Source organism: Mesomycoplasma bovoculi M165/69, from assembly GCF_000524555.1.
Taxonomy (GTDB): domain Bacteria; phylum Bacillota_I; class Bacilli_A; order Mycoplasmatales; family Metamycoplasmataceae; genus Mesomycoplasma; species Mesomycoplasma bovoculi.
The window spans coordinates 57,672-173,014 of sequence record NZ_CP007154.1; the positions used below are offsets into that span (position 1 = coordinate 57,672).

Genomic DNA, 115,343 nt, shown 5'->3' on the forward strand with positions numbered 1-115,343 from the left:
TTGTCTTCTTTTTCACCTTTTACGATAATGATGTTTTTAAAAACACTATTTGTAGGTTGGTAAAAAGCATTTGCTAAAGCATTATTTTTAAGCCTTAAATTAGAGTCTTCTTCTAATCTTCTAAATTGATCATTAACTCCCAAAGCACGAATAAAGGTTGCTTGATTTAAATGGGCTAAAAACCATAATCAATTAAAATTAAAAAGTTGACTATAGTTATCTTTTGCTTCTTGATACAAAAGAGGTTGGTTATTTTGAGTGCTAAATAAACCTTCAACAGGTGCGTCACTTCTATTATTAATAGTGTTGTAATAAATTAAATTAAAATTTAACTCCTTTTTATAAACTTCACTTTTAATGTTTTTTGTTCTGTTAATAAATTGTTCTTTACTATCCTTATTTTCAAAAACAAAATCCAAAAGTTCTTGAATAGGTTGGTTATCTAAAAAGTTTTGAAAGCTGTTAGGTTTTTGAATAAAACTTTGATAGTAAGAGAAATTTTTAATTGTGTTAGATTGGCCACAACTTACAAGCGTTAATCCCGCTAGTACACTTAAAGCAGAAAATCCTTTAACTATTTTTTTCATTTTGCTCCTTTAAAACCATTTGAGCTGGCAATCCATAACGAAACTTGTCAACAAAATCATTTTCAAAACTATTATAAGCTTCTTGTGAATAGTGGTATAAAGCTTGATGGAAAATTTCAGTTAAAACTTTTACAGAAATTTTATTTCTTGGTTTTTGGAAGTATAAAATTAAAGGATTTAAAGTAACTTTAGGTTTATCATCATATGTATCAATACGAATATTAATTAAAGAATTTTGTTTTAAAATGTATAAATCCTTAAATTTATCTGACAATCTAGATGTGTCACCTTCAGAAATACTTTCCAAATATGGATTTGCATAAATTATTACATCAGAAATAGGAGATTCATCAGCAACTTTTTCTTTAAATGCTTCAGAATGAGCAATTTTTTGGCCATTGTATTCTTGATCTGGAAAACTATATCAATTTTTAAAAATAAGTTCCAATTTTCCAATTCTTTTCAAAATAAAGTATCAATTTTCTTTAACAAAATTTTTGTACAACTCAAAAGCTTGTTCATTTATGTTGTTAGGAGTACCTAAATTGTCGCTAATTTTTTTTCACTCTTGTTCGAGATTTTTAACATATTCTGGATTATTTTGTTGATTTAAAAATTCAACTTTACCAGCTTCATTATGTCCTCAAGCTAAATTTAAAATATCTTTAAAAATGCTTTTTGTAGCTCTCTCATCAGGTGTTTCTTTATCTGTTGTGACATTTAAATTAGGATCAATATATTTTTTGTAAAATTGATAATAGTAATCTTTTTTACTTGAGTTAGAATTTGTATTGCCTTTGTTTTTATTGCTATTTTGCAGATTTTGAATTGGAACATCAAGATCAATTGAAGCTAAACTATATTTTGCAAATTTAAAATTAGTGTTTAGCTCGGCAATATTACTTGTAATGTCGGTGAAAAAATTAGATTGATTAATTTGTTTTTTTTCAGCTGCAAAATCTTGAGCTGCAAGTTTATCGACATTTTCTAAATCTTTTTCATGTTGAGCTTTTTTTTGTTGGAGTTGGGTCTCAAGTGATTTGATTTGAGACTCATAGAATTCTTTTTTTTGTTCAGTTGTTGCATTAGGATCTAATTTTGGCTCTAAAGATTGAGTTTTATCACTGCTTTTTGATGAAAGGCCCCCCAAACCAAAAGATGGTTTTCTTGTGAGTTTTGCGAGTCATTCTTTTTGTTTTGCTTCAGAATTTTCTTGTCCATCGCCATCACTATCTTCATCTACATCATCAGAATCGTTAGAATTTACAGAACCTGAATTATCATTAGATTCATCATCACTACTTTTTATTTGTTTTTGAGAAGAACCACTATCATCAGAATTGCCATTAGAATCTGTATCATCTAAATTATCACTAGAATCCAAATCATCTAAATCGCTTTTAAATTTAGATATTTTTGACTCTAAATTCTCTTTAACATCGTTAAAACTATCTTCTAAATTTTCTTTTTTATCATTTATTTTGCTTTTTAAATAATTTTGTTCTTTTTGATTAATTCAAGATTCAATTTCATTAGCAAATAAAAAAGGATCAGGGTTTTGATTTGAGTCTTTTAATAAAAATAGGTTGTAATCAAGTCTGACTTGTGGTTGGCCAGAATCATCTATAAAGGTGGTCATTCTAATGAACTTATTACCTTCAAAAACAAGGTAATAAGTAGTGTTGCCTGGTAGTAAACTTTGGTCTTTGTCAATTTTTATAAATTGAAATTTTTTATTTTTAATTTTAATAACACTTTGTGCTGATTCAGATTCTTTTTCTAATTCACCACCATTTATAAGAGCATTTTTTAAATATTGTGGAGAACCATCACTTGCTTTATACTTATCCAATCTTGTGCTATATGGATTATAAATAAAGTTAATTTTGTCAATATTATTTAATAAAAAAAATCAATTTTTTGTTAAATAATTATTGATAGTATAGTTAGAATCTTTCGCAAGTATGGAGTAACCATTGGCTTCATGAAGTGGAAAAAAAGGTCTAGAAATTGCTAAAGAATATTTAAGTTCAACTTCAGCTTTAACAGGGTCGATGTTTAGTTGTTGAATAAGTTTGTTTTGTCTAATAGAATTGTTGTTAAAATAAACAGAGTTAAATAGATTTTCATAGTCCTTGTTTGCAAAAAACTTAGGAGATTCATTGATTGGTTTATCTAGTTTGTAAAAACTATAAACTTGTGTACAAGATATGAGTGCAACACCACTAAAAGTTAGTGGTAAAAAAGCTAAAAACTTTTTATTAACTTTCATGTATAAACTCTTCTTTATTTTTTAAAACATATTTTTCATAAATCTCATTTAAATCTTGTTTTTTAATTCCATTATAATAAATATGACCTTTGTTAATTAAAGTCAAACTATCACAAACTTTATTAACTTCTTCTAAATTATGGGTTGATAGGAAAATAGTTTTACCTTCTAATTTTAAAATGTTAATGATTGATAAAAATTCATTACGAGCTGAAGGATCTAGGTTTGAAAAAGGCTCGTCTAAAATAATTAATTCAGGATTATGAATTAATGATTGAACAAGCATAATTTTGCGTTTTTGACCAGAGGAAAAACTATATGGTTTTAAATTTTCTAGGTCTTGAATTTTTAAAAGTTTGATGTATGAATCAATTCTTTCTTTAGCTAATTCAGGAGAAACTCCTGAAAGCAAAGCAAATTCATATAAGAATTCATAGCTAGTGATCTCTTTTGGAAAGATGCTATTTTCAGGAACATAGCCGATAAATTTTTTGGCTTCAGGAGTTTTATTTGAGTGCCCATTAATTAAAATTGAACCATCAAAATTTTGATAAGCATCCACAATACACTTAATAATTGTGGTTTTACCAGCACCGTTTTCACCAATAAAGGCATGAATTTCACCTTTATTGACTTCGAAAGAAACATCTTTGACTCCACGCTCACTTTTTGGATAAATTTTGGTTAGATTTTCAATTTTTAAAATAACATTTGACATTATCTATAATCCTTTTTTGAATAAAGTCTAAAAATAAAATATAACAAAATTGAACTAGCCAATAATCAAAGAATAGGGTAGGCACCTTTTACTACAACTTTTTGTCCCACTTTAACTTCGATAATTTGGCTAACAGGTTGAAAGGCGAAGTTTTTACTATTAGTTAAGTTAAATCTAGTGATTACTCGTCCTGTTTTTTCACTAACTCTTTGTTGAGCTGCATAACTTGAATATCCACCAATTTTGAAAGTTGAATTATCAATTTCTAGGTCAATTTGTTGTGGATCAAATGTCCCTGTGTCACTATCTTTTAGAATAGTTTGTAAGATTGGTGAGTAAGGGTTTTTAAAATATAATCAATAAATTAATCCAAGTCCTAGGTAAATTTTTCTTTGTGTTTCACTCTGAATTTTTTCAGTATTTACAATAGGATTTAAAATTGCAGAAGTTGGATCTGTAAGATTTAAAAGTTTGGAGTCTTCTGAAATTGCTGTTGAAATTGTTTTTAGAATATCTTCGCGAGTTGCTTGTTTGTCAATTTTGCTAAAAAATTCTTGAGCATAGTTGCCAAAAACCTTTGATTCTAAAAGGTTTTTGAATAAACTTCATTTAAGTTTACCAACCAAAAGTGAAGAAGCTCCAATAGTTTGAGCATCTTCTGGCAAGTCAATATTAAAGTCAGATGCATGTTCATTTGCATAGATAATTTGCCGATTTGCCAAATTATCATCTACAAAATCATTGCCATCATCTTTTACAAAATGACTTTCATTTTTTAAAGCACCAGGTACTAAATAAATAGGTTGATTGTTACTATCTTTATAAAGTGGTAAATTAGGTGTTGTATCAATAAAATATGCATTTTCTTTACTATCTAAATTATTATAGTAAAGGAAATTATCAAGATTATCTTTAGGTTGTGCAATTGCATTAACTAAAGCATCATTGTCTTTTTTGTCAAAAACATTAATAAATTGATAAGGTAACAAAAGATATGAAGCAGTTTGTCACAATTGTGGAGCTGGTGTGCTATCGTTTCAAGCTTGACCAATATATCTAGTTTGTCTTTCTGAAAACTTGTAATTATCTACATGTTTTGGGATGATAAAAAAGTGATCTTTTTTATCATTTAAATAAAATTTTTCAACATCAACAATGGTATTTGAGTCATAAGGGGCATTTTCTAAGTTTAAAATTCTAGCAAAACGATCAGTAGTTGAAGTGGAACTAAAGGCACTTGCAGAACCTAATAAAACAAAAGGACTAAAACTAATTAGAGTGCTTGCTAAAGCAATTTTTCCACTAAATTTAATACTAATTAAAGCTGTAATTGATCCAAAAATTAAGAAAGCAAATAAAGGACTAAAGAAACCTCAAATATAAAAGTAAGGAGTTTGATTAGATAAATTAAAATTAATTAAATAAAAAATTAGTGAATTTATATAGAAAAATATAGCTCAAACAAATGCTACAAAAATTAAAAAAAGAATTTTTGTGGCAATAAAATATTGTCGATTATAAGGTTTTGTAAAAGCAATTATATCAATACTTTGGCTTGATAAATCTTTAAAAATTACAAGAAATAAATAAGAAGCCAAAATAATTGTGAGTGATAAGCTAACAAAAAGATTGACAAATGAAAATAAACTAAAATTACTTTCACTTGCATAAACTTTTGACATTATTGCTAAGAAAATAGTTAATAGTAATAAAACAATACCAATTACATAAATGGCTTTTTTCTTAAGAGTTAGTTTTAATAATAATTTGAAATAATAATTTTTTTGAAAAATAAAGGTATTACTTTGCTGTTGCAAAATTGCCTCTTCTACTTTGCTCTAAATCAATGAGCAAATAAAATAAATTTGCTAAAATTTTAGCACAAACTAAAAATAAATCAAGGAAAAATTATGAAAATAAAAATAGGCATAATAGGTGCTTCGCTTCGTGCAATGACTATTGTTAATAATTTAGTTGCTACTAACTCAAATGTTGAATTTATTATCATTGATAATGCGCATGAAATTGCAGAAGCACATATAAGTGATTTTGAAGACATTTTAGGTCTAAAATCTAATATTTTGTCTATAAAACATAGTGATTATCGTGAATTAAAAGATACAAATATTTTAATTATTGATGCTAAAACCCGTTTTTTTCCAGGTATGTCATTTAAAGATATTGCAATTGAAAATTCAGAAATTATATATCAAATAGCATATCAAGTTCGAAAAAATGATTTTAATGGTTTAGCTTTTATTTTAACAGAGCCAAATTCATTAATGTGCCAAGTTTTTGAGCAAGTTAGCGGTCTTATTTCTCATAAAATTATAGGTATTGGAACATTGATGGAAACTATGAGATTTAACAATTTGCTAGCTAAAAAAATTGAAAATTTTAACTATGATGCATATGCTGTTGGTGATACAAATCAAAGTTTTTTGGCTTTACAAGACTTACTCTTAAAATACACAAACTTTTCAAGTTCATTAATTGAAATTGAAAAAGTTACATATGATATTAATACTAAATCAGAAGATATTAAAATGTTAAAAAAACATTACAATTGGGCTTCTGCCTTTGTAATAAGTAAAATTATAAAAAACATAATAGAAGAAAAAAATACAAGTTTTGTCTTAAATGTTAAAAATAAAGAAGTTGATTATTTGAAAAATTCTTATTTTTCTTTACCAACTAAATTAACATTAGATGGTGTTAAAGAAATTAATATGCTTAATTTTTCAAATAAAGAAATACAACAAATTAATAGTTTAAATAAGCATAACGAAGACCTAATGTCTATGATTTTAAAGCATTTTGGAAATAAAGGGATTTAATTTATTTATTTTTTAATTAAATCTCACATACATTATTTAAGTTTTATTATTTTGAATTTAAAGTACATGAAAATAGAAAAAATGATAAAATTAATATTAAATTTATAATAAAAAAATATAAGGAGAAAAAATGAATAAATTTGATATTGCAATTATAGGGGCTGGTCCAGGGGGTTATTCTTTAGCTGCAATTTTGGCAAAAAGTGGTAAAAAAGTTGCGCTTTTTGAAGAAAAAAACTTTGGTGGAACTTGTGTAAATTGAGGTTGCATACCAACAAAAACACTTTTAAAATCAGCCAAAGTTCAAAATTTAATACACGAAAGTAAAAAATATGGAATCAGTTCATCATCCATATTTCATTTTGATGTTATTTTTAACAACGTTAAATCAAATAGTATGAAATTACAAAATGCTATTAAAGGAACACTTACTGCTTCTGGGGTAACTATTTTTGAAGAAAGAGCTACAGTTGTGGATGATTTTCATATCAGCACTGCAAGTGGCAAAACTATTGAATTTGAAAAATTAGTTTTAGCAACAGGTTCAAGTTCAAGAAATATTCAAATTAAAGGGGCAGAACAAGCAAATATTTTCACTTCTGATGCTTTGATTTTAGGAAAAACCGATTTTGATGAATTAACAATTATTGGTGGTGGACCTATTTCACTAGAATTTGCTAATTTTTTTAGTGCATTTAATAAAACCGTAACAATTATTGAGGGTGCACCTAAAATTTTTGGAAGATTCGATGCTGCAGTGAATGAGGCAGCTACTACATTTTTGAAAGAAAAACAAGTAAAATTGTTTGAAAACACTAAGGTTTTAGAGTACAAAAATGGTTCTTTGATTTTAGACAAAAATGGTGAAATTTTTGAACACAAAACTAAAAATATTTTAGTTGCTGTTGGAAGAACTCCTAATAATCAAAGTTTTGAAAAACTTGGATTAAAATTTAGTCCAAATGGATTTGTTGAAGTTAATGAATTCTTTCAAACTTCAAAACCACATATTTATGCTTTAGGTGATGTAACAGGAAAATTAATGCTTTCAACTGTTGCTTATAAACATGGTGATATTATTGCAAAACACATTTTAACAGGAACATCTAATGAAGTGTTTAATGCTTCACAAATTCCTTGAACCATTTATGCATCAACTGAAATTGCTGGTTTAGGTCAAAGTGAAGAGCAATTGAAAAAAGATAATGTAGCATATCAAGCTGTTACAATTCCTGCTGCAGCTCTTCCAAGAGCTCATGCTGAAAATAATTTCCAAACAGGATTTATTAAGGTTTTATTTTCAACAACTAATTTCAAACTTTTAGGGGCTTACATTTTCTTAGATAATGCTTCACTTTTAATCAATCAACTTGCATTGGCGATGAGTGCTGGATTAACTATTTTTGATTTACAGAAAAGTGCATATACTCACCCAACCTTATCAGAATCAATTTACTATATTTCAAGACAAGTAAGTTTTTCAAATTTAGATAAATCTACTAAATAATTTATTAAAATAAATACAATATGAAAACAAAAATTGCATTAGCATCAGACCATGCTGGTTTTCAAAGAAAACAGGAAATTATAGACTTTTTGAAAAATAAAGGTTATGAAATAGAAGATTTAGGTCCATTTGATGAATCAAGATCTTCATATGCAGTTTATGGGAAAAAATTAGCACATCATTTACTTGAACATCCAGATAAAATCGGTATTGCGATTTGTGGCACCGGTCTTGGAATGTCGTATGCCTTGAATCGTTTCAAACATATTCGAGCAGCTCGTGTAACTAGTGTAAATGATGCATATTTGGCTAAAGCTCACAATAATGCAAATGCTCTTGCATTATCAGCGCGTTTTTCCACTGATGTAGATAATTTTGCTTTCATTGAAGAATTTTTAAAAAGCGAATATGAAGGCGGAAGGCATCAAGAACGTATTGATGAATTAGATAAATAATGCCTGAATTACCAGAAGTTGTGACTGTTGCAAATGAATTGCATAAACAAATTTGCAACAAAAAAATTAATAAATTTTGAGTTAAAAATTCAAAATTTATTAAAGAAATCACACCAAATGATTTTGCTAAAGAAATTGAAAATTCTATTGTTACAAAAGTTACCAACAAAGCTAAACATATTTTAATATTTTTAGATAATAACAAAGTTATTATTTCTCATCTTAGAATGAGTGGCAAATATTTTAGCAACCAAAACCATATTGGTAGACAACATGATTATGTTTTTTTTGAATTTTCAGACAAGAGCGTGCTAATTTACAATGATGCACGACAATTTGGAACTTTTCATTTAAGAAACATTGAAAACCTGTTTACAACAAAACCACTCATCAATGTAGCTAATGAACCTTTTGATATTAATTTTGATGATTTTTATTTAAAATTATCTAAGATAAAAAGAGTTATAAAAACAGCTTTGCTAGACCAAAGTTTGATTAGTGGGCTTGGTAATATTTATGTGGATGAAGTCTTATTTGCATCTAAAGTAGCACCATGGGAAGTCTCTAGTTCAATTAGCAAAAACAAAGCGCTTGAAATTTTAAAAAATAGTCAAAGAATTTTAAAAGAGTCTATAAAATTGGGTGGGTCTAGTATAAATTCTTATACATCCTTAGATGCAAAAGAGGGATCTTTTCAAAACTTTTTACAAGTTCACACAAAAAAAGATAAACCTTGCCCAAATTGTCAAAAATTAATTGAGAAAATAACAATAAATGGAAGAGGAACCTATTTTTGTAGGAAATGTCAAAATGAAAAATAAGAAAACAAAATTTATAAGTACAACATTAAGTAAAAGTTTTGAACAATGGGAAAAGGATTTTGCTAATAAATCAGCAACCAATAATGTGCCTGATATAAATTATAATTTAAATTCAAGTAATTCACGTTATGATTTGCATGGTATAGATACTCAAGAATTAAATAGAATTATGCCAAATATTATTAGGGATTTTTTAAACAATATAAATCAAAATGAAATTGAAATTGTTACAGGTGAAGGTACTGGTGCTTTAGCAACTGAGTTAGAAGATTTGATTTGAAAAAATTATAGGGACCAAATTCAATGTGAAAAATCACCTATCAGCGCTTCATTTATTTTAAGAAAAATTAAATAAATCTTATTTGACAAGCAAACACATTTAAACACAATAATGTTTAGATGTGTTTTTATTTTTTTAAAAATTACGTTTATTTTATTGCTTCTTTTTATTTTTGAAGCAATAAAAACATAGGTATTTAAATTAAGGTTATTACTAAGATTGAGTATACTAAAATATTGTGATTTCTAAAAATGAATAAATTATCCTTATTTTTAAATTATTTGAATTTTACAACAAAAATATTTTTTAAATGTTTTACCATTTACCTCAATAAATTTAGTATAATTTGTTAAAAAATTATATATTTAAACAATCATTAATAATATTCTAGTTATTTAATTATAACTACAAAGAATGGATATTTATGGCATCAACACTCAACCCTACTCGCTTTTTCGGGCTTGGTGGTATGCAAGAAATTGGAAAATCAACACTTGTAATCGAAGATGACAATGATATTGTCATCATTGATGCAGGGATTAAGTTTGCTAATATCTTTGCTACAGGAATCAAGGGAATGGTTCCAAATTATGAGTATTTAAAAACTAATGAACACAAAATTCGAGGAATTTTTGTCACTCATGGCCACGAAGACCACATTGGCGGAATAGTTTATCTTGTTCAACAAGTTAAAATCCCTACTATTTATGCACCAAGAATTGCTGCTGAATATTTAAGAGCAAAATTTGCTGAACAAAAAATTCATACTAATATCGAATTTGTTGAAATACAAAAAGATAATGTATTTCAATTTAATACATTAACTGTTGATTTTTGAACAGCTCAACATTCAATCCCAGATGCTTTTGGAGTTAGAGTTAAGTCAGCTCATGGGTCAATTATGTGTACTGGTGATTTTCGTTTTGATTACACACCTATTGGAAATTACACCGATTTTGATAGACTAAAAGAGATTGGAAATGAAAGGTTAACTCTTCTTTTTTCAGATTCTACTAACGCTATGAGACCAGCGCATTCACCATCTGAACGTGATATTTTAGCTGATATCGAAATGCACATGCGAGCAGCAACTAAAAAAATTATTGTTACTGCATTTGCTTCAAACTTAACTAGAATTAAAGCTATTATGGAACTTGGTATTAAACTTAACAAAAAAATTGTGATGTTTGGTCGTTCTATGGTTAATGGGATAAATATAGGAAGAAAAATAGGTTATATTCAAATTCCAGATGAATATTTTGCTCAAAAGGATTTGAAGCAATATGATTCTAATGAATTGCTAATTTTGACTACAGGAAGTCAAGGTGAACAGCTAGCAGCTCTTGATAGAATGTCCAACCGAAAACACCCAAAAGTATCTATAGAATCCAAAGACTTAGTTATTTTTTCATCTTCACCAATTCCTGGAAATAAAATTAAAATTGAGCATTTAATTAATAGACTTTATAAATTAAATGCAATTATCAAAGAAAATGGACCTGATGGTTACTTACACACTTCAGGACATGCTTACAAACAGGAACATGAAAAAATATTTAGATTTACAAGACCTAAATATTTTTTCCCTTACCATGGTGAATATAGAATGTGTTTAGCTCATAAACAAACAGCTATTGAGTGTGGAGTGGATCCTAAAAATGTTTATATTCCACAAAATGGACAAGTGTTTCAAATGATTAATGGTGAAATTAGTCCAACTAAAACTTTTATACCTTGTGAACCTATTTATATTGATGGTGAAATTATTTCTAAAGAAAATACTCGTATCATTAATGAGCGTGAAACAATGCGTGAAAATGGTTTTGTGTATGCTTTAGTACCTATTCACAAAGAGAAAAATATAATTGCAGGAAGAATTCGAATTATTTCCCGTGGTGCTTATGTTGTTAAAAACTCAGGTGATTTCATAAATGAGATTCGAAGACTTGTTCACTCTTCTGTTTTATTTTTATTAAAAAATAAAGAAAATTATAGTGTTCCACAAATTAAACAACTAATTAAAAATAGGTTGCAAACTTTTTTTCATAAAGAAAGAAGACGCAAGCCAGCAATTTTGTCTTCAATTGTTTTTGTAGATGAAACATATGATTTTTTGAAAGAATACAAAAATAGTGAACAACCTTCTAAAAGCGTTCAAAATAAAGAGGTTCAGTCACAATCAAAAGTGAAAAATAAGAAATTCCACAATAAAAATCAAGCAATAAAAGAAAATGGAAGAGATTCTAACACAAAAGAAAAACCCAAATTTTCAAAACATAAATTTAGACCTAAATTTTCTAAAAAACCTATAAAAACAAAGGTAAATGAAGATAAAGGAGAAACAAGTGGACCACAAAGACACTCATAATTTTATTTATATTCATGGTGCTAAGGAAAATAATTTAAAAAATTTAGATTTAGTTATTCCTAAAAATAAGTTAGTTTTAGTAACTGGTGTTTCAGGTTCTGGTAAATCTTCACTAGCTTTTGGAACTATTTATGAAGAAGGGAAACGTCGCTATATTAATTCTCTTAGTTCTTATGCTCGCCAATTTTTAGGCGGTACAAAAAAACCTAGTGTTGAAGGAATTTATGGACTTGCTCCAGCAATTTCAATTGAACAAAAAACAACACATAATAATCCAAGATCAACAGTTGGAACAGTTACAGAAATCTATGATTATATCCGTTTGTTATTTTCAAAAATAGGAAGACCTTTTTGTCCGACTCACAAAAAGGAGATTACTGCACAAAAAATGGCAACGATTTTAGACACCATTTTTTCATTTCCAGTAAACACTAAAATTATAATTTTAGCCCCAATTGTAGAATCGGAAAAAGGAACCCACCAAAATTTAATTGAACGTTTACGTGCAGAAGGTTTTGTGCGAGTAAAAATTAATGGTAGTTTTTATTATTTGCAAGATGAAATTAATCTTGCAAAAAACCAAAAACATACAATTGAGTTAGTAATTGATAGAACTATTTTAGATCGCAATGATCAACAAAGAATCACAGCCGCACTTGATTTAGCTTTTGAACAAGGCAAAGGGGTTGCGATTGTTGACTTTGTTGGTTATGAAACTATTAGATTTTCAAAATTACAGGCTTGTGATGAAGGTGATTTTAATATGCCAACAATTGAAAATCGACTTTTTTCATTTAATTCACCTTATGGAATGTGTTCAGTTTGCAAAGGGCTTGGAACAAAATTAGAGGCCGATTTTGATTTGGTTGCTCCTGACAAACATTTTTCTATTGAACAAGGTGGATTGCGTTATTTTGGAAAATCTATAAACACAAAGTCTATTGAATGACAAGAATTTGAAGTTCTCCTAAATTTACATAATATTGACAAATCAGTCCCAATTGGTGAATTAAGTTCAGCAGCTAAAAAAATAATCAAATATGGGACATATGAAGACATAAATTACACTTTATATTCAGAAAGTGGTAAAAAACATACTTTTTCAAGGCCAATTCCTGGAATTTTAACAAGAATTGAAAAGAAATATTTAGAAACTAGTAGTGAAGAATTAAGGGCCTGATACAAAAAATTTATGTCTGAATTTCCATGCCAAAGTTGCCAAGGTTCTCGTTTAAATGAATTTGCCCTTTCTGTAAAAATAAAGGATTACAATATTTTCGAACTTGGAAATTTATCTATTGAGGAAACCTTAGATTTTTTTGAAAAATTAGAACTCAATGATTTTGAAACTCAGGTTTCTAAAACTATTTTAGATGAAATACAAACACGTTTATCTTTTTTAAAAAATGTAGGTTTAGATTATTTATCACTAAATCGTGGAGCTGCAACATTATCAGGCGGAGAATCCCAACGTATTAAATTAGCTAGTCAAATTGGGTCTAAGTTAACAGGTGTGCTTTATGTTTTAGATGAACCTTCAATTGGTTTGCACCAAAAAGATAATCAAAAATTAATTGATTCACTAAAACAAATGGTTGAAATAGGGAACACATTAATTGTTGTTGAACATGATGAAGAAACTATTTTAGCAGCTGATCACATTATTGACATTGGACCATTTGCTGGAGAACAAGGTGGTCATTTAATTGCCCAAGGCGACTTGCAAACTATTAAGGATGCGCCCGAATCATTAACAGGACAATTTTTAAGTGGAAAACGTGAAATAAAAGTTCCTAAAATTCGTCGACCAGGCAATGGACAACACATTATTATTGAAGGTGCAAAAGAAAATAATCTAAAGAATTTAAGTGTAGATATTCCACTTGGTAAATTTGTTGTTGTTACTGGTGTTTCAGGTTCTGGTAAATCTTCTCTTGTTAATGAGATTCTGGTTAAAGGTGTTTCAAAAGAGCTTCATGGAACTCAAGTAAAAGTGGGAGAGTGCAAAAGTATCAAAGGAATTTATAACTTAGACAAAATTGTTTCAGTTTCTCAATCACCAATAGGACGAACACCACGTTCAAACCCTGCAACTTACACAGGGGTTTTTGATGAAATTAGAGATGTGTTCGCAGCCACTGAAGAGGCTCGAGCTCGAGGATATATTAAAGGCAAATTTTCATTTAACCTACCCCATGGTCGCTGTGATAAATGCCAAGGTGATGGACAAATAAAAATTGAAATGTATTTTATGCCAGACATTTATGTTTTATGTGATCACTGCAATGGCAAACGTTATCAACAAGAAGTTCTAGAAATTAAATACAAAGGAAAATCTATTGCAGATGTTCTAGAAATGTCTATTGAGCAAGCCTATGAATTTTTTGCAAATCGTATAAAAATAAAGGAAAAATTACAAACTTTAATTGATGTAGGCTTGTCATACATTAGTCTCGGACAATCAGCTACTACACTTTCAGGTGGGGAAGCTCAACGCATCAAATTAGCAACATATTTACAGAAAAAACCAACAGGAAAATCACTTTTTGTTTTAGACGAACCAACAACAGGATTACACAGCTATGATGTTGCTAATCTAATTAATGTTTTAAACAGAATTGTAGACAATGGCGATAGCGTTGTTGTAATTGAGCATAATCTTGATATGATTAAAGTTGCTGATTATATAATTGATTTAGGACCAACAGGTGGACATGGTGGTGGGCGAATTGTTGCTAAAGGGACACCAGAAGCTGTGGCTAAAAATGAAAATTCATTTACTGGACAATATTTAAAATTGCTATTAAAATAAAGTAATTTTATAACTTTAAATATTAAAATATTATATTTTTAAAGGAGAAATATGGATATTCAAAAATTTTTTAGTGAAACCAAAATTGAAAATTTAGAAGATTTAAAATTGGCTAAAAATCAATTTTTTGGTAAGGATAGTTTTTTAGCCAGTTTACAATTGCAATTAAAAACAGCTTCACCTGAACAAAAACGTGAACTTGGAAAACAAATTAGTGAGTTAAAAACTCAAGCTGAAAAATTTTTTGGTGAAGCTGCTAAAAAAATTGAAGAAGCACAAATAGAAGCTAAAATTAGTAATGAATGACTAGATATTCATAGCTTTTCCAACGATTTACAAGGTGGGTTTCATCCACTTTCATTAATTGAAGACAAGTTACGATCATGGCTCATTAGTCATGGTTATTATGAAGTTCAAGCTAATGAAATAGAGACTGATGAATATAATTTTGAACGCTTAAATATTGCTAAAAATCATCCTGCACGCCAAATGCAAGATAGTTTGTATTTCAACCAAAACTTGCTTTTGAGAACACATAATACAGGTGTCAGTGCTCGTGAGTTAGAAAAAAATAAAAATCAATCTTTTGCTCAGTTCACAATTGGAAAAGTTTTTAGAAATGATGAAGAAGATAGAACACATTCCCACCAATTCCGTCAGTTAGATTTAGTTGCTGTTGGCAATTTAAGTGTTACAGATTTAATAGGTACAATTCAATCTTTACTAGACTATATTTTTGAAGAAAAAATGCAAACAAGATTTCGTCCTTCATTTTTCCCTTTCACTGAGCCCTCTTTAGAAGTTGATATTTTTTACAATAACCAATGAATAGAAATTTTAGGTTGTGGAATGATGCATCCGAAAGTGCTAAAAATGGCAGGTTATACAAATAATATGCAAGCGATTGCTGCTGGAATTGGAATTGAGCGATTAGCAATGATTAAATTTGGAATTACTGATATTCGTGAATTTTACAAAAATGATTTACGTTTTTTAAAACAATTTAGATAGGAAGTATTATGATTTTTTCTTTAGTAAGACTTAAAAAAATAGCAAATTTATCTTCATTTTCTAATGAAGAAATTATTTCAGCAATTAATAATTTAGGTTTTGAAGTTGAATCCACTTCTTTTTTAAATGAAATTCAAGGTATTAAGTTTGGGAAGGTTCACTCTGTTGAAAAAAATCCAAATGCTGATAATTTGTTTGTTTGTGAAATTGAATTTTATGATAAACAAAGAGTAATTCAAACTAGAGCCACCAATGTTAAAGTTGGTGACTATGTTATGGCTTTTGTTCCTGGTTCAACAAATGGTAAAGTAGTTTTTGATGCTAAAAAAATGCAAGGTATAGTGTCTGAAGGAATGCTAGTTTCACTTTCAGAGTTAGGTTTTGATCCTAATATTCTAACACCTGAACAAGATGGAATTTTCACTTTTGGTCCAGTTGATTTATTTGAAGATCCACTCAAAATTTTTGAACTTAATGATATTCTTATTGATGTAAAAATTTTATCTAACCGTGCTGATGCAAATTCTTATTTAATAATGGCAAAAGAACTTGCAGCTTATTTCAACACAACTATATTATCATTAAATTCTAAATCAGCAACTTTTGAGTCTAAAATCAACTTAATTAGCAATGAATTTGCCCATTTGCAAGGTTTAGAAGTTAAGGGAGATTATAAAATTCAATTAGTGGACCAATTTTTGCTATTAAAATCTGGTTTTTCTATACATAATAACCCACATGATCTGGTAAATTTAGTTTTAATTTACACAGGCCAACCTTGCCAAATTTATTCAACAAATCAAATCCATCATTCAATTGAAGCCAAACTTGTTGAAACTAAATTAGAAACATCTAAAGAAAACGCTAAATTATTGGCACTCGAGACTAATTCAACTCTCTTAAATTTTGTTGGTCAAGAATCAAACTCATTGAAAAACATAGACTCTTTATTATTTTTGCTACCAATTTTTGACTCACAATTGATAAGAAATAATATTAGAAAATTAAAAATTAATAGTTTGGCGTCACAACAAGCAAGTAAAGGTATTAATTTAGGAACAACAGCTTTGGCTTTTGAATTTTTAACAAGTTATTTAAGTGATTTTTCAAAACCAATTAACTTTAAAAATAATTTTAAAAATTCAGCAATTGCTTTTAGTATTGAAAAAATTGAAAAATTTATTGGTCAAAAATTAGATGCACTTAAAATTCAAAAAACTCTTAAAGCACTTGAAAAATTAGATTTTGAAATTGCTCAAGGTTTTTTTGTGGCCCCATTTTATCGTTATGATATTGAATTTTTTGCTGATTTTTGTGAAGATTTTATGCGTTTTTATGGCTATAAAAATCTTACAAATAGTTTGCCAGCACAAAAACCCTTATTGGTTCAAGAACCAAATGATTTAAAATCTAAATTGGTGGCTCAAGGATTTAGTGAAATAAGCACATTTGTTCTTGTGTCAGAACAAGAAAATGTATTTAATCCTTTTGAATTAACAACTAATAAATTACAAACATTTGTATCAAATGAATTTACAGAAATTCGTTATTCACAAGCCATTAGTCTATCAAAAATAGCAAGTTATCACTTGAAAAGAAAAATGTCACTATTTAATTTCTTTGAAATAGGTTCAATTGCAGGTGAACAAAAAAGCTTAATTTTTGCATCAAGCAATTTAAATTTTTTTGATTTAAAATCTAAATTGCTCTCGCTTTTTGGTTTAAAATTTGAATTCAAAAGAGCAAACAAACATCTTCACTTTGGAAAATCAGCCTTTATTTATCTAGAAGATTCTCTAGTTGGATGGATTGGTGAACCACATCCAAAATACAAGTTAGCCAATATTACTTATTGTGAGATTAATTTAAGTGTTTTAAAAAATTTGAGACCTTCAGTAGTTAAATTTAGTGATTATTCAAATCAATCTTTAATAACAAGAGATATAACTTTATCTTTAGAGCCAAACGAATCTATTGAAAAATATTTGAAAAAAATCAATGAAATACCAAATATTTTTAGTGTCTCTATAAAGGATAAAGTTGTTATAAATGATAAAACTAAAGTTACACTTCATATTATTTGTGAAAATGAAGATGCAATCACACTAGATAGCATTTTTGCAGAAAAATAAAAATATATTTATTATTTTTAGGTTTTAGTGTTATAATTGTATTTTGACTTTTATTGGAAACCTTTGATCAATTCAATTTAATAATCATATATTAAAAAAAGGAAAATTATGGCAATAGTACCAAAGCGCAAAACTTCTAAGCAACGCAAACATAAACGAAGAACACATGATAGTTTAACCTTACCTAATTTAGTGGTATGTTCAAATTGTTCTAACAAAAGACAACAACATCATACTTGCTTATTTTGTGGTTTCTATAATGGTAGAAAAATCGTTGCTTTTAAAGCGTTAAATGACTCAAAATAAAATTAGAATAGAAAAATAATAAAAAAATTAAAATTTTTGTTATAATATGTAATTTGCCTTAGTAATTACATATTTATATGCCGATTTAGCTCAGCGGTAGAGCAGCTGGCTGTTAACCAGTTGGTCGCAGGTTCGATCCCCGCAATCGGCGCCATAAGGCCCGTTGGTGAAGCGGTTAACACACATGGTTTTCATCCATGGATTCACGGGTTCGAGTCCCGTACGGGTCACCATAATTTTAGGAAGATTAGCTCAGCTGGGAGAGCATCGCCCTTACAAGGCGAGGGTCGTGGGTTCGATCCCCTCATCTTCCACCATTTGCCATCTTAGCTCAGTTCGGTAGAGCAGTCGCCTTGTAAGCGAAAGGTCGTAGGTTCGATTCCTATAGATGGCACCATTTTGATTAATAAGGTTTGCGCGAGTGGTGAAATGGGAGACACGCTAGTTTTAGGCACTAGTGCTTTTAGCGTAAGGGTTCGAGTCCCTTCTTGCGCACCATTTAATAAATTTATCTAATCAATCAACTATTTGTTGATTTTTTTTTATTTTTTACAAAGAAATGATTAAACTTTTATATAAACCTTCTGGTGTTAGTTCCTTTAAATTTATAAAACAATTTGCTAAAGAGAATTTTGTAAATAAAATTGGTCACACTGGTACTTTAGACCCACTAGCTTGTGGTTTAATTATGATAGCCACCGATGAGGATACGAAATTAATTCCATATCTAGACAAGGGCAAAAAAACATATGTAACTAAAGTGAAATTTGGTTACATATCAGATACTTTTGATAGTGAGGGCGACATAAAAGTTTTTGAAAATGCTAAGTTAGTAAATTTAGAACTTTTAAATCAAAAACTAATAGAGCTTTGTTCTAAAACTTCACAATTACCACCTATTTTCTCAGCTAAAAAAATAGGTGGTAAAAAAGCTTATGAATTAGCTCGATCAAATCATAGTGTGAATTTAAAGCCAGTTCAAATTCAAATTTTTCAATGGTCTATTTTAGATTGAAATCTTAATCAACAAGAAGCATTGATTAGTTTTGAGGTTTCAAGAGGAACATACATTCGTTCTTTGGTTCATGACCTAGGACAACTATTAAATAGTGGTGCTATTATGACTGGATTAGAAAGAATAAAATTAGCTGGAATGGATAAAACTTTCATTGAAAAAGATATTAATCCACTAGATTTGATACAACTACCTTACTTAAAACTTTCAAAATTAGAATTAGTAAATTTATTTAATGGTAAACAAATTAAAAGAGAAGACCAAGAACAAGAAGTTTTACTAATTTATTGTAAAAAAATTGTAGGAATTGGTAAAATTAAAAATAATTTAATAATTACGGATAAATTATTTGGGAACGTAATAAATAAACTTTTGGGGTCAAATGAATAAATTTAAACTTGTTGCTACAGATATTGATGATACCATTTTGCCTTCTGGTCACAAAGATTTTTCTTTAGAAACTAAAAAAATGTTTGCTGACTTAAAAAAAGCAAATATAATTACTGCCTTTGTTACAGGACGAGATTTAGTTACAATAAGTAATTTGATTAAATCAGATTCTATAGACTATTTTATTGGTGGTAATGGTTGTTTTATTTATAGTTTTTTAGAACAAAAAATTATTTATGAACGAATATTAAAAAATAATGATTTGAAAAAAATCATAGAGTTTTTCCTTGATAGGGACACTAAATTTATTGTAGCAGATAAAAACTTTATTTATTATAGCTCTAACTATGATGTTCAAAATTCTAAATTTCTCAAAGATCATTTACATATGGTAAAGACTATAGATGAGTTTGATTATTCTTCCGAAGTTCATATTGTGACAGTGATTGACCAAGAAAGAAATGAAAGTGAAGTTCAAAGAAGTTTTGTTGATTTTATTAATCAAAATCAATTGGATGCTCACATTAGTTCTCGTTGGTCATGAGGTTTTTTTATTGTACCCAAAGGTGTTAATAAATACAACACACTTTTTAAATTAGCAGAAATGCACAATATTAGCAATGAGGAAATTATTGCTTTTGGAGATAGTCAAAATGACATTGATATGATTGCTAATGTTGGATATGGGGTGGCAATGGGTAATGGACTTAAAGAAGTAAAAGCTGTTGCAAAGGCAATTGCAGAACCTGCTATTGAAAATGGTGTTTATAAAAAAATTAAAGAACTTCAGATTATTAAATAATAATGAGTTATATTTATAAATTTTCACTAAAGCCTAAACTTTTGTGAAAAGATTCTGTTTTTGTTTTAGGAGCTTTTGAATCTTTTCATAAAGGCCATTTTCAATTAATAGAGCAAGCTAAACAGCTTAATAAACCAATAGTTTTAGTTGCTATTTCCAATCCAGAAAATTTGCCAAAAAATAATGGCAAAATTTTTTCTGATTTAAAATCTAGATTGCAAATTATTGCAAATTCTGGTATTGAAAATATTTTGCTTATTGAATTTAATGAAAAAATAGCCAATTTAGAAGGTGATTATTTTATTAATTTACTAATCCAATACGGAGCTAGTGATTTTGTAATAGGTAAAAATTACAATTTTGGAAAGTTAGCAAGTTGAAATGCTAAAAAATTAAAGGAATATATTCCAACTACGCAAATAGTGGATTTTTACTATATTGAAAATAAAGTAAAATTATCCACATCTATTTTAAAAAATTATTTAATTTTTGGACAATTTAAAATTTTAAACTCTTATTTAAATCATAACTATTTAACTTATGTTTCATGTGATGAGAATTTATTTTTTAAATGAAACACAAATAGCATAAAACCAAATGCAGGATTGTATGTTATTTATTTTGTTGATCCAATTACTCAATATAAATTTCCAGGTATTTTACACATTAGTTTGGCAAATAAAAAAAATCAAATATTTTTATTTAATCACTTTAATTTTTTTGAAGGGTTTATAGAAATAATTGCAGAATATAGAATCATTTCAAGTACTCGTTTTGATTTGTTGGAAGACAAAGATATTGAAGGAATTAAAAAAATTTTCTTTAATTTATATACAAATTCAACAAATTAAATCAAGGGTTTAAAAATAGGAATAAGCATTTTATATAATCAAAAGACTTTTATAGGTTTTTTGTGTTCTATTATTATTTTTTTAGATTTAAATGATTCTATATAATTTAAATAGTTGTCTACAAGATCTCCTGTTAATAAAATATTTATTTCATATTGTGAAAAAATAGAACGAATATCCATATTTGCAGTTCCTATAAAACCTATTTTATTATCTATAATTATGGCTTTACCATGATAGAAGGTTTCATTAAAAAGAAAAATTTTTGCTCCTTTATTTTGCAAAGTTTCACAAAAATAATTATTGAAATGTTTAGTAAAATTTATATCATTTTTTCCTGGCAAGTAAAGCTCCACTTCAATTTTAGCATTTAAAATATCTTTAAGAGCATCTAAAATTTTTTGTGTTGGAGTAAAATAAGGAGTAAAAATTTGGACTTTTTTAGTGGCACTATATAATAATTTTAAAATAAAACCTTCCATTAAAGCTTCTTCAATAATAGGCCCACTTTGCACAACAACCCCATATTCATTATTAAGGTTTTGTTTTGGTGATTGAAATTTTAATTCATCAAAATCAATATCAATATTTTTATTAGATTTTTTATTAGATCATTTGTATCAACTAAAACGAAAATTTTCACAATATGTTTTAACAATAGATCCTGTTATTTTCATATTCAAATCTATTCAATATCCATATTTTTTATCAAATCCAACATATTCTTCGCTAATATTATTTCCACCAGTATAAACTGTTTCGCCATCTATAATATAAACTTTTCGGTGATTTCTAAACAATTTATTTCCTGATAAAAAAGGAAAATTAATTATGTTGAAAACAGTAATTTTTATATTGTTATCTTTTAAAATTTTTCATTGTTTCTTCTTAATAAAGTATGTTCCCAAAGAATCTACAATTATTCTAATTTTCACACCTTCTTTAGCTTTATTAATCAAAATATTTTTCAATTTAAATCAAATAAAATCATTTTTAATAATATAAGTGTCTATTAAAATAAATTTTTTAGCTTTTTGCAGGTCTTGAAAAAAACTATCAAAAAATAAATAACCATCAGTGAAAATATGTGATTTAAAATCTAATATCGGTGAATTAAATTTGGTTTTTGTGTAGTTTAAAAGTGCTAATTCATTTTGACTTAGGTTGGAATTAACTTCTGGATACTTTAAAGTAGTTTGTGAGTTTATAAATTTTTTATACTCTTTGAAATAAATTGAGGCTTTTTTTCTATTTAAATATTTTCTTCCATAAATAATGTAAAAAAAATGGCCAATAAATGGAATTATGGAAAAAATTACAAGCCATGATGCTTTTGCATCAAAATGTCTTTTTTGAAAAATTATGTATAAATTGAAAACTAAATTCAATAAATAAATAACACAAATAATTGCAAAAGTATATCAATCAATTCTAGATATTAAAATAACATATGCAAGATATATAACACTAGCCAATGTGGCTAAAACTATTAATAATGAAAAATAATAAAAAAATACTTGTAATTTTTTACTCATAGAAAAAATTTTACTAAATATTACTCAATTCTTGGCTCTTTTAATTTATTTTCTACTTCAGTTTTAAGTTCATTGTATAAACTATCATTGTTTTCCAATAATAGTCTTAAGTTAGTTTTTCCTTGAGCAATATTTTGATCTTTATAGGCAAATCAAGAACCTTTTCTTTCTACAATTCCCATTTCTTCTGCTAATTGAGCTAGTTCAGCAGATTTAGAAATTCCTTTTGCAAACACTATTTCTACATTTGCAACTTTAAAAGGTATTGCAAGTTTATTCTTTACAACCTTAATTTTTACACTATGACCTGTGACATCATTACCTAAAGTAATTTGTTGTTGCTTTCTTACATCGAGGCGAATAGAAGAATAGAATTTTAGCGCTCGTCCACCTGGAGTAGTTTCTGGATTTCCAAAAATAATTCCTACTTTTTCTCTTATTTGATTAATAAAAATAACAGTAGTTCCATTTTTATTTAATGAACCTGTAATTTTTCTAAGTGCTTTAGACATTAAGCGAGCTTGAGCACCAATAACTTGATCTTTCATTTCTCCTTGTAATTCGGCCATAGGTACTAATGCTGCAACCGAATCGACGACTACTAAATCTATAGCTCCAGTTTTAACTAATGTGTCAACAATATCAAGCGCTTGTTCCCCAGAATCAGGTTGAGATAAGATTAAATTATCAATATCAATGCCTAAATTTTTAGCATATTGAGGATCAATTGCATGTTCAGCATCAATAAAAGCAGCAATTCCACCTTGTTTTTGAACTTCGGCAATAGCATGCAAACTTATTGTGGTTTTTCCAGATGATTCAGGTCCATAAATTTCAATAATTCTACCTTTTGGAAATCCACCAATTCCCAATGCATTATCAATGGATAAACTACCACTAGATACAACTTCAGTATCAATAGGTGGTTTATCCCCAAGTAGCATAATTGATTCTTTCCCAAATTTTTTCTTAATTTCTGAAAGAGCTTGTTTTAATAAATTTGTATTTGACATAATGTCTCCTTTTCTACATTTTAATTTTAAGTTTTTCTTCAAAAAAGACTAAAAAATGGAAAAAAAAGAAAAAAATGCACTTTTTTTCCTATTTTTTCAAATTTTTTTGCCGTTTTTCTTAATATTGTTTGCTAGGAAAGAAAAAGCCTAGCAATAAAAACAAAAAAATCTTTAAAAAAATTAGTAAAATTTATATTTAAATATGCAAAGAATTTCAAAAGGTTTTACTAATCAATCATTTAAAGATGGACAAAATTTTTTTCAAGCAAAAAATCATAATAATTTTAATCATAAAATAAACTATGACCAGCTTGCTTTATTTGATTTTGTACCTAAACTAATTAATAATAATGAACAATCTATTCGATGAGAGTGAATTGAAGGGCATGAACCAAAAATTAATGAAATTAATTTAAGAAAAATTGCCTCACAATTAAAAGTGATTCATAATTCAAAATTATCATTTCCTTCATCTAATCATTCAGCAAGAGTGAAATACTATATAAAAAAAATAAATGAAAAAAATCTCAAAATTTCTACAATTAATCAATATTACAAGTTAATTTGTAAAATTTTGAAAAATATGGATAAAACAACACCATTGCACAATGATTTATGATTGATGAATATGATTGAAACAAGAGACAAAATATTTTTTGTTGATTGGGAATATGCTACAAAAGGTGACAAACATTTTGATCTTGCTTATTTTATTGAATCCAGTAAATTAACTAAAGAGCAAGAAAGTGTGTTTTTAGAAGAATATGAAGACTTTACTCCCAAATATCTTTTATTTCATAAAGTTCTTGTAAATTATTTAGTAATATTATGAAACAATGCTCAAGAAATTAAGCATTTTGAAGATGATCAATTTATTAAAAAAATAGAAGTTTTAGTAAAAGAAATAAACGATTTTAAGGATAATTAATGAAATTTATTGATGAAGTTAATATTGAAGTGCAAGCTGGTAAAGGAGGTAATGGAGCTATTGCTTTTAGGCGAGAAGCTCATGTTGATAAAGGTGGTCCAGATGGCGGTGACGGTGGTCGAGGCGGCTCTATTTTTTTTACAGGTGATCCTGGTTCCAACACATTATTGAATTTTTATTCATTAAAAATTATCAAAGGTAATGATGGGCAAAATGGTTCAAATAAAAATAAATATGGCGCTTCTGGAAAAGATATTATTATACCAGTACCTTTAGGAACTCAAGTGTTTGATGGTAAAAGATTAATATGTGATGTTACTACTAAGGCAAATTATTTAATTGCTAAAGGTGGTAATGGCGGTCGTGGCAACACTAAATTTAAAACATCAAAAAATAAAGCTCCAAAAATTAGCGAAAATGGTGATCCAGGAGAAAAATTTAATTTAAATTTAGTTTTAAAAGTTATGGCTGATGTTGGTTTTGTTGGAAAACCCAATGCTGGTAAATCAACATTGTTATTCAAAATTTCAAATGCTGTTCCAAAAATTGGTGATTATGAATTTACTACAATTGTTCCACAATTAGGTTTAGTCAAAGCAGACGAAAGATCTTTTGTAGCCGCAGACTTGCCTGGTTTAATTCAAGGAGCTGCACAAGGTAGAGGCCTGGGTATAACTTTTTTAAAACATATAGAAAGATGTAGAGTTATTGCCCATGTTATAGATTTTGGGTCTGAGAATAAAGATCCAATTAAAGATTTTCAAGATATTAAAGAAGAACTTAAAAAATTCAACCCCCGCTTGCTAGATTTACCAGAGATTGTTATAGCAAATAAAAAAGATTTAGATTTGTTTGAACAAAATTTTCAAAATTTTAAAAAATTTTTCCCAAATATCAATATAATCCCAACATCTTTGTTAGGAGATAAAGATTTATCTTTAATTAAGAATAAAATTTCAGATTTAGTTGTTATCAAAAACAATAGTTCTATTGAACAAATAGAAGAAATTTATGAATATAAATTGGAAAAACCATTTTATATTCACAAAAACAACAATGTTTTCGAGGTAACTGGTCCAGAAATTGAAAAAATTATTCAAAAAATTCCAATAAATTCTCAAGATAATCTTTTAAGGTTTAATTCCAAATTAAAAAATATTGGTTTATGGGATGAATTAATTAAACAAGGTATACGAGAAGGAGATATAGTTAAGTTAATTAACTTAGAATTCACATGAACATAGATTCTTTTAAATTAGAGGGTTCCCCTATGTGAGAGGCAATTAAAAAATTACCTTTTTCAGTTAAAAAGAAGATTTTTAGCGGTGTGTTTCAAGTACTTGAAATATCCCAACAACATAATGAAAGAGCTAGAGTTTTTAAAGCTTTAAATATTACAGATAAATCACTTGTTGAAGGGTTATCGCCAATTGAACACATCTTATCAATTTTAGACCCAAAATATTCTACACTTTTAATTAAAGAGTTTTTAGAAGAAGACAAAGCTTGAATTAAAAAATATTGGTCTAAGTCTACTTATTATAAAAACATTCATAAAGCAATGGATGAATTCTTATATTATTTATATTTTTAATTAAATTATGATAATAGTTCAAGAATTTAAACAACAAAACTCCATTGATGTTAATGAATGTTGTAAGGATATTTCATTTGAAGTTACTACAAATCCGAATGTAAAGGGATTGCGTCAATTTGTAAAAATTGAACGCGACTTAAGTCAAGATTCTTTCACAGTTTTAGTAACTTTTTTCACAAAAAAACAAAGCACATTAGATGCATTTGTTCAAATTAATAATTCTGTGGTTCTGGGTCCACAGAAAGTCGAAATTGGTCCAGAATCCTTTGGCCAAGTTTATTTCCCCATAACTCAAAAATCTATTAAATTTTCTAATTTAGAAAATATGAATATTTATGCTAATTATGCTAGTGAAAATCAAAATTTTGCAATTTCTAATTCAATTAAATTTAATGAAAATCGCAATAGCAAAACAGATTTTTTTGTTCAAGGTGATGGTATTGCTTTTGAAAGTCTTCAATCAATTCAGCTTGCTAATCTTGGTAATGAAATCAGTAGAGAAACTTCAGAAAGTTTTACAAAAATAAACAACTTTATAGTTTATTTGTTTCCAGAAAAATTTCAGCAAGAAATTTATAATACAACTGTTTTTAAAGTTGGTGTAAACCCTGTAGACTTTAAATTTGGTAATTTAAGAAAACAAATCAATATTTCTGCTGGTAAATTGACTAACATTCCAATTGAAGGCAAAAGTGGTTTGGACTTACAATTTCGGTTTAGACCAGATTTAGATACAAAGGATTTTGAACCTGAAATTATCCAAGGCAAATATATTATTGGTGATATTTTAATTACAAATAATACATATTATGACTCTGACAAACAACAAGTTGTTTTAGGGAATAATTCTTTTTCACAAAAAGGTTATTTAATTCCTTTTAATTTTAGTGGAAAATTAACTCCAAAAGCTAGTTTGACCATCAATTCCGATTATAAAGATATTTCAGTTGCTTTTGTGCAAGATTTTAAAAAAAGTATTTTGCATAAAACCCAAGGTATCTATAAATTAAAGGTAAAAACATATAAAAAACCTTTTATAACAGGTCCAGCTATCACAATTTCAGATGCAGATTTTGAGTATATTTCTAAAAATCCTATCACAATAGATATTTTAAAAAATATTGCTTTGAGCAAAAATGAACAAGAAGAATTAGATGAAAATTTGAGTTAAAATTTTAACAGCAATTTTATCGTTTGCTGCAATAGGTGGTTTGGCCTATGGTGGTTATATTTTTTATCAAAATCAGGTTAAACAAACAGAAGGAAAAACAAATATTGATTTTAATGTGGAAGATGAATTTAAAGATAAAGAAATTTTTCCTAGCATTTATGCTGCTGACTTTTATGACACAATTCAAGTTGTAAATGGCAAAGTTTTTATAAATGAAAAACTTGTTGAAAAGTTTATTAAAAATATTGTGACTAATTTGCAAGTTTCTTATGGTACAATTGAATTCAAATATCAAATTAATGATGAAAAGAACACAATTAATATTGAATTATTGTGAACTTATAAACAACACAAAGTTAACAAAAATTATGTTTTCAATTTAACCAAGGATGTTGTAGAATAAAATGCAAAAAATTATTTATCAAAAAATTTCGCAATATACAAAACAAAAATTTGATGACTCAACAAATATCAAAGATTTAGGTATTGATTCATTAGATTTTGTAGAAATGGTTACTGATTTTGAACAAAAATTCAACATTGAAATTACAGATGAAGAATTAATGGAAATTAAAACAGTTGGTGATATATTAGAACTAATGAAGAAGTACTCAAGCAAGATTGAATAATATATTATAAATTAAAAAATCTCAAATTATTCTTGAGATTTTTTTATTAAAATAAAACCACATTTAATATAATTTAAAAATTATTAAATTAATTGCTCATATTGATATTAACACTTTTTTTGTTTCTGCTGAAGTCAAATTAAGGCCATATTTGAAAAACAAACCTATTGTAATTGCAAGAAGTGATAAATTTGCAATGGCTATTTCAATGTCTTCTAATTTAAAGAAAAAAGGTTTTAATATTACAGATAAAATTTTTCAAATTAAACAAGTAGTTCCTGATTTGATTGTTATTAGGCCCAATCTTTCTTACTATCAATTTTTATCAAATCAATTTTTTAATTTTCTTGCAAAAAAAGTAAGTTCAGAACTTGAAATTTATTCAATTGATGAATGTTTTATTGATATTTCAACTTTTGCTACTAAATTCTCTACAGTAGAATTTGCACTATTTTACATAAAAAAAATAGTAAAAGAAAATTTAGAATTACCAATTTCAATAGGTGTTTCTCATAATAAATTATTAGCAAAAATGGCAACAAATATTGCAAAACATAATAAAAACAACATATTTTGGTTAAAACCCAATATGTTAAATGAATTTATTTTTAATAAACCAATCGGAAATCTTATTGGTATTGGAAAAGCCAGAATGTTAAAATTAAAGAAAATAAACATTCAAACCATCAATGACTTTATTGCTCTTGGGGATACAAATCCAGAACTAATTCAAATTTTTGGTGTTACTACCAAATATTTTTTTGAAAACCTATTAGGTGTGGGAGATAACTCTATTGTTGATAGAAAATCAAATTTTAAAATTATTTCTCGATTTAACACTTTTTTGTCTTCTGAAGATGTTGACAATAAAAAAGCAACATTACTTATTCAAGAATTTTTAAAAGATTTGGTGGAAAAATTAGTTAGCAATAACAAACAAGCTGGTAAGGTTGAAATTTTTTTGAAAACCAAAACAAATGAAACTATTCATTTTTACAATAAATTAGAATTTCCTACTGCTAATTTTGAAATTATTTATTCAAAAGCATTAGAGTTGTTGAATCAAATAGATGATTTTAGTGAAATTTTAGGTTTAGGAGTTAATTTAACTAATATATTTGAAAATAGCACAATTAATAAAAAAACAAACAAAAAAGTGGCAGAAATTATCGAAAATCTTAATAAAAAATTTGATAAAAAACTTATTATTGCAAAAGCATTAAAAAAATAATAGGAAAAATTAAATAGTATTATAATATTTAGCATCCGGGAGAAATGTGAAAAAAATTATTGCAAAATACAAAAATAATATATTTTTTTGATATTTTAGTTTTTTTAGCATTTTAAGTATTATTTTTTTAATAGTAACTTTTTGAAACTACTCTCTTATTCTCGGATGAGTATCTTCACTTGTTGTTGTTTTTTGAGGTTGATTAACCAAAATTAAGTTAAAAGTTAAGGTTATAAAATCACTTCAAGGACAACAAAAGCAAAAATTAACTACATTTTTTCTTAGTTTTGTATATTTTACATTTGTAAACTTAGGATATGGTTTTTTCTTCTTTTTAGTTCTTTTGATTAATAAGCAGTTTAAACCCACAACAAATGTAGACATAGTTTTGCAACCAATTAATTTTATTACATTCGCTTTAGGCAGCTTATCATTTACTATTATTTTAATTATTTGAGGCTGAAAAAATATTGATAGGAGGTGAGATGGATTTTCTTTCTAATTGACAACAACCCCAACTTTTTACATTTTTTATTTTAATAATTATAATAACAGCATTATCAATTACTATATTTTTTAAGATAAAAAGTGCCAAAGTTGACAAAGCGCCTTCAGTTTTTTTAATGGCTGTAGAATCATATTTCATTTTTATAGATGAAATAGTTGAAGATTCAGGGGAAGGGTACATAAATAAAGCAAAACCTTATATTTTTTCTTTATTTACGTTTTTTTTCTTTGGTAATCTACTATCCATTGTAGGTTTAGAACCGGTTGGTGGTTCATCATCGGTAACTTTAGCACTAGGATTTATAACTTGATGTGGTATTTTTGTTGTAGGTTTCCTTTATGGTAAGTTTCGATTTCTTGTTCAATATGCCGATCCTATCAAATTAGTAGGAGCCGTTGCTCCTTTAATTTCTATATCATTTAGGATGTATGGAAATATAATTGGTGGGTCTGTTTTACTACTTGTTATTTATTATGGTTTACATGGGCTTTATAATCTTATACCTTTAGGAAGTTTTGGGGTATTTAATTTACCAGCTGTGATAATTTTTCCACCATTGTTGGTTTATTTTGATATTTTTGATTCAACTGTTCAAGCTTTCATTTTTACAATTTTGACAGTTTCATATTGATCAATGGAAATAAATGAAGAGTGACCAAGAGCAATTCGTCAACAAAAAGCTAACAAAGAAAAATTAGTGGCCCAAAATGCATAAATAAAATAAAAATAGTTTTAAAATTTTGTATTTTCACAATCGAAAGGATTTATTATGGATTTTTCAATCGTTAATTTTGCTACAGAAACAGCAGAAAAAGTTGTTACAAGTGCTGCACAGTCACACGATTCATCTTTTGGAGCAGCATTTGCTGGGATTGCTATGGTAGGAGCTGTAGGTTCTGGTATTGGACAAGGATTTATTGCAGGTAAAGCTGTTGAGGCTACAGGTCGTAACCCTGAGGCTCAAAAGAAAATTTTTAAAGTTATGATTATTGGAGCAGCTATTACAGAAACAGCATCAATTTATTCTTTAATTGTTGCACTTTTACTCATTTTTGTACAGTAATTTAAGGAGCTAAATGAAGACACTTAGTCAGTCAATTAGCGAACTCTTTAAAGGAGTTTTACCAAATCCATATGTTTTTGCTGCTACATTTCTAGCTTTTATTGTTTTGTTTACTATAGTTACTTTTCTGGTTTACAAACCAACTAAAAAATTTTTAGAGAAAAAAAGAGCATTTTTACAAGAACATATCGATAGTACAATTGCTAATAATTTAAAATCTTCAGAACTTGAGAAACAAAGAAACACTGAATTGCAAGAAGCTCAAAGAATTAAAGCTGAAATTTTTGAAAAAGCACAACAAGAAGCCAACCAAATTGTAGAACAAAGTGTAAAACAAGCACATTTAACTGCAAACCAAATAGTAGCTGATGGACGCAAAAGCGTTGAACAAATGGAAGCAAATTTCCTAGCTCGTAATAAAAAAGATGTTTTAGATAGTGCTTTTTTTATTACAACTAAATTTTTAGGTTCCAAAGTTGAACATAATGAACAAATTCAACAAGAATTAATTAATCAACTTGAAAAAGAAATGGAAGCCTAATTATGTTGAACCCAAAAATGTTGCATTTATATGCTGAATCTTTGGTTGAAGTTGGTTTAGAACATCGTATTTTGTTAGATTTACAAAATGAATGCAAAGAAGTTAATCAAATCATTTTAAATGATAGTAAATTTGCGAACATATTAAATTCTTATTTAGTTAATCATGAAGAAAAATATGAATTAATTAACAATGTTTTTGGTCCTTTTTTTAGTTCGTTTATAGTTAATTTCTTAAAAGTTTTAGTTAAAAACAATATTGTTATTTTTTTAAAACCAATTTTATCCAAATTTAATGAAATGGCTTCTGAACACTTAAACATTGCTCATGGTCAAATTGAAACAGCTTTTCCAATTTCACAACAAAAAGTTGCTGATTTAGAAAAACTTATTTCTAAAAAAATATCTAAAAAAGTTTTTCTCAAACCAGTAATTAATTCAAATTTGATTTCAGGAATTAAAATAACTGTTGACCATCAAGTATTTGAAAATTCAATTGACTTGCAGTTAAAAGAATTGAAATCACATCTTTTAAAATTAAAATAAGGAGCTAAAATGCTTAAAAATACAAATATTGCAGCAGTTATTCGAGAACAAATCAAAAATTTTGAAAATCAAGTTGCAGCAGATGAGATTGGAAAAGTTATAGTTGTTGGTGATGGAGTTGCCTTAGTTTTTGGAATTGAAAAAGTTAAACTTGGTGAATTAGTTGAATTTGATAATCATGTTTATGGTATTGCCTTAAACCTTGAACAAGACCTAGTTGGTGTTGTTATTATGGGTGATGAAAACTCTGTTTTCCAAGGCACAACAGTTAAAAGAACTAGAAAAGTTATTTCTTCTATAGTTGGTGATGAGCTTTTAGGTCGTGTTGTTGATGCATTAGGTAATCCAGTTGATGGAAAAGGTGAGATTCAATCTAAAAAAAGAAGAGAAATTTTCTCTGAAGCACCATCAATTATGGAGCGTCAAAGTGTAGATAGAGGTTTAAAAACCGGAATCTTAGCAATTGATGCAATCGTTCCAATTGGTAAAGGTCAACGTGAATTAATTATTGGTGACCGTCAAACCGGGAAAACAACAATTGCAATTGACACAATTTTGAACCAAAAAGGTAAAAATGTTTATTGTGTTTATGTTGCAATTGGTCAAAAAAATTCTACAGTTGCACAAATAGTTTCACTTTTAGAACGTCAAGGAGCTATGGAGTATACAACAGTTGTAACTGCCGGGGCTAGTGAATTAGCACCGCTTCAATATATTGCTCCTTATACAGGAACAGCTATTGCTGAAGAATGAATGCATGATGGAAAAGATGTTTTGATAGTTTATGATGATTTATCTAAACATGCTGTTGCCTATAGAACACTTTCTCTTCTTTTAAGAAGACCACCAGGTCGTGAAGCTTTTCCAGGAGATATTTTTTATCAACACTCTTACTTATTAGAACGTTCATCTCAATTAGCACAAAAACATGGTGGTGGTTCTATTAGTGCTTTACCAATTATTGAAACTCAAGCCGGTGATATTAGTGCTTATATTCCAACCAATATTATTTCAATTACAGATGGCCAAATTTTTGTTCGTGATAATCTATTTAACAGTGGACAAAAACCTGCTATTGATATTGGATTTTCTGTTTCACGTGTTGGTTCAACAGCTCAAACAAAAGCAATGAAATCAGCATCATCTAACTTGAAATTGCAACTTGCACAATACAATGAGTTGAAAGCCTTTGCACAATTTGGGTCAGATCTTGGGAAAACATCACAGTTAATTTTGGATCGTGGAAATAAAATTTATGCCTTACTAAAACAAGATCAACATTTTCATTTAAGTGAGTTTGAACAAGTTATGTTGCTTGTTTTCATTCGAGAATCACTTATTGATTCGATTGCTCTTGAGCAAATTTCTGATTTTCAAACTCATTTTTTACGTTTTATTAAAAGTGAAAGTTTTGCTCATTTTGCAAATACATTTAATCCAGATCAACCTATTACTGGTGAAATTAACAAACAACTTTGTGAAGTTTTTGCAGATTTTGCAACTAAATTCAATGAAGGACAAACTTTCTAAATGCCAAAATTAAATAGGTTAAAAGCCCGCTTTAGTCAAATTAAAAATATTGAAAAAATTACTAAAGTTATGGAAATGATAGCAAATGCTAAAATTCCTAAAATTAAAAAGCAATTTAGCCAAGCGGAACAATTTTTTGTTAATTTAGATTCTATTTTTCAATTAGTTATCAATAGCATTGAAAATTTAGATTTATTTGCAAGCAAGCAAGAAAATAAACAACTTTTTATTTTATTTACTTCTAATTTAGGTTTTTGTGGTTCATTTAACAATCTAATTATCAAAAATTTTCAAACTCACTACAAACCAGGCGATGATATTATAATTTTTGGAAAACGTGGGGTTGTAGCACTGCAAAAATTTAGTCAAAATTTTTTAAAAGTCTATGAAAACATAGAAGAAAATAATTTTGAAGAAACTCTTAATGAGTTTTCAGAATTAATAATTAGTCATATTTTAAATAAAACTTATTCAAGAATTAATGTTTGTTATAATAAGTTTGTAAATATTATTACTTCTGTTCCTTCAATGCACCAAATTTTTCCTTTTAAAAAAGTAGAAAAAGAAATTAGCAATAATTTTATAGACTTTGAGCCATCCTCTGAAGAAATTTTGAATAGGTTAATTCCATTTTATACAAAGGCAACAATTCATAAATTATTTTTAGAATCAAAATTAGTTGAAATTTCTTCTAGAAGAGTTGCAATGGAAAATGCAAGTGATAATGCAACTGAAATTATTGAAAAACTTGATCTTCAAATAAATTCAAGTCGCCAAACCATTATTACTCAAGAAATTATTGAAATTATAGGTGCAAACTTAGAACATTAAAGGAGTTTTATGAAAAAAAATAACATTGGAACAATTATTCAAATTTTAGGTCCGGTTATTGACGTAGAATTTGAAGAAAACCATATGCCACCAATTTTGTCAGCTTTGGAAATTTTGCCAACAGAAGACAATCCACATAAAGTCGTTTTAGAAGTAGCTCAACATATTGGTGATGGTGTTGTTAGAACTATTGCGATGAGTATGACCTATAATCTTTCAAAAGGTATGGATGTTTTAGACACAGGAACTCAAATTCAAGTTCCTGTTGGAAAACAAGTTTTATCAAGAATGTTTAATGTTCTTGGTCAACCTATTGACGAAGGTGAAGATACTAAATTTGAACTAAAACACCCTATTCACGCGGCACCACCGAGTTATTTAGACCAAAAAACCACAAGTGATATTTTGGTGACAGGGATTAAAGTCGTTGACTTATTAATTCCTTTTGTTAAAGGTGGAAAAATTGGATTATTCGGTGGTGCAGGAGTTGGTAAAACTGTTTTAGTTCAAGAACTAATTAACAATATTGCAACTCAACATGGTGGATTGTCTGTATTTGCCGGAGTTGGTGAGCGTAGTCGTGAAGGAAATGACCTTTATTTTGAAATGAAAGCGGCTGGTGTTTTAGATAAAACAGCATTAGTGTTTGGTCAAATGAACGAACCTCCTGGAGCTAGAATGCGTGTTGCTTTTTCAGCCTTAACTATGGCTGAATACTTCCGTGATGCACAAAATCAAGATGTTTTACTCTTTATTGATAATATTTTCCGTTTCACACAAGCAGGTTCTGAGGTTTCCACCTTATTAGGTCGTATTCCATCAACTGTTGGATATCAACCAACCTTAGCAACTGAAATGGGGCAATTGCAAGAAAGAATTGCATCAACACGTGCAGGTTCTATTACCTCAGTTCAAGCTGTTTATGTACCAGCTGATGACTTAACCGATCCAGCGCCAGCAACAACATTTTCTCACTTAGATGCTAAAACTGTTTTGGATAGAAATATTGCTGCATTAGGAATTTATCCTGCTGTTGATCCATTAGCTAGTTCATCTAGAATTTTAGAACCATCAATTGTTGGTCAGAAACACTACAATGTTGCTCGTCAAGTTATTGAAACATTGCAAAGATTTAAAGAATTGCAAGATATTATTGCAATTCTTGGGGTTGATGAGTTGAGTGAAAAAGATAAAAAAGTTGTTGCTCGTGCTCGTCGTATCCGTAATTTCCTATCTCAACCATTTTTTGTTGCTGAAAAATTCTCAGGAATTGCTGGGAAATTTATTAAACTAGAAGATACAATTAGGTCTTTTGAAGCATTGCTTTCAGGTAAATATGACAATATGCCTGAAGAAGCCTTTTTATACATAGGTTCTATTGAAGAAGCTTTTGAAAAAGCTAAAAAAATGGGTTGAAATGAAACCGATTAAAATTAAAATTTTTGATCACAATGGAATTTTTTATAATCAAGAAAATTCCATTGTAACACTTAAAACTCCAAATGGATATCGGGGAATTCAACAAGGGGCACTTCCAGTTATTTCTACTTTAGTTCCATCTTTGCTTTACATAGGTGGGCAAAATGATGTTGATAGAAAAGTTTTTGAAATCAGTGATGGAGTTTTGTATGCTGATGCAAATGAAGTCCAAATTTTTGTTTCTAATATTAAAGTTGTAACAACATCAAAAGCAATGTTTGAACAATAAAATGAAGACAAAACAAACAAAAATCAGCAAGAATAAGACAAAACCAAAATTTAGAAAACCAAATTTTAAAGTAGTAAATTTTGAAGATAGAAATCAAAAAAAAACCTATAAAAATAAAGGTATAAAAGAAAGAAATGAAACTTTTGAAACAAAAAGTTTCATTTCTTGTGTTGAATCATTTACAGGTGGAGGTTTTGCAGCAAAAATTGTTTCAAAACCAGGCGCATCTCGTTTTTTTGCTGGCGGTCTAGTTACTTATCAAAATGAAATTAAAACCAAATTAGGCGTTGATATTTCAAATGGAGTTATTAATCGCGAAACTGCATTAGCAATGGCAAAAGCGGGAAATGAATTTTTTAATAGCAAATATTGTTTTTCTTTTACAGGCAATGCTGGTCCAAAAGTTTTAGATGAAAAACCAGTGGGTGAAGTTTATATTGCATTAAATAAAAAAGTTTGAAAGCTCAATTTGGGTGGTTCAAGAACCAACATTATTAAAAAAGCAATTGAATTTGCTTACAAACAATTGCAATTAATTCAAAAGAAAGAAAAACAAAATACTAGTTTTTATACTTTAAAAACAAACAAAAACAACAAAAAACCTTTATAATTATATAAATAAAAAAAGGATATAAATCATATGCTAAAACGTGAAATTTTACCTAAAACAGCTGAATTAAAAATTACTGTTGAAGCTGGCAAGGATTTGTGACAAAAATCTATTAGCAAAGCATTTGAAAAAAAAGCTGCTAATATTCAAATTAAAGGATTTCGAAAAGGGAAAGTTCCGCTTGAAAAAGCTAAACAATACATTGAATTAGGTTCTGTAATTGAGCTTGCTACAAGAGAAGCCTTACCAACACTTTTAAAAGAAGCTTCAAGTAATATTATGGATGATGACCATGTTATTGATTTTGAACCATTTGTTCAAGTGATTGAATCGACAGCTGAAACATTAAAAATTAACTTTTTATTTCCAATTTATCCAGAAATTAAATTATCAGATTACAAAAACTTAGAAACTAGATTTGAAAGTCCGGTTGTAACAAAAGAAGATGTAAAAGGGCAGATTGATCGCCTTTTAGCTGCTAGAGGAAAACATATTGATGTTGATCGTGCTATTAAAAATGGTGATTTAATTAATTTCAACTTTAAAGGTTTTATTGATAACAAACCTTTTGAAGGTGGAGAAGCTGAAGATTTTGATTTAAAAATTGGGTCAAAAAGCTTTATCGAAGGTTTTGAAGACCAATTAATAGGACTTAAAAAAGGTGAGTCAAAAAGCATTGATGTTGTGTTTCCAGCAGACTATCATATTCCTGCTTATGCTTCACAACCTGCAGTTTTTAAAGTAAAAATTAACAATGTTAAAGAAAACCAACCAGCAAAATTAACTAATGATTTTGTTGCTGAATTAAAAATTGACAATGTGACCACTATTTCACAACTAGAGTCATATTTAGAAGATCTTACTAAAAGAGAAAAAATGGAAATAGCTCGTAGTACTTTCCAAAAAAATGCTTTTGCAGAAATTCTTAAATCAGTTGAAATTCCTATTTCTAACAAATTGCTAGATCGTGAAATGTCTAGAATTTATGATAGTTTCAATGAAACACTCAAAAGTCAAGGGTTTACAATTGATGAGTACTTAAAAATCACTAAATTTACAAATAAAGATATTTTTGAGCAAGTTAATCAACAAGCAACTTTGAGTCTTCAAACTTCTTTTGTTTTTGCTGAAATTGCAAAACGAGAATCTCTTGCAGTTCTAGATAAAGAATTAGATGAAGAATTGCAACGTTTTGGTTTAATCACTGGGAAAGAAGCTGATGAATTAAAAACAAATCCAACTGCACTTCAACATTTACAAATGAATATTACAAATCGTAAAGTTTTAGATAAATTAATTGAGTGAAATAGTAATTCTTCTTCAAAATCCAAAGACAAAAAAGTTATTAAAGAAACATTTAATAAAAAAGACGAAAAAGAGACAATTAAAACAAAAAGTTCAATCAAATCCAAAAAATAATAAAAGAAAGAATTGTATATAATATCAAATGTATAATATATCAAAAGAAAAATTTTTCAAAAAACCTGCATCTAAATTATCAATATTTTTAATTACAATTATTTCTTATATTTTAGGAAGTATTATTGTATTGGCTGTTATTTTTGGTGGTGGTTTTTATGTTGTAAAGTCACAATTACCAACTTTAACTTCAACTATTCAGTCTGTTGAAAAAGTTGTTGATTCAATTAGTAAAATTAATCCAGATGATATTCAAAAATTATCTAAAGTTTCTGGTAATATTGATAAGTTATCTAATGATATTAAAGAGATTAAAGATAAATTAGACAAACTAACTTCTTCAAAATCAGAAAATCAAGATCAAACTCAACAAGAACAATCTGAAACTGCAAGTTAGGCAAGTAATAATTTAAATAAAATTAAATTTATTTCAATAAATATTTTGCACAAATAAACAATTCGTTTAAAAAGTACCTTTTTGGTACTTTTTTTAAATTGAATCAAAATCACACAATTAATGTATTAATTACTAAACAAATAATGAATTTATAATATGCATTATTTGTATTAGTTGTTTTATTTATTAAAAATACAGGTATAAAATAAGCAAATTATAGGAAAAATGGCCTTTTTTTGGTAAAATTTATTATTTCTAATTAATATAAATCAGGACTATCACAAAGGAAAATTATGGCTTTTTTTGAAGATGATAAAAAAAAAGATTTTGACTTTATTGAAGATGAGGAAGTCAAAGTAGTTTTTAATGAAAATTCAGAAATTACTGAAGAAAATCCTGAAGAAGAGAATATACTTCAAGATAAAGACGACTATATTATTTCTAATCAACTAATTGAGAAAGAAACAGATAACATCATTCCTAGAGTAATTGAAGAAGAAATGCGTAATTCCTTTTTGGATTATTCAATGTCTGTTATTATATCTCGTGCTTTACCAGATGTGCGAGACGGACTAAAACCAGTTCACCGTCGGATTTTATATACAATGAGTGACCTTGGGATCACTCACAATAGTGCCTATAAAAAATCTGCTCGTATTGTTGGGGATGTTCTTGGTAAATATCACCCACATGGTGATTCATCAGTTTATGATTCTATGGTTCGTATGGCTCAACCTTTTTCATTGCGTTATCCTTTAGTTGATGGACATGGAAATTTTGGTTCTTTAGATGGTGATGAAGCGGCTGCAATGCGTTATACAGAAGCAAGAATGTCAAAAATTGCTTCTTTAATGGTTGACAACATCAAAAAAAACACAGTAGATTTTGCCGATAACTATGATGGAAGTGAACAAGAACCAGTTGTTTTGCCAGCTAGATTTCCAAACTTGCTAGTTTCTGGTGTGACTGGAATTGCTGTTGGTATGGCAACTAAAATTCCACCACATAATCTTTCTGAAGTTATTGAAACCTTTATTTTACTTGCCAAAAACAATGATATTAGTGATGAAGATTTAGCTAGAAGTTTGCCAGGACCTGACTTTCCAACAGGTGCTGATATTTTTGGGCAAAGTGGAATTATGCAAGCTTACTTGACTGGGCGTGGTAGTTTTACTATTCGTTCTAAAGCTGAAATTGAGAGATTTAGTTCAGGTAAGTCTAGAATTATTTTTTATGAAATTCCTTATGAAGTTAAAAAACCAACAATTATTGAAAAAGTTGCACAATTAGTTCATGAAAAAAGAATTAATGGAATTAAAGATGTTCGGGATGAAACCAATCGTCAAGGAATTCGTGTTGTTTTTGAAATCAAAAAAGGTTTTGATCCAGAAATTATTTTAAACCAACTTTATAAAGACACAGATTTACAAGTGAGTTATAGTATGAATATGCTAGCCCTTGTAAAAGGTCAACCTAAATTGTTAAATCTTAAACAAATTTTATGAGAATATTTCTTACATCAAAAAGAGATTACAACTCGAGCATTGCAATTTGATTTAAAAAATGCTTTAGAAAAGCAAAATATTTTGCTTGGAGTTAAAATTGCTGTTGAAAACATCGATGAAGTTGTTAAAATCATTAAATCTAGTAAATCAGATGCTGATGCTCAACAAAAACTTGCAGAGCGTTTTGATTTAAATTCCATTCAAACTAAAGCTATTGTTGATATGCGTTTAGGACGTTTAACTTCATTAGCAGTTGAAAAATTATTAGTTGAATTACAACAAATTGCAGAGCAAATTGATTACATTAATTCAATTTTGGCTTCAGAAGAAAAATTAGTTGATTTAATTGTTGAGCAACATCGCGAAGTTGCCAAAAACTTTAGTGACAAACGCCGTTCACAAATTAGCGGTGAACTCAGTGTTATTGTTGATGAAGATTTAATAACTCGTCAAGATGTTATTATTTGTTTAACTCAAAACAACTATGTTAAGCGAATTAACTTAGATGAATATCGAACACAAAATCGTGGCGGCAAAGGAAGTTCAACATCATCATTGTATAAAGATGATGAACTTAAAGGTATTTGGTTTGCCAATACTCACACAGATCTGTTAATCATTACATCAAAAGCTAGAATCTTTAAATTAAGAACTCATATGGTTCCAGACTCTTCACGTAATGCTAAAGGAACTCCTTTTATTAACTTATTACCATTAGAAAAAGATGAGTCAGTAACATCACTTCTAATTTGAAATCAAGACTATAATTCACATTTTTTAATCACAATTTCAGCCAAAGGTATTATTAAAAAAACTCGTTTAAGCGAATATGAAAATATCAATAAAAATGGAAAATATGCTCTCAAATTAAATGAGGATGACTCATTAGTTAAGGCATTAATTGCTAGTGATGATAGTCAAATTATTATTGGTAGCTCATCAGGAAGAGCCAATCGATTTGACTTATCAACTGTGCGAGCTAGTGGCCGTGTTGCAATTGGAATTAAAGGTATTAAATTAGATGCAAGTGAACATGTTGTTGGTGCATGTCATAGTCAAACAGGTAGTTTTGTCTTTACTGTAGGAGATTTAGGTTATGGAAAAATGACTTCAGTTGATGAATATAGATTGACAAGTCGTAATAGCAAGGGTGTACTTGCCTTAAATTCCGAAAAAGCTGGAAAGCTTTGCTTTATTGGTACAGTTAATGGCGATGAGCAAGCTATGATTTTAACCAAAAAAGGCATTGCAATCCGTATTGATTTAGAAACAATTTCAACTAGTAGTCGTGTAACTAAGGGTGTAAAAATTATAGACATTAAAAAGGGAGATCAAATTCAATCAGTTACAATTATTTCTAAGATTGAGTAATTAAGTAATATTATAAAAGGTCATAAATAGAATAACATGAATATTTTAGAAAATCAAAATATAGCTGTATCAAGTTTTGATATAAAAGGCAAACGAGATAATTCGTACTTTTTAGCAACGTTATATATTATTTATGATAAGAATAGTTTACAAATTGAATATTTTTATTATGAAGTAAAAAAAGCCCAAATGATATTATCTAATAATATAAATAGTATAAATAGTAATGATAAAAAAAATAGAGAAGAATTTATTAAGATTTTTGAATTAAATGATAAGCAAAATATTGAATTAGAATATGAACATTTAAAAGAGTTAGCTGAAAAATCTACAACTTATTTTTATTCACTTGACTCAATATTTAAATTTATTTTTGGTGAAACTTTAAAAAAAAGTTGAACTAGAATGACTAATCCATACAATATGTATCTAGTTAATAAGAAAAATCAAAATGGCTATTTTAATGTTTGGTATGATAAATTTAAAGATTCATATTATTGATTATTTCAACTTATGTCAGAAGAATTAAAAGCATACAAATGTAATAATATTTTAGAAGATTTGACATGTGGAGATTTTAAAAAATACTATGATAAAAATAAAAGTGATGATTCTAATTATTTTAAATTGTACGATAGCCTAAGTTTTAAAGAAAAATTAGATAAGATTTCATTATTTTCCAAAAAGTCAAATCAAGATAATCGATTTGATTTTTCAATTTGTGAAAAGAAAGATCAAAACACAAATGATTACACATTTGACGCTAAAAGATTAAGAGACTTTATTCATTCAGTTAAAGATAAACTCTTGCATGAAAGCTATAATAATAATTGACTTACAGAAGAACAATATAAAAATTATAAAATAGAAACTCGTTGCGAGGAACAAAATAGACTATTGTTTGATGTTGTTATTAAAAAATATTTAGAAGAAAGTAAAAGGAATATTGACATTACTAATTTAAGAAACAAGTTAGAACGTTTAATTTTAATTGAGAGTCAATCTCAATCTTTAAATAGTAGAGAAATAAATAATATACGCAAAATGGAAAATAAAAATTTTCATTGTCCAATATCATGAACTAAAAATGATAAAAATATAATTTACTACGGTGTTCCCGGCACTGGAAAAACACATTGCTCAAAAGAATTAGCTAATTGAATTATTAATAACAAATGAAAAGAACAATATAATTCAAGATTTAACAATAAAATAGAACAATTTGAGAAAGATTACATTGATGAAGATAATCAAGATGAAGATAACCAAATAGAAATAATAACATTTCATCAAAATTATGGATATGAAGACTTTATAGAAGGAATAAAGCCTGTTCTTGTGAATGGTCACAATGAAGATAAATATAGCAAATCTCTAAATAATCAATTTGGAAGTGTGCTACAATTCAAGCTAAAAAAAGGTATTTTAAGAAATATTGTTGATAAGGCAATGAAAAATCATCACAAAAATTATGTTTTAATTATTGATGAAATTAATAGAGGTAATGTATCTCAAATATTTGGAGAATGTTTTACATTAATTGAATCTAGTAAGAGATTAAGAAATGATTGCGATAACATTCAATGTCTTGGTGGCGATAAATGTAAAGGTAAATGAGATGGAAATTGAAAAGTAACTTTACCAACAAGTGAGGAAAAATTCGGAATTCCAGATAACCTTTATATAATAGGAACAATGAATGATAATGATCATTCTATTGCACATTTTGATTTTGCATTTAGAAGACGTTTTGTTTTTGTAGAAAAGAAACCTAGCGAAGATTTTATAAGCAATTATTATGCTAAAGATGTTTTTGTAAAATTAAACAAAGAAATTGAATCTAAATTTTCTTTAAATAAACAAATAGGCCACAGTTATTTTATGAAAGTTAAAAAAAATATAGATAATAAAAAAAGTAAAGAAAAAATAAAAGAAATTTTATCTAAAGAAATTTGGCCACTTCTTAAAAGTGATATTGACTTAAATACCAATGATATTAAAATTATAGAAAAAAATATAAATGAATTTGTAGAAAATTATAATAGTAAATAAAATGTTACCTAATATTAAAATAGAGCAAATAAATATTTGAGAAAATGAGCTAACTAAAACATTAAATAAATTAAAAAAAAATAATGTTGATGTTGATTCTTTAATAAACTATTTGAAAGAAAATACTCTCAACAACTCTATTGATTTAAATAATTATGTAGGTCATATTTGGTTTGATAAAATAGAAATAAATATTTTTCCAAAAATTTTTAATAATATTTATGGTAAAGAAGCGAATTATAAGTTGTTTACTAATATAAAGTATTGATATTTTTATGCACATAATAATGATAAGAATAAAAAAAACTTTTTGAATCATTATGGAACAGCTGAAAAATATAATAAATTACCCAACTATTCAATAGTTGACTGATTTTTAGAACACTATGTGTGTCAAGTATTTAATGTTTTTAAGAAACAAGTTTACCACCAATATAACTTGGTAAAAAAAGACATATTATTTATTAAGGGAAAAATTGATTTTAATGAATATTTTAAAAATAAAATATCAAAGGGATATTTTTTTAAATTTAAAAGCTCTTTTTTTGAATATACTCATAAAAACTTGTTTAATCAAATTGTTAAAAAATGTTTGAAAGTAATATTGTTAAAACTTGATAAATCATACAGTGATACTAATAAATTAATTCGAGAATTATTGGGATATTTGCAAGACGTTAATGATACAAATATTTCTAAAAAAGATTGTGATTTGATTAATTTTCACAATTTACCTTTTGAGTTTAAAAATATTTTACAAATGAGCAAAGTGATTTTGCAAAATTCATATTTTAATAATTACGGAAAGTTTATAGGTTTTTCTTTGCTATTGAATATGTATGATGTTTTTGAAAAATTTGTTCAAGAAAAGTTAAAAGAGGCAAATATTGAAGTGAAAGACAAGAAAAGTTATATATTAGGGGAATGAGAAAATACGCAAAAAAATTTTAACAATTTAAATTTATCAAACATCGCATCATTAAATCCTTTAATCAAACCAGATATAGTTATTGTTCAAGACAAAATACAGATTATTGCTGATTGTAAGTATAAAAAGAAAATAAAAGAAAGTGATCTTTATCAACTAATAACATATTCCTATAGTTTGCTAAATGAAAAGGATGAATCAAAATCAAAAAATATAGAAAAAGTTACATCTAGCTCCGCAATTTTAATATATCCTTTATTAGAAAGCGAAACAATTGAGACATTTTACAAAAAATTCATAATAGATGATGAGAGAAAAACTAATATACATATACTAAAAGTGCCCTTTTTATGTAATATTGAAACAGGAGAACCAGATAATATTTCAATGTTTATTAATAAAATTAAAGATATAGTTGAAATATAAGTAAATATTGTTGGATATTAAGATTGCATTATTGTACAGTACAAATGGAAATAATAATTTTAAAATTTTTTTCTAAAATTTAAAAATATGATATAATAACCCCATATGCAAAAATTAATTATCGTATGAAATATGAAGCACTCTAGAATTATTAATGATAATTCTACACATTTTCTTATTTCATATTAGTAGTTTTTGGATATAATTTAAATTAAATTAAATAATTAATAAAAATAATGAAAAACAAGACTACTATTTATAAAAAAATAGTAGTTATTTTTTTTAAAAAAAGGTAATAAAATGAAAAAAAAGTTTTTTATTCCAATATTAGCTAGTGTTGCAGCAATTCCCACAATTGTTTCTTGTGGGGTTCAACCAGCTTGGCAAAAACGTGAGTATTTTGTAAATATTGACTCAACAACAGCATCTCCTCGTGCTTTTGGAAGTTTATATAACAACTTTAGTGGTCCAAGTGCAATTCAAGATTACTTGACTAGTTCGTATTTAATTCAAACAATGTATGAAGATGAACTAAGTATCGAATCTAATGGAATCAAACCAGAAGATAAAGGTAAAAAAGATCAGTCATTAAGTTATGAAATTAAACATCCAAGTTATAAATATCTATCTTTTGTTAATGCAAAGGCAATTTTAATTGTTGACAAAAATGGAAACGAATTTGTTTTTGACAATGATAAGCATGAAAAAGGTAGATTACCACAAGGACAAGTTTCACTATCTCTTAACATAAATTTAACATCAGATGATCCACATAGTATTAATAGTCCAACTTTTGGTGAAAAATTGGATCAAGCTGTTAAAGTGCAAATGTTTTTAAAAGATGATGTTTATTGAGTTGATGTCAAAGGAAACCAAACTAAATATAAACTAACACCACGTGATTATTGGTATGGTTTTAAGTGACAACGTCTTGGATATATAAACTACCGTAATGATCACGGTGGTGGTGATGCAGTTGATGCAAAAGCTAAACAAAATATTCCAAATTATGACCCTAAAGCTGATTATTTAGGTTCTGAAATTAACAACCTTTACCTTCTACAACTTTTTGGTTTTGATACTCAAGATTTTGACAATGAACACAAGTATATTCAAGAATATACAGGGAAAAATGCTGAGTTAAAAAATCAAGAAGCCATTACTTTTTCACTTGCTAAAGGTGCAACTCAGTCATTTTTCAAAGGATTTTTCCGAAAAATTGTTATTCCAGGAATTTTCAGACCTATACCAAGTAGCTTTGTTGATGAAAGAACTGCCAAAATTAGTAAAATAGTTGATGGTAAAAAAGTAGGTCCATATGGTGAATCAGATGAAGCTTTGCAATTTGGTATTTACTGATATGGACAAACTTTTGATAAAGATATGCTTTATAACTCACCGTATATCCAAACTCGTTGGGACTTGCACCACAGAAACTGGGAAATTAATAAATATTACCCAAGAACTGGTTGAAAAGATTCAATCAATTATCACTATAATACTATTAACTTTTTATATACAAAATATAGTAGTCCTGAAGCTTTTGCAAACTCACAGTTTAACTCATATAAAGAGGGCACAATCCCTATGCTATCTTATAACATCATCAATGATAGTCAGAAAAATTTAGTTGCACAAGACAAAAATAAATATGGTTGAAAATTATCGAGAGTTGAAACTAAAGATAATCTTTTAAAAACTTATTTTAACTTGTTGGTACCAGGTTCAATGAAACAAAATTTTGTTTCTCAACCAGGTGTTGAGTTTAATGAAAATTACTATGCTTTCAATGATAACTATGCCAAACTAGCTTATGGGGTTTCTCGAAAAGAACTAGCAACTGGTGGAGCACGGATTGTTGATTATTTGACTTCAGGTGTGGGTCTAACTTTTAGACAAATTATTGCAAATGCTTGAAATTTATACACAACTCAACAATCAGCTTCTCCAATTGCGGAGCCTTGATATAACTTTTTAGATCCTGATAACCACATTAAATTTAATGCTAATTCAAAACGTCCAAGAGACTTTTATGATGATGCTAATACTATTCAATTAGTTGATCCTAGTGGAAAAATTTTCTATACCAAAAATCTAGACACTGAAAAACAACAAAACTTTAACAATGTTAGCGATTCATCTAAACAATTTGAGGCTCCAAATTATGAAGTTCTCAAGGCAGAAATGAAAAAAATTCTAGACAAATTCTATGCTGATAACCATTTACCAGCAAGTGCTAAAGTTGAATGAACTAACCACAGTTGATATACAAATACTCCTTCAAACTGAATTGCTGCGCTAGAAAAAGCTCAAAAAGCAATTAATGGTTTAGATCCACGTTTAAATATGAAACTGTTATGACCAATCAGTGACTTAAAACAACGTATTAACTACATTAGATATGGAGTTGGTCATTTAAGTTATAGCTGATGAAGTTATGACTATGATGGTATAGGAACTGCTTTTGATGGTCGGGCGCAAGCAAAAGGTGTTCCATATGCAATATTGTCTTCTATTTATGATAGAGGTGAAAATTCACAAATTGCTAAATCATACCCACTTTTATACAAATATGCAAAAGCAGCTAAAGAATTTTTTGATCCTTTTGCTAAAAAAGGTGTGATTAGACCTTTTGAGGATTGAAAAAATGCTCCAAATGCCTATGATTTTGGAGCTGACAAACAACAAGGAAACCCTAATTTAACACAATATTTTTTAGGTAGTGTTGTTGATGCGCAAGTTCCTGTTGATCCAAACAAACCAGATGGACCTAAAAAAACTGTCAAAGTTTACAAAAGTTTTGTTGACCAAATTAATGAAAAAGCTAAAACTGATGCTGACAAAGTTGACTTTGACTTTGGAGCAGAATCTGCTATTTTTAATCTTGGTTATCAAGAAAATGCTGCCAATAGTGAAGAAGATTTAGTAAAATTAAGTGCTGAACTGAGTTCATTTTTAACTTTTGGACTCAATGACTTAATTGCAATTAGCTCATCCACACCAAGTGTTACTTTACGAAATCCAAATATTAGCATACCTTATGTAGATGAGTATGGTGATTTTACACCAATCGACATGGTTGTAATTAAGCCATTTTACAAAACTGCTAGTAAAATAAACACTAAAATTAATGAAGGAGGTCAATAATGCCTTGGAAATATTTATTTAAACGATTATTTTTAGCTCTTGTTACTTTTATTGCTATTTATATAATTGTCTATCTTTTAATAGCTACTTTTTCACCAAACCCTTTTGATAATATACAAGGAAATGGGTCGCAAAGAGGTGATGAAGCTGCTAAAATTGCTAAATTAAAAGAGCAATTTGGATTTAATTTAAGTCCAATTGCACGTCTTTGAAATTACACTAAAGATGTTTTTCATGGCAATTTTGGAGCAATTTATAAAAATAGTGCTAATGATCAACAAGCTATTCCAAATTTATTTTTTGGACCTCTTCGTTATACTATTTTAGTTTCTTTACCATCATTTTTAATTAGCGCTACCTTAGGAATTATTTTAGGAACTATTGCTGCTTATCGTCGTGATCGACTAGAAGATGCAACAATTACTGGAGTTTCAACTTTTTTTGTTGCAATTCCTAGTTTTGTGTTAGCTCCTTTTGTGATTATTATTGCAATCAAATTAGGATTGCCATTTGAATTTAAAGATCCATCAATTTATGGAATTGGAGTTACAGCAGCTTCGTTAATTCCACCAATTTTTGTATTTTCTATAACATCAATTGCAGGTTATGTTTTCTTAGTGCGAAACCAAATTATTACTGTTTTATCTTCAGATTATGTTTTAATTGCAAAAGCTAAAGGTCTTTCACGAAGTCAAATTTTCTTTAAATATGTATTAAAAAATGCAGCCATTCCTTTAGTTCGTTCTTTAATTTTTTCTTACATTATTCTTCTTTCAGGTTCAATTGTTTTAGAACAATTCTTTAGAATTCCTGGTTCTTCATCTATCTTAGTAAATGCAGCCTTTGATGGTGAAGTAAATATTTCAATGTTTTCAATAATTTTCTTTACTTCTCTATCATTGATTGTTGACATCATTGGTGATTTAGCCTATGTTTTCATGGATCCAAGAATTACTTTTGGAACCAATTCATCAACTGACTACCTATCTCGCTTTAAAAATTGACAAGCGCGAAAAAAAGAAATTAAAAAAGGAGTAAAAAATGTTTAATAGTCAAGAGTTTAATGAAAAATATCGACTAAATTCTGATCAAGTAAAATTGCTCAAACGTGTTGATGTTCATAGTGAAACTCACCAAATGACAGGTAAAATTGTTGTTTTGTGAAAAGACACAATTAAAAAATTTTTTAAATCGCCAATTTCATTACTTTCAACAATTTTGCTAATAATTATTTTATTAATTGCAATTTTTACAGCATTACTTAGCCCTTATAGTACTTCCAAACCTATTTCAAATGCTGATACTTCTCTTGTTTTTGAACAACTTCCAAGCGGTTATGGCATTATTCACACTAATATTTCTAGTGATTTGCTTGCTAAAATTCGTGAAATTGAAAACACAAAACATGTTCAATTAATTTATGGGTCAACAAGTGAAATCTTTCCAACTCGTTGGTCTGTCAACATTAATCCTTACCAAATTATGTCAGTTTTAGATGGTGGGAAAAAATTCATTAGTATTGTTGGAACTGACCAATTTGGTCGTGATATTTGATTACGTACCTGAATTGGAACCTTAAATGCTTTAGGCATTGCAGTTGCAATTGCTTTAATTCAGTTTGTAATTGGAGTTATTTTAGGAACCTATCTTGGTTTCTACATTGGAACCTGAATTGACAACATTGTGCTTAGAATTATAGACATTTTTGGTTCAATTCCTTGAATTGTTATCTTCATTATTTTCATTGCAATTTGAGGTCCATATACAGCAACTATTGTGCTTTTATTATCACTAACAGGATGAACAGGGCCAACTTATCAAGCTCGTTTATATACTGTTATTGTTAAAGATGAAGAATATATTTATGCAGCCAAAGTTATTGGAGCATCTAAAATAAGACAAATTTACTTCCACATCTTGCCAAATATTTTAGGTAAGTTGCTTTCAACTTTTGTTGGAAGTATCTTCAGTTCTATTTCAACTATTGCATCATTAGCATTTTTAGGATTTTTACGTGAGCAAGTAGACTCATCTGCAAACCTTGGTTTAATTATTAACTCAGCAGTTTCACTTGCAGAACGAAATGTTTGAGCACTTTTATTCCCAGCAAGTATTTTGGTTGTTTTAGCTGTAACATCTAGATTTATTGCTAATGGAATCCACGATGCTTTAGATCCAAGAGTAGGAGGACGTCGCTAATGGAAAACAAAGTTTTAGCTGTTAAAAACTTACGTGTAAGTTTTAAAACAGGACGTAAAGATTTTATTGAAATTATTCGGGGAGTTGACATTAGTATTTATCCCGGACAAATTGTAGCTTTTGTTGGTGAATCAGGTTCTGGAAAATCTGTGACTTCCAAGTCCTTGCTTGGAATCAATAATTTTGCTAAAGTAACTGCTGATCAAATGGAAATTGCTGGTATTGATGTTCGTGATTTTAAAAAAGATCATCAATGACGGACAATTCGTGGAAAAAAGATAGGTTATATTCCACAAGATCCACTAGTTGCTTTGAATCCAACAAGAACTATTGGAAAACAACTTTTAGATGCTATTAAAAAAGATAGTCGTTTTAAAACCAAAAAAGAGAAAAAAGAGTTTTTAATTTCCTTGCTTGAAACTTTTGGTTTTGAACATGCTCGAGATAGATTTGATGCTTATCCTCACACACTTTCAGGAGGAATGAAACAAAGGGTAGTTATTGCGATGGTTGTTGCTGCTCAACCAGAAATTATCATTGCTGATGAACCAACAACAGCGCTTGATCCAACTGTGCAATCCTCAGTGCTTGCCTTGCTCAATGACATTCGAAATAAATATAATGTTTCCATTATTTTTATTTCTCACAACATTTCTATTGTGGCAAAGTTTTGTGATTACATTTATGTGATGTATGCTGGAAAAGTTATTGAACGTGGAACCCGTTCTGATATTTTCACAGATCCAAGACACCCATATACTTGAGCCTTAATTTCAGCTATTCCTGAAGCTACAAATCAAGGTGATTTGTATACAATTAGTGGAAACCCACCAGATATGAAAAATTTAACTTCTGGTGATCCTTTCGCTGCAAGAAATGACTATGCTTTGCAGCTTGATTTTGAAAAAGAACCACCACTTATTCCAATTAGTAAAACTCACTCTGCAGCAACTTGATTATTGCACCCTGATGCTCCAAAAGTTGAATTAAATGAAGAACTTAAAACAAGAATTAAATTATTTAAAGAGGTACTATAATGTCTACAATTTTGCAAGCTAAAAAATTAGAAAAATACTTTGCAAACAAATTTGGAGTTGTAAAAGCTGTCGATGGTATTAATCTAGAATTAAAACAAGGTGAAGTTTTAGGTCTTATTGGTGAATCAGGTTCTGGAAAAACAACAATTGGACGTTGCTTAGTTCGATTGTATGAAAATTATGGTGGTCAAACACGTCTTTTAGATCAAATTATTTCAGGAAAAAAATTGTCTAAAAAGCAAAATTTATTTTTGCGTCGCAATATGCAAATGATTTTTCAAGACCCTTATTCATCACTTAATGGTCAAAAAAATATTTATTCAATTTTGCGTGAAACACTAGTTATCAATGGAATTTTGAAAATGAAAGTTTCAGATGTTTTTTCAGATTGGAAAAATGTTACCTTTCACTTCAAAAGATCTCTTGAGCGCAAATATTTAGAGGTTCAACTTTCAAATCTCGAAACCACAGTTGACAATTTTGCAAATTTTCTTAATGAATGAAATGACAAATTTGCAAAAATAAATATTCCAACTTCATTTGAAAACAAACAAGAAGTTAGAGATTTTTTTAACTCATACTTTTTATATCTTGAAAAAAAACAAAAAGTTCTCACTTCATATTACAATAATAGCTATAAAAACATAGGTTCTCTTTATAATTATTACTTTGAAATTCAAGATAAATATCGTAAAAAAGAACAAAGTGAAATTGAATTTAACTATCGTCAAGCTGTTGAAAAAGTGAATGAACTTGAAAATCAAATTGCAAAGCAAAAAGCACTTTTTTTAGTTGAAGAAAATCAAAATCAAATTGCTAAAGTTCAAAAAATTGATGTATTAATAGATACTTATAGAAGTCAAAAAAATTTATTTAATTCATACCAAATGGAATGAAAATATGAGTATAAAATTGCAAAAAATAATACTTTTGCTTCAAAAGATTTGCAATCATATTCACATTATCAAAAACAAGCAATTATTATTAAATTAATTAATAAAAAATTGATGAAATATTACAATAAACTAAGTTTTAAACATCTTTTTACATATTTGCCAATATCTAAAATTGAAGATTTATTTTCAGAATTAACTAATTTAAAAAACAAATTAACTTCAAATCACAACAATATAGTGTTAGTAAATCATAAAAATAGCAATGGAACAAATAATAAACAATTTGCGGAAATTGTTCAAAAGGATTTAGAAGAATTTGATTTCAATAAATATCAAGATATTGCTAATAAAAAAAGATATGAATTTTATTCACAAATTTATGATAGATCTATTTTTTTAATTAATAAAAAAATAACTAGAAATCAAAATAGAATTGATGCAAGTTCTGAACAAATTGAAAAATTAGAAAACTTAAAATCTGATTTAGAGAAAAAACAGGCTATCTATAATGAAGATAAAGCGATTTTTATTAGCAATTATGAAAATTGAAAAAAAGAAATTGAAGATAAAATTAAGCAATTAGCAAGTGACTTTCAAAGTTATTGAAAACAAATAGAAGGTTTAGATGGTAAAGTTAGTTTATTACACAAAGAGTTTGCAGGTTTAACTAAAAATGAGTTTTTAGAAATTTTCAACTTATCTAACACTAAATATAATGAAAAAATAAATGCAATCAAGTCTTCACATATTGAAAGACAAAATTTGAAAAAAGTCTATAAAAAAATAGAACTTTTTTATGGTATTAAACAAGTTCCAAGTATTTTTTACTTGAAATTTAGACAAATTATTAAGAAATTCATTTTAGATGAATTGATTTATGAAGCTTTAGAAAATGTAGGTCTTTTAAGGTCTTTTGCTTATCGTTATCCACATGAGTTTTCTGGTGGACAACGCCAAAGAATTGCAATTGCAAGGGCTTTAATTGTTGAACCTAAAATTATTATTGCTGATGAACCAATTGCCTCTCTAGATATTTCTATTCAAGCTCAAATAATTAACTTATTAAAAAGATTAGTTAAAGAAAAAAACTTATCTCTAATTTTTATTGCTCATGATTTATCAGTTGTTGAACACTTAGCTGACAAAGTTATGATTTTACACGCTGGAAAAATAGTTGAAAAAGGTAGTGTAAAACAAATTTACGAAAACCCTATCCACCCTTATACAATTAACTTGTTAAATTCTGTGCCAAAAATTTCAAATGCGCATATTCCTTTCAAACCTATAGTTTTTGAAAATCAATACTTACAAGAACAAAAACACCCAAATGTAATTATTGAAACAAAAGTAGATAACCAAGATCATTATATTTATGGAACAGAATTGCAAATTAGAAAATGATTGCATTCTAGAAAAAATGCCTAAGTTAGCTAATTTTTATAGAAAAAAAATTTTAAGAGAATTTAGTGCAATATCTTTTTTTGTTATTGGATTTTGATTTGTATTTTTTTTAATTTTGTTTTTTTTATTATATTTTTGAAAAAAACAACCTTGATATGATGCGACATCAACCATTTCATTAATTATGATTGCAATTAGCATTTTGGCAACAGTGATGCGTGCAGGTTTTTTTAGCACATATGCTTTGACATACAATAATTGAAAAATTCAAAGCAATAATGCCAAGTTGAAAAAAGCGGGTTCAAATCAATTTGATAAAAAAATGGATTTGCAAGATTTATCTAAAAAAAGATCAAAAAAAACTTTAATTCCAATTTTATTAGGATATATAGTTGGCATTATTTTACTAACTATTAGTTTGCCTTTTATTTATAGATAAAATAATTAAATTTTAAAAAGACACAAAAGTGTCTTTTTATTTTATCCAAAAATATTTTGCATTTATTTTATTATAAAAAAATACAAGAAATTTAAAATAAAAAAGCAATTTACATTTATAATGTTTAGACCTAAATTTGTAAATTTTAAAATATTAAAATTAAAATTCTATCTTGAATTATAATTAATTATATTTAAATAAAGGTAACAATTATGATTAAGAAAAAAACTATTTTAACTACAGGACTTAATATTGTAGCTGTAACAAGTGTAGCAACATTTGTAGTTTCTTGTGGAAGTCCAGCCGAAAATTTAACAAGTAAGGAAAATAACTTAAATGTTTCCTTAGTTTCAAAAGAATTGAGTTTAGTTGATGGAAATTATAATTTAGAATTAAATGTAGGTTCCGAAAATATTGGTAAATATCTTGATGTAGAATTACGTTCACAACCAACTGAGAGTTCTCCATCAACAATATCAACAAAAGCAAAAGTAAGTAGTGAAGGTATTGCGAGTATTCCATTTAGCCATTTAGATGAAGGAGCAACTTACTATGTTACTAAAGTCAATATTTATAATGATGAAAATGATACAAAACCTTCTTTAAGCCGTGATTATTTATCAAACAATTTAGAACAATTGCAGTTCAGAACTTTAGAAAATCAATCTGCAACAACACCATCTCCATCCCCAACTCCAGGGGGGGGCGATAATCATCTACAAACTCCAAATTTCAATCAAGCAGATATCATTGCTCATATTAAAAAACTTACTGAAGAAAAAGAACGAAAAGCAAACTATAGACCAGCTTCAAAAGAAAATAAATCATTGCAAATAACTGAACAAGATGCTTATAAAAAACTAGAGAATCGTTCATTTGCAATTGGTTTTAATAGTATTGATTATGTTAAAGACCCAAATGATGGAGATAAAATTAATACATCTGTAGTACCTTTTGAACCAACAGGAACAGGTTGATTATTAGATTATGCTTGAAAAAATGGTATTAGAGATTCTGATGAACTAATGCTTTATATAGCAACTAATGCTCACGTTTATGCTCGTGCCTTTAATGCTATGGATGAAAAATATAAAATAAAATTTCCAGAATATTTCACACAAGATGAGCAAAAACAAGCTAAAATAGATAGTTTTTCTTTAGCAATTCCTAAGCAAAATGCAAATTTAAACGCAATTGCTTCAGGAACTAGTTATGGTACAGAAAATAGTCTAATTTATTTTTTAAACACTCAAAAAAATTCTGTATTTGATTTAGACAAAGCGAATAAAGAATTACATTTTGTTGGAAAAGACTTGTTTTCAAATCCTCGAACAGTGTTTGTTGCTTTAAATATTTTTGATAATGATGATAATAATAAACTTATTGATCAATACAATAATCAAGCCAATCGTAAATTAATTGGTAAGGATTTCGCTGTTTTTGGTATCAAAGTTCAATATAAAAAATTAATGGAAAAAGCAACATCTGATAATAATCTTAAATTATTACTTGAACATATTAAAAAAGCAATGTCATCCATTGATAATGACATTGATAAGTTTAAGAAAAATCAATATTACAATCATGATCAAAATGATGTTCCTTATTTAAGTTTCGATTATCCTTCAGCATGAGCTGATAAAAATAAAGGCAAAGAAGATCCTAATGTATCTTTAAATATAGAAAGAGCTTATATATTAGGTTTCCCAACAGTTTCAAATAGACAAATGCTATGAAGAAATTACCCATTAGGCTCAAATATTCCTCAAGATGTTTTTAATGGAGCAAGTTTTTTTAAAGGATTGCCTATCGATAAACCTTTAGACCAAAACACTAAAGCTTCTGGTTTTGGTTTTAATGCTTATGTTGATTATAGTAGTCTTTATTTTGGGGCTTCAGGTTCATTGGTTATCAATGAATATGGGTTGCCAATTGGAATTTATTCCACTGTTCGCAGTAATGGAGATGATAAAAATATAAATAATCAAGGTGGCTTCACTTTTTTAGTGCAAGTTCGCGATGATAATGAAAAAGGACCTGCACATAACTTAATTGATGGTACAGATAAGGTTAAATTCCCTAAACAAGAAAAATCATATCGTCAAAATTTAAAATGATTAAGTGAGCAAGATAATTCTGAATTTAAAGATTTTGCAAAAACAGCAATCTTTAAATCAGGCGCTTAATTTGACTATAAATTAAATAATTAAAACACATTTATGAAAAACATATTTGTGTTTTTTTATTGCAAAAAACAATTAAATAATTTGAAAAGCTATAATTTTATAGTGTTTTTATAAAAATGAATAATTCAAATTAAATTCTTTTGATAAAAAAACACCCACAAATGGGTATTTTAATTTTAAATAGTTTTAGTTATTAATTTATTTTTTCCAACAATATACTATTGACTGTTTTAGGATCTGCATTACCTTTGCTAATTTGCATAACTTTACCTGTTAAAAACTTGAGTAATCTATCTTTATTGTCTTTATTTTTTTCAATTTGACCAGCTTCACTTTTGAATAAGTTATTTATAATTTCTTCAATTTGTTCTTTACTTAACTTAGATCCTGCAATTTCATTAAAAATTACTTCAAAATCTTTATTTTCTGTTTGTTTTATAGACACTATTTTTTTAGCATCACTAGAATTTATTTTTTCATTTTCAAGATTTTGAACTAATTTATCAAAAAAAATAGTATCAATTTTCAATTCTTGTCAACCAATTTTATTGATAATAGGCATAATTTCAGCAAAAAATAATTTAATTGCAGTACTTCAATTTACTGGTTTGCTACTTTCTAAAAAGTTTCAAATTTGAACACTATTTAAGATTTGTTCAATGTAAAAATCAGTAATATTTTCTTGTTTTAATAAAGATTCAATTTGATCGGGAGTTGACTTGGTTTCAACAGAGTCTATAAATTCCTTGCTAATTTCAATTAAAGGTATATTAGGTTCAGGGAAATATTTATAATCGATAGCATCTGTTTTTGAACGTAAAACCTTATTGGTTTGACTTTGATCATCAAAACGCTTTGTAACTTGTTGAGCGATTTTTCCTTGCTCATATATTTGAATTTGCTCTTGAATTTCTAATTCAGCTGCTTTTTTAATGTTTGAAATTGAATTAATATTTTTTATTTCCACCTTTGGATTAAAGGTTGTTTGGCCTTTTTTGCGTACAGAAATATTCACATCTGCACGCAAGGAACCATTTTCCAATTTGGCATCAGAAATCTCTAAAAATAAAGCTAATTTGCGGATATTATCCACATAATCAGCAGCCATTTGAGCAGAATAAATCACAGGTTTGGTTACAATTTCAATTAAAGGCACACCACATCTATTGTAGTCTAAAAAACTTGAATCCTCAGTGTGAATTTGTTTTGCAGTGTCTTCTTCTAAGTGGATGCGTTCTATTAAAATATTGTTAATTGTGTTATTAGTTTTGTTTTTAACAGCAATTTGCCCACCCCTACCTATTGGTTGAAATTGTTGTGTAATTTGAAAACCTTTTGGCAAATCTGGGTAAAAATAATTTTTACGATCAAAAGCTAAAACTGGCGCTATTTGCATTTTCAAAGCCTTTGCAAGTGCAATAGCTTTTTGAACAGCTTCACCATTAACTTGTGGCAAAGTACCCAGATATCCCAAATCATATAAATTAAATAATGTATTTGGTTCGCCTTCACTGTTTGGAGATATTGAAAACATTTTTGATTTTGTGTTGAGTTCCAAGTGAATTTCAACACCAATAATTACTTCATAATTATTCATTTAATTCACCTATTTTTTTCTCTAAGTATAAGCTAAAACTTAAAAGTTTTGCATCATTGTAAATCTTGCTATCAGCAGCTATATTAAAAGGCATACCATCAAAAGTTCCTAATGGAATACTGATAGATGGATTGCCAGTTAAATTTGAAATTGTTAAAATAAAAGAAGTAATTTTATCTTCTTTTTCCTGTTTATCACCTACAAGTTCAGGTGCAACACCATAAAAAGGTGGGAATAAAAGAAGATCATATTTTTCTAGCAAACTATTATAATAGTCTGCAATTAATCTTCTAACCTTTTTAGCCTTTAAAAAATATTTGTCTTGATTTTCCTGTTCTAAAAAATAAGAACCTCAAATCAAACGTTTTTGAAGCATAAAACCAAACCCATCACTACGAGTTTTAAATAAAATATTTTGTCAACTTTCATTTTTAGGAGCATTACCAAATGTGATTCCATTGATAGTTGATAAATTACTTGTAGCCTCAGAGTAAGAAATAATTCCATAAACAATGTTTACAGCATTAAATAATTTTTTATCAGGTTCTATAGATTCAACTTCAATCCCATCCTTTTCAAGAACTTGTTTTAACTTTTCAATCTTATCTACAAGATAAGGTTCTATTTCAAAGTTAAAATTTAAAATTCCAATTTTTTTAGGTTTTAATTCCTGGATCGCATCTACTGGAACTTGAATAGAAGTTAAGTCTTTGGCATCTTCGCCAAAGACTACTTGAGCAATTGTGGCTGTATCACTAACATTGTGGGTGAATCACCCCACTGTGTCTAATGAAGTGGCATAAGAGTAAAGACCATATCGTGATACAGCACCATATGAAGGTTTAAAGCCAACACAACCTACAAAACTGGCAGGTCTACGAACAGAATCACCTGTGTCACTTGCAACGGCAAAGTCAGCCAGATTAATTGTTGCAGCACTTCCAGAAGATGAACCACCAACCATTTTGTTTGAATCTAGAGGATTGTAAATTGGTCCAAAATGAGAATAAAGTCCTTTTCCACCCAAACCTAATTCATCATTATGAACTTTTATAATTGGTTGGGCCCCTGCATTAATTAATTTCTCAAAAACAGTTGCATTGTAAGAAGGTTGGAAATTTATTAAAGCATTGGAAGAAGCGTGGCTAGTTCCTTCTTGAGTAGCAAAGTTGCTTTTAATACTAAAAAATGAACCAGATAAAGGTCCTTGTTTAGTATTTTTTTGTTCAAAAAAATAAGCTACTGAGTTATTTTTATCTTTTTTTAATTGCTCTTTAGCAAAATTGTAGTCAAGTTTGTGCTTAATCATTAATCACCTTTTTTATTACAATATTTTTATTTTGACTATGAACCGAATTTTTAAATAAAATTTCTCTATAATTAACTTGAACAGGATCGGCAAAGTTTAAATATTTTGAAGGTAAAACATTTTGATTAACTCTATCCATTGGAGCAACATTTTCTGTATCAAATTGTGATAAAAATTCCATTTTTTCCTTCATTTTTTTAGATTCATCTAAAACAATTTGAATCACCTCTTCTTTGGGTTTGAAGTATAGGTCTTCAGCTAGTTTTATTATTTTATCTCTATTCATCTTAACTCCATCAAGTTGGTTTGTCTATAAATTCTTTATTATTTAGATAACTTAGTTTGTTTTCTAAATTTATTAATTTTAGAAAAAAAGAATGTAAAAATAATCTAGTTGCAGGTTTTCCACCATATTTTGAATCACCATGAATTGGAAAACCTAAGTGTGCTAAGGTTAATCTAATTTGGTGTTTTTTTCCAGTTTTTAATTGAGCAATTTTATTTTTATTTTCATTAAATAAAAGTGTGGTTGCTAAAGTGGATTTTTCACTATTTTGTTTGACTACTTCCATTTTTTGTTTAGCATCATTTTTGGCAATTCAAACATTAATTTCTTTTTGATTTCCAAGGTTAATGTCAGATTTAAAAGTGTATTGTTTTACAAAAAAGTGTTGTTTTTTATACAACTCTTGAGCACTTTGATAATTTTTGGCATACAAAACTATCCCAGAAGTCAGTTTATCAAGTCTACCTATATGAGTAGGTAAAAATAAACTATTATTATCCACTTTTAAATATGTGGCAACCATAGAATCTAAACTAAGATTATGACTATGCATTACAGTGTTGTGTTTTTTGCTAACAACTAAAATATTTTCATCTTCATATATGAGTTTAAAATTTGGTTTTGTATTTTTTGTTATTGTTTTTTGTTTTGTGGTTAGTTGCTCTTGAGTAATAAAAAAACAAATTTTATCTTTTTCATTAACTAATTGTGTTTTTTTGCCAACCTGACCATTGACTTTAATCTTTTTTAAGCGAAAAAGTTTCTCAATTTGGTTGTAACTTTGATTTGTTAGTATTTTGCTAACAAATTTTAAAAGAGACCTACCTTGTTGGTCTAAATTAACTTCAATGCAAAACATTTAATTAAGCTTTATTATTAGAACCAAAATCTTTAATTTTTTGTTCTACTACTGCTTGCATTACCTTGATTCCAGGTGCTAAAAATTTTCTTGGATCAAAATTTTTGCCCTTTTTAGATTCTCCTGAAAATACAAATTCTTCAATTGCTGCAGCATTGGCTTGTTGCAACTCAGTGTTTATATTAATTTTTGCAACACCTAATTTAATAGCTTTTTGTACTTGCTCAAGCGGGATTCCACTTCCACCATGTAAAACAAGTGGAATTTGTGTAGTTTCAGATAATTTTTCAATTACATCAAATGCAAGTGATTTTCAAGTTGCTGGATATGGGCCATGAATATTTCCAATTCCAGCAGCTAACATTGTAATTCCTGTTTGTTTTAAAGCTAAAGCTTGCTGAGGATCAGCAATTTCGCCATTTCCAATAATGCCATCTTCTTCGCCACCAATTGATCCAACTTCAGCTTCAACACTAACATTTTTTTGTTGGGCTAAGTTGACAATTTCTTGTGTATTAGATTTATTAGTTTCAAAGTCTTGATGAGAGCCATCATACATTACTGATGTATAACCTACTTCAATAGCTTGTTTGCAAACTTCAAAACTTCCATGATCTAGATGAAGTGCGACTGGAATATCAATTTTTAAGTAATCAATTAAATTGTTAACTAAATTGTAAACAGTTTTCAAACCACCCATGTATTTTAGCGCACCTTCTGATGTTGCAATAATTACAGGTGATTTTTGTGCTTGTGCTCCTAATAAAACAGCCTTAGTTCACTCTAAATTATTGATATTAATATGCGGAATAGCATAACCATTTTCTAAAGCATGAGTTAGCATTTGCTTTGCATTAACTAATTTCATATTGCCTCCTATTTTTAAATGATTATAATAGATCACTTCTAAGTGACCAAAGATTGTCACCTAATGGTGTAAAACTTCCATCAATTGTTAGCAATTTATATAGTTCACCTCGTTTACGAACTAAAATTTGTTCAGCAGATTCATTTGGAAGTTGTTTTTCTCATTTTGGCATTAAACGTTTTTGAATTTCGATAAAAATCTCATCAAAAGTTGCTTCTTTGTATTTTTTTAAAAAATCAATTGCAATACTAATAATTGTTTCCATATTTAATTAAATCCTTTCTTTGGCTTGAATACCCAATAAACCTAAACCAATTTTAATTACAATATTTGTTGCTTTTACTAAAGAAAGCAAACTATCTTGGTTTGGTGATTCAAGAATTTTGCAATTTGAGTAAAAAGCATTAAAACTATTGGCTAAAGTTAATAAATATTTATTTAATAAATTAATCTTGTAATTCTTACTAATTTTAGCAATTATTTCTTCAAATTCTTTTAAATCATTAATTAATTTTATTTCATAATTACTTTCAAAATTAGCAATTTTGTCTATGTTTAGCTTTGCTTTGCTCAAAAGTTGAGCACTTCTAGCATGAGCATATTGAATTAAAAACAAAGGGTTTTGTTCCCCTACATTAGCAGCTTTGTCAATATCAAATTCAATTAAACTATTCTCGCTACGTTCAACCATAAAAAATCTTAAAGAATCAACATCGACTAAATTTGCAAGTTCCTTAATAGTAAATGTTGAACCTTTTCGTTTAGACATTTTAAATTCACTACCATTTTTTAAAAGTGAAACTATTTGGTAAAGTAACACTTTTAATTTTTCAGGATAACCTAAAATTTTGAGTGCGGATTGCATTCTTCCAAGATAACCAATATGGTCTGCACCTCAAACATTTATTAAAATATCTGGTTTAAAATTTGAGTTAATTTTTTCTAAATGGTAAAAAATATCTGCACCGAAGTAAGTTAATTTATTATCTGATTTGATTAAAACCCTATCTTTGTCATCTCCGAACTCACTTGTCTTAAGTCAAAGGGCATTTTCTTTTGTATAGGTACCTGGCAAATTGGTAATTGTCTTTAAAAATAAAGCATTTTTGTGCAAATCAGCTTCAGAAGAGTATTTGTCAAAATAAATACCCAAGTTTGCTAAGTCCTTTTTAATTTCTTTTAAAAATATAGATAAGCTTTCTTGTCGAAAAAAGTGATATTGTTTATCATCAATAGGTTTGTTTGCAAATTTATCACCAATTTGAGCTTTAATTTGTTTGGCAGCTCAAATAATATCTTCGCCATTATATGCATCTTCAGGCATTGAGAAATTTGGATTAAATAATTGTTGATAGCGTGCAATTGTTGAGTTGGCTAAACGATCAATTTGAACTCCAAAGTCATTGATGTAGTATTCTTTTAAAACTTGATTACCAGAAAATTTTAAAATATTTGAAAGAACATCACCAATTACAGCACTTCTAAGGTGTCCTAAGTGTAAAAAACCAGTGGGATTTGCAGATACAAATTCCACATTAATTTTTTGATTTTGATTTTGTGAACCATAATTTAAATCTTGATCTATAATCTTTTTCACAATTTCTGCAAGACCTTGATTTGAAATATAAAAATTAATAAATCCAGGAGTTGCTACTTCAATTTTTGTTGCAAAAATCTCATTTTTATCTATAAAATCAACAATTTTTTGAGCAAATTCCATTGCCGGCATATTATTATTTTTTGCAAATAAAAATGCTGCATTTGTTGAAAAATCACCTAAATGTTTAGATTTTGAAACAATAATTTTTGTTGGATCAAATGCAAAATTTTGATTTTCAAAAGCTTTGATAATTGCATTTTTAATTTTATTTATCATCGTTTTTACCAACTATAACTAAAGCTGGTTTGATTACACGCTCATGTAATTTGAAACCTATAGATTGTATTTTTAAAATAATGTCTTTTTCACCCACTTCTAATTGATAAATTTGTTGAGTATTTGAATCATAAACATCCCCAACTTTTGGTTCAATTTTTGTGACCCCAAAATTCTCCATAATGGTTTCTAATTGTGCAAATAGCATACTAAATCCTTTTACATAATTAGAAACATTTGGATCATTTGAGTTGCTTCCAAAATCAATAGCTGTTTTTAAATTTAAAAAAGGTGACAAGAAGTCTTCAAAAAATGATTGAGCACCATAAAGTTTAAGAATTTTTGCTTCTTCTTCAAATTTTTTGTGTAATTCTTCTTTTAATTCTTTAACTTTTTGATTTCCTTTTTCTTCAAAAGAATGAATTTGTGTTTTAAAATCATTTTCATAAGTTTTGAGTTTTTCACGTAATTTAGAAATTTCTATTTCTAAATTTAAATTTTTTGTAATCAAATCATTGTTAATTTTATTAATTAACTTTTTATTAAGTTTTTTAGGTTGTTCTTGTTTGTCTGCATCTTGATTTTGAGTTGATTTGTTTTCTTGACTTGAAGATGAATTGTTTGATTCTTCATTTACAATTTTTTCTTCTTGTTCTTCAACTTTTGTGTTTTTTACAGTTTCATATAGAATCATAGTTACTTTTTATTCTCCTTTTTGTTCAAAAAATCTTCTAATAGTTTAATTCCTGTTCAGGTTGCTGAATAATTCATTTTTTTGGTAGCACCTACTACACTGATTTCCTTAATAGATGATGACTTTGGAAATTGTTTAGAAATAAAGGATGCTTCTTCAGATGGTATGCTAATCTTAATAGTTTCATCTTCACTTTCTGCAGTTTCATCTAAAATTTCTCAAATTGACTTTTTTTCAATTATGTCTAAAAGTTCAACTAATTTATTTCTAGAAATATCTCTATTTAAAATTAAAGAATTTTTGTTGAATACTTTAGATTGAGATTTAACTTCAAAGTCAAAAATATTTTGAAGAAAATGTTGCAGTATGTCTTCGCTACGTTTGATTTGATTTTCTAAAACTGGTTTTAAAATTTGGATAGCTTCAGAAATTTGACTAATTGGCAAGGGAACAAGCCTTTCTTGAAATAACCTAATAGCAATTTTTACATCTTCTTTTTTAATAAAATCATTAAAAATAATTGTTTTATTTTCAACATTTCCACTAGAAGTGATTAAAACTACTACACCTGAACCTTCATTAATAATGGTCAAACTTATAGACATTAATTTTTCAAAAATATCCTCTGACCTTGTAATTAAGGCAGCTCCTGCCACTTCGCTAATGATTTTAACAGCCTCATTAATTGTTTCATTGATATTTACTCGCCGCTTTGCAAAAATATCTTTCAATTTTTTTTCTAGTTCTTTATTTCCATCATAACTTAAAAATTCAGCATAGTACTTAAAGCCTTTTAAAGTTGGAACTCTACCACTTGAATTATGATGTTTTTCCAAAAATCCATCTTGTTCTAATTGATTCATCATACTTCTTAAATGGGAAGTTGATTTATTAATTTCATAAATTGCTTTTAAGTTGGCAGATCCAACAGGTTGTCCAGTTTGAATGAAATGCTCCACTATTTGCTTTAAATAATTAGCTTTTTTCTCATTTAATCTGCTTTTCATAATGAAATAATTTTACCAAAAAAAATAAAAAATGGCAATTAAATACTTTTATTGCCATTTTTTTGCTAATTTTTTTTCAAAATTATTTTGCTAAAGCAGCATCAATGTTTTTAATTAACATTTCTTTAGGTGCATATTCAAATTTTTTGAAAAGAATTTCACCATCTTTTAAAACTAGGTGAGTTGGAACATATAAAACTTCAAAACGAGTTCCTGGCTTACGAAATAGACCAGCTTCTTCAGCATTAACTTTAATTAATTTAACGTCATCTCTACCTTTGTAGTGTTCAGCAACTTGTTGGTTAATAGGTTCTTGCATTTTGCAGTCCCCACATCAATCAACAGCAAATTCTAAATAAACTACTCCAGTTTCAATTTCTTTTTGAGCATCTTCTCATTTTAATAATTTCATTTTTTTCCTTTATTTATATATATTTAATACTATTTATCACCAAGAGAATTTTGAATTAAGACAGAAACGACTGGTTCTTTGTCATAAAAACGAAACATTTTTCTCTTAATTGCTTTTTGAATTTTTTCTTGGATTTCTTTTACTATTTTATCATTAATTTTTGTTATAGATTGAAAATTTGTTGCAATAATATTTTCAATAATTTTGTGAACATCAGTTCTATTTTCTTTTGATAAAATTCCATATTCTATAATGTTAGGTTTACTTACTATTTTTTTTGTTTTATAATCAAGTAAAAAAGATATGATGATTACACCATCACGAGAAAGCATTTCACGTTCTCTTAAAACTTCAGAAGAAATATCACCTACACCAAAACCATCAACAAAGACTTCTGAATCACATTTAATAGACTTTTTGCTAGAAAAAAGAACACCATTGATAAAGTTAACTGCTCTTTTATTTTGCAAAATTAAAATATTTTGCTTTGGCACTTTTGCTTTGTAAGCTAAATTTCCAGCAACAACTAAATACCTAAAAAGTCCTTGGATTGGGAAAAAATATTTGGGTTGAGTTGCTTGAATTAACTCAAGCAAGTCATCACGCGAAGGTCTGCAAGTGCTAAAATCAGCTTCATTAATATCAATTAAATTTGAAGTTACTTTTGCAATTTCGTCCAAGACTTTGGCATGAGCTTGTTCCATTCCATTAATTGGTGGTGTGATCATAATTACATGATCTGACTGTTTAAGTTTGAAAACAACATCTTCTTTGTTTAAAATACGTTCGAAACGTGTATGAATTCGCTCAGGGGAAGATGTAATTAAAACAACAGAATTATTTTCTTTATTTGCAAGTTTGTAATCAAAAAAATTTGGTCTAGAGTGTTGAATAGTTTTGTTTTTGGATTCAAGCTTGCTTATCATATCGTAAAGCTTGTCATATTTTTTTCCATATGTGGTAATTTTTCTTTTGAATTTAATTGCAAGGTCTACAATCTCTTGAATAGATAACATCTCTTCATCATAAGCTCCAACAATAATTCTGCTTTTTGAATCAGCAGCTAAAAAAGTGGATTCTAAAAATTTTTTAGCAAAAATTTTATCAATAGTTTTTCCAGGATAATTAGATCTTCCCGAATCCGCTATTAAAGCCAAAATGCCTTTTGGATGCTTGCACAATTGTTGAATTTTTGCTAAATTAGTATTTCCATAAATCCCTAAATTACCTACTAAAAAGTTAGTCATAAACAGGATTACACCATCTTCAGTCATAAAATTTAAACCTAAAATTCCAGGAATAGAACCAGCTAAATTTATAGGTATTACAGAGATGTCTTTACCAAAATTAGTTTTACTTGAAATTGTGTGAATTTCATAGTCTTGTGAATTTATAAAGTATTTATTCATTCTTTCTATGATTAGTGATTTAGTAAAAACCGAACAAAAAATCTTAATTTTTTTTATTTTCATCACTAATCAAGGAAGTGCTGAAAATGATTCGTTTTTAGCATCTGTTATGAAAATACCTTTTATTTTATTGCTATTTTTTTCTAAATAAGAAAAATCTGGAATAATTGTGTCAATTCCAATATTACTATTTAAAGGTATTTTTACACCTGCATTTATTACAAAAATATTATCATCAATTTCTAAAACATAACAGTTTTTTCCATTTTCATCTTGGCCACCAAGAGCAAAAAAACTTATTTTTGCCATTATAACTCCTTATTTTTTGTTTGTTTTTCTTGTAGTTTTATTAATTTTGCTTTAGTTTTTTTTAATGTATCAAAAACTAAAGCTCTAGAAGATGTTATTACTTTTGCTATTTCAGCAATTGTCAAATTTTGTTGAAAATAAAGTAAAAAAACTTGTTTTTGACTTTGTGTTAGTAAAAATCCAAAGCGATCAAAAAGGTCTAAAAAAAATTGTTTTTCATTGTTGTTGTTATTCATATTCTTTGCTAATTTGTCGTGTCATACTATAAATAAATTTGTCCAAATCAAAAGGTTGAAGATCATCCATTTTTTCACCAAGACCCACAAGTTTTACATCAATATTTAATTGGTCTTTGATAGAAAAAATAATTCCACCTTTACTAGTCCCATCCATTTTAGTGAGTACAATCCCACTAATAGGTGTCACATCTGCAAAATGTTTGGCTTGTAAAACTCCATTTTGTCCAGTTGTTGCATCAATAACTAATAATGATTCATGAGGTGCATTTTCAACTTTATCAGCAATAATTTTATTGACTTTCTTTAATTCATTCATTAAGTTAACTTTGTTTTGCAAGCGTCCTGCAGTATCAATTATAACAACATCAAATTTTTCGTTTATTGCTTTTTCTAATCCTCGATAAACTACAGAACCTGGATCGGTTTCTTTTTCATTTGGTTTTAAAATATCAGCTCCTACTCTATTGGCTCAAATTTCTAGTTGCTCAACAGCAGCGGCTCTAAATGTATCTCCAGCAATAATCAATAATTTATTGCCTTCTTGAATTAATTTATGAGCAATTTTAGAAATTGAAGTTGTTTTTCCAGAACCATTTACACCAACTACCAAAATAACATTTAATCTATTTTTTTGAATATTTAAGTTTGTGTTAACAATTGATCTATTTGCATAAATTGTATACATTTTATCAACAATTAATTCAGGAATTAAACTTGTATCCACTAAATTTTGATTTCTTACTTCCCTTTTTAATTCATGTACAATAACTGAAACAAAACTAGGAGTGATATCAGACATAATTAGTGTTTCTTCAAGTTCATCAAAATATTCTTCATCAATTTTATTGTGTTTTTTTGTTAATTCGATTATTTGTTGGGAAAAAGAAATGTTAGACTTTTCCAAACCGGCAACATATTTGTCGGTTTCCAAGTTAACTTTTTCTCTAGATTCACCTAAATTGATTGTATTTTCTTTTTTACCAAACAATTTTTCTTTAATTTTTTTGAAAAATGACATATTAGCCTTTCTATTCTAAAACAAACTAAATAGAATTGCTTTAATTCTTAAATAATTTAAAGAATTATAGTATAATTTTAAGAACATTTTCTTAAATTAACAGCAAAATAATATTTGTTTAAAATTTTAAATTTGCATAGATTTGCGAGTAGTTATGCTGTAAAACAAAAGCATTAGATTTAAAATTATACAAAGAATTATTTATTCTCTGGATTTAATTAAATGTAAAAATTTTTAAACCAAGGAGAATTATGTCAAGATATACTGGTCCAGTATTCAAAAAATCACGTCGTTTTAATTTTTCAATTTTAGAAACAGGAAAAGAATTTGCAAAAGGGAAACAACGTCGTTATGCACCAGGACAACATGGTCCAACACGTCGTGCTAAACTTTCTGAGTATGGTTTACACCTAAATGAAAAACAAAAAGTTCGTTTTATGTATGGAATTAGTGAAAAACAATTCCGTAACACATTCATTAAATCAACTAAAAAGCAAGGGGTTGCCGGAACTAACTTCTTAAGAGCATTAGAGTCAAGGTTTGATAATCTTGTTTATCGTGCAGGTTTTGCTGAAACTCGTAAGCAAGCACGCCAATTAGTTAATCATGGTCACTTTACATTAAATGGTAAAAAAGTTAATATTCCTTCAATTCAATTAAAAATAGGTGATACATTTGAATTATCAACTAAAAAAGAAGGAAAAATTCGTAAAAATGACCAAATTTTAAAAGCTTTAGAAACTAAAACTCCTGCTGCTTGAGTTGAAACCGATGCTAAAAACTTCAGTGCTAAATTCATTCGTTTTCCAGAACGTAGTGAATTAAATCCTGAAATTAAAGAATCATTGATTGTTGAGTTCTATAGTAAATAATTTAACTAGACTAGATAAAAGGTAAATATGCCAATTAACAAGAAAAAACTAGATCATTTAACCGAATTGCAATACAAAGTAACTCAGGAAAGTCATACAGAAAAACCTTTCGAAAATGAATATAATGACAATTATAAAGATGGAATTTATGTTGATATTGTTGATGGAACACCTTTGTTTTTATCAACAACCAAATATAATTCTGGTTCTGGATGACCAGCATTTACCGCACCAATTAACAATGATTTAGTAGTAGAAGTTCCTGATTTTTCATATCCAGGCCGGGTATATACAGAAGTTAGGTCCAAAAATGCTGATTCACATTTGGGCCATGTGTTTACAGATGGGCCAAAAGAAAAAGGCGGATTGCGTTATTGTATAAATTCTGCCTCTTTGCGTTTTATACCTAAAGAGGATTTGGAAAAAGAAGGTTTTTCAGAATTTTTAAAGTACTTTGAGTAATTTACCTAAGATTTCAACAAACAACACAATTTTATTGATAAAAATAAAAAATAATTTATAATTTAATTTGGCTATTTAATTAACAAATAGTAATTACACAATTTATATGCCCTTTGTTTTTCAAAGGGTTCATATGGTAGATGTGGCGAAGTGGTTAACGCATCGGGTTGTGGTTCCGACATACGCGGGTTCGATCCCCGTCATCTACCCCATATCTTTTTAAAGACCTAAAAAAAGAGTTAGAAAACTAACTCTTTTTTATTAAAAACTTAAAAAAAATACACCAAACTTATTATTTGGTGTATTTTTTTCTTAATTATTGTTTTCTATTTTTTCAATGGGTTTAATAATTTTTCTAGTTATGTTAAATGATTCTATTTCATCAGTTAATTTTTTACTATGTTTGCTTATTATTTCATCTATAGCACTTCGAATATTATCGGCCTGTTTGGTTATTTTATCAGCTAATTTATTTATATCTTCTGCATTTTCAATAATTTTTTCTAGCTTATCTTTAATTTTTTCAGCCAGTTTCATAATCTTATCTTCTTTTCATTTATTAAAAATCTCTAAAATTTTGCTGCTTTCCTCAAAGTTTCAACTAATTTCATTTATTTTAGATTCTTTAATTATGAAGGTTTTTAAAATATTTAAAAAAGATAAAAAGAAATAAGGTCTACACATATACAATTTTTCATATCCAGGAACTTTTTCAATTGTAAAGTAATTTTTATCTTCTAATTCAGTAACTAAAATTCCATATTTTGCACCTTTTTTCTTACGATTAGATTCTAATCTACGGAAAAAACTTGCATTTTTTTGATTTCCTTCTTTGTTTTTTGATTCACTTTTAGCTTCAACTATAATTGTATTCTCTTGTCCTGTTTTATTATTGTTAATTGTGTAAATGAAATCAGCTTTTGTGGCTCCATCTTCACCTTCTACCACAGTGTTGTCTTTTACTAAAGTAAAGCTAAATTCTTCACTACTTGTATCAATGCTAGGATAAATTCTGTTGTAATTTTCTAAAATTCATTGCTCTAGTCCTTCACCAATTAATTTTGAATTCACATTTCTTTCACGAAATTTATCAACATCTTCTTGCAATGATTTGTTTTGCTCTTCTAATGATTTGATTTTTTCCACATACACTTGAGTTCTTAGTTCAAGTTCTTCTTCCAATTTAATTTTAGCTGCATGTTTAATTTTTTCATCCATTTCTTCTTGAAATTTTAATTTTTCTTGGTTTAGTTGGTTAATTAAATTTGCTTCTTTTTCTTTTATTTGATTGGTAAGAGCTTCTTTTTGTTGATAAAATTTTTGAATTAATTCAGAATTTTTGTTTTCAAATTCTTCTCGTAGTTTTGATTGTTGTGTTGCAATTTCTTTTTGAATTTCATTGTCTTTAGTAGTTTCTAAGGTGTTAATTTTTTCTTTTAATTGAAAAATTTCCATCTTGTGGGCATTAGCAGATTCGCTAATTTGTCTTTGACTATGAGCAACTTTTTCATTACTTTCTTCATTTTTCTTTGTTAAAAAAATAATTTGCTCACGCATTTGTTTGACTTCAGAGTGATTTTGTAAAACATCATCAATTGTAGTTTTTCTTGTTTGCTCTACAATTTGTTTTTTTTGTTCTTCGATAAACAGATTTAATTCATTATTAAAAGAAAATCTATCTCCTTTTTGGCCATCTTCTTCTAGTTCATATGTTAGAGTAGATCTATCTACTAATTTAATTTTTAGGTATTTCATAATTTTAAAAATATACCAAAAAAATAAATTTGAAATAAAAAAAAGTTCTAAATTTAGAACTTTTTTTTATTTAAAAATTGATAATTTACACTCTTTCAGTGTAAACAGAAGCATATTTACGCTTTCTAATGGTTTCAAATTTTACAAAACCATCAATCAAAGCAAATAGTGAGTCGTCATTACCTCTTGCAACATTTTTACCAGGAAAAATTTTAGTTCCTCTTTGTCTAAAGATAATTGAACCTGTTGTTGCAAATTGACCATCACTTAATTTGATGCCTAGCCGTCTCCCTTTGGAATCACGGCCGTTCTTGGTAGAACCACCTGCTTTAGTCTTTGCCATTTCGAATTATCCTTTCAAACTTGTAATTTTTACTCTAGTATAAGGTTGTCTATGACCTAATTTTCTTTTGTGAGTGGACTTAGGGTTGTGACGATAAACAACAATTTTTTTACTTTTTCCTTGTTTCTCAATAGTACCAACAACTTTTGCATTTTCAACAAAAGGTTTTCCTACTTTCCCATTAATGAATAGAACTTCAGAAAATTCAATTTCTTGTCCAACTTCACCTTCTATTTTTTCAATAAAAATAGTTTCATCTTTTTTAACTATTAACTGTTTTCCACCAGTTTTAATAATTGCAAACATAAAACTCCTTGTGTTTAATATCATCTTTGAGGCGCTACGCTTAAGCCTTTTCAGAATGGTTACTATGCTTTAATAATTCAAATTTGAATTTTTTTAGTCTAAGAAGTAACTTAAAAATTATATACAATTTTATTTTAAATTACTAGGATTTTCCTTATTTTTTTTGAAAAAATAAGTGGTTAGTATTAAACTTATATGAATTATGAATAATAAATTAGTAACTTTTTCAGATTTTATAAACCTAGAAAAGACAAAACCTTATTTTTTAGATTTATTGGCAAAAGTGAATGAATTATACAAAAATGGTGAAGTTTTCCCTTCTAAAAGTGATTTGTTTAATTCACTTAAATTTTGTAAATTTGAAAATTTAAAAGTTGTAATTTTAGGGCAAGATCCTTATCATACACCAAAAATGGCAGATGGTTTAGCTTTTTCAACTCAAAATAAAATTTTGCCACCATCACTTAAAAATATTTTTAAAGAATTAGATAGTTGTTTTTCTTGTAAAAAAAGTAATGGTGATTTAAAAGAATGAGCAAAGCAAGGAGTGCTTTTGCACAATATCGTTCTTACTGTAGAGAAAGGCAGACCTAATTCACATTCAAACTTAGGTTGGCAAGATTTTACAAAAAACTTGTTGAATTTTATAGTAGAAAATAAAAAAAATGTTGTTTTTTTATTGTTAGGAAAAAATGCTTTTGAAATGTGTAAAAACATAGATTTATCTAATCAAAAAGTTTTTGCATTGTCTCATCCATCACCATATAGTGCACATATAAGCTTTTTAGGATCAAAAATTTTTATAGAGATAAATGAGTTTTTAAAAAGTCAATTAATCAAACCAATCAATTGATGTTTATAGATTTTTTGGTAAAATATTTTCATTTATCTAGGAGAATTTTATGAATACTTACAATGAAAATTTATTTAAAAAACTTAAAGAATATACAGAAATTGATGGGATGTCACGTTTTGAAGATGATGTGGTTGCTAAGTTAAAAGAAAGCACCCATAATCTACCTGTTGATTATGAACGTGATGGTTTAGGTTCATTAATTATTCAAACTAAACAAAATAAAGATAAAAAAATAAAAATCCTTGTTGCAGCTCATATGGATGAAATTGGATTAATGGTTTTGGATGTCACTGAAAAAGGATTTATTAAAGTTAAATCTGTTGGTGGAATATGGGGGAATGTTTTAATTGGTGCAAAAGTGCAATTAATTACATCAACTGATAAAGAATTTTTTGGTGTTGTAGGTCACACATCTGTTCACATTTTAGAATCACATAAAATTAAAGAAGCTTTAAAAGTAAGTGATTTGTTTGTAGATTTTGGCTTTTCATCTAAAAAAGAAGCAGAAGAAGCCGGGGTTCAACCAGGTGATAGAATTTATTTAAAAAATGAGACATTCTTATTTAATAACAAGGATTTTGTTGCAGGAAAAGCAATAGACAACCGCTCAGGAGTGGTTGTCATTGATGAGTTAGCACACCGTCTTGCAAACAAAGATTTACCTAACAACCCAATTCTAGTTGGAACTGTTCAAGAAGAAGTAGGTAGTCGTGGTGCGAAGATGGTTGCTAAAAAATATGATGCAACTATTGCTTTTGCTATAGATACTGGAGCCTCACATGATACAGAAGGTGCAATACCAGGAATTCAAAAATTAGGTGCAGGTGTTGCTATCAGTGTGGCTGATGCAGGAACTATGATGGACCCTAAAATTGTTAAAATTTTGGAAAAAATAGCTAAAAAATATTCAATTCCTTTTTACAAATATGTTTCACAAGGTGGTGGAACAGATGCTGATGAACTACAATTTTCTGCATATGGAACTCCAACTGTAAGCATTTCAATTCCTCAAAGATACCTTCACTCAACTTATGGGGTAGTGAGTCTAAAAGATATTGAAGCAGCAATTAATTTAATTGAAAAATTTATTTTAGAATTTGATAATGAGCAATTATCTAAAGTTGTTTATAAGTAACGAAAAAAAATAAAAATAAAAATATTTAATCAACAAATAATAGAATTAATAAATAAAGTATATAGGTTGTTTTGTGTCTTTTGGACCAGCAGCTGAACTTCCTGCTTTAGGACTGCTGCCATCTCATTTAATTGAAGAGTCTTTATTAATTTTAGCTTCACCAGAGTGACTAAAGAATGATTTGACTCCACCAATTAATGATAAAAATAAAGGACCAAGAGCATTTGCTAAAAGAATGATATTAGGAATTTGAGCTGCAAATCCAGCTCCACCTTTTTCATACTTTTCTTGTTCATTTAATTTTACAAAATTAGTATTTGGTTTCATTTGACCTCCTTTCGTTATAAGATGAGAAAAAAATTAAAAAAATTAAAAAAAATGGAAAAAAAGTGAAAAATTCAATCAAAAATACTATTTCTAGAGCCAATGCTTTAGAACTTTTGCAAGACCCAACCTATTTTGATAAAGATATTTTGGACTTGTCAATGCTAGAAATTAGCAAAATTGATGATTTTGCTTTTTCAGCCTTGAATTTAAAAATCAAGAAATTAATTTTGCCAAAAACCTTAGAAAAAATTGGGCAATCCGCTTTTATGCTAAATAAAATAAAGAGTGTAGTTTTACCTTTTGGATTGAAAGAAATTGGTGAATCTGCTTTTGAAAATAATTTAATTTCAAAATTAGAAATACCTTCTACACTAAAAATGATAGATAATAGTTCATTTGCTTTTAATAAAATATCAAAAATAGACTTAGAATCTTGAGTGGACAAATTGGGTTATGATGTTTTAGAGTCTAATCCTTTAGATGAGTTGATTTTTCGAAAAAAAGAGATTTTGTTAGATAATTTTGCTTTTGCAACCAATGAACCCAAAAAAGTTCATATTTGAGGTGATTTTGATTTATCAAGTAACTCAAAATCAATTGAATTTTCAACATTAACTCTTGATTTTTATAAAAATTTTGATTTATTTGAAAATTCCAATTCATTAGAAATTGAATTTGGTGATTTATTTAGAATATTAAATTCATTTAAGTGAATTAATTTGGAACAAATTGTTTTACACAACAATAAATACACAAATAAATCAGATATTGAACAAATAGACTTAACATTTTTTGTTTCAAATTATGAATTGAATAAGGCTTTCAACTTAAAAGTGCAGTTAGAGCAAGAATTTGAAAAAGAACTAAAGATTATATAGTAATTTTAAAAAATAAAAATTCAAAAAATTTAAAAAAATTTTTAAAAATGAATAATAAAACAAGCAAATTTAGTCATTATTATAATAAAATAATTCAGATATAAATAAAAATAAAGAGGTGTAGCATTTACTTATGTTAAGATATAAACGAAAATTTATAATTCCTTTGGCTAGTTTATCGCTTTTAGTTTCAATTCCATGAATAGTTGTATCATGTGTTAAGCATAATGAATTGACAAATGAATCATATTGATCAAAATCTGAAAATAAAAATGGACTAAAAGTTTTAAGGTTACACAGTCCTAATTTCGGAAGTTTCTCTGAAGGAAGATTGTGAGGGTATTAAATTTGTTTTCTTTACTAGAGAGAAAAAGAATAATTGATGATAATTTTAAAACAAAATATTCTGATTCTTTTGATGAAATTAAAAAAATTGAAAAGCAATATTATGAATTTTCTGATGTAAAATCTGATGAAAAAAGTTTTCAATCCTTACTGTTGAAACGAAAAAAAAGAGAACAACTGTTAAATAAGATTGAAGAAATAAAATTAAAAATTGCTAGTGATTGACAAAGCAACAACATTCTTTTGAATAAAAATAAAATTTTTCGCATTGTTAATAGATTTGAAGATTTAAACAAACTTGAAGCTAGTGAATTTAAACAAGCATTTAAAGAATTTGATTTTAGCTCAAAATCAATATTGGTTGTTAATGGTTTGGATTTCCAAACCCACTCAGATAATTGAGTAATTAAAGGATCGGGATATTGAATTAAAAATTTAGAGATTGTTAATAATAAAATCAACATTGAATTTGAATATAAACATATTGAACCAAAAGAAAGTCAATTAATAGCAGTTTCACCTAGTCTTGGTTTTTCATCAACAACTCATTTTGTTATTGTAGATAAAATTAACAATTTAGATAATTACCAATTTAATATAACTGAACTTTAAAATCCAGGGAAATATTTATTTTAATATGGTTTTTGTTGAATTCTAGTCGATAATACAACTTTAATAGGTTGTCATTTTGTAAATATATTTTTTTAAAAAATATACTAATATAAGAATTAAGAAAAGAAACAGATAGAGTGTGCTTTTTGTTATAAAAAAAGTTGGATAAACATTCTTTTAATAAGCAAATAAAGAAGATTTTTTAAAAGAATAAAAAAACTTTTAAATTCACAAATTATTTTTTTGTGGTATTATTTTCAATAAGAGTTATTGCTCATACACATTTTGTTTACTTGCAAAATATAAAAATTCACAAAAAGGTTGAACAATTTATGCTATACGATATGCAAGATTTCATTTCAAAAAGAACCAAAATTATTGCTACAGTGGGTCCTTCTACTCAAGATTATGAAGTTCTTAAAAAGTTAATTTTAGCTGGTGTAACCACAATTAGAGCTAATTTTTCTCATGGTTCATATGAAGAACAGCAAAATAAATTTGAAAATGCTAAAAAAGCTTCACACGAATTAAACATTCCTATTTCAATTATGCTTGATACTAAAGGACCAGAAATTCGTGTTGGAAAAATGTTAAATGGTGGACAACAAATATCTGCCAATCAAGAATTGATTGTTTTAACAAGTACAAATGATTATCAAAATTTTGAAGGAACTAGCTCAGTTATCACAGTTTCTCACCAAATTGATAATGACTTAAAAGTTGGTGATCAAGTACTTTTTGATGATGGAAAGTTACAATCTATTGTGGTTGAAATTTTTAAAAACCAAGTTAAAGTAAGAACTAAAAATGCTCACTTTTTAAGATCTAATAAACGTCTAAATATGCCAGGAGTGGTTTTCTCGCTACCTTTTTTATCTGAAAAAGATAAAAAAGATGTGTTATTTGGAATACAACAAAAAGTTGATTATGTAGCTGCTTCTTTTGTTAATACACCAGAAGATGTTTTAGAATTACGTAAATTATTAGATGAAAATGGTGGAAAACACATTCAAATTATTTCTAAAATTGAATCCACATTAGGACTTGAAAACATTGATAAAATTATTGAGTACTCTGATGGGATTATGGTTGCTCGAGGAGATTTAGGACTCGAAGTTCCTTTTCAAGAAGTTCCTTATCAACAAAAAAGAATTATTCGTAAATGTCGTTTTGCAGGGAAAACTGTTGTTGTAGCAACACAAATGCTTGATTCAATGGAAAAATCAGCCCAACCTACACGAGCAGAAGTTTCTGATGTTTATTGAGCAACTGAACTTGGAGCTGATGCAACAATGCTTTCTGGTGAATCAGCTCAAGGTCAATTTCCCCTTGAATCTGTTCAAGTTATGGCAACTATTAATAAAAGAGCAGAACGTGAGTTTTATAACAAATTATTTTATGATAAACAATTGGCCGTAATTACTGAAAATTCAGTTGGTCATCGTGCTAAAATAGCTCATAAACTTGCACATATTACACAAGACCGTGAAATTAAATATACTATTGTGCTTTCAAGAACAGGTGAATTACTAAAAACTATTGCTAAGTTTCGCCCAAACACTGCCGTTATTGGTGTGCTTAACAATCCTGATTTAATTGGCGGATTTGGAATTACATCTTCAGTGTTTGTTTCACTAAATTCACTAGCAGATTTTCAAGCAATTAAAAGCGATTACAAACTTGCTAGAGAAGTTTTAAAACCTTTTGGAGTTCAACCAGGAGATACATTCCTAGTTGTTGAAAATGAAAAAGTAACAGAATTTACTTATTAAAAATTAATAAATATAGTACAATTAAAGTTGCATTTTATTGCAAGAAAGAAGATTCGCTCTCACCTGATGGCCAAATGGCTGTGGGTTAATTAGAAAAAATAATAACTTTAATTTTTTAATTAAAAATTATTGTTTTTTTCAATATAGCGGATTTCGAATCCGCTTTTTTATTTTTAAATTTAGAAAGTGTAGTAAAACTACTTAAGGAGTAAATTCCTATTGAATCCAAAATTTTTTTCTCGATCTAAACCAACATTTGATCACCAAACCAACAAAAATATTCGTTTTCCAAATGTTTATGTAATTGATGATAACAATGAAAAAATTGGTAATATGCCAACTAGCCAAGCAATTGAATTAGCTAAAGAAAGAGGTTTAGATCTTGTCTTAGTTTCTATTAAAGAAGTAGAGGGACGCGATGGTAAAGTTGTAAATGTACCAATCGCAAAAATTCTTGATTATGGTAAGTTTCGTTATGATAATAAGAAAAAACACAAATCAGAAAAAGAAAAACAATCTTTTACTGTCAACCGTGAAATTCGAATGTCATTTAGTATAAACTTACAAGATATCAAAATTAAAGCTAAAAAAGCCAAAGAATTTCTTCTTGATGGAGACCGCGTAAAAGTGGCTTTGCGTTTTCGTGGTCGTGAGATTACCAAAATCGAACAAGGAAAACAAGTTCTAAATCAATTTTTTGAAGAAGTTAAGTATATTGCTAAATTGAGCAAAGAAATAAATCAAAATGGTAATTTTCTTAATATGCATTTAGAACGTGACAAGAAAAAAATTCCTAAAATCACTTCTTCTAAACAATTAAAAGAATTATTAGAAATCGAAAAGGAGTTACAAGCTAATAATGAAAATCAAAGCTAAAAGCAAATCAGCTCTTAAAAAACGTATTAAAGTTACAGCAAGTGGGAAAATTAAGCACAAACATGCTTTTCGTTCTCACCTTGCTCAAAACAAATCAACTAAACAAAAACGTCACTCAAGAAAATCAGCACTAATGTCAAGTGGTGATGCAAAAAGATTAAAAGATTTAATTCTTAAATAATTTAAATTTTTATTAATATTCAATTTGAAAGGAATTAATTATGAGAGTTAAAGGTGGAGCCGTTACTCGTCAACGTCGTAAAAAATGACTAAAAGAAGCTAAAGGATACTGAGGTCATAAGTCTATAGGTTACAAAGTTGCAAAACAAGCTGTTGTTAAATCATGAACTTATGCATTCCGTGACCGTAAACAAGTAAAACGTGAATTTCGTAAACTTTGAATTAGCCGTATTAATGCAGCAGCTCGTGAACAAGGGATCAGTTATTCACAACTAATGAATGGTATTAAAAAAGCTGAAATTCAAATTAATCGTAAAATGCTTTCTGAGCTTGCAATTCAACAACCTCAAGCATTTTCAGAAATTGTAAAACTTGCACAAAATGCAAAATAATTTAATAAATAAATAGGAAAAAAATGGCAAGAAGAGACGCTCTTACAAATGTTGGGCCAATGAGTGGGAATAATAGACCTAACTCTTTAAAGGCAACCAAACGTAAATTTAATGTTAACTTACAAAAAGTTGTTATTAAAAATGAAAATGGTCAAAAAATAACTTTAAAAGTTAGCGCTAAAACTAAAAAAACTTTACGTAAATTAGGACACATTTAATTATTTTTTAGATTTACCAAATTTAGTTTCAGTTTTGTTTCACAATCTCACTAAATTTGGTTTATGTGAAAAAATAACAAATAAATGTGCAAATAACATTAAAAGTGGATGAATAAAGTAATCCACTTTTTTATTATTTAAAAATCCTAATTCTCCTGTAGTAAATCAAGGAATAAAAGCTAATAATATTATAATTAGTGGAGCTAAAATTGAACCTAAAGAAACATAACGTCAAAGAAAAACAATAGCAATAAAAACAACAAACCCTATTAAAGTTAAAACTATGTTAAAAGCCACAAAACAACCCAGCAAAGTTGCGGCCCCTTTTCCACCTTTAAATCTATGCCAGACTGGAAAAATATGGCCTAAAACAGCCCCTATTCCTGCAATTATTGGCACAAGTTGATCAAAAAAAGGAACATACTTATAAAAAATGAAAGCAATTAAAATAGATACAATACTTTTTAAAGCATCAATTATTAATGTTAGAATTGCTCATTTTTTACCATAAACTCTTAAAACATTAGTTGAACCAGCATTGCCAGAACCAAGTTTTCTTATATCTTTTTTAAAAATTTTACTTGAAAAAATAATAGAAAAGTTAATAGAACCTATCAAATATCCTACTATTAAAAAAATAATGTTAAAAATAATATCTAAAATTAGCATAATTGTTGTAAAATTATAACATTATTAATTAATTAAGCAGGATTTATAAAAAAATCAAGTTAATCTACTTTTTTTTAAAATTTTTTCAAAAATGTGTTATAATCTTTTTTTGCTTTTGAAAAAATGCATATGGAGAAGTAGCTCAGCTTGGTAGAGCGCTACGTTTGGGACGTAGTGGTCGCAGGTTCGAATCCTGTCTTCTTCACCATTATGGGGGGGTAGCTCATCTGGCTAGAGCGCCTGTTTTGCACGCAGGAGGTAGAGGGTTCGACTCCCTTCCTCTCCACCATTATGGCTCTATAGCTCAGCTGGCTAGAGCGTTCGGTTCATACCCGAAAGGTCAAGAGTTCAAGTCTCTTTGGAGCCACCAAAAAAAAAAAAAAATCTTATTCATATTTTTATCTTGGACGCATAACTCAGTCTGGTTAGAGTAACCGGCTCATAACCGGCTTGTCACTGGTTCGAATCCAGTTGTGTCCACCAGTTTGGGCAATTACCCAAGTGGCTGAAGGGACTAGTCTTGAAAACTGGCAGGGGTGTTAAAGCCCGCGGGGGTTCGAATCCCTCATTGCCCGCCAAAAATATGAAAAGTAATATAGCGGAGTAGAGCAGGTGGAAGCTCGTTGGGCTCATAATCCAAAGGTCACTGGTTCGAATCCAGTCTCCGCAACCAATGGTCTAGTGGTAAAGTGGCTAATACGCCTCCCTGTCACGGAGGAGATCGCGGGTTCGATCCCCGTCTAGACCGCCATGGCTCTGTAGCTCAGTAGGTAGAGCAACGGTTTGAAGCACCGTGTGTCACTGGTTCGATTCCTGTCGGAGCCACCATATCTCATTAATCTGAGAATTTGTTTAATCTTTTTTTCAAAACCCCCTTGGGGTTTTTTTAATATTTGTAAATATGCCTGAAAAAATTATTAAAGGAATTGTAATTTCTACTCAAAATTATAGTGATTTTGATCAAATTGTAAAAATTGCAACTTCGACAGGAATTATTAGTTTTATAGCTTTGGGAACACTTAGGCCCACAAGTAAAAATCGAACTAGTTTAAATTTAGGTACTTTGGCTGAGTTTGAAATTTTTTTGGCAAGACAAGATGGAAAGGTTTCAAAACTTAAAAAAGCCCACTTAGTTAAAGAATTAAATTTAGACCAAAATTTTGGTATTCAAGTTTGACAAATATTGAGTAAATTAACACTTTTACCAAATTATTTACCTAAACTATTTGCTTTTTTAGAACAAGCTTTATTAAGTCTCAATAATCACAATTATCAAGCAATAATTGTTTATCTACTTATTCAGTGAATTAGACTTCAAGGTTTTGTAACCAATTTTAATAAATGTTACTTTTGTGGAACAAATCAAAATTTGGTAAATTTCGATTTTCAAAAGGGAATGCAGTGTTTAAAACATGAAAACAATTTAGTGCACAAAGCTATAAAAAAAGAAGCTCTTGCAATTTTTTACTGGTCAAATTTTGACTTATCAATCTTTTTAAAAGAAATTAATTTCAATTATTCTTTCATTTGTTTTGAAATTATTTACAATTTTTTAATTGAAAATACATATATGTTCAATTAATGTGCTAAAATTGTGCTAATTTATGATTCGAATTATTTCTGGAAAATATCGACGAGCTCAAATTAAAAATCCTGATTTTGAAATTGTTCGCCCAATGTCAGATCGCATTAGAGAGGCTATTTTTGCTAGCCTACAATTTTTTTTAGTGGGAAAAAAAGTTTTAGACTTGTTTGCAGGAACAGGTGCGATAGGAATTGAAGCAGTTTCGAGAGGTGCTTCACAGGTTTTGGCTTCAGAATTGAACAAATCTGTTTTCAACAACATTGTTGAAGTTGTTGAAAAATATAAAATTGAAGATTATCAGGTTTTTAATAGAAGTGCAGTTGATCTTCTTTTTTTTGTAAAGGGTCAAAAATTTGATATTATTTTTTTAGATCCACCACACAAAAATGAGCAAATAACTAAAGAGTGTTTTGCTCACATTAGTAAACTAGAATTGCTAAGCAATGATGGTTTTTTAATCTACAAAACTAATTTAGGTTCAAAATTAATTCCATTAGAAGAAGGTGGTTTTAAAATTGCAAAACTCAAGAAATATGGGCCTAATACTGTCTTTTTTTTACAAAACAATAATGGTGTTATAAGTGAATAAATTAATTATTTTAGTTGGACCTTCCGGGGTTGGTAAAGGAACTATTGAATCTGTTTTATTTAAAAATCAAAAAATCAAAATGAAACTTTCTATTTCAGCAACAACACGTGCTAAACGAGAAAATGAAGTGCATGGGATAAATTACTACTTCATTTCTAAACAAGAATTTGAAACCAAAATTAAAAATTCTGATTTTTTAGAGTGAAGTTCTCACTTTGACAATTACTATGGAACTTTAAAATCTCAGATTTCACAAATTCAAGATGATGGTTACTTGCCTTTGTTAGAAATTGATACAATTGGAGCTCTTCAAATTATTGAAAACTACAAGAATGAAAATCGTAGCGAAGAACTTATCACTATTTTTATCGAACCACCATCATTAGAAGAACTTGAAAAAAGAATGATAAATCGATTAACAGAAACAAAAGAACAAGTTTTAAAAAGATTAGCAAAAGCTAGGCAAGAAATTCAACAAAAAAATTTATTCAAATATAATGTTGTTAATGATAATATTCATGATTGTGTTGCTAAAATTGAAAAAATTTTGCTCGATGAGCAACAAAGGCATTCTTAGTGGAAGGTCGAATTACAAGAATTATTTCAGGCTTTTATGATGTTTTGAGCTTTGAAAACCAAGTAGAATATAAATTATTGCGAGGTAGTGGTAAATTAAGACAATCTAACATAACCCCTTTAGTTGGTGATATTGTTGATTTTGATCCTCAAGGGTTAGTTCATAGTGTAAAAACACGTCAAAATTTTTTAGATCGACCAAAAGTGGCTAACATTGATTTAGCTTTAATTATCACTTCAGTTGTTGAACCTAATTTTTCATCTTTATTAATAGACAAATTTTTGCTTTTGTTTGAATATAAACAAATTAAGCCTATAATTGTCATCACAAAAGCTGACTTAGTGGATTCAATTAAAGATGATATTTGAAACTATCAAAAAATGGGTTATAAACTTTTTATTATTAATCATAAACAAGAAATTTGTAGTGAATTTTTACAAATGTTAGAAAATAAATTATGTTTTGTGGTGGGTCAATCAGGAGTTGGCAAAACCAGTTTTATCAACAATCTTACAAATGGAAATTACAAAGTACAAAGCATTTCAAAAGCACTAAATCGCGGAAAACACACCACTAGAGTGACTCAAATAATTCGACATAAAAATTTTCAGATTATTGATACTCCAGGTTTTTCAAGTTTTGAAGTGAATCTAAACAAACAGCAAATAGCTATTGGATTTGCAGATTTTGCAAGATTAGCTAAAAATTGTAAATTCAATACTTGCTTGCACATGCAAGAAAATAAAGAAATTTGTGCTATAAAACAAGAGGTTGAAAAAGGATTAATTTTACCTTTTAGATATCAAAACTATCTTTATTTTTTAAGGAAACAAGATGAAAAAGATTATTAGTCCATCATTATTAAATGCAAGTAAATCTAGACGAGTCAAATTAGCACAAACACTATTTAATTTGGGAATTAAATGAATCCATTATGATTACATGGATGCCCAATTTGTTGAATCTACAGCTATTTCTGTTATAGAGATTCAAAACATTACTACTAAATTTCCAAAATATACAAGTGATGTTCACTTAATGTGTGTAAATCCAAAACCAGTCATTGAGCAACTGATATCACATATTGACTATGCAACCATCCACTATGAAAGTGTTTCAAAAGATGAAATTGAATATTTAATTTCAGAATTTAGTTCTAAAATTAAAATTGGAATAGCAATCAAACCAGAGACACAAGTGGAATCAATTTTGTATTTGTTAAACAAAATAAATTTAATTTTAGTTATGTCAGTTAATCCAGGCAAAGGTGGACAACAATTCATTAAAACAAGTTATGAGAAAATTTCACAACTAAGAAGATATATTGATGAGCATAAATTAGATGTTTTAATTCAAGTTGATGGGGGAATTAAAGACACTAATGCTCAAAAAGTTTTTGAAGCTGGTGCGGATATTGTTGTTGTTGGAACTTTTTTAGCAAGTAAACCATCTAAACAAAAAGTTATGTCACTTTTAAAAAATTAACTATAATTTTTAAAAAAAGATATAACATAGTTGCAAAAACAAACTAAAAAAATGTTTTTGTAGTATACTTTTAATAAAAAAGGGAATATAATGAAAAAATTATCTAAAGTTAGAAAAGACGGATTATTACAAAGCCAAGCCTTTTTCTATGAAGCAGTAGGTGGATTGTTTGGTGCTGGTTTGTGATATTTAGGTCGAATTAATCAAGCTATTATTCGTACAGGATTAACTCTTGTTGCTATTTTGTGTGTATTTATTCCAAGAGCAATGTATGATGCATCTACAATACAAGATGTTATTTCTAACAAAGTTTTTGGAATCACACTATTTGGTATTCTTTTACTAATTGCTGTTATTATTTGAAACATGGTTTCATTGTTAATGATATTTAAAGGAACCCAAAAAGATGGCTATTTAGTTAAAATTAATGATTGAGAAAAAAGTGAAGTTTTTGCTTCAAATTACAACCATATTGAGCACAAAAGTTTTTCAATTTTAGAAATTGAAGCAGGAATTTTAGACAAGCATGCTAATTTAAGAAGTAACCATCATCCTGATTGTCCAAATAGAGACTAAAATTCAATTTTGTTAAATTAAATGAGATTAAAAAATATACCCAATGCTCTTGAAAAATTAGAAGAACTAAATTTATTAATCACCAAACCTATTTCAGTTGATGAAAATTGAATTATAGAAGTTGGTATGGGAAAAGGTGAAATGATTGCATCTTTGGCCCAACAAAATCCAGATCAAAAATTTTTAGGTATTGAAAAATTCCCTTCAGCAGCAGTGAAAATTGCTAGATTTGTCAAAAATCAAAATCCTACAAATTTATTTGTTTTATGTAAAGACTTAATTGAAGTTCCCAATTGAGTTGATGGTAAAGTAAATCAAATATGACTAACTTTTAGTGATCCTTGACCAAAAAAGAAACATTTAAAACGACGATTAACTTATAAAACATTTTTAAATGTGTATCAAAAACTTTTATCTTCAAATGGTAAGTTAAGATTAAAAACAGATAGTGAAAGTTTTTTTAACTTTAGTAAGGAATCGTTAGTTGAAAATAAATGAGTTATTGACTACTCAATAAATGACATTAGTCAATCATATTTTGCTCAAGAAAATATTCAAACTAGTTATGAAAAAAAATGGACAGAAAAAGGAAAAAACATTTTTTATTTAGAGGCTCACCCTTTATAATTAATTTTTATAAATTTTTTTGTTTTTTTGGTAAAATTTAAAGAATTAATTTTTAAATTTTTGATTATAATATATAAAATATATTGTTTTAAAAATTTTAAAAAAATATTATTTCAGTAAATATAACAAAGGCTATTAAATTATGACAAAATTTATCGATGTGTTTATCAAATATGCAAATGAATTTGAACCAAGTATTATTACACTTGAACCTGCATACAATGAAGACAACATTCCTTACTTAATTAAGGAAGAATTTCATATTACTGAATTCCTTTCTGAAAAGAAAGCATACATTTTTTTAGGCAATAAAAATAAAGAACTTACCAAAGACCGTATGCGTCAACTTGCAACAAAAATTGCACAACTTCCACGTGATATTCAAATTGATTATGATAAATTCAATTCAAATTTCTTGAAATATTTGATTGAAGTTGTTGCTTTTGTTAGATCAGATATTTTTTCAGTTCGCTCAGATGCAGAAAAAACTAAAGCAAAATTTAAAGATATTATTGTTGTAAGCAAAAATGTTGAAAAACTGAAACCATTAGTTGATAAGTACCAAACTATTAACCAAGCAGTTAATTTTGCACGTCACTATCAAAATATGCCACCTAACATTGCGAATTCTGAGTTTTTAGCTAAAAAAATTGAAGAAAAATTATCTAAAAATCCTAATTTAACTGTTAGAGTTTTAAATGCAGAACAAATTAAAGAACTAAAAATGAATTTATTCTTATCTGTAAATAGAGGTTCAACTTACGAACCAAGATTAGTGGTAATTGAATACAATGGTTCTCCAGGTTCTGAACATAAAACTGCTTTTGTTGGAAAAGGAATCACATTTGATTCAGGTGGTTATAACTTAAAACCATCTTCATATATGGCTAATATGAAATATGATATGTCAGGAGCAATAATTTCAGCAGCAGCAATGGACGCTATTGCTAAATTTGCTCCAGTAGCAAATGTTTGTGCAGTTTTACCTTTAACTGACAATAGAGTTAATGGAGACGCAAATACTCCAGATGCAGTTTGAAAATCAATGAATGGTAAAACTGTTGAAATTAACAACACTGATGCTGAAGGCCGTTTGGTTCTTGCTGATGCAATGACATATGCAATTCGTGAACTAAAAGCTTCTGAAGTAATCACTATTGCAACATTAACTGGAGCAATTAGAGTGGCTCTTGGTGAAACCTTTACTGGTGCATTTGCAACAGATGACAAATTATTTAAAACCTTTAATGAAGCAACAAAAGAAAGTGGTGAATTAATTTGAAGAATGCCACTTCATAAAGATTTTGCTCAGGAAATCCGTAAATCTAGTGTTGCAGATTTAAAAAACACAGATTTAACTGGAGCTGCAGGTTCTTCATCTGCTGCAATGTTTTTAGATGAGTTTAGTGAAGGTAAACCTTTCCTTCATCTTGACATTGCTGGAACAGCTGATGTTAAAAGAACTCCAACTGGTGTAATGACTAAATCATTGATTGAATTTATTTTAAAAAAATAATATTTAAAATAATAAAACCCGAGATAATCTCGGGTTTTTAATTTTTAATTTGTTTGAAAGTTAGAATTTATTAATCTAAAAATAATTTTTGATTTTTAATAAAATTAATAAACCAATACATAGTTTTGTTTAAATCAAAACCATTTTTAGAAGAAAAATTTTTTAATTTAGCTAGTTTTTCAAGATTTTTTTCAATAATAGAGTCATCTTCTGATGGTTCTAAATTTAATTCTGACAAAATATTAGAGCAACAATTTGAAATTAATTTATAAATATTAATAGTTAAAAATTTTAAATCAAAAATATCAATTGGAATTGCATTTAAAATAATTAACTTAAAACCATTGGTTTGATCTTCTATTTTTGGAAACATAATTCCAGGAGTATCTAAAAACATGAAATTGCCAACATTTATTCATTGATTAGACCTGGTTACTCCAGGAATGTTGGCAGTTTTTAATTTTGATTTAGTTAGTAAATTAATCAAAGTGGATTTACCGCCATTTGGAATACCAACAACAAAAATTTTTAAATCAGTATTAATAAAGCCTTTATTTTTCAATTTATCAACTTTTTGTTGTAAAAATAGATTTAATTTACTAAAAATCATTTTTTTAGAACTAGTATCTTTTAGGTTTAATATCAGAACTTCACTATTTTTACTTTTCAATTGGTCAACAACTTGATTAATTTTTGTTTTATTAGATAAGTCACTTTTAGTAATTAAAATCAATCTTGGTTTGTTTGGATAGATTTTATCTAACTCATAATTATAACTACTTAGTGGCGCCCTACCATCTAAAACAACAATAAAAAGATCAGCTAATAAAGCTTTTTTATGAATAGAACGTAGTCCTTTGGCCATATGGCCAGGAAATCAATTAATTTTCATTTGTTTAAATTATAATAAATAGTAAAATTATAATTATGAATTTAAAACAAATATTTTTAAAACAGGAACAATTAGATAAAAGCTTTAGTAAATATATCAAGGAAAAAAATAATCCTGGGTTTTCACAAGATTCTAACTGAGAAGATCAAGTTATTATTGCAGCAATTATTGAAATTGCTGAATTTTGCAATGAAATTGAAGCTTTTAAATATTGAAAACAACATAAAAAAAACAATCATGAAAAAGAAATTGAGGAATTTGCTGATGCAATTCACTTTTTAGCTTCAGCTTGTTTGCACTTTAAAGTTGATTCTGAAATTGAAGAAAAAGTTGTTGCTTCTCGAGATTTAAACGACCAGACTAAAAAAGTTTTTAGTTTAGCAACAAATATGTTAAACAATAAAACAGCTGAGAATTTAGGTGAATTATTTAGTTATTTTCTAGGTTTTGCAAAACTTCGAGGTTGAACTGATGAAATGATTTTCAATGCCTATGAACAAAAACATCAAATAAATATAAATAGAATTAAAAATAATTATTAGTGAATAATATGACAAAAAAAGAAATAAATTCTAAAGTTAAAAATTTTGTTTTTGATCTAGATGGAACATTATTAACGACTAAAAAAGTGATTGATAATTTATCGATTATAGCTTTGAAAAATCTTCAAAATAAAGGCAAAAAAATTATTTTTTGTACTGGTCGCGCATGATATTATACAAAAAAATATTATTCAGAAATTAAGCCAGATTATCCAATAATTAGCTGCAATGGTGCAATGATTTACGATTACATTAAAGATGAAGTTGTTTATGCAAAGCTTTTTGCAAAGTCAAAAATAGAACAAATTATACAAATACTCAAAGAAAAACAGATTACTTTTTTGATATACACAACTGAAAAAATGCTGGGTTTTAGTCCTAATAAAACTAAGGGATTTTGATTTAATAAATTAGAAGAATATAATAAAAGCGTTGCTGATGATTTGAAAAATCCTATAAATTACTATGACTTACTAAGTTATGATTGAAGTAATTTAAATAATCAAAAAATAGTAAAATTTTTACTAGTTAAATCAGATAGTCAAGAATCTAATTTTTTAGAAGCTGAAAATCTTATCAAATCTATTGAGGATATTTATTTAGTCCAAGGCCAAAAGGAAGTTGTTGATATTATGTTGTCAGGTTTTGATAAAGGTCAAGGCTTGTTGTTTTTAAAGGAAAATTACAATTTAAATTTAGAAGAAACAATCGCATTTGGTGATGCAGAAAATGATATCCCAATGTTTTCTCAAGTTAAATATTCTGTGGCTATGGGCCAAGCAGATCCATTGGTTAGAGAAGCCGCTACATTTCAAACAGACTCTTGTGATAATAAAGGTATAGCTAATTTTTTAAAAGATGAATAAATCTAATCGGATAACTAAAGTTAAAGTAAATCATCACAATAATGGTTTTTGAGTAGTTCCCACGCTGCAAAATTTGTTTTTTTCATTAAAAATATCTACAATTTCAATTAAAAAATTTGATAAATTAATAGACATAGTTAATTCACTTAATTTACAAAATCAAGAAGTTGTTTTTAATTTTAATGGTGATAAACAATTCAAAAAATTTAATTTATTAACAAAACTTAGAGGTTTTGATTTCCAATTAAATATTAATGAAGTACAAAAATTAGATAATAGTGCTAAAATTTTATTTGAACCAGTAAAAAATTGTAAAATTTACTTTGATAAAAAAGGCTTGACCTTAATTTATAAAGGTTTAATCCCATTTTTTTCTAAAAACTATTATCAAAATTTGCTAATTCAAGCATTAAATGAGGATTCAAAACGACAAGTTTGCTTTTATTGAAGATTTTTTGGTTTTAAAAAAGGACAATAATGAAAAAATCTTTAACTAAACTACTCTTTTTAAGTTCTTCAGTCTTTGTGCCAATTACATTTGTGTCTTGTGCTACAATTCAAGATAAAAAAACACAAGAAAATAAAGAGAATTTACCTATTAATCCTCAAGAATTACTCAAAAACATAATTGATGTTCCACTTGGGATTGAAACACAAAATGTTGACACATTTTATTATCAAATTATAGCTAGTTATGTAGGCAAAAATTTTTCTAATTTAAATGGAAAATTTAATGATATGCTTCAAACAGCTAGTCAACTTGGCAACAAAATAGAAGATGCTGCTAAGTATAAAGAAATACTTAGTGAAACAATAAATAAAATAAAAGAAATAGCAAATTTAATAGATACAGATTTTGGCGTGTATGAACAAAATAGTTTTGCTGATTTTAAAGTTAAATTAGACAAATCACTAGATGATTTAAAAGCAATAGATAATCAAACACAAAATGATGAAAAAGCAAAAGAAACCATTGCTAAATTAACTAATATAATACGTTCTATAAATAATGAAAGATTTGATACAATAAATAAAATAGATTGACAGACATATTTTGATTCTAAAAAAAATGATGATGGTTTCAAAAAATATGTACAAAGATTTTATGAAGGTACCTCTTATTTGGATGCTAGTGAATACTTAGATAAATGAAGAGAATTAGGCACATATTCAAAAAATAAAAAAGATATCATCACAGGCTATAATTGATTTTATAATTATGGAGCAGGCTTTAATAAAGGTAATATTAATTTTAATCCCCTATATTTATACAACTCACTTGCACTACAACTAGCTAAAAAAACTTATGCAGCAGAAATAGCTAAAAATGAAAAACCAAGTGTGGTTCCTATTTCACATAATTCACTTGCTAATCTTGATGATGTAATTGAGAATGCATCTAATGGTCATGAAAATGCTTTTTGATTTGATTATGATTTTAACAAACTTAACTATATTAAAGGAGTAATAGAAGGTTCTTTAAAAGACACAAGTATTGATTTTGGTATTTTTAAAAAATCTATTTTTGATCAGCAATATAAATTAATGAATTATTTTCAACAAATGGTTGAAGATGCAAACAAGAAGTATAATCAAAAAGATGTAAATAAATCAACAGAAAAAGATAAAAAAATTGAAAATAGTGTTGAAAATAAAGAAGATTCGAAAACTCAAGACACACAAACAAATCCAAAAAACCCAAATGAACAAAAAACTCAGGATGCAAAAATAAAACAAAACCAAGGCAATGAAACAGAAATTAAGTTTTATTTAAAACCATACTTTTTCCAAGATTCACAAACTAAAGCGAATTCAGCTAACCAATTAGAAAATGTAATTTATAAGTTGTATTTAGTTGAGCAAACCACTAACAAGCCTAAAAATGTAGACCCAAATGTATTGATCACAGCTCCAAATTTTTCTATTGAAGAATTAGATGCTGCTGAAAAATCAGGCAATAACAATAATCCTAAAAAAATCAAGGTAATTAGTTTAACTAGAAGAATTACTATCAATAATTTTTTAACAACAGAAAATAACACAATTGAGCCACAAAATTGACAATTTAATAAAGATTTATTTGTTCACACTCTTTGAAATGTTTTAGCTGTTGATCAAGGTTTCCCATTACCTTTTGATGCATCATTATTAAAGGATAATTAGAAATAATGATTGAAATCAAAATCCCTGATGTTGTGAAAGGAGTATTAAATACTCAATTTGGCAATGGTAATTTAGGTGGAGATTTTCGAAATTCTGTTAGTTTTCCTTTGAGTTGATCCAAAGTTAAAGGGGCAAAATCATATGCAGTTACTTTAATAGATTATGAGTCAACCAACACACTTGGCGCTATTTTTGTGCATTGAGTGGCTACTAACATTAAAACTAATAAATTAAAATGAGATGAATCTTTTGCAAAAAAAGATAAACTATTTCAATTTGAAAATAGTGTAACAGATAAAGCTAGTGCTTATATGTTGCAATCATTTTACCAAAGCCATCCAAATGGTGTTTATTTTGGCCCTTTTCCACCTGATTGTGACCACAATTATCGTTTAGAAGTTTTTGCTTTAGATATTAATGACATTTTAGAAAATTCTCCATTTGATCCAAAACAACCTTTATTTTACGATCAGTTTTTAGAATTAATTAAAAATCATGTTGTTGATTGAGGTGTTACAAGTTTCTTATATCGAACTCGTTCTAAGATGGAAGAAGGTCGAATTATTCCTTTAGAAATCACAGAAAATCAATTAAATTTGCCTCTTTCTGAAGAACAAAGTAAATTTTTTGTTAGTTTTGACAAAATTAATTTTTATTCAAATGCACTGCAAGCTCGAAGTAATAATTATCATCTTTTAGATATAAAATACCTTGGAAAAGAAGCTTCTTCCTTAATTTATGGTGCTCAAAATTTTGATTTAGAAATTTATAGTGAATCACAAAATATTAAAGAATATGTAATTTTAGTTACTAGTTTTGCAGAAACATCTTCACTTGGAGTAGGGCTAGTTTGTTGAGTTAAGGTTGGTATTAAAAAAACAAATGACAGTTATAAAACTATTATTTTAGCAGGAAACAATCCTTTTGAAAAAAGCGATGATTTAGTACAAATTCAAAACACTTTTGCAGGACCAAGTGCTGAAACCATAGCATCTATTATAGGAAAAAATGTTACAGATTTTGATTTAATAGATCATTCATATGGTTTGTTATTTTTGCCTGGCTTGACAAATGGTCAAGGAAATTATAGTTTAGAAATTTTTGGAATTAATCAGGAAATTGATTGAGCAAATATTGAAAAAACTAAAGGACAAAAACTAAATGCAACCGATGTGTTACAAACTATTAAAGGTAAAATAGTGGCATATAATAGAACTTTTTTCAAATTAGTTTAAATTTATTGATATATTCAAATATTAAAAAAGTGTTTATTTTAAACACTTTTTTAATTAATCTTTATCATTTTTATTAAGCTCTAAAGTAAAAAAGACTGGAGCATGATCGCTTATGCCTGTACGAATTTTAGAGATAATATTTTTTAATTGGTTTTCTTTGTCATCTTGCTTTTTTAATTCTGCAAAAGTTGCTTCATTAACAATTTTTTTATCAAAAACACTTCACAAATCAAAGACTTTTGCATCTTTTGTTTTTAAATCTCCTTTGTAGAAGATTTTATCATATGAGTTTGCATATCCAATTTCTGTATTTTTCAATGAACTAAGGTCATCTGGAGTTAATAAAGATTTATATGTTTTAAGTGTGCTAGCAAAAACTCCACTATGATTTGGTCCCTTAATATTTGTGTCACCCATAAAAATAATTTCATTATTTGGCCCATCATTGGCATCTATGTAATTAAGTGCATCAATTAGGTGTTCACCTTCTTGAACTTCTTGTTCACCTTGTCCACTAAAAAATCGACTAGATTTTTCCCTATCTTTCCCCTTACGTTTTTTCTTAGGTCCAGGTGCATCAAAGTGATCTAAAGCTACAGTAAAATCATTTTTAATATCACCCTTTGTTTGAAATTTTACAGCAGCAACAGGCCTTGCAAATTCAAAATCAGTTTTAGCTATTAAATAAGGATTTGTTTTAGGAGAAGTGAAGTCCACAGTTTCTAGCAAAGATTTTTTGTACAAAAAAGTATATCTTTCTTTTTGATTTATTTTACCTTCAGGATCTGTTGTTAGCTGGCTTCATTCTGCTTTTGGATCTAGTTTGTTTAAATAATCAACAATTATGGAACCATCGCTTTCTGGTTTTATTTCTGCAAGTCCAACAAGATCAGCTTTATTGTAATTAATAACATCAGCAATAGCCAAACTTTTTGCACTATTATTTTTATTTACATAGTTAAGCACATTTCAAAAACCAATTCTTATAGATTTGGTCTCTTCGTTAGAAGAATTTGGCAATTTTGAAGCATCACTAGTTGGGTTATTATTGTTTGTTTTGGAAACATTAACAAGAGTGCCTTCAAAATTTTGCTTATTATGATGGAGTGCATATTTAACTCCAAAACCAATACCAACACTAACGCCTATTACCAGGCTTGTAATTATAATATATTTAAAAATCTTTTTCATACAAAAATTGTAAAAAATTTTTTTTAAAAATGAATAAATTTTTTATTTTTTTATGTAAGAAACAAAATTATTTTTTACTGTTTTTAGTTCTAATTTATCAAGTAAAGTGATTAATTCATCGTTGATTAAAATTTGAAATTTTTTTTCAAGTATACTGTTATCAAAAATCGCATCAAATCTTAAAGTTATAAAATTTTGAAAAAAAAGCAATTTATCTTTTTTTTCTTTAATTTGTTGACTAATTTTTGGAGAAAGCATATCGGCGTTTTTAATAATGTTGTTTAAATTATTAAATTCTTTTAGTAATTTTTGAGCACCCTTTTCACCCAATCCTTCAATGATTTTGATATTATCAGATTTATCTCCTGCTAAAACTTTAAAATCAACAACTTGAGAAGGCAAGATATTCATAATAGATTCAAAATTATCTATATTTTTAATACTGATAATATCATTTTTAATAGAATCAACAACAATTGTTTGTTTATCAACTAATTGAAGTAAATCTTGATCAGAAGAAAAAATTATTATTTGAGTGTTTGAATCTTTATTTATTAAACTTTGCTTCATTGAAGCAATTAAGTCATCTGCTTCAAAGTCAAAGTTTTCAGCTCATGGCATTTGAATTAAGTTTAAAATTTCTTTGACTATTTGCATTTGCTCAAATAAAGAATCAGGAGCTTGGGTTCTCCCTTTTTTGTAGTCTTCAAAACTTTGATGCCTAGGTGTTTTACTTCCCTTGTCAAAAGCAAAAAAACAAAAATCAGGTTTAATAAGTTTTATTAACTTGAAAAAAGTCATAAAAAATGTGTGAATTGCATTGGTTTGCTGACCACTAGAATTTTGCATAATTGAGCCATAACTACTTGCATAAAATGACTTAAATAGCAATAAATTTCCATCAATTAGTAAAGCTTTTTTATTCATAATTAACCTCAATAAATTCATTTCTAGTAAATGAAAACATATTTTTTTGATTAATAGTTAAAAACAATTTGTATGTTTTGTTCACTTTTAAGGATTTGAAATAATCAATTCGAGAGCCAAAAACTCAAACTTTTATTTTATCAGTTAAATCTGTTAAGTGTAAGACAAGGGTGTCTGCACCAGCTTTTGTTTTATTATGTTCCATTTTGAATAATTTCAAGATTACAGAGTATTCAATACCACGATGAAAACTTTGCAAACTAGGTTGGTTTGCGAAAACTTTAGGTTTTGGTGTCTCTATAAAATTCATTCCTAAAAAATCATATTCATTTTTTAAACTTTCCTTTAAATCAAAGTCTAGTTGATTCATTTGAAATTTAGAATTAATTAGGTCAATATCTATTTTTATTTTTTTGTTTTCATCATAAAAAACATAATCTTGAAATTGTAATACACTTTGTAAATTTGCAAGCAATGTTTGTTGATTTCCAAAGTCAGATAAAGCATTTGCTTTAATCAATTTTTCAATATTAACAATTGAAAAATTGATTAATTTCATTCTTAAAACAAAATCAATAAAACCTTGGTAGTCACCATTGGTTTGCCGTTCTTCGATTAAAGATTTAGCAGCAACCTCACCAATTTGTTTTATCATAATAAGTGGCAAAATAATACTTTGACTTTTTTTGTCATAAAAAGCTTCTATCAATGATTTGTTGACATTTGGTGGAATAATTTTGTATTTTAATTCACTAACTTCTTTGACATATTTTTCAATATTTGCTTGATTTCCATTTTCATTTGAAATCAAATAGCAATAAAATTGTACAGGATATCTAGATTTTAAAAAGGCCATTTTATAAGCTAATGTTGCATATGCAGTTGCATGGGCTTTATTAAATCCATAAGCCGCAAATTTTAAAATCAAGTCATAAATTTGTTTGACATAATTTATATTATGTCCCTTTTTAACTGCGTTTTGAATGAAAAGTTCTTTAATTTCTGACATCTTTTTTTCATCTTTTTTTGAAATTGCTATCCTAATCAAATCAGCTTGAGCTAAATCAAAACCAGCAATTGTTTGGCAAATTTGCATAATTTGTTCTTGATAAATAATAATTCCATAAGTTGATTCAATGATTTTATCAAAATCAGGATGAATTTTTTCTCATTGTATTTTTTGATTTTTACGATCTTTGTAAACTGAAATTTGCTTAATTGGTCCTGGTCTAAAAAGTGAAATTGTTGCAACAACATCGTTAAATGAATCTACGCCAACACCTTTAATAGTAGATGACATTCCTGGAGATTCAAGTTGAAAAATCCCTTTTGTAAAGCCTTGTGAGAGTAATTTATTGGTTTTTTCATCAGAAAGTGGCAAATCTTCAAAGTCTATTTTTTTGCCATCTTCTTGAATTGAGTGCAAAATTTCACTAACAATATTTAAATTTCTAAGTCCTAATAAATCAATTTTTAAAAGAGAAAATTCTTCTAAAAATTCAGCACTAAATTGTACTTGGTTGTATCCCTCGCGTGAAAGTAATGTTGGAACCAAATTTGTTAAAGGTTCCTTAGAAATTACAATTCCAGCAGCATGGGTTCCAGATTGGCGTGGCATTCCCTCTAAAAATGTAGCAATTTCATAAATTTGTTTATAAATATATTCGCCGTTTTCATTGGGTGTTTCAATCAAAGTTCGAAAATTAGATTTTTTTTCATTGTAACACTCTTTGAGTGTTTGTCCCATTTTGATTAGCTTGCTATTTTGGTTAATTTCAGTTTCTGAAATACCAAAATTTCGAGAAATATCTCGAAAAACACTACGAGCTCCTAAAGTAGAAAATGTAACAATAGTAGCTGTGTGTTCAAAACCATATTTTTGCTGAATATAATTAATAATCTCATTTCGTCTAGTATCTTGAATGTCAATGTCAATATCGGGCATTGTGATTCTCATAGGATTGAGAAATCTTTCAAATAGCAAGTCATATTTTAAAGGATTGACTTGTGTGATATCGAGAAGATAGGAAACCAAAGAGCCAGAAGAAGAACCACGACCCGGCCCAATTAAAATTTTTTGTTCTCTTGCTCATTTTAGAAAATCTCAAATGAGCAAGAAATAATTGGAAAAATCAAGATCTCGAATAGTTCTATATTCAAAATCAAGACGTTTAAGAGCAGAAGAAAAATTTCTTAATTCTTCTTCTTTAGATTTAAAAGCATCTCGCAAAATTCTTTTCAGTTCAATATTTGGGTCAAGATTTTCCAAACCTACAACTGAAGGTAAATTTAAAAAAGGTTTTGGAAACTCAACATTAATATCTGCTACTAAATTATTGGTTCTTTCTATAATTTGTTTATCAATTTTTTCACTTCATTGGTCAAAATTGTATAAATCTTGTGGTTGATATTCAACACCACGAATTTTAGCCAATTCAACTAAATAGACTTGCTCATCAGAATTTAAAACATTGCGATGTTGAACTCAAACTGCGTTTGAAATATTAGGGTCATTTGCAACTATATAATAATTTTTTAAATTTAGTTGTTTTTTGTTTTTGACAAAGTATCCAAGATCGGGATGGTCAATAATAATGACATTATAATTTTCTAGCTCACTTATTGCAACATTTTGATTGTGCATCTTTTTTGAAGATAAAACACATAAATGTTGGTAGCCTTTATAGTTTTTAGCTAATAAAATAAAGTGATAATCTTCAGCAACAATTTCTAGTCCAATAATAGGTTTGATTCCAGATTCTTTACATAGTTTGTAAAATTTTGGGACCCCAAACATATTATTTAAATCTGTTAGTGCAAGTGCACCTAACTTATTTTTTTTAGCAAAATCAATAAGTAGATCTAATTTAATAGTAGATGATAAAAAAGTGTATTCACTATTTGTGTGTAGATTTATTAATTCCATAAATTATGATTGCAAGTCTTTTAGTATTTCTTGAATTCTAAATTGAATTTTTGCTTGATCAGTTTCATTAATTTGTGCTGCTTTTCCTTGTGGACTTAACGAACGGTCTGAAAAACTTATATCTTGTTGAACAGGTTCTTTTAAATATTGTTGCTTAGCTTGATCTAAAAAAGGTTCAAATTCCTTATTTGCTTTAAATTTAAAGTATTTTGAATTTAAATTATCGTTGTCTTTTGCTTTATCATAATTGAGTAATAAGTGCATAAGAATTTGTTGAGGAGCTTGCTTAGATTTTAAAATTTTAGATTCAGGTGTACCCTTTTTTTTTGTATAAATATCACTTAATAAGTCATAAATAAATTGGTTTAAATCCTGTTTAATTGTCATAAGTGAATTTAAATTATTGTCACTAAAATCATTATAAACAACTTTTTGACCTTGTGTTAATTCTTTGCTAACAAAATTATTTAAATCAGGGGAAGCCACAAAAATTAATTCAGAATGATATTGGCTATTGTCTGGACTTACTATTTGTTTTATTTTGTTTTGAATTGTTGCTTGATCATTGCCTGGTGAGTAAATAAAAATTTGATCATTTCTATTATTAATTTTTACCATTTGGTCTTCGTGTTGATCATTTCAAGTGGCAACACCAGCCAAAAATCCAACTAAATTATTTGTTTGACTTTTATGTTTGGAGTTTAAAATAAAGCTTATTTTTCTCCTAAAATCATCTTTGGGATATTTGCTAGCTAAATACGCTGCACTAGCATAACCGGCAATTCAATTTGGATCTTGTGATTTAATAAAAATTGGAGCAACAAATTCTTGAGTATCTGCTATTTGATCTCATAACACACTTGATATATTATTAATATTAGGATTTATAGGAAAAAATAGTGATCTATGGAGTTCATTTCAAAGTGGTGTTGTATTTGGAAATTGATCAGTTAATCATGTTCGAAATTTTGAATAATCAAAGTCATCTTGAATAAAGAAAATATTATATTTTTTAAGATCGCTTTTAATATTATCGTCTAGTTCTTTTTTATTTTTTTCATCACGCTCAGGGTCTTTATCATTATAATATTTAAATCATAATTTTGATTCTGGTCTTTGAAAATTTGTGTTTTCCACATTATTTTCTGCTTGTACAAAGTTGTCAATAGATTTTTCTAAAGCTTGAATGACTCCATCACTTTCATTATCGCTAAGAACTATTCTAGGTCTTAAATTAAAAAAATTTTTTTCTTGATATGCTTTACTAAGATTAGGATCGGTAGTTTGAACACAAGACACTAGGGCAATCGGTAAGATTGTTGCAGATAATAATGGTAATAATTTAATAGATTTTCTAATTTTCATGATGAATTTTTTCCAATATTTGATCAATTGATTCTACTCTTTTTGTAACAGGGTCTATTTCAAAGTGTAGTTGCGGAACTTTAAATCCTACAGCAATATTTCCCAATTTTAGTCTAATAAATTTGCCAGCATTTTGTATGTATTTTAAATTTTGTTCTTCATCTTGGTCAAATACTAAATAAATATATAAATGAGATTTATCATTTGTAAGTTTAACTCAACTCACTGTTACCCCAAATTTATCACTAAAATTTTCTTGAAAAATTTCACTAATTAAGCGTAAAAAATGAGTTTCACGTTTTAGGTGGTTGATGTTATTCATTTTAATCTTCAACCTCAACATCTTGATATGCTTTTATAATATCATCAACTTCAATGTCATTGAATTTAACAATGTGAGTTCCAAATTCATTACCAACACTAACTTCTTTTACATTGTTTTTATCTCTTTGAAGGGTTTCAAGTCGACCCTTATGAATTAATTTTCCATTTCTATAGAGTTCGATTTTAGATTCACTAACAATTTTTCCATCTAAAACTGTACATCCAGCAATAGAACCAACTTTTGAGAATCAAAACTTTTTAATAATTTTTGCAGTACCTGAAAGAACTTCTTCATATTTAATGGTACGTAATTGTTTTACCATTTCTTTAATTTCATCTATGATTTTATAGATAATTGTGTGTTCACGAATTTGAATTTTAGCTTGTTTGGCTTGAGTTTTTATTTGATTGTTGACAGGTAAATTAAAAACATAAATGATAGATTCAGAAGTTTGTGCTAGCAAAATATCAGCTGTAGTTATAGCCCCGACACCTGAGTGTAAAATGTTGACTTGCACATATTTTGAGCTTAATTTACTCACTGCATTATCAATTGCTTCGACAACTCCTTGAGCATCAGCTTTGATAATTAAATTAATTACTTTGTCTTTTTCATCAACATTATTTGTGCTTGTTTTTTGTTTAAATAACTGACTTTTTTGAATTGATTTTTTCTCTTCTGCTAATTGTTTAGCAAATTTTTCCTCATGAAAACCAAAAAAGCGATCACCAGCTTGTGGAACATAATTTAGTCCACTTACAACAACTGGTGTTCCTGGCAAAGCGAATTCAATTGGTTGACCAACTGTGTTTTCTAGACTTCGAATACGCCCATATTGATGACCAGCAACAATAAAGTCGCGAATTTTTAAGGTTCCATTTTGAACCATTAAAGTTGCTATAGCACCTTTACCATGGTGTAGTTTTGCCTCTAAAACTGTTCCAATTGGATAACGGTTTTTGTTTGCTTTAAGTTCTAAAACTTCAGCTTGCAATAAAATAGCTTTAAAAAGATCTTCTATTCCCTGACCTGTAAGAGCACTTCCATAGACAAAGATATTTGAACCACCCCATTCTTCAGTCACCACATCTAGTGTGCTTAATTCGTTTTTGATTCGTTCAAGGTCTTTATTTGGTTTGTCCATTTTATTTACAAAAACAATAATTGGCACATTAGCAGCCTGGGCGTGATGGATAGCTTCCTTGGTTTGAGGCATCACTCCATCATCTGCTGCAACAACTAAAACAACAATATCTGTAACTTTTGCTCCACGAGCACGCATTTGAGTAAATGCTTCATGACCAGGAGTGTCAATGAAGTTGATCCAATTGCCATCAACATTAACTTGATAAGCTCCAGTGTGTTGAGTTATTCCTCCAAATTCACCACCTGCTACATTTGATTTACGAATATAGTCTAATAAAGAGGTTTTCCCATGATCAACATGACCCATTACAGTGATAATTGGTGGACGATTTTCTAATTCACTATTGTCATCAACAATACTAATTTCTTCCATAAAATTGCTAGCATTGACTTCTTTTTTTTGTTCAAAATCTAAACCAAATTCCACGCAAACTTCAGCAATTTCTTCTTCATTTACAATGTAATTTAAGTTATACATTTTTCCTTGTTTGAAAAATAAAGTAATAATGTCATTAACACTTTTGTTAATTTTGGTCGCTAAATCTGCAATACTCATTGGACCACTAAAAACAAAAACTCCATCTTGCACTTCTACTTTGACAGGATTTAGTTGAGATTTTATTTGCTCAATATTTGATTTACGGTGTTCTTTTTTGGCCATTTTTTTCTACCTCTACTAATAATTGTTCATAAATTTCACTATTAATTTTAGTCTTAAAAGATCTATTTAATAGTCTTTTTTTAAAAAGAAGTGCAATTTGATCTTCTTGTTTGCAAACATAGGCACCACGACCAGAAATTTTGCTATTTTGTGACAAGTCATCTATTGAAACTTGTTTATTTTTATACACAAAACGCAATAATTTAGTAACATGAAGAACCTGTTGACACACAATGCACTTGCGATTGTAATTTAAATTCATTTATATTATTTAAAACCATCAAGGTCATCTAAATCAAGGTCTAGTTCATCAACCCCACTATAACTTTCAAGATCTTTATCTGATTTAAAGTTTTGTACTTCACGTTGAATAAATTTAGATTCATTGGTTGATTTGAATTTAGGAGTTTTAGATTCTGTTTTTAAAGTTGTTGTTGATGTTTTATTTTCAACTTCAGCATTAGTTTTTTTAATTTCTTGTGTTAATGAATCAATGGTGTCATTAAATTCATTTTGACTAATTGGTTGAGTTTTTGTAACTTCTTTTTTAATTTTGCTACTTTTTACAGGTTTTGGTGTCTCTAAATTTTGGTTTTCTTCAGATTTAACTTCAGATTGTTGTTCTTGAAGTTGGTCAATCAATTTGTTTTGAGTAATTGATTCATCAAGAGCACTTTGTAGAATATTGTCAGCATCAAATAAAGCTGATTTGGATTGACTAGCTTTGCTAGATTTTGTAGACTTGCTAGACTTAGTTGGAGTTTTTTGTGGTTTGTTAGAATCTTTTTGTGCTTTGTTGTGAGTTAAATCTTGAGATGAATCAAGTGTAGAAGAAATTATTTCTTGATTATATTCAAAAGAGTTGTCTTGTTCAAAGTTTTGCATTTCACGTTCAAATTCTTCTAAGAATGAGTCAAAACTATCGCTATTGTACTCTCTTGAAGTTTGTGTAGATTGGCGACGATTTAAGTATTCATTTTTGAGGCTTAAAATTTCATTTTCATCTTGAATGTTACCATTTCATTCAATTTTAAATTTGTTGTCTTTTAAAACTTGTGAATAAGGCAAAATTTCCAAAGTAACACGAGTAAGATCACTAGCTAAACGAACATTAACACCTTTTTTACCAATAGCCAAACTGTGTTGAAAATCAGGAACTACTACAGTATATTTCTTGTTTTTTGAGTTTGTTTTCATCTCTTTAACACAAATTACTCTAGCTGGAGCAATAGAGTTTGCAATAAATGTGACAATATTGTCATCATATTTGATGATTTCAAGTTTTTCATCATTTAGTTCCTTAGAAATTGCATCAATTCTTGCACCCATTAGACCCACAATTGAACCAATTTCTGAAATGTTTTTAGAATCTGCACCTTCAACTTTACGAATAGCAACTTTACATTTTTCTTTAGGAGATCTTGCGATTGATGCAATTTCTAAATGTTTGGTTTGTAATTCAGGAATAGCATCAATAATTTTTGACTTAACAATTTGGATAGATTTACTAGATACTACAATTTGTGTTTGTTTTGAATGTTTATTAACATCTTCAATAACAACTTCTTCACGAGTTCCTATAGGTATATTTTTGTCAGTTGCGTAATTACTTGGCATAAATGCATCAACATTATCGCCATCAATTTTATAGATAAATCCTGATGGAATTTTGTTGGTTAGTGTTGCCATCATCACTTGATCTTTAAGTGGAAAGTATTTTTCATAAATTTTTTGACGAGTAACATCAGAAATACTTTGTTTAAATAATTGAGTTAGAGGTTCATGTATGTCTTTTTCAAATTCATCAATATTAATTTGAATTTTGACTATATCTCCAATTTGTGCATTTGGATAAATTTCTTTCGCCTTTTCTTCAGTTATGAAAATAGTTTTTTCATAACTAGAAACAGAACCATCAAAAAAATCATTTTCAACAACTTCTACATTTTTATTAAAAACTTGAAAAATTTGTTTTTTAGCATCATAAATTATTTCAAGGTCAGCATCTGGATCAATTCTCTTTAAGATTGTTTTTTCAATAGCAGTAGCAAAAAGTTGGAATGTTTCTTCTAATGAAATGTTGTGTTTATTTGAAATTTCTTCAAATTGTTGGAAAAAAGCAGATTTAGTTGCGCTTTTTTTATTAAAACTCATTTAAACTCCTTTGATAAAAATAATAATAAAAGGTTGTACAAACAACCTTGTTTTTTTAGCCTTTAATAATATTTTATATTATTTTTTGAATTTAGTATACAAAAAATAAATCTTTCAATTTCAAGATATATAATAATATTAATGATTTTTAATTTAAATTGAAAGTACCTAAAGAAAATAACAAAAATTACGCAATTTTATTCTGGTTTGCATAATAAAACATATTTTGGTTATTTAAATGGTTTTAAAGTTCAAATTAGAATAACTCAAAATAAGTTTGTTAATTGAGACAATGAAATGAAAATTGCAAAACATTTTTCTGAGCTTTTTTTGTTTTATAATAAAGGTAATTTTGTAAAAAAATGAATAGATGGTGACATTTTAAGCCAAAAAAGTCTGTCTAAAAATTTAGAATTACTTTTTTCTGAAATAAACAATTTTCATAATTTAAGCATTCCCAATTTAGAAAAATTTAATTGATTTTTAGATAATATTGATGATTTAAAATATTTCCAGCTAGTTGATAAATATAAAAATGATAGTCTAGTTGTTATTCATTGTGATTTGCAGTTTAAAAATATAATAATTAATAACAACCAATCAAAAACAACAATTCATTTAATTGATTTTGAATGGGTTCGCCTTGGAAGCAAATATATTGATTTGGTATCCTTGCATTTAAATTTAAAAATTGATAAAAAAATAATTATTAATTATTTTAAATTAGATAGTCAAAAATTTGATGACTATTTATATATGATGAATGTTTTTGTAAATTCTTGAAATAAAAAATACTACAACTAAATGTGTAGTATTTTTTAAAATTATATAAGCAATTAACTATTAAAGATTATCGAATTTAATTTTAATAGAAGGCCCCATTGAAGCAGAAACAGTAAGGTTTTTAAAGTAAGCACCTTTAACTGTAGATGGTTTTAACTTACGAAGTAATTGAATTAAGGTTTGTGCATTTTCAACTAATTGATTTACATCCATGTAAGTTTTTCCAACTAATGAGTGCACGATTCCATATTTATCAGCACGATAGTTTGCCTTACCTTTTTTAAGTTCGGCAACTGCTTTTTCAGGAGTAGGAGTAACTGTTCCTGTTTTAGGGTTTGGCATTAAACCTTTAGGCCCAAGTTTTTTACCATATTTACCTAGTAGAGGCATAAATTTAGGTTCAACAACTAGAACATCGAAATTAAAATTATCAATTTTAAGGTTTTCTTCCAATTCACCTGGTGTATAAACCAAATCAGCTCCAGCTTCTTTAACTTTGTTAGTTGTTTCTTGTGAATCTGAAACAACTAAAACACGAACATTTTTACCAGTACCATGTGGTAATAAAATACTTCCACGAAGTTGTTGTTCAGTTTTTCTAGTGTCCAAGTTTAATTTAACAGCTAAGTCAACAGATCCATCAAATTTAGTATATGAAGTTTTTTTCACAAGATCCATAGCTTCTTCTAGTGAGTAAAAGCGATCTTTTTCAACTAAGGCACGAGCATTTGCAAGTTTTTTACTAATTTTTTTCATTATTTAGCTCCTTGTTGTTTAATAAATTCTTCAATACCTTCAACTTCAACACCCATTTGTTTTGCAGTTCCATAGATAGTTAAAATTGCTTTATTTACATCTTTAGTGTTTAGGTCTACTAATTTGTACTCAGCGATTTCTCTTAGTTGGTCTAAAGTAATTTTTGCTACTTTATTTTTAGTTTCTTTAGAACCTGATTCAATTTTAGCAGCTTGTTTAATTTTGTAAGAAGCAGGTGAAGTAAATAATTGGAAGTCAAAACTTTTGTCCTTATAAACAGTAATTTTTACTGGAACTGGTTCACTTCCTCTATTTTTAGTTTCATCATTAAATTTTTTAGTAAATTCAGGCATTACAATTCCTAAACCAGCAAGAGCTGGCCCAGGCTTAGCTTGACCTGCGTTGAATTGCAATTTAGCAATTCTAACAATTTCTTTTTTTGCCATTTCGAGCATCCTTTCAATAATAAAAAATCTCTTAGTGGTTTTAGCGGCATTGCCTTCCACTGTTTAATGAGTAAATTAATTATAATATAAAAAAAATTTTTTCCAAGTTTTTAGTGTGATAGTTATGATTATCTATTTTTATGGTAAAATTATCCATTATTTAAAGTGAGGTTTTATGTTTATCAAAGAAGTTTTAAAACAGCCCGAAATGTTTAGTGGGCAACAAGTGAAATTCAAGGGCTGAGTGTCTAATGTGCGTGGAAATACCAAGGTTAAATTCATTGAAATTAATGATGGTTCCACTGTTTTAAATTTACAGTGTGTTTTAAAAAATGATAATTATGACCTTGCAATTGTAGACAATTTAGGAATTGGTTCAAGTGTTGAAATAACTGGATTATTTGTTTCAACACCTGATAAGCAACAAAAAGCTGAAGTGTCTGTTGAAAAAATTGAAATTTTATCTTTAGTGAAGTTGGATGAATATCCAATTCAAAACAAAGAAATCAGTGTTGAAGTTTTAAGACAAATGCCACATTTGCGTCATAGAACTAGATTGTTCAAGTCTATTATGATATTGCGTTCAGCACTTTTTTTTGAAATTAATAATTTCTTTCAAAGTGAAGGTTTTATTAACTTTTCGGCACCTATTTTAACATCCAATGATGGTGAAGGAGCGGGTGAAACTTTTATTGTTGATGATGAAAAGGGTGGTTTTTTTAACAAAAAAACTACTCTAGGAGTTACAGGGCAACTACATGCTGAGTCATATGCTCTTGGTTTTCAAAAAGTTTATACTTTTGCACCTACTTTTAGGGCTGAAAAATCAAATACAAAAAAACATGCTGCTGAATTTTGGATGGTTGAACCAGAAGTTGCATTTTTCAACCTAAATGACATTATTGATTTAGGTGAAAAAATGCTCAAAACTTCTATTGTTAATGTTATTTCTAAACATAACAGTGAATTTGATTTTTTAGAAAAATATACTGGAATTAATTTGCGTAAGCGTTTGATTGACTTTACAAAAAATCAAATTGAAAAAGTTAATTATGAAGATGCTTTAAAAATTTTAAGAGAGCATAAAGATCAATTTGAAAATCAAGATTTAGATTTTGGAGCAGATTTAAAAACTGAACATGAAAGATTTTTGGCTGAACAAGTTTTTAAAGCACCTGTTGCAATCACAAATTATCCCAAAGATATCAAAGCTTTTTATATGCATCAAAATGATGATGGTAGAACAGTTGCAGCATTCGACCTTTTAGTTCCAGGAATTGGTGAATTAATTGGCGGTTCACAACGTGAAGTTCGTTATGAAAAACTGGAGCAAAGAATTAATGAACTTGGTATGAATCAAGAAGACTTGCAATGATATTTAGACTTGCGTAAATTTGGAAATGCCGGTTCAGCTGGTTTTGGTCTTGGGTTTGAAAGATTGGTTATGTATGTAACTGGAATTGACAACATTCGTGATGTGATTCCTTACCCTAGAACTAACAAAACTGTTTTAATGTAATGAAAAAAGTTGCAGGTTTTTGAATTAGATTTATTACAGGGTTTGTAGATATTACAATAATTACAGGCATATCTTTTATATTTGCCTACCTTTTGTTTTGAGATCAAAATTTTGTAGCTTGAAAATATTATTTATGAGGATTACTAACAATTATTGAAGTTTTATTACTTAGATTAGTTATTCCTTTTTTTACAAATCAAAGTTTGGCTCAAAAATTATTTAAAATTGAAATTAATTTTGAAACAAAAATAACAAGCAAAAAGCAACATATAAAACAAATAATGTTGCGTGAATCATTACTTAGTTTGAGTTGAATTGCAGTTTTTTTTGTTTCAATATTAATGATTTATCCAAGTTTTGCACAACAATTAAACACTAATTTTGGACAATTTTATTTATCTAATCAAAATTTATCATTAGAAAAAAGAATTATTTTGTCCATTGTGCTTTTAATGTCGAAGATAACAGGTTTTATTTTTTTAATTAATGCTGTTTCTATTTTATTTAATAAAAAACATTCTAGTTTTGCTGATCGGTTAGCTAAAACTAGAATTGTTTATAAATATAGACAATTAAGTTCGTTTGAAACGTTTGAAATAAAACCAATTTTATCAAATTGACAAACAGTAGAATGGAAGGAAGAAATTTAAATGGCAAAATCTAACACTCATATCTTACAAAATTTAAATCCTGAACAAAAATTAGCAGTTATTAGTTCTAAACAATACTTAAGAATAGTTGCTGGTGCTGGAACAGGAAAAACCAGTGTTTTAACATCAAAAATTGCTTATGCAATCAATGATGCAAAAGATGCTTATCCACAACAAATTTTAGCATTAACATTCACCAATAAAGCAGCTGCAGAAATGCGTGCTAGACTTGCTAAATTAGTGGGTGAAAAAGCTGATTCTGTTTGAATTTATACTTTTCATTCACTTTGCAACATTATTCTTAAATATGAAGCAAAAAATCTTGCAGAAATTGATGAAATCCCTTTAAAAGATAGTTCTTTTAACATTATTGATGATGGTGATCAGCGTAAAATTTTGAGTAAAATTTACGATGATCTAGGTATTGGTGCTGATAAATATTCATATGCACATGCTTTAGATTTTATAAGCAAAAATAAAAATAAAGAATTAACAATTGAAGAAGTTTATCAAAATTCTAAAACTACTGAAACAAAAATTTATGCTCAAATTTATGACAAATACATCAATGAAACAGCAAGTTTAGGTGTTATAGATTTTGATGATCTTCAAATATTTGTTAAATTATTGTTCGAAAAAAGAGCGGATATCGCAACTAAATGACAGAAAAAATTTAGACTAATTTTTGTTGATGAGTTTCAAGATACTTCATATATTCAATATGAAATTATGAAATTTTTTACAAAAGAAACTAATAAATTAGTTGTTGTTGGTGATCCAGATCAAACTATTTATAGTTGGAGAGGAGCTGAACCTAGTTTAATTTTGAACATAAATCAAGATTTTCCAGATTTAGAAACTATTATTTTAAATAGAAATTATCGTTCAAATCAACAAATTTTAGATGCTGCAAATAAACTAATTGCTAATAATAAAAATAGAATTGATAAAAAATTAGAATCTAACAATCATGATAAAATGGAAATTAAATTTTTTCATGGTGATTCACCAATGGCTGAGGCGGAATGAATTTGTGCACAAATTCAAAAAATAGCTTCTGAACAAAAAGGTAAATATTCAAATATTGCAATTTTGTATCGTAATCACAGTTATGTTCGTACTATTGAAGATACTTTTCTAAAAAGAGGAGTTCCCTATTCTATTTTTGGAAATGCATCATTAATTGATAATAAGTTTATCAAAGATGCTATTTATTTTTTAAAGGTTATTAATAGTTTTGATAATTTTGCTTTTCAACAAATTTTAAATGTGCCATCTAAAAAAATTGGACCAACAACTTTAGAAAAATTAAATAATTTAGCAAATGAACATGGTTACTCTTTGATTAATTTTTTCCTAAACTATTACACAAAGAAACTTAAATTAAAACCAGATAAAAAAATTCCATTAAGAATAGAAGTGCAGCAAAAAATTAGTCACTTGTTAAGTCACATTCTTTGAGCTAACAAGAAAAAAAGCGAAATTGAATCTTATATGAATTTGCAAATTAATGAAACAAATTCATTAATTGATGTTGAAGAAGCAAAAAATCAACCTAAAGTAAAACAATTTTCTTGAATTTTAAAAACATTTTTGAAAGAAATTCAATTTTTTGAAAGTTTAAAAGATAGTAAAGAAAGTAGTGATATTGAGAAAAAATTTGTTGATTTTTATGCACAAATGAATGAATGGCAAAAAAACAATCCAACAAAGACACTTAGAGATTTTATTGACGATATAGCCCTTGATGGCGTTAGTGATAAAACAGAAAGAAATCAAGTTTTACTTATGACTGTGCACGCTTCAAAAGGTTTGGAATTTGATAGTGTGTTTCTTGTTGGAATGACACAAGGTATTTTCCCTTCAATCAAAGTTCTTAAAACAGATGATAAAGATATATATGAAGAAGAACGAAGATTAGCTTTTGTTGCTATAACAAGAGCAAAAACTAAATTATTTATTAGTAATGCCGACACAAAACGTTGAGATAGAGAGAAAAATTCTTATAATTTAGGTGAAGTTTCTGATTTTGTCGGAGAAATGCAATTGCATTCTGAGCAAGTTTATCAATTTACTAAACTTGATATGCATGGAAAGTTAAACTATCACAAAACAAATGCAGAAGATTATCAAGAAGGGGATAAAGTTCGCCATGCAACCTTTGGTGATGGTGTTGTTATTGTTGTAGAGCAAGATTCACTGCAAATTAAATTTGCTAAAGATACCAAAGAGTATAGAACAATTATTAAAACCCACAAATTTTTATCCAAAGTTAATTAATAATGACTTTATTTTTTTTAATTATTATTTTTTCTTTTTTCTTTTTATTATTGTTTATTTTTGTTTCATGAATTATTTTTGCAAATTATAAAAACAAGCAAAATTCAACATACTATGCAATTCCCATAACATATGATAAAACTAAGAAAAGATTAAGAATTTCTAACATAGCATCTTCTAAATTTGTGAGTAGAATTTTTACTAACAAGCATTTTTTAGAATGTATGTGAGTATCGGAAGAAGATTTTTTAGCAATGTTAAAAAAATCTTCTTCTCTTAAACTATCAATTTTATTACAAAATTGAAATAAAAGTAAAACTAGTGTTTATTTAAAAACAAAACTATTTTCAAAAAAAGAATTTGAGGTTTTATTTTCAAGCGAACCATATAAAAGTTTTGTATTAATACCTATACAAAAAAAATATAAAATTACTAATTTTTTAGCAAAAAAGAGTGATTTTCAAATTGAGAATAAAATCGAAATTTTAAATACTAAATTTGAATTTTTGTTTTTATTTTATTTAAATTCAAGTCTGTCAAATTTTCAAATTCAAGAATTTTTTTTGTCTTTTAATTCTTTATTTTTTAACCAAATTAAAGGTATTAAATTTAAAATTTCACACATTAATCAAATTGTAATTATTAATTATTCTTTCAAAACATCACTTGATTCTAAAATTAAAATAGATCAAACTATAAAATTTTTTAAAACAAGCTCGAAAATATTTTGACATTGAGCGATTGTTGATATTAGTAACTACAAGGAAAATATTGCAAATATTGTTCCAATTTGTTTAGAAAAAGCATCAACAAATAATGGTTTTTACTTATTTAAAAATTCAGATTTACAACAATTAGATATTAATATTGAAAAAAAAATAAATTTTGAAGCTGCGTTTAAACAAATTCATAAATCTAATTCAAATATTAATTTAAAATTAATTAATTTAAATATTTTTGATAATGAAAAAATTGAACAAATTATTAATTTTTTCAAAACTTCTCATAGATTAAATCATCAAGGGAAAATTTATTATATAAATAAAATAATTCTTAAGGAAATTTTAAAGCAAGATCTAGATGTTAATGATATTGAGTTTTTTTTAGATGATTTAACTGATGATGAATTAGTTTATTTTTCAGAAAAAGTCAAATTTTCATATTCAACTAGTTTGAATGATAGGTTATTTTTTGTTTTAAACTTGTATAAACCTAAGTATCTTTTTATAAATCCTTCAATAGAATCAAAAGATGAAAGTAGTGATCAAACTATATTTAACTTTTTAGTTGATTATCTTTCAAAAGAAAAAATTAATTTAATTTTGCCTTCCACATCCAAAATTAATATAGATCATTTTGATGAATTAGTAGGTATTTATGTATGGGATAATTAGTAAAAATTGCATTTTTTTCTTATTTTTTTCCTTTTTCATTAAAAAAGCAGAAAAAAATCATATCTTTGTTGAATACAAAAGGAGCAAAATGCAAATTTACAAAATAGGTAAAATTGTTTCCAAGAACAAAAATTACTTAATTCTTGAACAGGGAAGCAATGGTTTTTTAATATATGTACCTGATATAGATCGATTTAATAAAGATGAAAATCGCAAAATTTATGTTTATGAATATGAAAATGATTATTCACGAATAACGTATGGTTTTGAAAATTTTAAAGAGCGTGTTTTATTCGAGGATTTGATTTCTATTCAAGGCATAGGACCAAAAACTGCAATTTCAGCTTTAAATCATGGCTGATTAAAAATAATTGATTATATTGTTTCTGGCAATTGAAAAAATATTGCTAAAATTCAATATGTTAGTGAACGTAATGCTAAGCAAATTGTTTTTGAATTTCAGAAAAAATATGCCAAAATGTCAGAATTAATAAAAACACCACAGATAGATTTAAAATCAAATAAGAAATTAACTGAAGAAGAGATAATTGAACAAATGTTTCAAAAAACTAATTTGGAACAAAAAATAGCTATCGAACTTGAAAACACACTTAAAACACTTGGTTTTCAAAAAAGACAAATTAACTATGCGCTGGCAAATGTGGAACCTTCAGAAGACTTTGAACATCTAATAGAGCAAGCTATTAAAATAATTTCAAATGCAAGAGAATTTAGAAATTAGGCCAAGTAATTTTGAAAATTTTATAGGCCAAAAAAAATTAATACAAACCATCCAGATATTAATTGCTTCCTCGCAAAAACGTCACCACTCATTAGACCATATATTATTTTATGGACCACCTGGAATGGGTAAAACAACATTGGCAAATATTATTGCAAATGCTATGGAATCTAAAATAAAATATATTCAAGGTCCACTTTTAGAAAAGAAGTCAGATGTACTAGCAATGCTTGCAAATATTACAAAAAATAGTATTATTTTTATTGATGAAATTCATTCAATCAATAAAAATATTGAAGAATTATTATATTCAGCTATGGAAGAATTTGTGATTGATATTCAGATAGGAGTAGATGGAGAAAACAAAATTATGAGAATGAAATTACCTAATTTTACTTTAATTGGAGCATCTACTAAATTGGCACAAATTTCAACACCTCTACAAAATAGATTTGGTTTGATTGCAAAAATGGTGGAATATTCTCCAACTGAGATTATGGAAATTATTAAAAATTCAGCTATAAAATTAAAGATGAATCTTGATGATAAAATAGTGGAATATATTGCTAACTTTACAAATAAAACACCTAGAATAGCTAATAATATTTTAAAAAGAATTAGAGACTTCGCACTTGTGTTGGATGTTAAAACCATAGATAAAAAAATTGTTGATCAAACCTTAGATAGTATTGGTATTTACAAACAAGGTTTAAATGAAACTAGTATAGAATATCTTCGGCTTTTATCAAGTATTTTTAAAGGAAGGAGTGTAGCACTAGATGTTATTTGTGGAATTCTAAAAGAAAACAAGCAAACATTATTGCATATTATCGAACCTTTATTAATTGAAAAAAATTTTTTAGAAAAAACGCCAAGAGGACGAAAAATTACAAAAAAGGGAGTAGAATACTTGGATACAATAAATACTCCCAAATAATAATTGGAGATTTATGCTTTATAAAAACATGTTTTTAAAAAATAATGAAGTTCCAATAGAACAAATTTTAATTAAATCTAAAAATTTTAATGAAATAAATATCAACTTTAATACAAAAAAATCTAATCAAATTAAAATTTTATTTAATCAGGATTATGCAGAAATTTTTTGAGAAAAATTTTGCTTAATCGAAAGTAGATTAAAAGCAGAATTAACTGCTTTTATTGCAAAATCTATTGATAATTTGGATTCAACACATCCTTTAAAAAACAAGCAAGAAAATTGACTTGAATTTTTAGAATATCTTGTAAATTCAGAACAAAATAAATACATAGATGTTTTTGTTCATCATTTAAAACAACATTTAATTTACAATAAATCATCAACTAGCTTCATTTGAGAAGACATACTATATTTTAGTTGAGCAAACTTAATTGATGTATTTATGTTTATTTTAAGTTCTGAAAAAGTAGATTTAGAAGATAAAATTCTTTTAATTGCAGGTGTTGAACCAAATCTTGTTGAAAATAACATAGATAATAGCAATGCTTTTGTTAATAAAGTTATAGATTACTTTCATTTTCTCAATAAGTTGAGAAAAGTTATTGTCAATAACTACTCAATTTTAGATTTTTTCATTAAAGAAAAACTATAGAACTTCATCTATTTATATAAAAACACTTATTTAGTCAAATAAATAAGTGTTTTTCATTTCAAAATAAATAAAAAAACGTAAAGCAATTTTGCTTTACGCATTTTTATGTTATAATATTGATTATCTTTTATCGTATCAAATTATAGAAAGGCCAAAATGGTAAAAATTCGACTTAAAAGAATGGGGTCCAAATTTAACCCTATTTACAAAATTATTATTGCTGATGCGCGTGCGCCTCGTGATGGAAGATATATTGAAGTTGTAGGACACTACAATCCACAAAGTAAAGAAATAACATTCAAAGAAGATAGAGTTTTACAATGATTAGGTTTAGGTGCACAACCTACATTGACAGTGAAAAACTTACTTACTAAAAAAGGTGTTTTAGCTCTTTTTACTTCCAAAAAAGTAAGCAAATAATTTAAAGTGAAAATAAATTTTGTTTCTCTTTTTCCTAAATATTTTAAAAGTTTTGCAGAAGAATCAATAGTTGCTAGAGCAATTGAAAAAAAAATAGTAGAAATTAAAACTATTGACATTCGTGACTACTCATTAGACAAATTTAAAAGAGTAGATGACACTGTTTATGGTGGAGGAGCAGGAATGCTTTTACAAATCCAACCTATTGATGATGCTATTTCTAATATTGGCGGTTTGAAAATTGCTCTTTCACCCCAAGGTCAACCTTTTAGTCAAGAACTTGCTAAAAAGTTTACTCAATATGATGAAATTACTTTAGTGTGTGGTCGATATGAAGGTTTTGATGAACGAATTATTGATCATCTAGTGGATTATGAGATTTCTATTGGAGACTATGTGCTAACAGGTGGCGAATTACCAGCTATGGTTGTTGCAGATGCTGTAATTCGCTTGTTGCCTGGAGTGATTAACAAAGACTCACTTGCAAGTGAATCATTTTCAAATGGATTACTAGATTATCCACAATATAGTCGACCAAGAGTCTATAAAAACTTAGAAGTTCCATCAGTTTTGTTCAATGGTGATCATGCAAAAATTGAACAATGAAGAAGAGAAAAACAAATAGAAAAAACACAAAAAAATCGTCCTGATTTATGAGACAAATACATTAAAAAGGAAAATCATGAAAAATAAATTAATAGAAATTGTTGAATCAAGTCAATTACGTCAATTAGACCCTTTTCGTGAAGGGGACAACATCAAGGTTTTTGTCAAAATTCGTGAAGGTAACAAAGAAAGAATTCAAATTTTTGAAGGTTTAGTTATTGCTATTAAAGGTAGTGGTTTATCAAAAAGTTTTGTTGTTTACAAAATAGCTCACAATGTTGGGGTTGAAAGAACATTCTTATACCACTCACCATTAGTTGACAAAATTGAAGTTGTTCGTTCCAACAAAGTTCGCCGCGCAAAACTTTACTATATGAAAGATAGAAAAGGTAAAGCGGCTCGTCTTAAAGAAATTAAACGTAATAAATAATAACTTTAGTTTTTATGTCTAAGTTAGTTATTGTTGAGTCACCTAATAAAATAAAGACTATTTCTAATTTTTTAGGTGATGAATTTGAAGTTTTAGCATCTGTGGGCCATGTTGTTAATTTAGCGACTTCAGGAGCCTATGGTTTTGGAATTAATACAGAAACTTGAGAGCCTATTTACAAAATCAAGTCTGACAAACGCAAAATTGTTAAACAACTAAAAGATGCTGCTAAAAAAGCATCAACTGTTTTAATAGCAACCGATGCTGACCGTGAGGGTGAGGCAATTGGGGCATCACTTGTTGATCTTTTAGAAATTAAAGAGAAATATCAAAGAATTCGTTATAACGAAATTACTGCGACAGCAATTTTGGAAGCAGTAAAAAATCCTATAACAATCAATGAAAATTTGGTTAATTCACAAAAAACTCGGCGTATGCTTGATAGAATTATTGGTTTTAGATTATCTAAATTATTAGGTTCTAAAATCA

113 protein-coding genes and 14 tRNA genes (2 of these 127 cut by a window edge) are annotated in these 115,343 nt (G+C 27.7%); 92 read left to right on the forward strand and 35 right to left on the reverse strand.

The features are described from left to right. The 4 genes in view from MYB_RS00250 to MYB_RS00265 are tightly spaced (each overlapping or abutting the next) and all read right to left on the reverse strand, a layout consistent with a single transcriptional unit that may run on beyond the window. Positions 1-587: the 5' portion of an aromatic motif membrane protein gene (locus MYB_RS00250; RefSeq protein WP_022934862.1), read on the reverse strand. 310 nt of this gene lie to the left of the window's left edge; the window shows 587 of its 897 coding nt (coding positions 1-587); it begins with the start codon at positions 585-587; the stop codon falls past the left edge of the window. Next, positions 571-2,859 (reverse strand): aromatic motif membrane protein, encoded by a 2,289-nt coding sequence (locus tag MYB_RS00255; RefSeq protein WP_022934863.1) that lies wholly within the window; start codon positions 2,857-2,859, stop codon positions 571-573. Before MYB_RS00255 ends, MYB_RS00250 begins: the two co-directional genes overlap by 17 nt. Continuing rightward, positions 2,849-3,577, reverse strand: a complete 729-nt coding sequence (locus tag MYB_RS00260) for an ABC transporter ATP-binding protein (RefSeq protein ID WP_022934864.1) — start codon at positions 3,575-3,577, stop codon at positions 2,849-2,851. Before MYB_RS00260 ends, MYB_RS00255 begins: the two co-directional genes overlap by 11 nt. After that, positions 3,577-5,259, reverse strand: a complete 1,683-nt coding sequence (locus MYB_RS00265; protein ID WP_236612627.1) for an ABC transporter permease — start codon at positions 5,257-5,259, stop codon at positions 3,577-3,579. The genes MYB_RS00260 and MYB_RS00265 overlap by 1 nt, the downstream gene beginning before the upstream one ends. A gap of 228 nt (positions 5,260-5,487) precedes the next feature. On the opposite strand from MYB_RS00265, the gene MYB_RS00270 reads away from it, so the two are divergent. The 18 genes from MYB_RS00270 (at position 5,488) to MYB_RS00355 (ending at position 21,164) form a co-directional block, all read left to right on the forward strand. Then, positions 5,488-6,414: a lactate/malate family dehydrogenase gene (locus MYB_RS00270; protein WP_022934866.1), complete on the forward strand. Its 927-nt coding sequence runs from the start codon at positions 5,488-5,490 to the stop codon at positions 6,412-6,414. Between the two features lie 130 nt (positions 6,415-6,544). Beyond that, positions 6,545-7,921, forward strand: a complete 1,377-nt coding sequence (locus MYB_RS00275; protein ID WP_022934867.1) for a dihydrolipoyl dehydrogenase — start codon at positions 6,545-6,547, stop codon at positions 7,919-7,921. 20 nt (positions 7,922-7,941) lie between these two features. Next, a complete protein-coding gene (locus tag MYB_RS00280) occupies positions 7,942-8,376 on the forward strand; it encodes an RpiB/LacA/LacB family sugar-phosphate isomerase (RefSeq protein WP_022934868.1) in 435 nt (144 codons plus the stop codon). Next, positions 8,376-9,197 (forward strand): DNA-formamidopyrimidine glycosylase, encoded by an 822-nt coding sequence (gene mutM / locus MYB_RS00285; RefSeq protein WP_022934869.1) that lies wholly within the window; start codon positions 8,376-8,378, stop codon positions 9,195-9,197. Before MYB_RS00280 ends, mutM begins: the two co-directional genes overlap by 1 nt. Beyond that, positions 9,187-9,552 carry a hypothetical protein gene (locus tag MYB_RS00290; RefSeq protein WP_022934870.1) on the forward strand — a complete coding sequence of 122 codons (366 nt, stop codon included), beginning with the start codon at positions 9,187-9,189 and terminating at the stop codon, positions 9,550-9,552. Before mutM ends, MYB_RS00290 begins: the two co-directional genes overlap by 11 nt. Positions 9,553-9,901: 349 nt before the next feature. Further along, positions 9,902-11,845 (forward strand): ribonuclease J, encoded by a 1,944-nt coding sequence (locus MYB_RS00295; protein WP_022934871.1) that lies wholly within the window; start codon positions 9,902-9,904, stop codon positions 11,843-11,845. After that, the gene (gene uvrA / locus MYB_RS00300) at positions 11,823-14,657 is read left to right on the forward strand and encodes an excinuclease ABC subunit UvrA (RefSeq protein WP_022934872.1); all 2,835 of its coding nucleotides are present in this window, start codon (positions 11,823-11,825) and stop codon (positions 14,655-14,657) included. Before MYB_RS00295 ends, uvrA begins: the two co-directional genes overlap by 23 nt. Positions 14,658-14,708: 51 nt before the next feature. Beyond that, positions 14,709-15,668 carry a phenylalanine--tRNA ligase subunit alpha gene (gene pheS, locus MYB_RS00305; RefSeq protein ID WP_022934873.1) on the forward strand — a complete coding sequence of 320 codons (960 nt, stop codon included), beginning with the start codon at positions 14,709-14,711 and terminating at the stop codon, positions 15,666-15,668. 8 nt (positions 15,669-15,676) lie between these two features. Next, positions 15,677-17,800: a phenylalanine--tRNA ligase subunit beta gene (locus MYB_RS00310; RefSeq protein ID WP_022934874.1), complete on the forward strand. Its 2,124-nt coding sequence runs from the start codon at positions 15,677-15,679 to the stop codon at positions 17,798-17,800. A gap of 108 nt (positions 17,801-17,908) precedes the next feature. Continuing rightward, positions 17,909-18,106, forward strand: a complete 198-nt coding sequence (rpmF, locus tag MYB_RS00315; protein ID WP_022934875.1) for a 50S ribosomal protein L32 — start codon at positions 17,909-17,911, stop codon at positions 18,104-18,106. Positions 18,107-18,185: 79 nt separating this feature from the next. Further along, positions 18,186-18,260 (forward strand) — tRNA-Asn (locus tag MYB_RS00320). A 3-nt stretch (positions 18,261-18,263) separates the two neighbouring features. Continuing rightward, positions 18,264-18,339: transfer RNA gene (locus MYB_RS00325), tRNA-Glu, on the forward strand. Positions 18,340-18,347: 8 nt separating this feature from the next. Then, positions 18,348-18,423: transfer RNA gene (locus tag MYB_RS00330), tRNA-Val, on the forward strand. Between the two features lie 3 nt (positions 18,424-18,426). Continuing rightward, a tRNA-Thr gene (locus MYB_RS00335) sits at positions 18,427-18,503 on the forward strand. Between the two features lie 18 nt (positions 18,504-18,521). After that, positions 18,522-18,604 (forward strand) — tRNA-Leu (locus MYB_RS00340). 61 nt (positions 18,605-18,665) lie between these two features. Beyond that, complete coding sequence (gene truB, locus MYB_RS00345; RefSeq protein ID WP_022934876.1) at positions 18,666-19,511, forward strand: tRNA pseudouridine(55) synthase TruB; 846 nt, start codon at positions 18,666-18,668, stop codon at positions 19,509-19,511. After that, a complete protein-coding gene (locus tag MYB_RS00350) occupies positions 19,504-20,313 on the forward strand; it encodes a YcsE-related riboflavin metabolism phosphatase (RefSeq protein WP_022934877.1) in 810 nt (269 codons plus the stop codon). Before truB ends, MYB_RS00350 begins: the two co-directional genes overlap by 8 nt. A gap of 2 nt (positions 20,314-20,315) precedes the next feature. After that, complete coding sequence (locus MYB_RS00355; RefSeq protein ID WP_022934878.1) at positions 20,316-21,164, forward strand: FAD synthase; 849 nt, start codon at positions 20,316-20,318, stop codon at positions 21,162-21,164. On the opposite strand, the gene MYB_RS00360 is transcribed toward MYB_RS00355, so the two are convergent. Further along, positions 21,161-22,699 carry a phospholipase D-like domain-containing protein gene (locus MYB_RS00360; protein ID WP_022934879.1) on the reverse strand — a complete coding sequence of 513 codons (1,539 nt, stop codon included), beginning with the start codon at positions 22,697-22,699 and terminating at the stop codon, positions 21,161-21,163. The genes MYB_RS00355 and MYB_RS00360 overlap by 4 nt on opposite strands. Before the next feature lie 20 nt (positions 22,700-22,719). Then, positions 22,720-23,712, reverse strand: coding sequence for a recombinase RecA (gene recA / locus MYB_RS00365; protein ID WP_022934880.1), 993 nt, complete (start codon positions 23,710-23,712; stop codon positions 22,720-22,722). 202 nt (positions 23,713-23,914) lie between these two features. Here recA and MYB_RS00370 point away from each other — a divergent pair, with 202 nt between their 5' ends. From MYB_RS00370 to MYB_RS00510, 29 genes are all read left to right on the forward strand, one after another. After that, positions 23,915-24,640, forward strand: coding sequence for a phosphotransferase (locus tag MYB_RS00370; protein ID WP_022934882.1), 726 nt, complete (start codon positions 23,915-23,917; stop codon positions 24,638-24,640). Further along, positions 24,640-25,884, forward strand: a complete 1,245-nt coding sequence (gene obgE / locus MYB_RS00375; RefSeq protein ID WP_022934883.1) for a GTPase ObgE — start codon at positions 24,640-24,642, stop codon at positions 25,882-25,884. The genes MYB_RS00370 and obgE overlap by 1 nt, the downstream gene beginning before the upstream one ends. Positions 25,885-25,910: 26 nt before the next feature. After that, positions 25,911-26,234 (forward strand): MG284/MPN403 family protein, encoded by a 324-nt coding sequence (locus MYB_RS00380; protein WP_144084173.1) that lies wholly within the window; start codon positions 25,911-25,913, stop codon positions 26,232-26,234. A gap of 7 nt (positions 26,235-26,241) precedes the next feature. Further along, positions 26,242-27,408, forward strand: coding sequence for an MHO_1580 family protein (locus tag MYB_RS00385; protein WP_022934885.1), 1,167 nt, complete (start codon positions 26,242-26,244; stop codon positions 27,406-27,408). Beyond that, complete coding sequence (locus MYB_RS00390) at positions 27,392-27,811, forward strand: MHO_1590 family protein (RefSeq protein WP_022934886.1); 420 nt, start codon at positions 27,392-27,394, stop codon at positions 27,809-27,811. Before MYB_RS00385 ends, MYB_RS00390 begins: the two co-directional genes overlap by 17 nt. 1 nt (position 27,812) lies before the next feature. After that, on the forward strand, positions 27,813-28,037 hold the full coding sequence (locus MYB_RS00395; RefSeq protein ID WP_022934887.1) for an acyl carrier protein: 225 nt from the start codon (positions 27,813-27,815) through the stop codon (positions 28,035-28,037). Between the two features lie 106 nt (positions 28,038-28,143). Beyond that, positions 28,144-29,268 (forward strand): Y-family DNA polymerase, encoded by a 1,125-nt coding sequence (locus tag MYB_RS00400; protein WP_276211261.1) that lies wholly within the window; start codon positions 28,144-28,146, stop codon positions 29,266-29,268. 46 nt (positions 29,269-29,314) lie between these two features. After that, positions 29,315-29,770 carry a hypothetical protein gene (locus MYB_RS00405; protein WP_022934889.1) on the forward strand — a complete coding sequence of 152 codons (456 nt, stop codon included), beginning with the start codon at positions 29,315-29,317 and terminating at the stop codon, positions 29,768-29,770. Continuing rightward, the gene (locus MYB_RS00410; protein WP_022934890.1) at positions 29,754-30,491 is read left to right on the forward strand and encodes a F0F1 ATP synthase subunit A; all 738 of its coding nucleotides are present in this window, start codon (positions 29,754-29,756) and stop codon (positions 30,489-30,491) included. Before MYB_RS00405 ends, MYB_RS00410 begins: the two co-directional genes overlap by 17 nt. Before the next feature lie 54 nt (positions 30,492-30,545). After that, positions 30,546-30,839: an ATP synthase F0 subunit C gene (atpE, locus tag MYB_RS00415; RefSeq protein ID WP_022934891.1), complete on the forward strand. Its 294-nt coding sequence runs from the start codon at positions 30,546-30,548 to the stop codon at positions 30,837-30,839. A 13-nt stretch (positions 30,840-30,852) separates the two neighbouring features. Continuing rightward, positions 30,853-31,380 (forward strand): F0F1 ATP synthase subunit B family protein, encoded by a 528-nt coding sequence (locus MYB_RS00420; RefSeq protein ID WP_022934892.1) that lies wholly within the window; start codon positions 30,853-30,855, stop codon positions 31,378-31,380. Between the two features lie 17 nt (positions 31,381-31,397). Further along, positions 31,398-31,925: a F0F1 ATP synthase subunit delta gene (locus MYB_RS00425; RefSeq protein ID WP_158419207.1), complete on the forward strand. Its 528-nt coding sequence runs from the start codon at positions 31,398-31,400 to the stop codon at positions 31,923-31,925. 9 nt (positions 31,926-31,934) lie between these two features. Further along, positions 31,935-33,455: a F0F1 ATP synthase subunit alpha gene (gene atpA, locus MYB_RS00430; protein WP_025279585.1), complete on the forward strand. Its 1,521-nt coding sequence runs from the start codon at positions 31,935-31,937 to the stop codon at positions 33,453-33,455. Then, a complete protein-coding gene (atpG, locus tag MYB_RS00435) occupies positions 33,456-34,286 on the forward strand; it encodes an ATP synthase F1 subunit gamma (RefSeq protein WP_022934896.1) in 831 nt (276 codons plus the stop codon). A 9-nt stretch (positions 34,287-34,295) separates the two neighbouring features. Beyond that, positions 34,296-35,717: a F0F1 ATP synthase subunit beta gene (gene atpD / locus MYB_RS00440; RefSeq protein ID WP_022934897.1), complete on the forward strand. Its 1,422-nt coding sequence runs from the start codon at positions 34,296-34,298 to the stop codon at positions 35,715-35,717. Continuing rightward, on the forward strand, positions 35,704-35,994 hold the full coding sequence (locus tag MYB_RS00445) for an ATP synthase subunit epsilon (RefSeq protein WP_022934898.1): 291 nt from the start codon (positions 35,704-35,706) through the stop codon (positions 35,992-35,994). The genes atpD and MYB_RS00445 overlap by 14 nt, the downstream gene beginning before the upstream one ends. Before the next feature lies 1 nt (position 35,995). Further along, positions 35,996-36,604 carry a CinA family protein gene (locus MYB_RS00450; protein WP_084626652.1) on the forward strand — a complete coding sequence of 203 codons (609 nt, stop codon included), beginning with the start codon at positions 35,996-35,998 and terminating at the stop codon, positions 36,602-36,604. 30 nt (positions 36,605-36,634) lie between these two features. After that, positions 36,635-38,023 (forward strand): trigger factor, encoded by a 1,389-nt coding sequence (gene tig, locus MYB_RS00455; RefSeq protein WP_022934900.1) that lies wholly within the window; start codon positions 36,635-36,637, stop codon positions 38,021-38,023. Positions 38,024-38,051: 28 nt separating this feature from the next. Beyond that, on the forward strand, positions 38,052-38,420 hold the full coding sequence (locus tag MYB_RS00460; RefSeq protein ID WP_022934901.1) for a hypothetical protein: 369 nt from the start codon (positions 38,052-38,054) through the stop codon (positions 38,418-38,420). Between the two features lie 293 nt (positions 38,421-38,713). Then, on the forward strand, positions 38,714-41,296 hold the full coding sequence (gene gyrA, locus MYB_RS00465; RefSeq protein WP_022934902.1) for a DNA gyrase subunit A: 2,583 nt from the start codon (positions 38,714-38,716) through the stop codon (positions 41,294-41,296). Positions 41,297-41,332: 36 nt separating this feature from the next. Next, positions 41,333-43,348 (forward strand): McrB family protein, encoded by a 2,016-nt coding sequence (locus MYB_RS03100; RefSeq protein ID WP_022934903.1) that lies wholly within the window; start codon positions 41,333-41,335, stop codon positions 43,346-43,348. Between the two features lies 1 nt (position 43,349). Beyond that, positions 43,350-44,702 carry a 5-methylcytosine restriction system specificity protein McrC gene (locus tag MYB_RS00475; protein ID WP_022934904.1) on the forward strand — a complete coding sequence of 451 codons (1,353 nt, stop codon included), beginning with the start codon at positions 43,350-43,352 and terminating at the stop codon, positions 44,700-44,702. Positions 44,703-45,002: 300 nt separating this feature from the next. Then, complete coding sequence (locus MYB_RS00480) at positions 45,003-47,849, forward strand: OppA family ABC transporter substrate-binding lipoprotein (protein WP_022934905.1); 2,847 nt, start codon at positions 45,003-45,005, stop codon at positions 47,847-47,849. After that, positions 47,849-48,898, forward strand: coding sequence for an ABC transporter permease (locus MYB_RS00485; RefSeq protein WP_022934906.1), 1,050 nt, complete (start codon positions 47,849-47,851; stop codon positions 48,896-48,898). The genes MYB_RS00480 and MYB_RS00485 overlap by 1 nt, the downstream gene beginning before the upstream one ends. Further along, a complete protein-coding gene (locus MYB_RS00490) occupies positions 48,891-50,048 on the forward strand; it encodes an ABC transporter permease (RefSeq protein WP_022934907.1) in 1,158 nt (385 codons plus the stop codon). The genes MYB_RS00485 and MYB_RS00490 overlap by 8 nt, the downstream gene beginning before the upstream one ends. Continuing rightward, positions 50,048-51,085 (forward strand): ABC transporter ATP-binding protein, encoded by a 1,038-nt coding sequence (locus tag MYB_RS00495; RefSeq protein WP_022934908.1) that lies wholly within the window; start codon positions 50,048-50,050, stop codon positions 51,083-51,085. The genes MYB_RS00490 and MYB_RS00495 overlap by 1 nt, the downstream gene beginning before the upstream one ends. Next, positions 51,085-53,406: an ATP-binding cassette domain-containing protein gene (locus tag MYB_RS00500; RefSeq protein ID WP_022934909.1), complete on the forward strand. Its 2,322-nt coding sequence runs from the start codon at positions 51,085-51,087 to the stop codon at positions 53,404-53,406. Before MYB_RS00495 ends, MYB_RS00500 begins: the two co-directional genes overlap by 1 nt. Further along, positions 53,399-53,821, forward strand: coding sequence for a DUF3899 domain-containing protein (locus MYB_RS00505; RefSeq protein WP_033379001.1), 423 nt, complete (start codon positions 53,399-53,401; stop codon positions 53,819-53,821). The genes MYB_RS00500 and MYB_RS00505 overlap by 8 nt, the downstream gene beginning before the upstream one ends. A gap of 212 nt (positions 53,822-54,033) precedes the next feature. Beyond that, on the forward strand, positions 54,034-56,007 hold the full coding sequence (locus MYB_RS00510) for an MIP family Ig-specific serine endopeptidase (protein WP_022934911.1): 1,974 nt from the start codon (positions 54,034-54,036) through the stop codon (positions 56,005-56,007). A gap of 193 nt (positions 56,008-56,200) precedes the next feature. Here the strand turns inward: MYB_RS00510 and gatB are convergent, their stop codons facing one another. The 13 genes from gatB to ftsY form a co-directional block, all read right to left on the reverse strand. Beyond that, the gene (gene gatB / locus MYB_RS00515; RefSeq protein ID WP_022934912.1) at positions 56,201-57,604 is read right to left on the reverse strand and encodes an Asp-tRNA(Asn)/Glu-tRNA(Gln) amidotransferase subunit GatB; all 1,404 of its coding nucleotides are present in this window, start codon (positions 57,602-57,604) and stop codon (positions 56,201-56,203) included. After that, the gene (locus MYB_RS00520; protein WP_022934913.1) at positions 57,597-58,913 is read right to left on the reverse strand and encodes an amidase family protein; all 1,317 of its coding nucleotides are present in this window, start codon (positions 58,911-58,913) and stop codon (positions 57,597-57,599) included. Before MYB_RS00520 ends, gatB begins: the two co-directional genes overlap by 8 nt. Next, entirely contained in the window at positions 58,906-59,199 is a 294-nt protein-coding gene (locus tag MYB_RS00525) for a hypothetical protein (RefSeq protein WP_022934914.1), read from the reverse strand. Before MYB_RS00525 ends, MYB_RS00520 begins: the two co-directional genes overlap by 8 nt. 1 nt (position 59,200) lies before the next feature. After that, positions 59,201-60,058, reverse strand: coding sequence for an RluA family pseudouridine synthase (locus MYB_RS00530; RefSeq protein ID WP_022934915.1), 858 nt, complete (start codon positions 60,056-60,058; stop codon positions 59,201-59,203). Positions 60,059-60,062: 4 nt separating this feature from the next. Next, positions 60,063-60,926 carry a class II fructose-1,6-bisphosphate aldolase gene (gene fba, locus MYB_RS00535; RefSeq protein WP_025279586.1) on the reverse strand — a complete coding sequence of 288 codons (864 nt, stop codon included), beginning with the start codon at positions 60,924-60,926 and terminating at the stop codon, positions 60,063-60,065. A 22-nt stretch (positions 60,927-60,948) separates the two neighbouring features. Further along, entirely contained in the window at positions 60,949-61,191 is a 243-nt protein-coding gene (gene rpoE / locus MYB_RS00540) for a DNA-directed RNA polymerase subunit delta (protein WP_025279587.1), read from the reverse strand. Positions 61,192-61,197: 6 nt separating this feature from the next. Further along, positions 61,198-62,802 (reverse strand): arginine--tRNA ligase, encoded by a 1,605-nt coding sequence (gene argS, locus MYB_RS00545; protein WP_022934916.1) that lies wholly within the window; start codon positions 62,800-62,802, stop codon positions 61,198-61,200. Beyond that, the gene (locus MYB_RS00550) at positions 62,792-63,496 is read right to left on the reverse strand and encodes a nucleotide exchange factor GrpE (RefSeq protein ID WP_025279588.1); all 705 of its coding nucleotides are present in this window, start codon (positions 63,494-63,496) and stop codon (positions 62,792-62,794) included. The genes argS and MYB_RS00550 overlap by 11 nt, the downstream gene beginning before the upstream one ends. 2 nt (positions 63,497-63,498) lie before the next feature. Next, positions 63,499-64,503 carry a heat-inducible transcriptional repressor HrcA gene (locus MYB_RS00555; RefSeq protein WP_022934917.1) on the reverse strand — a complete coding sequence of 335 codons (1,005 nt, stop codon included), beginning with the start codon at positions 64,501-64,503 and terminating at the stop codon, positions 63,499-63,501. An 82-nt stretch (positions 64,504-64,585) separates the two neighbouring features. Then, positions 64,586-64,915 (reverse strand): thioredoxin family protein, encoded by a 330-nt coding sequence (locus MYB_RS00560; RefSeq protein ID WP_022934918.1) that lies wholly within the window; start codon positions 64,913-64,915, stop codon positions 64,586-64,588. Between the two features lie 29 nt (positions 64,916-64,944). Then, on the reverse strand, positions 64,945-66,633 hold the full coding sequence (locus tag MYB_RS00565) for a ribonuclease J (RefSeq protein ID WP_022934919.1): 1,689 nt from the start codon (positions 66,631-66,633) through the stop codon (positions 64,945-64,947). Continuing rightward, positions 66,633-66,869, reverse strand: a complete 237-nt coding sequence (locus tag MYB_RS00570) for a helix-turn-helix domain-containing protein (protein WP_022934920.1) — start codon at positions 66,867-66,869, stop codon at positions 66,633-66,635. The genes MYB_RS00565 and MYB_RS00570 overlap by 1 nt, the downstream gene beginning before the upstream one ends. Beyond that, complete coding sequence (gene ftsY, locus MYB_RS00575; RefSeq protein WP_022934921.1) at positions 66,862-67,890, reverse strand: signal recognition particle-docking protein FtsY; 1,029 nt, start codon at positions 67,888-67,890, stop codon at positions 66,862-66,864. The genes MYB_RS00570 and ftsY overlap by 8 nt, the downstream gene beginning before the upstream one ends. 251 nt (positions 67,891-68,141) lie before the next feature. Here ftsY and rpsD point away from each other — a divergent pair, with 251 nt between their 5' ends. The 3 genes from rpsD to MYB_RS00590 all read left to right on the forward strand — a co-directional run bounded on the left by rpsD (position 68,142) and on the right by MYB_RS00590 (position 69,436). Then, positions 68,142-68,762: a 30S ribosomal protein S4 gene (rpsD, locus tag MYB_RS00580; protein ID WP_022934922.1), complete on the forward strand. Its 621-nt coding sequence runs from the start codon at positions 68,142-68,144 to the stop codon at positions 68,760-68,762. A gap of 27 nt (positions 68,763-68,789) precedes the next feature. Next, on the forward strand, positions 68,790-69,224 hold the full coding sequence (msrB, locus tag MYB_RS00585; protein ID WP_022934923.1) for a peptide-methionine (R)-S-oxide reductase MsrB: 435 nt from the start codon (positions 68,790-68,792) through the stop codon (positions 69,222-69,224). A gap of 136 nt (positions 69,225-69,360) precedes the next feature. Further along, positions 69,361-69,436 (forward strand) — tRNA-His (locus MYB_RS00590). 100 nt (positions 69,437-69,536) lie between these two features. Here MYB_RS00590 and MYB_RS00595 read toward each other — a convergent pair. The 3 genes from MYB_RS00595 to rplU all read right to left on the reverse strand — a co-directional run bounded on the left by MYB_RS00595 (position 69,537) and on the right by rplU (position 71,628). Then, on the reverse strand, positions 69,537-70,979 hold the full coding sequence (locus MYB_RS00595; RefSeq protein WP_022934924.1) for a DUF2130 domain-containing protein: 1,443 nt from the start codon (positions 70,977-70,979) through the stop codon (positions 69,537-69,539). 85 nt (positions 70,980-71,064) lie between these two features. Next, entirely contained in the window at positions 71,065-71,322 is a 258-nt protein-coding gene (gene rpmA / locus MYB_RS00600; protein WP_022934925.1) for a 50S ribosomal protein L27, read from the reverse strand. A gap of 6 nt (positions 71,323-71,328) precedes the next feature. After that, positions 71,329-71,628 carry a 50S ribosomal protein L21 gene (rplU, locus tag MYB_RS00605; RefSeq protein WP_022934926.1) on the reverse strand — a complete coding sequence of 100 codons (300 nt, stop codon included), beginning with the start codon at positions 71,626-71,628 and terminating at the stop codon, positions 71,329-71,331. A gap of 202 nt (positions 71,629-71,830) precedes the next feature. Between rplU and MYB_RS00610 the strand changes: the two genes are divergently transcribed. Both MYB_RS00610 and MYB_RS00615 read left to right on the forward strand, forming a co-directional pair. Then, the gene (locus MYB_RS00610; protein ID WP_022934927.1) at positions 71,831-72,490 is read left to right on the forward strand and encodes a uracil-DNA glycosylase; all 660 of its coding nucleotides are present in this window, start codon (positions 71,831-71,833) and stop codon (positions 72,488-72,490) included. Positions 72,491-72,530: 40 nt separating this feature from the next. Further along, positions 72,531-73,619 (forward strand): M42 family metallopeptidase, encoded by a 1,089-nt coding sequence (locus tag MYB_RS00615; RefSeq protein ID WP_022934928.1) that lies wholly within the window; start codon positions 72,531-72,533, stop codon positions 73,617-73,619. Positions 73,620-73,664: 45 nt separating this feature from the next. Here the strand turns inward: MYB_RS00615 and MYB_RS00620 are convergent, their stop codons facing one another. Then, positions 73,665-73,946, reverse strand: a complete 282-nt coding sequence (locus MYB_RS00620; RefSeq protein ID WP_022934929.1) for a hypothetical protein — start codon at positions 73,944-73,946, stop codon at positions 73,665-73,667. A gap of 62 nt (positions 73,947-74,008) precedes the next feature. On the opposite strand from MYB_RS00620, the gene MYB_RS00625 reads away from it, so the two are divergent. The 7 genes from MYB_RS00625 (at position 74,009) to rpmB (ending at position 79,219) form a co-directional block, all read left to right on the forward strand. Further along, positions 74,009-74,824: a leucine-rich repeat domain-containing protein gene (locus MYB_RS00625; protein WP_022934930.1), complete on the forward strand. Its 816-nt coding sequence runs from the start codon at positions 74,009-74,011 to the stop codon at positions 74,822-74,824. A gap of 333 nt (positions 74,825-75,157) precedes the next feature. Next, complete coding sequence (locus MYB_RS00630) at positions 75,158-75,781, forward strand: hypothetical protein (RefSeq protein ID WP_022934931.1); 624 nt, start codon at positions 75,158-75,160, stop codon at positions 75,779-75,781. 344 nt (positions 75,782-76,125) lie between these two features. Continuing rightward, positions 76,126-77,553, forward strand: a complete 1,428-nt coding sequence (gene pyk / locus MYB_RS00635; protein ID WP_025279589.1) for a pyruvate kinase — start codon at positions 76,126-76,128, stop codon at positions 77,551-77,553. A 219-nt stretch (positions 77,554-77,772) separates the two neighbouring features. Further along, positions 77,773-78,429: a translation initiation factor IF-3 gene (infC, locus tag MYB_RS00640; RefSeq protein WP_022934933.1), complete on the forward strand. Its 657-nt coding sequence runs from the start codon at positions 77,773-77,775 to the stop codon at positions 78,427-78,429. Beyond that, positions 78,410-78,610: a 50S ribosomal protein L35 gene (rpmI, locus tag MYB_RS00645; RefSeq protein ID WP_025279590.1), complete on the forward strand. Its 201-nt coding sequence runs from the start codon at positions 78,410-78,412 to the stop codon at positions 78,608-78,610. The genes infC and rpmI overlap by 20 nt, the downstream gene beginning before the upstream one ends. Before the next feature lie 40 nt (positions 78,611-78,650). Continuing rightward, the gene (rplT, locus tag MYB_RS00650; RefSeq protein WP_022934935.1) at positions 78,651-79,001 is read left to right on the forward strand and encodes a 50S ribosomal protein L20; all 351 of its coding nucleotides are present in this window, start codon (positions 78,651-78,653) and stop codon (positions 78,999-79,001) included. A gap of 23 nt (positions 79,002-79,024) precedes the next feature. Beyond that, positions 79,025-79,219: a 50S ribosomal protein L28 gene (gene rpmB / locus MYB_RS00655; RefSeq protein ID WP_022934936.1), complete on the forward strand. Its 195-nt coding sequence runs from the start codon at positions 79,025-79,027 to the stop codon at positions 79,217-79,219. Here the strand turns inward: rpmB and plsY are convergent, their stop codons facing one another. Beyond that, positions 79,220-79,837 carry a glycerol-3-phosphate 1-O-acyltransferase PlsY gene (plsY, locus tag MYB_RS00660; RefSeq protein WP_236612628.1) on the reverse strand — a complete coding sequence of 206 codons (618 nt, stop codon included), beginning with the start codon at positions 79,835-79,837 and terminating at the stop codon, positions 79,220-79,222. A 182-nt stretch (positions 79,838-80,019) separates the two neighbouring features. Between plsY and MYB_RS00665 the strand changes: the two genes are divergently transcribed. From MYB_RS00665 to MYB_RS00740, 16 genes are all read left to right on the forward strand, one after another. Continuing rightward, positions 80,020-80,096 (forward strand) — tRNA-Pro (locus MYB_RS00665). A gap of 4 nt (positions 80,097-80,100) precedes the next feature. Continuing rightward, positions 80,101-80,177 (forward strand) — tRNA-Ala (locus MYB_RS00670). Positions 80,178-80,181: 4 nt separating this feature from the next. After that, positions 80,182-80,258 (forward strand) — tRNA-Met (locus tag MYB_RS00675). A gap of 35 nt (positions 80,259-80,293) precedes the next feature. Continuing rightward, positions 80,294-80,371 (forward strand) — tRNA-Ile (locus MYB_RS00680). A gap of 4 nt (positions 80,372-80,375) precedes the next feature. Continuing rightward, positions 80,376-80,466 (forward strand) — tRNA-Ser (locus tag MYB_RS00685). 19 nt (positions 80,467-80,485) lie between these two features. Further along, positions 80,486-80,561: transfer RNA gene (locus MYB_RS00690), tRNA-Met, on the forward strand. A 2-nt stretch (positions 80,562-80,563) separates the two neighbouring features. Then, positions 80,564-80,639: transfer RNA gene (locus MYB_RS00695), tRNA-Asp, on the forward strand. 1 nt (position 80,640) lies between these two features. Further along, positions 80,641-80,716: transfer RNA gene (locus MYB_RS00700), tRNA-Phe, on the forward strand. A 73-nt stretch (positions 80,717-80,789) separates the two neighbouring features. Next, positions 80,790-81,470, forward strand: a complete 681-nt coding sequence (recO, locus tag MYB_RS00705; RefSeq protein ID WP_022934938.1) for a DNA repair protein RecO — start codon at positions 80,790-80,792, stop codon at positions 81,468-81,470. Between the two features lie 22 nt (positions 81,471-81,492). After that, complete coding sequence (rsmD, locus tag MYB_RS00710; protein ID WP_022934939.1) at positions 81,493-82,062, forward strand: 16S rRNA (guanine(966)-N(2))-methyltransferase RsmD; 570 nt, start codon at positions 81,493-81,495, stop codon at positions 82,060-82,062. Next, entirely contained in the window at positions 82,055-82,639 is a 585-nt protein-coding gene (gmk, locus tag MYB_RS00715) for a guanylate kinase (protein WP_022934940.1), read from the forward strand. The genes rsmD and gmk overlap by 8 nt, the downstream gene beginning before the upstream one ends. Continuing rightward, positions 82,639-83,490, forward strand: a complete 852-nt coding sequence (gene rsgA / locus MYB_RS00720) for a ribosome small subunit-dependent GTPase A (protein ID WP_022934941.1) — start codon at positions 82,639-82,641, stop codon at positions 83,488-83,490. The genes gmk and rsgA overlap by 1 nt, the downstream gene beginning before the upstream one ends. Next, positions 83,474-84,124, forward strand: coding sequence for a ribulose-phosphate 3-epimerase (locus MYB_RS00725; RefSeq protein WP_022934942.1), 651 nt, complete (start codon positions 83,474-83,476; stop codon positions 84,122-84,124). Before rsgA ends, MYB_RS00725 begins: the two co-directional genes overlap by 17 nt. A 90-nt stretch (positions 84,125-84,214) precedes the next feature. Further along, positions 84,215-84,700: a hypothetical protein gene (locus MYB_RS00730; RefSeq protein WP_022934943.1), complete on the forward strand. Its 486-nt coding sequence runs from the start codon at positions 84,215-84,217 to the stop codon at positions 84,698-84,700. A 21-nt stretch (positions 84,701-84,721) separates the two neighbouring features. Then, positions 84,722-85,327 (forward strand): tRNA (guanosine(46)-N7)-methyltransferase TrmB, encoded by a 606-nt coding sequence (trmB, locus tag MYB_RS00735; RefSeq protein WP_022934944.1) that lies wholly within the window; start codon positions 84,722-84,724, stop codon positions 85,325-85,327. Positions 85,328-85,469: 142 nt separating this feature from the next. Beyond that, complete coding sequence (locus MYB_RS00740; RefSeq protein WP_022934945.1) at positions 85,470-86,843, forward strand: M17 family metallopeptidase; 1,374 nt, start codon at positions 85,470-85,472, stop codon at positions 86,841-86,843. Between the two features lie 70 nt (positions 86,844-86,913). Here the strand turns inward: MYB_RS00740 and ylqF are convergent, their stop codons facing one another. After that, a complete protein-coding gene (gene ylqF / locus MYB_RS00745; RefSeq protein WP_022934946.1) occupies positions 86,914-87,708 on the reverse strand; it encodes a ribosome biogenesis GTPase YlqF in 795 nt (264 codons plus the stop codon). Positions 87,709-87,770: 62 nt separating this feature from the next. Here ylqF and MYB_RS00750 point away from each other — a divergent pair, with 62 nt between their 5' ends. From MYB_RS00750 to MYB_RS00770, 5 genes are read left to right on the forward strand one after another with little or no spacing between them, the layout of a single operon-like run. After that, complete coding sequence (locus tag MYB_RS00750) at positions 87,771-88,277, forward strand: dUTP diphosphatase (protein ID WP_022934947.1); 507 nt, start codon at positions 87,771-87,773, stop codon at positions 88,275-88,277. 8 nt (positions 88,278-88,285) lie between these two features. Then, entirely contained in the window at positions 88,286-89,143 is an 858-nt protein-coding gene (locus tag MYB_RS00755) for a Cof-type HAD-IIB family hydrolase (protein WP_022934948.1), read from the forward strand. Then, positions 89,136-89,621, forward strand: coding sequence for an MPN499 family protein (locus tag MYB_RS00760; RefSeq protein ID WP_022934949.1), 486 nt, complete (start codon positions 89,136-89,138; stop codon positions 89,619-89,621). The genes MYB_RS00755 and MYB_RS00760 overlap by 8 nt, the downstream gene beginning before the upstream one ends. After that, positions 89,621-91,306, forward strand: coding sequence for a hypothetical protein (locus MYB_RS00765; RefSeq protein ID WP_022934950.1), 1,686 nt, complete (start codon positions 89,621-89,623; stop codon positions 91,304-91,306). The genes MYB_RS00760 and MYB_RS00765 overlap by 1 nt, the downstream gene beginning before the upstream one ends. A gap of 5 nt (positions 91,307-91,311) precedes the next feature. Further along, complete coding sequence (locus MYB_RS00770) at positions 91,312-92,541, forward strand: YbhB/YbcL family Raf kinase inhibitor-like protein (RefSeq protein WP_022934951.1); 1,230 nt, start codon at positions 91,312-91,314, stop codon at positions 92,539-92,541. Between the two features lie 54 nt (positions 92,542-92,595). On the opposite strand, the gene MYB_RS00775 is transcribed toward MYB_RS00770, so the two are convergent. The 8 genes from MYB_RS00775 to nusA are packed head-to-tail and all read right to left on the reverse strand — an operon-like array spanning position 92,596 to position 103,236. Continuing rightward, entirely contained in the window at positions 92,596-93,732 is a 1,137-nt protein-coding gene (locus tag MYB_RS00775) for an endonuclease/exonuclease/phosphatase family protein (RefSeq protein ID WP_022934952.1), read from the reverse strand. A gap of 42 nt (positions 93,733-93,774) precedes the next feature. Further along, a complete protein-coding gene (locus MYB_RS00780) occupies positions 93,775-94,659 on the reverse strand; it encodes a 5'-3' exonuclease (protein ID WP_022934953.1) in 885 nt (294 codons plus the stop codon). After that, the gene (gene dnaE / locus MYB_RS00785; protein WP_022934954.1) at positions 94,652-97,585 is read right to left on the reverse strand and encodes a DNA polymerase III subunit alpha; all 2,934 of its coding nucleotides are present in this window, start codon (positions 97,583-97,585) and stop codon (positions 94,652-94,654) included. Before dnaE ends, MYB_RS00780 begins: the two co-directional genes overlap by 8 nt. A gap of 3 nt (positions 97,586-97,588) precedes the next feature. Continuing rightward, positions 97,589-98,950 (reverse strand): hypothetical protein, encoded by a 1,362-nt coding sequence (locus tag MYB_RS00790; protein ID WP_022934955.1) that lies wholly within the window; start codon positions 98,948-98,950, stop codon positions 97,589-97,591. Continuing rightward, positions 98,940-99,272 (reverse strand): ribosome-binding factor A, encoded by a 333-nt coding sequence (locus MYB_RS00795; protein WP_022934956.1) that lies wholly within the window; start codon positions 99,270-99,272, stop codon positions 98,940-98,942. Before MYB_RS00795 ends, MYB_RS00790 begins: the two co-directional genes overlap by 11 nt. 1 nt (position 99,273) lies before the next feature. Continuing rightward, positions 99,274-101,082, reverse strand: a complete 1,809-nt coding sequence (gene infB / locus MYB_RS00800) for a translation initiation factor IF-2 (protein WP_022934957.1) — start codon at positions 101,080-101,082, stop codon at positions 99,274-99,276. After that, positions 101,060-101,344, reverse strand: coding sequence for a YlxR family protein (locus tag MYB_RS00805; RefSeq protein WP_025279593.1), 285 nt, complete (start codon positions 101,342-101,344; stop codon positions 101,060-101,062). Before MYB_RS00805 ends, infB begins: the two co-directional genes overlap by 23 nt. A gap of 5 nt (positions 101,345-101,349) precedes the next feature. Next, positions 101,350-103,236: a transcription termination/antitermination protein NusA gene (gene nusA / locus MYB_RS00810; protein WP_022934958.1), complete on the reverse strand. Its 1,887-nt coding sequence runs from the start codon at positions 103,234-103,236 to the stop codon at positions 101,350-101,352. Positions 103,237-103,377: 141 nt separating this feature from the next. On the opposite strand from nusA, the gene MYB_RS00815 reads away from it, so the two are divergent. Further along, complete coding sequence (locus tag MYB_RS00815; protein WP_022934959.1) at positions 103,378-104,040, forward strand: phosphotransferase family protein; 663 nt, start codon at positions 103,378-103,380, stop codon at positions 104,038-104,040. Between the two features lie 39 nt (positions 104,041-104,079). Here the strand turns inward: MYB_RS00815 and rplA are convergent, their stop codons facing one another. Together rplA and rplK are read right to left on the reverse strand one after the other, a co-directional pair. After that, the gene (rplA, locus tag MYB_RS00820; RefSeq protein ID WP_201766551.1) at positions 104,080-104,778 is read right to left on the reverse strand and encodes a 50S ribosomal protein L1; all 699 of its coding nucleotides are present in this window, start codon (positions 104,776-104,778) and stop codon (positions 104,080-104,082) included. Then, entirely contained in the window at positions 104,775-105,221 is a 447-nt protein-coding gene (gene rplK / locus MYB_RS00825; protein WP_022934961.1) for a 50S ribosomal protein L11, read from the reverse strand. The genes rplA and rplK overlap by 4 nt, the downstream gene beginning before the upstream one ends. A 175-nt stretch (positions 105,222-105,396) precedes the next feature. Between rplK and asnS the strand changes: the two genes are divergently transcribed. The 11 genes from asnS to topA form a co-directional block, all read left to right on the forward strand. Continuing rightward, positions 105,397-106,740, forward strand: a complete 1,344-nt coding sequence (gene asnS, locus MYB_RS00830) for an asparagine--tRNA ligase (RefSeq protein ID WP_022934962.1) — start codon at positions 105,397-105,399, stop codon at positions 106,738-106,740. Further along, positions 106,740-107,390 carry an RDD family protein gene (locus MYB_RS00835; RefSeq protein ID WP_022934963.1) on the forward strand — a complete coding sequence of 217 codons (651 nt, stop codon included), beginning with the start codon at positions 106,740-106,742 and terminating at the stop codon, positions 107,388-107,390. The genes asnS and MYB_RS00835 overlap by 1 nt, the downstream gene beginning before the upstream one ends. Continuing rightward, positions 107,391-109,670, forward strand: coding sequence for an ATP-dependent helicase (locus MYB_RS00840; RefSeq protein ID WP_022934964.1), 2,280 nt, complete (start codon positions 107,391-107,393; stop codon positions 109,668-109,670). Between the two features lie 2 nt (positions 109,671-109,672). Then, a complete protein-coding gene (locus MYB_RS00845) occupies positions 109,673-111,064 on the forward strand; it encodes a hypothetical protein (protein ID WP_022934965.1) in 1,392 nt (463 codons plus the stop codon). Positions 111,065-111,152: 88 nt separating this feature from the next. Further along, on the forward strand, positions 111,153-111,806 hold the full coding sequence (gene ruvA, locus MYB_RS00850; protein WP_025279594.1) for a Holliday junction branch migration protein RuvA: 654 nt from the start codon (positions 111,153-111,155) through the stop codon (positions 111,804-111,806). After that, positions 111,784-112,743, forward strand: a complete 960-nt coding sequence (gene ruvB / locus MYB_RS00855; protein ID WP_022934967.1) for a Holliday junction branch migration DNA helicase RuvB — start codon at positions 111,784-111,786, stop codon at positions 112,741-112,743. The genes ruvA and ruvB overlap by 23 nt, the downstream gene beginning before the upstream one ends. A gap of 13 nt (positions 112,744-112,756) precedes the next feature. Beyond that, on the forward strand, positions 112,757-113,398 hold the full coding sequence (locus tag MYB_RS00860; protein WP_022934968.1) for a hypothetical protein: 642 nt from the start codon (positions 112,757-112,759) through the stop codon (positions 113,396-113,398). 156 nt (positions 113,399-113,554) lie between these two features. Next, a complete protein-coding gene (gene rpsP, locus MYB_RS00865) occupies positions 113,555-113,818 on the forward strand; it encodes a 30S ribosomal protein S16 (RefSeq protein WP_022934969.1) in 264 nt (87 codons plus the stop codon). Between the two features lie 6 nt (positions 113,819-113,824). Beyond that, positions 113,825-114,511, forward strand: coding sequence for a tRNA (guanosine(37)-N1)-methyltransferase TrmD (trmD, locus tag MYB_RS00870; RefSeq protein WP_022934970.1), 687 nt, complete (start codon positions 113,825-113,827; stop codon positions 114,509-114,511). Further along, positions 114,501-114,854, forward strand: coding sequence for a 50S ribosomal protein L19 (rplS, locus tag MYB_RS00875; RefSeq protein WP_022934971.1), 354 nt, complete (start codon positions 114,501-114,503; stop codon positions 114,852-114,854). The genes trmD and rplS overlap by 11 nt, the downstream gene beginning before the upstream one ends. A gap of 14 nt (positions 114,855-114,868) precedes the next feature. Continuing rightward, positions 114,869-115,343: the beginning of a type I DNA topoisomerase gene (topA, locus tag MYB_RS00880; protein ID WP_022934972.1), read on the forward strand. The gene runs 1,412 nt beyond the window's last position; 475 of the gene's 1,887 nt are visible here — the first part of the coding sequence; the start codon lies at positions 114,869-114,871; its stop codon lies off the right edge, out of view.